The sequence below is a fragment of the Streptomyces sp. NPDC048560 genome, from assembly GCF_040650955.1.
In the GTDB taxonomy this organism is placed as follows: domain Bacteria; phylum Actinomycetota; class Actinomycetes; order Streptomycetales; family Streptomycetaceae; genus Streptomyces.
Map to the genome: position 1 here is coordinate 611282 of NZ_JBEZIJ010000001.1, position 114191 is coordinate 725472.

General features: G+C 70.6%; 103 protein-coding genes (1 of these 103 cut by a window edge). 41 read left to right on the top strand and 62 right to left on the bottom strand.

The genetic code is table 11. The annotated features are described in order from the left end of the window. Positions 1–480: 480 nt before the first annotated feature. The 8 genes from AB0C82_RS02650 to AB0C82_RS02685 form a co-directional block, all read right to left on the bottom strand. Positions 481–2265, bottom strand: coding sequence for a DUF3492 domain-containing protein (locus AB0C82_RS02650; RefSeq protein ID WP_362836995.1), 1785 nt, complete (start codon positions 2263–2265; stop codon positions 481–483). Positions 2266–2454: 189 nt separating this feature from the next. Continuing rightward, the gene (locus AB0C82_RS02655; protein WP_362835539.1) at positions 2455–4095 is read right to left on the bottom strand and encodes an ABC transporter ATP-binding protein; all 1641 of its coding nucleotides are present in this window, start codon (positions 4093–4095) and stop codon (positions 2455–2457) included. Continuing rightward, a complete protein-coding gene (locus tag AB0C82_RS02660) occupies positions 4092–5081 on the bottom strand; it encodes an ABC transporter permease (RefSeq protein ID WP_362835541.1) in 990 nt (329 codons plus the stop codon). Before AB0C82_RS02660 ends, AB0C82_RS02655 begins: the two co-directional genes overlap by 4 nt. Beyond that, on the bottom strand, positions 5078–6067 hold the full coding sequence (locus AB0C82_RS02665; protein ID WP_362835543.1) for an ABC transporter permease: 990 nt from the start codon (positions 6065–6067) through the stop codon (positions 5078–5080). Before AB0C82_RS02665 ends, AB0C82_RS02660 begins: the two co-directional genes overlap by 4 nt. A gap of 2 nt (positions 6068–6069) precedes the next feature. Beyond that, complete coding sequence (locus tag AB0C82_RS02670) at positions 6070–7797, bottom strand: ABC transporter substrate-binding protein (protein ID WP_362835545.1); 1728 nt, start codon at positions 7795–7797, stop codon at positions 6070–6072. A gap of 239 nt (positions 7798–8036) precedes the next feature. Next, on the bottom strand, positions 8037–8132 hold the full coding sequence (locus AB0C82_RS02675) for an Ms4533A family Cys-rich leader peptide (protein WP_328905709.1): 96 nt from the start codon (positions 8130–8132) through the stop codon (positions 8037–8039). 123 nt (positions 8133–8255) lie between these two features. Further along, positions 8256–9749 carry a DUF3152 domain-containing protein gene (locus tag AB0C82_RS02680; protein WP_362835548.1) on the bottom strand — a complete coding sequence of 498 codons (1494 nt, stop codon included), beginning with the start codon at positions 9747–9749 and terminating at the stop codon, positions 8256–8258. Beyond that, a complete protein-coding gene (locus tag AB0C82_RS02685) occupies positions 9734–10702 on the bottom strand; it encodes an alpha/beta hydrolase (protein WP_362835550.1) in 969 nt (322 codons plus the stop codon). The genes AB0C82_RS02680 and AB0C82_RS02685 overlap by 16 nt, the downstream gene beginning before the upstream one ends. A 111-nt stretch (positions 10703–10813) precedes the next feature. Here AB0C82_RS02685 and AB0C82_RS02690 point away from each other — a divergent pair, with 111 nt between their 5' ends. The 4 genes from AB0C82_RS02690 (at position 10814) to AB0C82_RS02705 (ending at position 12715) form a co-directional block, all read left to right on the top strand. Beyond that, positions 10814–11029, top strand: coding sequence for a hypothetical protein (locus AB0C82_RS02690; protein WP_362835552.1), 216 nt, complete (start codon positions 10814–10816; stop codon positions 11027–11029). A gap of 168 nt (positions 11030–11197) precedes the next feature. Then, a complete protein-coding gene (locus AB0C82_RS02695) occupies positions 11198–11839 on the top strand; it encodes a TetR/AcrR family transcriptional regulator (RefSeq protein ID WP_362835554.1) in 642 nt (213 codons plus the stop codon). Positions 11840–11991: 152 nt separating this feature from the next. Next, positions 11992–12219 carry a DUF3107 domain-containing protein gene (locus AB0C82_RS02700; protein WP_173315718.1) on the top strand — a complete coding sequence of 76 codons (228 nt, stop codon included), beginning with the start codon at positions 11992–11994 and terminating at the stop codon, positions 12217–12219. 223 nt (positions 12220–12442) lie between these two features. Beyond that, complete coding sequence (locus AB0C82_RS02705) at positions 12443–12715, top strand: hypothetical protein (protein WP_362835556.1); 273 nt, start codon at positions 12443–12445, stop codon at positions 12713–12715. Positions 12716–12738: 23 nt separating this feature from the next. On the opposite strand, the gene AB0C82_RS02710 is transcribed toward AB0C82_RS02705, so the two are convergent. After that, complete coding sequence (locus AB0C82_RS02710; protein ID WP_362835558.1) at positions 12739–13473, bottom strand: ferritin-like fold-containing protein; 735 nt, start codon at positions 13471–13473, stop codon at positions 12739–12741. A gap of 448 nt (positions 13474–13921) precedes the next feature. On the opposite strand from AB0C82_RS02710, the gene AB0C82_RS02715 reads away from it, so the two are divergent. After that, positions 13922–15964, top strand: a complete 2043-nt coding sequence (locus AB0C82_RS02715) for a DEAD/DEAH box helicase (RefSeq protein ID WP_362835560.1) — start codon at positions 13922–13924, stop codon at positions 15962–15964. 114 nt (positions 15965–16078) lie between these two features. Next, the gene (locus tag AB0C82_RS02720) at positions 16079–16927 is read left to right on the top strand and encodes an alpha/beta fold hydrolase (protein WP_362835562.1); all 849 of its coding nucleotides are present in this window, start codon (positions 16079–16081) and stop codon (positions 16925–16927) included. Between the two features lie 78 nt (positions 16928–17005). On the opposite strand, the gene AB0C82_RS02725 is transcribed toward AB0C82_RS02720, so the two are convergent. Beyond that, complete coding sequence (locus AB0C82_RS02725) at positions 17006–17917, bottom strand: NYN domain-containing protein (protein ID WP_362835564.1); 912 nt, start codon at positions 17915–17917, stop codon at positions 17006–17008. A gap of 211 nt (positions 17918–18128) precedes the next feature. Between AB0C82_RS02725 and AB0C82_RS02730 the strand changes: the two genes are divergently transcribed. Beyond that, positions 18129–18281 (top strand): hypothetical protein, encoded by a 153-nt coding sequence (locus AB0C82_RS02730; RefSeq protein WP_362835566.1) that lies wholly within the window; start codon positions 18129–18131, stop codon positions 18279–18281. Between the two features lie 95 nt (positions 18282–18376). On the opposite strand, the gene AB0C82_RS02735 is transcribed toward AB0C82_RS02730, so the two are convergent. From AB0C82_RS02735 to AB0C82_RS02750, 4 genes are all read right to left on the bottom strand, one after another. Continuing rightward, complete coding sequence (locus AB0C82_RS02735) at positions 18377–18982, bottom strand: MarC family protein (protein ID WP_362835568.1); 606 nt, start codon at positions 18980–18982, stop codon at positions 18377–18379. A gap of 138 nt (positions 18983–19120) precedes the next feature. Then, complete coding sequence (locus AB0C82_RS02740) at positions 19121–19987, bottom strand: PHP domain-containing protein (protein WP_362835570.1); 867 nt, start codon at positions 19985–19987, stop codon at positions 19121–19123. Positions 19988–20073: 86 nt separating this feature from the next. Next, positions 20074–20718, bottom strand: a complete 645-nt coding sequence (locus AB0C82_RS02745) for a DUF6758 family protein (RefSeq protein ID WP_362835572.1) — start codon at positions 20716–20718, stop codon at positions 20074–20076. Between the two features lie 145 nt (positions 20719–20863). Next, on the bottom strand, positions 20864–21448 hold the full coding sequence (locus tag AB0C82_RS02750; protein ID WP_362835574.1) for a suppressor of fused domain protein: 585 nt from the start codon (positions 21446–21448) through the stop codon (positions 20864–20866). A gap of 412 nt (positions 21449–21860) precedes the next feature. On the opposite strand from AB0C82_RS02750, the gene AB0C82_RS02755 reads away from it, so the two are divergent. Further along, positions 21861–22976: a magnesium and cobalt transport protein CorA gene (locus AB0C82_RS02755; RefSeq protein ID WP_362835576.1), complete on the top strand. Its 1116-nt coding sequence runs from the start codon at positions 21861–21863 to the stop codon at positions 22974–22976. Between the two features lie 12 nt (positions 22977–22988). Next, positions 22989–23513, top strand: a complete 525-nt coding sequence (locus AB0C82_RS02760; RefSeq protein ID WP_362835578.1) for a hypothetical protein — start codon at positions 22989–22991, stop codon at positions 23511–23513. A gap of 5 nt (positions 23514–23518) precedes the next feature. On the opposite strand, the gene AB0C82_RS02765 is transcribed toward AB0C82_RS02760, so the two are convergent. Next, positions 23519–24280 (bottom strand): hypothetical protein, encoded by a 762-nt coding sequence (locus AB0C82_RS02765; protein WP_362835580.1) that lies wholly within the window; start codon positions 24278–24280, stop codon positions 23519–23521. A gap of 177 nt (positions 24281–24457) precedes the next feature. On the opposite strand from AB0C82_RS02765, the gene AB0C82_RS02770 reads away from it, so the two are divergent. The 3 genes from AB0C82_RS02770 to AB0C82_RS02780 are packed head-to-tail and all read left to right on the top strand — an operon-like array spanning position 24458 to position 27459. Continuing rightward, complete coding sequence (locus AB0C82_RS02770) at positions 24458–25732, top strand: CBS domain-containing protein (protein ID WP_362835582.1); 1275 nt, start codon at positions 24458–24460, stop codon at positions 25730–25732. Continuing rightward, complete coding sequence (locus tag AB0C82_RS02775; protein WP_362835584.1) at positions 25722–26282, top strand: DUF1003 domain-containing protein; 561 nt, start codon at positions 25722–25724, stop codon at positions 26280–26282. Before AB0C82_RS02770 ends, AB0C82_RS02775 begins: the two co-directional genes overlap by 11 nt. A 43-nt stretch (positions 26283–26325) precedes the next feature. Then, a complete protein-coding gene (locus AB0C82_RS02780) occupies positions 26326–27459 on the top strand; it encodes an Mrp/NBP35 family ATP-binding protein (RefSeq protein ID WP_362835586.1) in 1134 nt (377 codons plus the stop codon). A 75-nt stretch (positions 27460–27534) separates the two neighbouring features. Here the strand turns inward: AB0C82_RS02780 and AB0C82_RS02785 are convergent, their stop codons facing one another. The 5 genes from AB0C82_RS02785 to sigE form a co-directional block, all read right to left on the bottom strand. Beyond that, positions 27535–28194 carry a hypothetical protein gene (locus AB0C82_RS02785; protein WP_362835588.1) on the bottom strand — a complete coding sequence of 220 codons (660 nt, stop codon included), beginning with the start codon at positions 28192–28194 and terminating at the stop codon, positions 27535–27537. 180 nt (positions 28195–28374) lie between these two features. Next, entirely contained in the window at positions 28375–28839 is a 465-nt protein-coding gene (locus AB0C82_RS02790) for a sec-independent translocase (protein WP_362835590.1), read from the bottom strand. 110 nt (positions 28840–28949) lie between these two features. Continuing rightward, on the bottom strand, positions 28950–30749 hold the full coding sequence (locus AB0C82_RS02795) for a trypsin-like peptidase domain-containing protein (protein ID WP_362835592.1): 1800 nt from the start codon (positions 30747–30749) through the stop codon (positions 28950–28952). Positions 30750–30839: 90 nt separating this feature from the next. Next, entirely contained in the window at positions 30840–31835 is a 996-nt protein-coding gene (locus AB0C82_RS02800; protein ID WP_362835594.1) for a zf-HC2 domain containing protein, read from the bottom strand. Further along, positions 31832–32593 (bottom strand): RNA polymerase sigma factor SigE, encoded by a 762-nt coding sequence (sigE, locus tag AB0C82_RS02805; RefSeq protein WP_362835596.1) that lies wholly within the window; start codon positions 32591–32593, stop codon positions 31832–31834. Before sigE ends, AB0C82_RS02800 begins: the two co-directional genes overlap by 4 nt. Before the next feature lie 177 nt (positions 32594–32770). On the opposite strand from sigE, the gene AB0C82_RS02810 reads away from it, so the two are divergent. Then, positions 32771–33436, top strand: coding sequence for an O-methyltransferase (locus AB0C82_RS02810; RefSeq protein ID WP_362835598.1), 666 nt, complete (start codon positions 32771–32773; stop codon positions 33434–33436). A gap of 147 nt (positions 33437–33583) precedes the next feature. Here the strand turns inward: AB0C82_RS02810 and AB0C82_RS02815 are convergent, their stop codons facing one another. Beyond that, a complete protein-coding gene (locus AB0C82_RS02815) occupies positions 33584–33751 on the bottom strand; it encodes a DUF3117 domain-containing protein (protein WP_003966491.1) in 168 nt (55 codons plus the stop codon). A gap of 316 nt (positions 33752–34067) precedes the next feature. On the opposite strand from AB0C82_RS02815, the gene AB0C82_RS02820 reads away from it, so the two are divergent. Next, the gene (locus tag AB0C82_RS02820) at positions 34068–34877 is read left to right on the top strand and encodes an enoyl-CoA hydratase-related protein (RefSeq protein ID WP_362835600.1); all 810 of its coding nucleotides are present in this window, start codon (positions 34068–34070) and stop codon (positions 34875–34877) included. Between the two features lie 28 nt (positions 34878–34905). Here the strand turns inward: AB0C82_RS02820 and AB0C82_RS02825 are convergent, their stop codons facing one another. Continuing rightward, the gene (locus tag AB0C82_RS02825; protein WP_362835602.1) at positions 34906–35493 is read right to left on the bottom strand and encodes a DNA-3-methyladenine glycosylase I; all 588 of its coding nucleotides are present in this window, start codon (positions 35491–35493) and stop codon (positions 34906–34908) included. Continuing rightward, on the bottom strand, positions 35490–35894 hold the full coding sequence (locus tag AB0C82_RS02830; RefSeq protein WP_362836997.1) for a DivIVA domain-containing protein: 405 nt from the start codon (positions 35892–35894) through the stop codon (positions 35490–35492). The genes AB0C82_RS02825 and AB0C82_RS02830 overlap by 4 nt, the downstream gene beginning before the upstream one ends. A 91-nt stretch (positions 35895–35985) precedes the next feature. Between AB0C82_RS02830 and folP the strand changes: the two genes are divergently transcribed. Continuing rightward, positions 35986–36858: a dihydropteroate synthase gene (folP, locus tag AB0C82_RS02835; protein ID WP_362835604.1), complete on the top strand. Its 873-nt coding sequence runs from the start codon at positions 35986–35988 to the stop codon at positions 36856–36858. A gap of 116 nt (positions 36859–36974) precedes the next feature. On the opposite strand, the gene AB0C82_RS02840 is transcribed toward folP, so the two are convergent. Further along, the gene (locus AB0C82_RS02840) at positions 36975–37760 is read right to left on the bottom strand and encodes a TIGR00730 family Rossman fold protein (protein WP_362835606.1); all 786 of its coding nucleotides are present in this window, start codon (positions 37758–37760) and stop codon (positions 36975–36977) included. A gap of 85 nt (positions 37761–37845) precedes the next feature. Continuing rightward, the gene (dapE, locus tag AB0C82_RS02845; protein WP_362835608.1) at positions 37846–38925 is read right to left on the bottom strand and encodes a succinyl-diaminopimelate desuccinylase; all 1080 of its coding nucleotides are present in this window, start codon (positions 38923–38925) and stop codon (positions 37846–37848) included. 60 nt (positions 38926–38985) lie between these two features. Here dapE and AB0C82_RS02850 point away from each other — a divergent pair, with 60 nt between their 5' ends. After that, positions 38986–39918, top strand: a complete 933-nt coding sequence (locus AB0C82_RS02850) for a hypothetical protein (protein ID WP_362835610.1) — start codon at positions 38986–38988, stop codon at positions 39916–39918. 276 nt (positions 39919–40194) lie between these two features. Then, positions 40195–40644 (top strand): ATP-binding protein, encoded by a 450-nt coding sequence (locus tag AB0C82_RS02855; protein WP_362835612.1) that lies wholly within the window; start codon positions 40195–40197, stop codon positions 40642–40644. A gap of 82 nt (positions 40645–40726) precedes the next feature. On the opposite strand, the gene dapC is transcribed toward AB0C82_RS02855, so the two are convergent. Together dapC and fdxA are read right to left on the bottom strand one after the other, a co-directional pair. Then, positions 40727–41824, bottom strand: a complete 1098-nt coding sequence (dapC, locus tag AB0C82_RS02860) for a succinyldiaminopimelate transaminase (RefSeq protein WP_362835614.1) — start codon at positions 41822–41824, stop codon at positions 40727–40729. A gap of 131 nt (positions 41825–41955) precedes the next feature. Continuing rightward, a complete protein-coding gene (gene fdxA / locus AB0C82_RS02865) occupies positions 41956–42276 on the bottom strand; it encodes a ferredoxin (protein ID WP_031091138.1) in 321 nt (106 codons plus the stop codon). Between the two features lie 117 nt (positions 42277–42393). Here fdxA and AB0C82_RS02870 point away from each other — a divergent pair, with 117 nt between their 5' ends. The 4 genes from AB0C82_RS02870 to AB0C82_RS02885 all read left to right on the top strand — a co-directional run bounded on the left by AB0C82_RS02870 (position 42394) and on the right by AB0C82_RS02885 (position 45615). Continuing rightward, positions 42394–43395: a GNAT family N-acetyltransferase gene (locus AB0C82_RS02870; RefSeq protein ID WP_362835616.1), complete on the top strand. Its 1002-nt coding sequence runs from the start codon at positions 42394–42396 to the stop codon at positions 43393–43395. Between the two features lie 17 nt (positions 43396–43412). Then, complete coding sequence (locus AB0C82_RS02875) at positions 43413–44270, top strand: transglutaminase-like domain-containing protein (RefSeq protein ID WP_362835618.1); 858 nt, start codon at positions 43413–43415, stop codon at positions 44268–44270. Positions 44271–44414: 144 nt separating this feature from the next. After that, positions 44415–44810, top strand: coding sequence for a nitroreductase/quinone reductase family protein (locus AB0C82_RS02880; RefSeq protein ID WP_362835620.1), 396 nt, complete (start codon positions 44415–44417; stop codon positions 44808–44810). 343 nt (positions 44811–45153) lie between these two features. Further along, positions 45154–45615: a hypothetical protein gene (locus AB0C82_RS02885; RefSeq protein ID WP_362835622.1), complete on the top strand. Its 462-nt coding sequence runs from the start codon at positions 45154–45156 to the stop codon at positions 45613–45615. Between the two features lie 46 nt (positions 45616–45661). Here the strand turns inward: AB0C82_RS02885 and AB0C82_RS02890 are convergent, their stop codons facing one another. The 5 genes from AB0C82_RS02890 to AB0C82_RS02910 all read right to left on the bottom strand — a co-directional run bounded on the left by AB0C82_RS02890 (position 45662) and on the right by AB0C82_RS02910 (position 50081). Next, positions 45662–46099 carry a VOC family protein gene (locus tag AB0C82_RS02890; RefSeq protein WP_362835624.1) on the bottom strand — a complete coding sequence of 146 codons (438 nt, stop codon included), beginning with the start codon at positions 46097–46099 and terminating at the stop codon, positions 45662–45664. Positions 46100–46208: 109 nt separating this feature from the next. Then, entirely contained in the window at positions 46209–48290 is a 2082-nt protein-coding gene (locus AB0C82_RS02895; protein WP_362835626.1) for a hypothetical protein, read from the bottom strand. 175 nt (positions 48291–48465) lie between these two features. Then, positions 48466–48924 (bottom strand): DUF6113 family protein, encoded by a 459-nt coding sequence (locus AB0C82_RS02900; RefSeq protein ID WP_362835628.1) that lies wholly within the window; start codon positions 48922–48924, stop codon positions 48466–48468. Then, positions 48921–49838 (bottom strand): N-acetyl-1-D-myo-inositol-2-amino-2-deoxy-alpha-D-glucopyranoside deacetylase, encoded by a 918-nt coding sequence (gene mshB, locus AB0C82_RS02905; RefSeq protein WP_362835630.1) that lies wholly within the window; start codon positions 49836–49838, stop codon positions 48921–48923. Before mshB ends, AB0C82_RS02900 begins: the two co-directional genes overlap by 4 nt. 48 nt (positions 49839–49886) lie before the next feature. Beyond that, positions 49887–50081: a hypothetical protein gene (locus AB0C82_RS02910; RefSeq protein ID WP_362835632.1), complete on the bottom strand. Its 195-nt coding sequence runs from the start codon at positions 50079–50081 to the stop codon at positions 49887–49889. 189 nt (positions 50082–50270) lie between these two features. Between AB0C82_RS02910 and AB0C82_RS02915 the strand changes: the two genes are divergently transcribed. After that, positions 50271–52397: an alpha/beta fold hydrolase gene (locus AB0C82_RS02915; protein ID WP_362835634.1), complete on the top strand. Its 2127-nt coding sequence runs from the start codon at positions 50271–50273 to the stop codon at positions 52395–52397. A gap of 6 nt (positions 52398–52403) precedes the next feature. Here AB0C82_RS02915 and AB0C82_RS02920 read toward each other — a convergent pair whose 3' ends face one another. From AB0C82_RS02920 to AB0C82_RS02980, 13 genes are all read right to left on the bottom strand, one after another. After that, on the bottom strand, positions 52404–53531 hold the full coding sequence (locus tag AB0C82_RS02920; protein WP_362835636.1) for a hypothetical protein: 1128 nt from the start codon (positions 53529–53531) through the stop codon (positions 52404–52406). A 192-nt stretch (positions 53532–53723) separates the two neighbouring features. Further along, positions 53724–54965 carry a dipeptide ABC transporter ATP-binding protein gene (locus AB0C82_RS02925; RefSeq protein ID WP_362835638.1) on the bottom strand — a complete coding sequence of 414 codons (1242 nt, stop codon included), beginning with the start codon at positions 54963–54965 and terminating at the stop codon, positions 53724–53726. Continuing rightward, positions 54955–55932 (bottom strand): ABC transporter ATP-binding protein, encoded by a 978-nt coding sequence (locus AB0C82_RS02930; protein ID WP_362835640.1) that lies wholly within the window; start codon positions 55930–55932, stop codon positions 54955–54957. The genes AB0C82_RS02925 and AB0C82_RS02930 overlap by 11 nt, the downstream gene beginning before the upstream one ends. Before the next feature lie 13 nt (positions 55933–55945). Next, positions 55946–56923 carry an ABC transporter permease gene (locus AB0C82_RS02935; RefSeq protein ID WP_362835642.1) on the bottom strand — a complete coding sequence of 326 codons (978 nt, stop codon included), beginning with the start codon at positions 56921–56923 and terminating at the stop codon, positions 55946–55948. Continuing rightward, the gene (locus AB0C82_RS02940; protein ID WP_362835644.1) at positions 56916–57839 is read right to left on the bottom strand and encodes an ABC transporter permease; all 924 of its coding nucleotides are present in this window, start codon (positions 57837–57839) and stop codon (positions 56916–56918) included. Before AB0C82_RS02940 ends, AB0C82_RS02935 begins: the two co-directional genes overlap by 8 nt. A gap of 98 nt (positions 57840–57937) precedes the next feature. Next, positions 57938–59569: an ABC transporter substrate-binding protein gene (locus AB0C82_RS02945; protein WP_362835646.1), complete on the bottom strand. Its 1632-nt coding sequence runs from the start codon at positions 59567–59569 to the stop codon at positions 57938–57940. A gap of 178 nt (positions 59570–59747) precedes the next feature. Beyond that, positions 59748–60890: a dipeptide ABC transporter ATP-binding protein gene (locus AB0C82_RS02950; protein WP_362835648.1), complete on the bottom strand. Its 1143-nt coding sequence runs from the start codon at positions 60888–60890 to the stop codon at positions 59748–59750. Next, the gene (locus tag AB0C82_RS02955) at positions 60883–61941 is read right to left on the bottom strand and encodes an ABC transporter ATP-binding protein (protein WP_362835650.1); all 1059 of its coding nucleotides are present in this window, start codon (positions 61939–61941) and stop codon (positions 60883–60885) included. Before AB0C82_RS02955 ends, AB0C82_RS02950 begins: the two co-directional genes overlap by 8 nt. A 12-nt stretch (positions 61942–61953) precedes the next feature. Then, complete coding sequence (locus AB0C82_RS02960) at positions 61954–62901, bottom strand: ABC transporter permease (RefSeq protein WP_362835652.1); 948 nt, start codon at positions 62899–62901, stop codon at positions 61954–61956. Continuing rightward, positions 62894–63826 carry an ABC transporter permease gene (locus AB0C82_RS02965; RefSeq protein ID WP_362835654.1) on the bottom strand — a complete coding sequence of 311 codons (933 nt, stop codon included), beginning with the start codon at positions 63824–63826 and terminating at the stop codon, positions 62894–62896. Before AB0C82_RS02965 ends, AB0C82_RS02960 begins: the two co-directional genes overlap by 8 nt. A gap of 171 nt (positions 63827–63997) precedes the next feature. Then, on the bottom strand, positions 63998–65635 hold the full coding sequence (locus AB0C82_RS02970) for an ABC transporter substrate-binding protein (protein WP_362835656.1): 1638 nt from the start codon (positions 65633–65635) through the stop codon (positions 63998–64000). Between the two features lie 836 nt (positions 65636–66471). Beyond that, positions 66472–68346, bottom strand: a complete 1875-nt coding sequence (gene typA / locus AB0C82_RS02975; protein ID WP_362835658.1) for a translational GTPase TypA — start codon at positions 68344–68346, stop codon at positions 66472–66474. 435 nt (positions 68347–68781) lie between these two features. Beyond that, the gene (locus AB0C82_RS02980; RefSeq protein WP_362835660.1) at positions 68782–71340 is read right to left on the bottom strand and encodes an ABC transporter substrate-binding protein; all 2559 of its coding nucleotides are present in this window, start codon (positions 71338–71340) and stop codon (positions 68782–68784) included. A gap of 299 nt (positions 71341–71639) precedes the next feature. Here AB0C82_RS02980 and AB0C82_RS02985 point away from each other — a divergent pair, with 299 nt between their 5' ends. The 6 genes from AB0C82_RS02985 to AB0C82_RS03010 all read left to right on the top strand — a co-directional run bounded on the left by AB0C82_RS02985 (position 71640) and on the right by AB0C82_RS03010 (position 78752). Then, entirely contained in the window at positions 71640–71873 is a 234-nt protein-coding gene (locus AB0C82_RS02985) for a hypothetical protein (RefSeq protein WP_362835662.1), read from the top strand. A 176-nt stretch (positions 71874–72049) separates the two neighbouring features. Then, positions 72050–72808, top strand: coding sequence for a hypothetical protein (locus AB0C82_RS02990; RefSeq protein ID WP_362836999.1), 759 nt, complete (start codon positions 72050–72052; stop codon positions 72806–72808). Then, positions 72809–74773: a fumarate reductase/succinate dehydrogenase flavoprotein subunit gene (locus AB0C82_RS02995; protein WP_362835664.1), complete on the top strand. Its 1965-nt coding sequence runs from the start codon at positions 72809–72811 to the stop codon at positions 74771–74773. Next, a complete protein-coding gene (locus tag AB0C82_RS03000) occupies positions 74770–75546 on the top strand; it encodes a succinate dehydrogenase/fumarate reductase iron-sulfur subunit (RefSeq protein WP_362835666.1) in 777 nt (258 codons plus the stop codon). The genes AB0C82_RS02995 and AB0C82_RS03000 overlap by 4 nt, the downstream gene beginning before the upstream one ends. A 266-nt stretch (positions 75547–75812) precedes the next feature. After that, positions 75813–77912 carry a TPM domain-containing protein gene (locus AB0C82_RS03005; protein WP_362837001.1) on the top strand — a complete coding sequence of 700 codons (2100 nt, stop codon included), beginning with the start codon at positions 75813–75815 and terminating at the stop codon, positions 77910–77912. A 129-nt stretch (positions 77913–78041) separates the two neighbouring features. Then, positions 78042–78752, top strand: a complete 711-nt coding sequence (locus AB0C82_RS03010; protein WP_362835668.1) for a PspA/IM30 family protein — start codon at positions 78042–78044, stop codon at positions 78750–78752. A gap of 46 nt (positions 78753–78798) precedes the next feature. On the opposite strand, the gene AB0C82_RS03015 is transcribed toward AB0C82_RS03010, so the two are convergent. From AB0C82_RS03015 to AB0C82_RS03040, 6 genes are all read right to left on the bottom strand, one after another. Next, positions 78799–81363, bottom strand: coding sequence for a SpoIIE family protein phosphatase (locus AB0C82_RS03015; RefSeq protein ID WP_362837003.1), 2565 nt, complete (start codon positions 81361–81363; stop codon positions 78799–78801). Positions 81364–81556: 193 nt separating this feature from the next. Then, positions 81557–82009 (bottom strand): ATP-binding protein, encoded by a 453-nt coding sequence (locus AB0C82_RS03020; RefSeq protein ID WP_362835670.1) that lies wholly within the window; start codon positions 82007–82009, stop codon positions 81557–81559. A gap of 146 nt (positions 82010–82155) precedes the next feature. Then, positions 82156–82560, bottom strand: coding sequence for a (deoxy)nucleoside triphosphate pyrophosphohydrolase (locus AB0C82_RS03025; RefSeq protein WP_362835672.1), 405 nt, complete (start codon positions 82558–82560; stop codon positions 82156–82158). A gap of 77 nt (positions 82561–82637) precedes the next feature. Beyond that, positions 82638–82838: an SPOR domain-containing protein gene (locus AB0C82_RS03030; protein ID WP_362835673.1), complete on the bottom strand. Its 201-nt coding sequence runs from the start codon at positions 82836–82838 to the stop codon at positions 82638–82640. A gap of 220 nt (positions 82839–83058) precedes the next feature. Next, positions 83059–84777: a hypothetical protein gene (locus AB0C82_RS03035; RefSeq protein WP_362835675.1), complete on the bottom strand. Its 1719-nt coding sequence runs from the start codon at positions 84775–84777 to the stop codon at positions 83059–83061. Between the two features lie 222 nt (positions 84778–84999). After that, positions 85000–85752, bottom strand: a complete 753-nt coding sequence (locus AB0C82_RS03040; RefSeq protein WP_362835677.1) for a GntR family transcriptional regulator — start codon at positions 85750–85752, stop codon at positions 85000–85002. 273 nt (positions 85753–86025) lie between these two features. On the opposite strand from AB0C82_RS03040, the gene AB0C82_RS03045 reads away from it, so the two are divergent. Next, entirely contained in the window at positions 86026–87375 is a 1350-nt protein-coding gene (locus AB0C82_RS03045) for a glycoside hydrolase family 18 protein (RefSeq protein WP_362835679.1), read from the top strand. Positions 87376–87473: 98 nt separating this feature from the next. Here AB0C82_RS03045 and AB0C82_RS03050 read toward each other — a convergent pair whose 3' ends face one another. Continuing rightward, complete coding sequence (locus tag AB0C82_RS03050) at positions 87474–89048, bottom strand: S8 family peptidase (RefSeq protein ID WP_362835681.1); 1575 nt, start codon at positions 89046–89048, stop codon at positions 87474–87476. Positions 89049–89266: 218 nt separating this feature from the next. Between AB0C82_RS03050 and AB0C82_RS03055 the strand changes: the two genes are divergently transcribed. Together AB0C82_RS03055 and AB0C82_RS03060 are read left to right on the top strand one after the other, a co-directional pair. After that, a complete protein-coding gene (locus AB0C82_RS03055; protein WP_362835683.1) occupies positions 89267–90373 on the top strand; it encodes a threonine synthase in 1107 nt (368 codons plus the stop codon). 217 nt (positions 90374–90590) lie between these two features. Continuing rightward, positions 90591–93227, top strand: coding sequence for a discoidin domain-containing protein (locus AB0C82_RS03060; RefSeq protein ID WP_362835685.1), 2637 nt, complete (start codon positions 90591–90593; stop codon positions 93225–93227). A 28-nt stretch (positions 93228–93255) separates the two neighbouring features. On the opposite strand, the gene AB0C82_RS03065 is transcribed toward AB0C82_RS03060, so the two are convergent. Together AB0C82_RS03065 and AB0C82_RS03070 are read right to left on the bottom strand one after the other, a co-directional pair. Next, positions 93256–94029 carry an enoyl-CoA hydratase/isomerase family protein gene (locus AB0C82_RS03065; RefSeq protein ID WP_362835687.1) on the bottom strand — a complete coding sequence of 258 codons (774 nt, stop codon included), beginning with the start codon at positions 94027–94029 and terminating at the stop codon, positions 93256–93258. Beyond that, positions 94026–94745, bottom strand: coding sequence for an SDR family oxidoreductase (locus tag AB0C82_RS03070; protein ID WP_362835689.1), 720 nt, complete (start codon positions 94743–94745; stop codon positions 94026–94028). The genes AB0C82_RS03065 and AB0C82_RS03070 overlap by 4 nt, the downstream gene beginning before the upstream one ends. A 379-nt stretch (positions 94746–95124) precedes the next feature. On the opposite strand from AB0C82_RS03070, the gene AB0C82_RS03075 reads away from it, so the two are divergent. Further along, the gene (locus AB0C82_RS03075) at positions 95125–96261 is read left to right on the top strand and encodes a 3-oxoacyl-[acyl-carrier-protein] synthase III C-terminal domain-containing protein (protein WP_362835691.1); all 1137 of its coding nucleotides are present in this window, start codon (positions 95125–95127) and stop codon (positions 96259–96261) included. A 196-nt stretch (positions 96262–96457) separates the two neighbouring features. Here the strand turns inward: AB0C82_RS03075 and ychF are convergent, their stop codons facing one another. Next, positions 96458–97546, bottom strand: coding sequence for a redox-regulated ATPase YchF (ychF, locus tag AB0C82_RS03080; protein ID WP_362835693.1), 1089 nt, complete (start codon positions 97544–97546; stop codon positions 96458–96460). A gap of 296 nt (positions 97547–97842) precedes the next feature. Here ychF and AB0C82_RS03085 point away from each other — a divergent pair, with 296 nt between their 5' ends. Continuing rightward, positions 97843–98340, top strand: coding sequence for a DUF6542 domain-containing protein (locus tag AB0C82_RS03085; RefSeq protein ID WP_362837005.1), 498 nt, complete (start codon positions 97843–97845; stop codon positions 98338–98340). Positions 98341–98354: 14 nt separating this feature from the next. Here the strand turns inward: AB0C82_RS03085 and ppgK are convergent, their stop codons facing one another. Together ppgK and AB0C82_RS03095 are read right to left on the bottom strand one after the other, a co-directional pair. Next, positions 98355–99101, bottom strand: coding sequence for a polyphosphate--glucose phosphotransferase (gene ppgK, locus AB0C82_RS03090; RefSeq protein ID WP_362835695.1), 747 nt, complete (start codon positions 99099–99101; stop codon positions 98355–98357). Between the two features lie 38 nt (positions 99102–99139). Further along, complete coding sequence (locus AB0C82_RS03095; RefSeq protein ID WP_362835697.1) at positions 99140–100129, bottom strand: 4-hydroxy-3-methylbut-2-enyl diphosphate reductase; 990 nt, start codon at positions 100127–100129, stop codon at positions 99140–99142. An 82-nt stretch (positions 100130–100211) separates the two neighbouring features. Between AB0C82_RS03095 and AB0C82_RS03100 the strand changes: the two genes are divergently transcribed. The 4 genes from AB0C82_RS03100 to AB0C82_RS03115 all read left to right on the top strand — a co-directional run bounded on the left by AB0C82_RS03100 (position 100212) and on the right by AB0C82_RS03115 (position 104065). Further along, on the top strand, positions 100212–101618 hold the full coding sequence (locus tag AB0C82_RS03100) for an APC family permease (RefSeq protein ID WP_362835699.1): 1407 nt from the start codon (positions 100212–100214) through the stop codon (positions 101616–101618). A gap of 135 nt (positions 101619–101753) precedes the next feature. After that, the gene (xseA, locus tag AB0C82_RS03105) at positions 101754–102965 is read left to right on the top strand and encodes an exodeoxyribonuclease VII large subunit (protein WP_362835701.1); all 1212 of its coding nucleotides are present in this window, start codon (positions 101754–101756) and stop codon (positions 102963–102965) included. A gap of 82 nt (positions 102966–103047) precedes the next feature. Further along, on the top strand, positions 103048–103308 hold the full coding sequence (locus tag AB0C82_RS03110) for an exodeoxyribonuclease VII small subunit (RefSeq protein ID WP_362835703.1): 261 nt from the start codon (positions 103048–103050) through the stop codon (positions 103306–103308). A 166-nt stretch (positions 103309–103474) separates the two neighbouring features. Continuing rightward, positions 103475–104065: a malonic semialdehyde reductase gene (locus AB0C82_RS03115; protein ID WP_362835705.1), complete on the top strand. Its 591-nt coding sequence runs from the start codon at positions 103475–103477 to the stop codon at positions 104063–104065. A gap of 105 nt (positions 104066–104170) precedes the next feature. On the opposite strand, the gene AB0C82_RS03120 is transcribed toward AB0C82_RS03115, so the two are convergent. Then, positions 104171–104689, bottom strand: coding sequence for a DUF4245 domain-containing protein (locus AB0C82_RS03120; protein WP_362835707.1), 519 nt, complete (start codon positions 104687–104689; stop codon positions 104171–104173). 144 nt (positions 104690–104833) lie between these two features. On the opposite strand from AB0C82_RS03120, the gene glpX reads away from it, so the two are divergent. Then, on the top strand, positions 104834–105868 hold the full coding sequence (gene glpX / locus AB0C82_RS03125; protein ID WP_362835709.1) for a class II fructose-bisphosphatase: 1035 nt from the start codon (positions 104834–104836) through the stop codon (positions 105866–105868). 127 nt (positions 105869–105995) lie between these two features. On the opposite strand, the gene AB0C82_RS03130 is transcribed toward glpX, so the two are convergent. Together AB0C82_RS03130 and AB0C82_RS03135 are read right to left on the bottom strand one after the other, a co-directional pair. Then, positions 105996–106367 carry a WhiB family transcriptional regulator gene (locus AB0C82_RS03130; RefSeq protein WP_362835711.1) on the bottom strand — a complete coding sequence of 124 codons (372 nt, stop codon included), beginning with the start codon at positions 106365–106367 and terminating at the stop codon, positions 105996–105998. A gap of 157 nt (positions 106368–106524) precedes the next feature. Further along, a complete protein-coding gene (locus AB0C82_RS03135; RefSeq protein WP_362835713.1) occupies positions 106525–107235 on the bottom strand; it encodes a DUF1707 domain-containing protein in 711 nt (236 codons plus the stop codon). A 322-nt stretch (positions 107236–107557) separates the two neighbouring features. Here AB0C82_RS03135 and AB0C82_RS03140 point away from each other — a divergent pair, with 322 nt between their 5' ends. Then, positions 107558–109225, top strand: coding sequence for a fumarate hydratase (locus tag AB0C82_RS03140; protein ID WP_362835715.1), 1668 nt, complete (start codon positions 107558–107560; stop codon positions 109223–109225). A gap of 83 nt (positions 109226–109308) precedes the next feature. Here AB0C82_RS03140 and AB0C82_RS03145 read toward each other — a convergent pair whose 3' ends face one another. After that, the gene (locus AB0C82_RS03145) at positions 109309–110319 is read right to left on the bottom strand and encodes a LuxR C-terminal-related transcriptional regulator (protein ID WP_362835717.1); all 1011 of its coding nucleotides are present in this window, start codon (positions 110317–110319) and stop codon (positions 109309–109311) included. 172 nt (positions 110320–110491) lie between these two features. Here AB0C82_RS03145 and AB0C82_RS03150 point away from each other — a divergent pair, with 172 nt between their 5' ends. Then, positions 110492–111820 (top strand): MFS transporter, encoded by a 1329-nt coding sequence (locus tag AB0C82_RS03150; protein WP_362837007.1) that lies wholly within the window; start codon positions 110492–110494, stop codon positions 111818–111820. Between the two features lie 40 nt (positions 111821–111860). Here AB0C82_RS03150 and AB0C82_RS03155 read toward each other — a convergent pair whose 3' ends face one another. Continuing rightward, positions 111861–113396, bottom strand: a complete 1536-nt coding sequence (locus AB0C82_RS03155) for a ricin-type beta-trefoil lectin domain protein (RefSeq protein WP_362835719.1) — start codon at positions 113394–113396, stop codon at positions 111861–111863. Between the two features lie 106 nt (positions 113397–113502). On the opposite strand from AB0C82_RS03155, the gene AB0C82_RS03160 reads away from it, so the two are divergent. Next, positions 113503–114191, top strand: partial view of a class II fumarate hydratase gene (locus tag AB0C82_RS03160; RefSeq protein WP_362835721.1) — the start only. Its footprint extends 727 nt past the window's final position; 689 of the gene's 1416 nt are visible here — the first part of the coding sequence; the start codon lies at positions 113503–113505; its stop codon lies beyond the right edge, outside the window.

The following is a 114191-nucleotide window of genomic DNA, read 5'->3' on the forward strand; positions in this document are numbered from 1 at the left end:
TGGAGATCGACGGATTCGAGCAGTTCAGCGCCACCGGAACAACCGGCGACTCCCGGACGCTCAGCGCCGTCGGTACGCCCCGCGACTCCCGAAAGCTCAGCGCCGCCCGACAGCCCGACACCTACGGGAAGCTCAGCGTCATCGGACAGCCCGACAACTCCCGGCAGTAAGGCTCCGTCGGACAGCCCGGCGTCTCCCGGAAGCTCAGCACCATCTGACAGCCCGGCATCTCCCGGAAGCTCAGCACCATCTGACAGCCCGGCGTCTCCCGGCAGAGGGGCTCCGTCGCCCGCTGCACCGTCCGGCAGTCCCCATGAAGGCGCGGACATCTCCGTCACCCCCGGGACCGAGGCCGCGTGGACCAGTGCCTCCGAGTGCAGGTCCCAGCCTCCGTCGGCGCGGGGGGCGGAGGGTGCGTCCAGGGCTTCGGTCGTCGGTCGGCCCATCGGGGATCCTCCGTGGTCATGGCCGGTCGTGTGGTCACCCATCGCCGTCCCCCGCTCCGGCGGCGGTGGACGCGCAGACGCCCTCGGGCTCGGGCTCGGCCCAGCTCGGCCGCCGGGCGGCGCCCGCACCGGCCGGCACCGCCGCAGGACTCTGCGAGGTCGTCCAGCGGCCGAGCACATGAGCCTCGGGAGGGCTGGCGAAGGGGCGCGGCTCACCGTCGGCGTCCACGGCGTCCGCCTCCCGCCACGCGGGTGTGCGCGAGATCAGCTCCAGGTAAATGCCGTGAAATGCCGCGAGGTTCTGTTCGACGGTGAAGAGTTCGAGCGCCCTGGCGCGCGCCGCGGCTCCGAGGCGCGCGCGGCGCTCGGGGTCGCGCAGCAGCGAGACGCAGGCATCGGCGAGCGCCCGGGGATTGCGCGGCGGGACCACGAGCCCGGTACCCCCGATGACCTCGACGACCGCGCCCACGTCCGTGGAAACGGTCGCCCGGCCGCAGAACATCGCCTCGACGAGGCTGATGGGGAAGCCTTCGACGACGCTCGACAGGACGACGACGCCGCCCGCCGCGTACGCCTCCGAGAGATCGGGGACATCAGGGCCGCCGATCTCCTCGAAGGAGACCGGGTTGTCTCCCACGGCGTGCGCGCCCGTGGCCTCGTCGGGGAAGAGCTGCGCCGCCAGCGTCCGGCAGGTCGCGAGGTAGGCATCGCCCTCGGTGCCCTGTACCGGTGCCCCGAAGATCCGTAGCCGGGCGTCCGGTTCGGCCCTGCGCACCTCGGCGAAGGCGTGGAGCAGGGCGATCAGGTCCTTCGCCGGCTCGATCCTGCCGACCCACACGAGCGTGTCGGGACCACCGTCGTCGTCGCCCTCCCCCACCCCCCGGAAGCGGTCCGCCGCCATGCCGGGGTAGACCGTGCGCAGTTTGGCGCGGTCGGCGCCGCACCGTTCCTGCCAGCGGCGTACATGGGTGTTGCCGGGGGTGATGACCGAGGCCTGGCGGTAGACCTCGGCGGCGAGCTGTCCGTGGAAGCCGGCCAGGAGCGCGCGCACCGGCGTGGTGAACGGCTCGCCGGGTGTGGCGAGGTAGTGCGCCCGGAGGTGCACGCCGTGCTCCGTGACCAGCAGCGGCACTCCGAAGAAGCGTTTGGCCAGAAGCCCGGGCAGGGCTGCCGCGCCGCCCGAAGTGGCATGGCAGAGGTCGACGGCGCCGAGGCTCTCCTCGTCGTACCAGTCGAGGGAGAGGGGACGCAGCGCCCGCTCCAGCTCGGCGGCGAAGGCGAGGAGGTCGGGCACGGTGGCGCTCTGGACGCTCCGCCCTGTGCCCCGTGCCCGGCACGCCGATTCCAGGATGCGCATCGTGGCCTCGGAGCGGAGCGCGGTGTGCAGTCCGCCGCGCTCCCTGGCGAGTTCGGCCAGCCCGTACAGGGCTTCGGTGAACCGCGTACCGGCCGTATCGCCCGCACGGGCGTCGTCCGCGGCGCAGACGGTGGCGGCGAGCTCCGTCAGATGCGCCGTGAAGCGCCGGCGTTCGCGGCGCCCGAAGGACTGGCCGTCACCGGTGAGCATCCTGGCCAGCAGGCCCTTCGGGCTGCTGCCGCGCAGGGCGTCGTCGTCGGAGGTCCACAGCGGGGCCGTGCGCACACGGCTGATCTGGGGCGGAAGCCTGACCCAGCCCTGTTCCTCCTGGTGGGCGGAGCGGCTGAGCGCATAGAGGTCGAACTCGTGCTGGGGAAGACCACGCACCAGCCGGTCGCACCACAGCCTGGACTCACCGGTCGCATACGGATAACCACCGTCGGTGAGCAGTCCGATCCGCACGAGCACACCCCGATCTCCCTTGTGAGCGGCCGCCGTTGGAATGGCGACTCGCAGCGGGACGACCGTAAGCGGATACGCCGGTGGTGCGACGGACGGTTGTCCGTCGCACCACCGAAAGGGGTGAACCGTCGTAACTTTCCTGCTCCGGTAGCGTTCCGTCGCGATAAGGAGCCGGGACGTCACACAGGGTCAGGCTGCGGCCAGCTCCTGGCGGGTCTTGCGGCGTACCTCCGCGAGCGCCGGGTCGAGCACGGGCACCGCGGCCAGGAGCTGTCGGGTGTACGCGTGACGGGGGTTGCCGTACACCTCGTCGGCCGGGCCCTGCTCCACGATCCGGCCCTGCCGCATGACCGCGACCCGGTCGCTGACCTGGCGTACGACCGCCAGGTCGTGGGCGATGAAGACGAGTCCGATGCCCAGTTCGCGCTGGATCTCGGCGAGGAGCGCGATGACCTGTGCCTGGGTGGTGACGTCGAGTGCCGAGACCGGCTCGTCGCAGACGATCAGCTTCGGACCCGCGGCGAGCGCACGCGCGATCCCTACGCGCTGGCGCTGCCCCCCGCTGAACTCGTGCGGATAGCTTCCATACCGGGCCGGATCGAGCCCGACCCGTTCCAGCAGTTCGCCCACCCTGGCCCGGACGCGGTCCTCGTCGCGCTCCCCCGCCGCCCGGAGCGGGTCGGCCACGGATTCGCCGATCGAGCGCCGCGGGTTGAGCGAGGAGACCGGGTCCTGGAAGACCATCTGTAGGTCCCGCCGGTACGGGCGCATCGCCCGCTCCCCGAGGGCGCCGATCTCCTTCCCCCCGTAACTGAGCCGCCCCGAGCTCGGATCGAGCAGCCGTACGAGCATCCGCCCCAGCGTCGTCTTGCCGCTGCCGCTCTCGCCGACGATGCCGAGGGTCTCGCCCGCGTGGACGGTCAGCGAGACCCCGTCCACGGCGATGACCCGGTCGCGTCCCCGGCCGAACTCGCGCCGCAGGTCCACGGCTTCGAGCAGGGGCGTGACATCAGCGGGGGTACGGGGCGCCGGGACGTGCGCCGCCCTCGGCCTGTCCACCCGGGGCACCGCCGAGAGCAGTTCCCGGGTGTACGGCTGCCGGGGCGCGCCGAGCACCCTGGCGACGGGGCCGCGTTCGACCTCCCGCCCGGCCCGCATGACCAGCACCTCGTCCACGCTCTCCGCGGCGACGCCGACGTCATGGGTGACCAGCAGCAGCCCCATGCCCGTCTCCTGGCGCAGCGCGTGCAGGAGGTCCAGGATCTGGGCCTGCACGGTGACGTCCAGGGCCGTGGTCGGTTCGTCGGCGATCAGCAGCCTCGGCTCACAGGCCAGTGCCATCGCGATCAGGGCGCGCTGGCGCATTCCGCCGGAGAACTCGTGAGGCCGGGAGTTCGCCCGCCGGGCCGCGCCGGGGATGCCGACCCGGTCGAGCACCTCCACCGCCCGCGCGCGGGCGGCCCGCCTCGAAGCGGTCGTGTGCACCCGGTACACCTCGGCGATCTGGTCTCCCACCGCGTAGTACGGGTCGAGCGAGGACAGCGGGTCCTGGAAGACCATGGCGGCCTGCGCTCCCCGCAGTGCCCGCAGCCCGCGCTCGTCCGCGGCGCCCACGTCCGTACCCGCGACGCGGACCTTTCCCAAGACCCGGGCCCCCGTGCCGCGGTGCAGACCGAGCAGGGCGTACGCGGAGGCGCTCTTGCCGGACCCCGATTCGCCCACGACGCCCAGCGCGCCGCCCGCTTCCAGGGTGAACGAGAGGCCGTCCACCGCCCGGACGTCACCGAAGTCGATGGTGAGGTCCTCGACCTCCACCAGGGGCTGTGTCATGACAGGACCACCCGTCGGTCGGCCAGCGCGTACAGCAGGTCCGCGACGGCATTGGCGAGCACCACGAAGAAGCCGGTCACCAGCACCATGCCGACGACCACCGGAAGGTCGACGACCTTCACCGCATGGACGAGTTCGCGCCCGATGCCCGGGATCCCGAAGAGCGACTCGGTGAGCACCGCGCCGCCGAACATCGTGCCCACGTCCAGGGCGCTCAGGGCGATGACGGGCGCCAGTGCCCCGCGCAGCGCGTGCCGGCCGATGACGGCGCGTTCGCTCACGCCGTAGGCGCGGAATGTGCGCACATGGTCGTCGGCGAGGGTCTCCAGCATGGAACTCCGCGTCAGCCGGGCGTACTTGGCCGACTCGATGAGGGCCAGCGAGACCCATGGCAGCAGCAGGCCCCAGGCCCACTGTTCCGGGTTCTCGGTGAAGGGCACGTACGTCGGCGAGGGCAGCCACCGGAGGGTGGAGCAGAAGACGATGATGAGCAGCAGCCCGATGACGAAGACAGGGGTGGCGGTGCCCGCGAGGGTCAGCCAGGTCAGCACCCGTTCGGTGATCCGGCCGCGCCGCCACACGGACAGCACTCCCGTCCCCACGCCGAGCAGGACGTAGCCGGCGAAGGCCCCGATGACGAGCGAACCGGTGACCGGCAGCTTCGCCAGGATCAGCCGGGTGACCTGCTCGTCGCTCTGGTACGAGACGCCGAGGCAGGGCACGGAGCAGTGTTCCGTGCCTGTGCCGGTGGAGAAGTCGCGTCCGGCGACGAGGCCCTGGAGGAAGTGCCCGTACTGCACGTACACCGGGTCGTCGAGCCGCAGTTGCCCGGTGACCTGGGCGACCTGGGCGGGTGAGCAGCGCGGCCCGCAGGCGATCTGGGCGACGTCACCGGGGGCGACGTAGAAGACGGCGTACAGGATGACGGTGAGGGCGAGGAGCACGAACACGGCGCCACCGAGTCTGCGCAGTGCGAAGCCGGTCATGAGGACTGTTCCTTCTTCCGTCCGGTGCCGATCCGCAGCCGCGACGCGGCGCGCGGGTCGAGTGCGGTGCGGACGCCCTCGCCGAGGACGGTCAGCGCGAGCACGGTGACGAAGAGCAGTCCGGTGGGGAGCAGCAGGTAGGTGGGGGCCGCCTGGTACCAGGTGTCGGCCTCGGTGAGCATCTGTCCCCAGGACGGGGTGGGCGGTTTGATGCCGACGCCGAGGAAGGACAGGGCCGCCTCGACGACGATGTTGGCGGGGAACATCAGCGCCGCGTAGGTGATGACGGGTGCGGCGAGCGAGGGCAGGAGCTCGCGCCGGGCGATGCTCCACCGGCCGCGTCCGCCGAGCCGGGCCGCCGAGACGAAGTCGAGGGACTTCAGGGCCAGCGCCTGGGCACGCACGATCTTCGATGTGCCTGCCCAGTTGATGCCGCCGATGACGAGGGCGATCAGGACGGGCCGGGGGAAGGACTGCGGGACGATCGCCAGGAGTGCCAGCGCTGTCACCATGATCGGCAGGGCGACGTTGATGTCCGTGATCCGGCTGAGGACCTGGTCGACCCAGCGGCTGCCGAGGGCGGCCGCGAGCCCGATGACGAGCCCGATGGTGACCTGCAGGACTGTCGCCGCGACGGCGACGCCGAGCGAGACACGCGCCCCGTGAACGATGCGGGCGAACAGGTCCCGGCCGGTCTGGGGTTCGACGCCGAGCCAGTGTTCCGCGCTGATGCCGCCGAAGGAGCCGATCGGCACACCGCCGGCGGCGGAGTCGACGAGATCGGGGTGGTAGGTGGTGGGGTCCTGGCCGGCCAGTGCGGTGAGGAGCGGAGCGGCGAGCGCGACCAGGACGAGCAGGAGGACCACGACCGCCGCGGCGGTGGCCGCGCGCTGGGCGCGCAGCCGCCGCCAGAACAGCCGGGCCCCCGAGGCGGGGGCGGCGACCGGCGCCGCTCCCGCCTCCTGGACCAGAAGTGCCTCGGACATGACTACTTGACCGAGACCTGGGAGACGTCGAGGACACCGGTCCAGTCGCTGATGACGACGTTCTTGATGTCCTGGCCGTAGAGCCTCTTGTACACCGGGTGGAAGAGCGGCACGGTCAGCGCCTGCTCACCGATCTTCTTGTCGAGGGCGCCCCAGCGCTTCGCGGCGGCGCTCAGATCGGTCAGCTTGTTGATCTCGTCGATCTCCTTGTTGACGGAGGCGTCGTTCAGGAAGCCCGTGTTGAAGTTGGCGCCGTCCTTCACGATCTGCCGGCCGTCGAAGATCGGCGCGAGGAAGGGACCGCCGGAGGGCCAGTCCGCGCCCCAGTGGGCGAGGAAGAAGCCGGGCTCCTTGTCGGCGCTGTGGATGGTGTCGGAGTAGTCGTTGCCCTCAAGACCCTTGAGCTCGACGGTGATACCGGCCTTCTTGAGGGCGGCCTGGAGCGCGGTGGCGATCTCCGGGCTGGTCTCGAAGTCCTTGTCGTTGGAGTGGGTGAGGGTGACGGTCAGGCCCTTGGGGTGACCGGCCTCCTTCAGCAGTTCCCTGGCCTTCGCCGCGTTACCGGTCTTCCCCGCGGGGAAGTGGTCGTACGGCGTGTAGCCGAAGGACTTCTGGTTCGGCAGATAGGTGGTGGCGGGCTCGGCGAGCGAGGAACCGCCGGCCGCGTTGACCACCGACGAGCGGTCGACGGCGTAGGCGATGGCCTGCCGCACCTTCGGGTCGTCGAACGGCTTCACCTTCGGGTTGAACGCGATGTAGTTCGTGTAGCCGAAGCGGCCGGTGCCGACACGGGACGCGAGCGCCTTGTCCCCGGAGACCTTGGCGAGCTCGGCCGGACCCAGGTTGGTGTCGGTGGTGACGGCCGCGGCGTCGGCGCCCTGGGACGCGGACAGCCGCTGGTTGATGACGGCGGAGTCGAGCCCGGAGCGTACGTCGATCCGGTCGGGGTACGCCTTGCGCTCCTCGTCGACCGCCGCCGACCAGTGCGGGTTGCGCTCCAGGACGAGGCGCTCGCCGTCGTTCTCGTTGCTGACGACCTTGTAGGGACCCGAAGAGACCGGGTGCTCCTCGTACTTGGTGCCGGTGTCCTTGGCCTTCGGGACGGGGGTGGTCTGCGTCTGGGTCGCCAGGTAGGGGAATTCGCCCTCGGGCTTGTTGAGACGGAACACGATGGTCTTCGCGTCCGGCACCTCGATGGAGTCGAGGCCCTTCTTGTCCTTGTACGGGCCCTGGTAGTCGGCCCCGCCGATCAGCCAGTCGCGCAGATACGGTGCCCCGCCCGAGAGTTCGGCGGCGAACGAGCGCTCGATGCCGTACTTGAGGTCCGCGCTGGTGATCGCGGTGCCGTCCTCGTACTTCAGCCCGTCCTTGAGGGTGTACGTCCAGACGGTGGCGTTCTTGCTCGGCGTGCCGAGGTCGGTCGCGAGGTCGGGGACGACCTTCGCACCGGCGGCGCCGTGCTCGCGGTTGCGGGTGGTGAGCGTGCGGAAGACGAGGGAGGGGACGTTGCCGCCGCCGGAGGTGTAGAGCCGGGCGGGGTCGAAGTCCTCCTGCGGGTTGCTGTTGAGGACGGTGAGGGTGCCGCCCTTCCGCGGTGCGCCGTCGGCGCCTGAGCCGCCGTCGCTCTCCTTGCTGTCCTGCGGCCCGGCGCAGGCCGCGACGCCCACCGCCAGGACCAGACCCACGGCTGCCGCTGCCACGCGGCTCGATATGACGGATGTTTGACGCATCGGAAGATGACCTCTCGGATGTACTGCCGGCAGGGAAGGAGAAAGAGCCCGTGCGCAGGCGACAGCGAAAGGAAAACGGGTCGGAACACCGAATTGCCGCGCCTGCGGGCGGAATACGCCCAGGCGCGGCGGTCATGAATGGCCGAGGAACCGGAAAGGGTCCGAGAAGGCCCGGAACGGGTCCGGGAAGATCTGGGAGAGGTCCGGGAGAAAAAGGCCGACGCGCGCTCGGGCAGGCGTCAGCGACAGAGAACGTCGGCTACGCAGATTCCGGTCACGCCGAGGAGCGCCAGCTCGATGGCGGCGCGCTCGGAGGTGACAGGACTGCGTGACATGCCGAGAAATATGGACGACCCGATCCTCGATGTCAACGCGGAATAAGACGGCCATCTCATCATTCGGACAGGCGTATGAGACGGAGCCTTCGGGCAGGCGTCACCGGCTTGGTGCCGCCTGCCTCAATTACCGGGATAAGCCCAGGCGTTGGGGCGACACTTGATCCCGCCGATGTTCAGCGACTTGGTCTGCTGCTGCATCACCGGGGCCGGCGCGCCCGGCGTCTCGCAGCTCACATGCCCGAATCCCAGCCGGTGGCCGATCTCGTGGTTGATGAGCATCTGACGGTAGGCCATGAGATTGTCCGGACCGAAGGTCGACGACCCCTGGGCCCAGCGATAGGCATTGATCATGACGCGCTCGGTCGAGGCCGAATCACAGGAGACGTTGTCCTCGGTCGTGTCCAGACCCGATTTCGCGCACCAGGTCCCGGTGGTGCCGGGACTCGCCAGAGTGATCACGAAGTCGGCTTCGCCCGAGGAGATCCGCTCGAATGTCATGGCACCGTTGTGAGCCCAACTGCGGTCGTCGTTCAGTGTCTTCTGGACGGCGTCGGCGAACAGTCCTCCGTCGAGGGCGAGGCCCTTTTCGATGTCGATCCGGTAGCGGTGCTTGGTTCCCTTGCCCGGCGCCTTCGCCAGTCCCGGGACGACGTCGAATTTCCCGGTGCCCGCGAGATCGGGGGCAAGTGCGTAGGGCTTCGCCATCTTCTGGGCGTACGACAGGGGTTTGATCCCGGCCGCGTTCGGCTGGGGCACCGGCCGGGCGTCGGAGCGGGAGGCGTCCTTGTCGCCCTCGCGGTCCACCTCGGCGGCCTTTGCTGCGACATCCCGGTCGGTGTCCGGGTCCTGGGCGACCTGTCCGGCCACCACGACGGCGAGGACGGTGGTGACGGCCGCGGCGGCGATGCCGGTGAACGTGCGCCCCTTCCCGCTCTTGGCGGATACGGAGCCCTCGGCCGCGTCCGGACCGTCCTCGAACGCCTGCGCTTCACCGGATCGGGTGACCGCGTCAAACGGGCCGGCGGATGACGGAGAAGCGGTCGGGGCGCCGTCGAACGCGTCGACGAACTCTCTCCGGGGCCCCGGCAGGGCCGGACCCTCGGGCACTGCGGGCCGCATCCCGGTACGCCGGTCCGCCGCGCGCTGCGCCGCCTGCTGGGCCGACATCTGCCGGGCTGCCGCCTGCTGGGCGTATGCCTGCTGCGTGGGGGTCTGACCCGTGTCGAACATCCGAGGTGCCTGGGGCGTCTGCGGCTGCGTCCGGCGGGGTGCCCCGCCACGGGCCCCTCCGGCGAACCCCGCGGGTCGCGCCTGCCAGTCGCCGTACCGCTGCTGCGGCCCGGTTCCCCAGCCGCCGCCGGCCTCCCGGTGTTCGGGGTGGCCTCCGCGCACGGGCGGCACCCCGTTGAAGGGGGTGTGCCCTTCGCCCCCGGACGGCATGGCGTCCTGGCGTCTGCGCCGCCCGCCGCCGGCTCCGGAGGGGGCAGCCCCCGCCGGAGCGGCCCTTGACGGGCCTGTTCCGGGATCGCCGTCGGTGTTCGCGTTGCCCTGGCTCTTGGCCTCGGGCCCCTTTCGGCTGTGTCGTCCCACGCCCCGGATCAGCTCCCGCCGCATTCGTCGAGCAGGTCCCGGAACGCCTGGGCGACCGTCTCCGGGTACTCCATCATCGCCACGTGCCCGGCCTCGGGCAGTGTGACCAGCCGGGCGTCGCGGAAGGCCGCGGACGCCCTGCGTGCCATCCGGTACGAGACCAGCTGGTCCCGTCCGCCGTACACCAGCAGAGTCGGTGCGAGCACCCGCTCGGCCTGACGCCACAGGTTGTGCTGCCCGCCCAGTGTGTAGGCATCGACGATGCCCCGGGCCGAGCGCGTCATGGCGTCCCAGAAGTACGGCAGTTCCAGTCGGCGCTCCATCTCCGCCACCGCGTGGCGGAGACCTTCTTCGGAGACCCGCGCCGGATCCCCGTAACAGAGTGCCATGACCCCGCGCGTGCGCTGTTCGGCGGTCCAGTCCTTCGTCAGCCGGGAGAAGAGGGACGCGACCCCCGGGACGGCCAGCAGCGCCGTCGGCACGGCGGACCGCTGCACGCGGATCTCCGGCAGCGCGGGCGAGATCAGGGTGAGGGTGCGCACCAGGTCGGGGCGGACGGCAGCGACGCGGGTGACGACCGCGCCGCCCAGGGAGTTGCCGAAGAGGTGGACGGGCCCGCGCCGCCGCGCGTCGAGCAGCCGGATCACGGCGCGCGCGTGCCCGGTCACCGAGTAGTTGCCGTCGTCCGGTGGCGGCGAGTCCCCGAAACCGGGCAGGTCCAGTGCCTCGCCGTCGGCCACGTCCGCCAGCAGCGGCATCAGCGCCGACCAGTTCTGGGACGAGCCGCCCAGCCCGTGGACGAACAGGGCGGGATCGAGCCCCGGCCGCAGCGGCGGCCGGGAACGGACGGTCAGGGTGAGACCCGCCAGCGCGACGGACCCCAGCTTCTCCCCCTCCGCGACCCTGACGGCACTGACCGTGGGGGCGGCCGCCGCTGCGGCGGCGGCGAGGGTACCCGGCAGCTCGGTCGAAGACATGCGGCAATGTTACGAGACGATCACGCCCTGGTTCATGTGTTCGCCGTCACAGGCCGCATAGCGGCCCCGCACGGTTGCTCCTAGGCTTCAAGGGTAAGGAAGGGAGCCACCATGACGGTCGACCCCAGCGACCCGGACACCTTCGCGGATGTCCCGCCCGACGAGCCGGGCCAAGAGACTCCCGATGCCGACGCAGCCGAGCAGCAGGCGGACCTCCAGCCGCAGCGGGACGATCCGCTGGTGGACATCGACCCGGAGAGGGCGAACGAGGCGGATATCGCGGAGCAGACCCGTGTCGTTCCTCAGGACGAAGACGATTACCGGTAATACGCCCCGCTTTGCTCTCCTGCTCCATTCATCCGTGGCTATCGCAGTCGTCCGGTCCATGAAATTCTGCGTCCGCGCCGCGCATACCCGGGTTACCCAAAAGTACGATGGCCGCACGGCGCAGCGCGCACGGATCAGCTGTGCTTGAACACAATTTTGGGAGGCGGCGTGACAGCCATCGAGCAGACAGAGGCAGCGCGCCCGCGGGGAACTCGCCTGCCCCGCCGTGCCCGACGCAATCAGTTGCTGGGCGCCGCGCAGGAGGTCTTCGTCGCGCAGGGCTACCACTCCGCCGCGATGGACGACATCGCCGAGCGGGCGGGCGTCAGCAAGCCGGTGCTCTACCAGCACTTCCCGGGCAAGCTGGAGCTCTATCTGGCCCTGCTCGACCAGCACTGCGAATCGCTGCTCCAGGCGGTGAGTACGGCGCTGGCCTCGACCACGGACAACAAGCTGCGCGTCGAGGCGACGATGGACGCCTACTTCGCGTACGTGGAGGACGAGGGCGGGGCCTTCCGGCTGGTCTTCGAGTCCGACCTGACCAGCGAGCCCGCGGTACGCGAACGGGTCGACCGGGTCTCGCTGCAGTGTGCGGAGGCCATCTCCGACGTCATCGCCGGTGACACCGGGCTGTCCAAGGACGAGTCCATGCTGCTCGCGGTGGGTCTGGGCGGTGTCTCCCAGGTGGTGGCCCGCTACTGGCTCTCCAGCGGCTCCAGCATCCCCCGCGACACGGCGGTGCAGCTGCTGACCTCGCTCGCTTGGCGGGGCATCGCGGGGTTCCCGCTGCACGGCATCGAACAGCACTGACGCGCGCGGGGCCGGGCCGTGGGCCCCGGATCACTCCGGTGTTCGCTGCGGGCGTTGCCGGTCGGGCCGTGGTCGGTCCCCTCACCGGGCTAATGTGTGCTGCGTACGGCGCGGTTCACCGCGCAGAGACTGACCGTCGGAGGGACATAGCCGTGGAGGTCAAGATCGGGGTGCAGCACACGCCCCGGGAGATCGTTCTGGAGAGCGGGCTTTCCGCCGAAAAGGTCGAGAGCGCGGTCGCCGAAGCGCTCGCCGGCAAGGCGCAGCTGCTCAGCCTCACGGACGACAAGGGCCGCAAGGTTCTGGTGCCGGCCGACAGGATCGCGTACGTGGAGATCGGCGAGCCCAGCACCCGACGGGTGGGGTTCGGCGCGCTCTAGGCGCGACGCTACGCACGCAGGAGCGGCCCGGCGGATCATCCGCCGGGCCGCTTCCTCGTTCCCGCCGCACAGGCCGGTGTCCCTGCCGCACGACAGGCCGGTACGCCGTCGGCCGTCCCCCGGAGGGGTTTCCGCGGACCGCGGGAGGGTTGCGTTCCGCAGGCCCCGGGTAAGACCGCCTACGACCGATTTGCCCTCCCCGCAACCCGCGAGGTGATCCTCTGTGATCTGGGAATCCTTCGGCTCCGTCGTGCTCGGACTCGCCCTCTCCTGGGCGGCGCTCCGCTCGCTGCCGGACCGGCTCCCGTCCGTCCGTGCGGTCTTTCTCACCGGCGCTCTGGGTGCCCTGTTCGGCGCGTATCTGACGCACTCGGCGCTGGGGGCGGGCCATCCGGTGGCGACGCTGGCCGGCGCGGTGTTCGTGGGGATGGTGACGCTGTCCCTGCTGATCCGCCCGCGCAGCCGCCGACTGGCCCGCTCGGCGGCGGCCCAGTAGGGCCACCGGCCGCGTGGTGTGACCTACGCGGCGAGCCCGAGGGCCGCCATCCGCTTGGTGTGCGCCTCGGTGATCCTGGAGAACATCCGGCCCACCTCGGCCAGGTCGAACCCGTCGGCCACTCCGCCGACGAGCATCGTCGAGAGCGCGTCACGGTCGGCGACCACCCGCTGGGCCTGCGAGAGCGCCTCGCCCATCAGCCGGCGGGCCCACAGCGCGAGCCGTCCGCCGACCCTGGGCTCGGCCTCGATGGCCGCACGCACCTTCTCGACCGCGAAGTTCCCGTGCCCTGTGTCGTCGAGCACGGCCAGCACCAGGGAACGGGTGTCCGTGTCGAGCCGCGCGGCGACCTCGCGGTAGAAGTCACTGGCGATCGAGTCGCCGACGTACGCCTTCACCAGGCCCTCAAGCCAGTCCGACGGCGCGGTCTGGCGGTGGAAGTCGTCCAGGGCCTTGGCGAACGGCTCCATGGCCGCCGTGGGCTCTTCGTCGATCGCGGTGAGCCGCTCGGTCAGCCGCTCGAAATGATGGAATTCGGCGGAGGCCATCTTTGCCAGCTCCGCCTTGTCACCGAGCGTCGGAGCGAGCTTGGCGTCCTCGGCGAGTCGCTCGAAGGCCGCCAGTTCCCCGTAGGCCAGTGCGCCGAGAAGATCGACGACGGCGGCGCGGTACTGCGGCGCGGCGGACGCGGTGGCCCAGTCCTGGGCGGCGATCCCGGTCGGTGCGGGGGCTTCTTTGGCGTTGTCAGGCGTCTCCATGCAGCGCACAATAGCCGCCCCGGTGGGGGGTGTAAGGGCCCGGTCGACCATGGACGTCACACCGTTCCGATGAATTCGCCCAACACACATGCGCGAATCCGGGGTACAGTGGTATTGCGCTTACTGAGCATTTGACTGTGCTCGGAGCGCTTTTGAATGAGGATGCCCGGTCGGTGGCCCGATCGGCTCCGACCCGACAGCCCTCCACGCGAGGCGTACGACACGTACGACCGCAGATGAGGGGCCCCCTCAGCGGCACGAGCGCTCGAGCGACGGCAGTGGTCCCGCGCCACCCGGCCCATCCACGGCCGGATGACCAACCCCGGCACGGTACGACCCCCAGCGTTCGCCTCGGACCGCGTCTCACAGAAGAGGCAGCACCCTGACTACGTTCCGCGACCTCGGAATCCTTCCCGAGACGGCCGAAGCCCTTGAGGCAGTCGGCATCATGTCCCCCTTCCCCATCCAGGAGATGACGCTCCCCGTAGCGCTCTCCGGCTCCGACGTCATCGGCCAGGCCAAGACCGGCACCGGCAAGACGCTCGGCTTCGGTCTGCCGCTCCTGGAGCGCGTGACCGTCCCCGCCGACGTCGAGGCCGGGCGCGCCGCGCCCGACAAGCTGACCGACGCGCCGCAGGCACTGATCGTCGTTCCGACCCGCGAGCTGTGCCAGCAGGTCACCAACGACCTGCTCACCGCCGGCAAGGTCCGTAACGTCCGCGTCCTCGCGATCTACGGCGGCCGGGCGTACGAGCCGCAGGTCGAGGCCCTCAAGAAGGGCGTCGACGTGATCGTCGGCACCCCGGGCCGTCTTCTCGACCTGGCGGGCCAGCGCAAGCTCGACCTGTCGCACATCCGTGTGCTCGTCCTCGACGAGGCCGACGAGATGCTCGACCTGGGTTTCCTGCCCGACGTCGAGCGCATCATCACGATGCTGCCGCCGAAGCGCCAGACGATGCTGTTCTCGGCGACGATGCCGGGCGCGGTCATCAGCCTCGCGCGGCGCTACATGTCGCAGCCGACACACATCAACGCCACGTCGCCCGACGACGAGGGCACGACCGTCAAGAACACCGCGCAGTACGTCTACCGCGCGCACAACATGGACAAGCCGGAGATGCTCTCCCGCATCCTCCAGGCCGAGGGCCGCGGGCTCGCGATGATCTTCTGCCGTACGAAGCGCACGGCCGCCGACATCGCCGAGCAGCTGGAGAAGCGCGGTTTCGCTTCCGGCGCGGTCCACGGCGACCTCGGCCAGGGCGCCCGCGAGCAGGCGCTGCGCGCCTTCCGTAACGGCAAGGTGGACGTCCTCGTCTGCACCGACGTCGCCGCGCGGGGTATCGACGTCGAGGGTGTCACCCACGTCGTCAACTACCAGTCGCCCGAGGACGAGAAGACCTACCTCCACCGCATCGGCCGTACCGGCCGCGCGGGGGCCAAGGGCATCGCGATCACGCTGGTGGACTGGGACGACATCCCGCGCTGGCAGCTGATCAACAAGGCGCTCGACCTGAAGTTCCCGGACCCGGTCGAGACCTACTCCACGTCACCGCACCTCTACGAGGAGCTCAACATCCCGGCCGGCACCAAGGGTGTCCTGCCGCGTGCCGAGCGCACCCGTGCGGGTCTGCGGGCCGAAGAGGTCGAGGACCTCGGCGAGACCGGCGGCCGCGGCCGCAAGTCCGCCGCCCCGGCCCCGGCGCCCGCCCGTGAGGAGCGCCCGGCCCGTACACCGCGTCAGCGTCGTCGTACGCGCGGTGGCGGCTCGCTGGAGGAGGGCGCCGCCACGGTGCCCGCCCCGGCTGCGGAGGCCGTCATCGAGCCCGCGCCCGAGGCCGGTTCGGCGGAGCCGCGTACGCCGCGCCGTCGCCGTCGTGCCCGTGCCGGCGTTCCTGAGGCTGTCGCCGAGGCAGCGGTCGTCGAGGCAGCGGTCGCCGTGGCCGAGCCCGCGCCGATCTCCGTCGAGGACGTGGCGGAGCCCGTGGCCGAGGAGAAGCCGCGCCGGCGCCGTGCCCCCCGGGTGACGGCCGCCGAACCGGTGGCCGAGGTGGCCACGGAGGCCCCCGCGCCCAGGGTGAGGGCCACCAGGAAGGCCAAGACGGAGGTGGCGGCCGACTTCCAGACCGTCGCCGTCGCGGCCGCCGAGCCGGTCACCAAGCCGCGCCGCCGTGCCCGGGTCGTCAAGCCCGCGGCCGACGAGGTCGACTTCCAGATCGCCCCGCCGTCCGAGCCGGTGACGGAGACCCGTCGCCGTACGCGTCCCGCCGCCAAGCCGAAGACGGAAACGGTGAAGGCGGAAGCGGTCACGGAGGCTCCGGCCGCCGAGGGCGAGACGAAGCCGCGCCGGCGCCGTCCGCGTGCCGCGGTGAAGGTCGAGGCCGCCGAGGCGACCGCGCCCGTGGCGACCGAGGGCGATTCCGAGGCCGCCGCGAAGCCGCGCCGCCGCCGGGCTCCCCGCGCCAAGGCCGAAGCGGTCGCGACCGAGAGCTGATCCACCGCACGACCCGCGTCACACGAGGGGCCGGGTACTCCGCACCACGCGGAGTACCCGGCCCCTCGCGCGTACGCCCGCGACCAGGGCCCCGACCGGCGTTAGCCTCGTCCCATGAGCCGGCCACCCACCTTCACCCCGCCCCCCTGCGCCCGTGCCCGCACGCTGCGTACCGCACGCGGGGACTTCGCCGTACTGGACGCCGCACCGGGTGCGGAAGCGCGGTCCACCGCACTCCTGCTGCCCGGATACACCGGAAGCAAGGAGGACTTCATCGCCCTGCTCGAACCGCTCGCCGACGCCGGCTTCCGCGTGGTCTCCGTGGACGGCCGCGGGCAGTACGAGACCGAGGGGACGGAACGTCAGGAGGCTTACGCGCAGGTGGAGTTGGCCCGAGATGTGCTGGCGCAGGCCGAGGCGCTGGGCGCCGGGGACCAGCGCGTCCATCTGCTGGGGCACTCACTGGGTGGCCAGGTCGCCCGCGCCGCCGTGCTGCTGGACGCCTCTCCCTTCCGCTCGCTGACACTCATGTCCTCGGGGCCCGCCGAAGTCGTCCCGGGCCAGCGGGACAGGCTCAAGATGCTCGGCGACGCGCTGCGCACGATGACGATGGCCGAGGTCTGGGAAGCGATGCGGGCCTTCGATCCGCCGGAGGACGCGGACACCGGCGACGGCGAGGACATGCGCCGCCGGTGGCTGCGCCACAACCCCGCGCAGCTCGTCGCGACCGCCGCCCAGCTGTCCGGCGAGCCGGACCGGGTGGCGGAACTCGCCGCTCTGCCGATGCCCTTCCACGTGGTGTCCGGCGAGCGGGACGACGTCTGGCCCGTGGAGCTGTTCGACGACATGGCCCGGCGGCTGGGGGCACGGCGCACCGTCATCGAGGGCGCCGAGCACTCCCCCAACACGGCACGGCCCCTGGAGACGGCGGCGGCGCTGGCCTCGTTCTGGGACGGCCACTGACCCCGTACGCCTACGCGTGACAGAGGGCGGCCCGCCCGGCGCCCCCCATGAGCGGGAGCGCCGGGCGGGCCGCCGGGCTCAGTACTGCGACTGCAGGTGCTGCCAGAAGCCGTCGCGCAGCGCGCGCCGCAGATGGGCGTGGCCGCGCAGGGAGTGCTGGAGCAGCCGTTCGGCCTCCACCAGCAGGTCCTGGTCCACGGAGCCCGGCAGATAGGGATGGCCCGGCAGCAGATCCGCCAGGGACTCCCGGCCCCGGGCGGACAGCCAGGTGGCGGCGATCTGCGCGCCGACGAAACGGACGTTCTCGCGCGAGGGTGCCGGGGTGTCGTCCTCGTACGTGGTGACGGAGCGTCGCGTGACGTACGGGCGGCAGAAGTCCAGGTCGAAGGTGCGGGTGCTGTCGACCTCCCACAGCAGCGGCTCGGCCTGGTTGCGGCCTTCGCCCGCCTCGATGCCCCAGAGGTGGACGCGCGCCCCGTATCCCTGCGCCGCCTCGACCGCCGACACCAGGTCCTCGTCCCCGCCGACGAGCGCCGCGTCACTGATGGCACGGTGCCTGGCGAGGGACTCGAGGTCGGTGCGGATCAGTGAATCGACGCCCTTCTGCTGGTTGTTGGCATTGAGGTTGCCCAGCCTGACCTTCACGTCGGGGAGTTCGGCGATGGACTGCTGCTCGACGGTGTGGATGCGGCGCCTGGCCCCGTCGTACCAGTAGACGCGCAGCAGCCTGCTGTCCGCGAAGATCGTCCGCGCCTTGTCGATGAACGCCTCGATCATCCCCTCCGCGTCGAGGTCGAAGTTGCGGCGGTCCTCCGTCCCCGTGACGAGCAGCCCTGCCGCGGCGTACACATAGCCCGCGTCCACGAAGATCGCGTGGGTCGAGGGGGTCTTCGACACCTCCGCGAGCACCCGTGTGAGGAGCTCGTTGGTGCGGTCCAGGTAATCGCGGATATCGGTCTGGCCCTCCGCCGGCTCGTCCGCTACGTTCATGCGGAGCTCACCGGCTGCGCCTGCGCGGCTACTACCTGGTAGTTAGGCATCCAAAAAATTTCCTTAGCGTAGGGAATGATTGCGGTCGGCAAGCCGTTGTACAGACTGTGGAGCGCGGGACGCGGAAGCCCCTGCGCTCTTCATCCTTGCGGACGGGTCACTCCGTCCTCCAGTAGTTCTCCAGCAGGAGGATCAGACGAAGGGAAGCCATATGCGCTTCGAGATCATGCGACTCGACGATGTCGACGGTACCGCCGTGGACAGCACCGTCGTGGACGCCGCCTCCGTCAACCGGATGGTGCAGCAGGCCGCAGCCATAGGCCAGCGCATCTACATCCGGCCGGCCGAAAGCTCGGCTTCGTAACGCCTGACACAGCATTGCGCCGCTAAAGACGAAGCGCCCCCGTACGGAAGGACCGTACGGGGGCGCTGTGGTGTCCGGGCAGGTGGGCGGCCGTCCTAGGCGTTCTGGATGACCTGGGTGACACCGTTGATGATCTGCTGGACGGCGATGGCCGACAGCATCATCCCGGCGAGCCTGGTCACGAGCACCACTCCGCCGTCCCTGATGACTCGGATGATCAGCAGCGAGTAGCGCATCGCCAGCCAGAGCACGACGTGCATGGCGACGATCGCGGTCCAGACGGAGATCTGGCCGGCCGCACCGCCGGCGTTCTGCACCGCGAGGATCACCGAGACGATCGCACCGGGGCCGGCGAGCAGCGGCATCCCCAGCGGTACGAGCGCCACGTTGACGTCCTTGGTCTGCGTGGGCTCGTCGGTCTTGCCGGTGAGCAGGTCGAGTGCGATGAGCAGCAGGAGCAGCCCGCCCGCGATCATCAGCGCGGGCACCGAGACGTGGAGGTAGTCGAGGATCTGCTGACCGAGCAGACCGAAGACCGCGATGACGCCGAAGGCGACCGCGACGGCCTGGAAGGCCATCCTGCGCTGGACCTTGGCGGGGCGCCCTGCGGTGAGGGCCAGGAAGATGGGGGTGATTCCGGGCGGGTCCATAATCACAAAAAGCGTGAGAAAAAGGGATCCGAAGACAGCGACGTCGAACACAGTGAGCCTTGCGAGTGGGGAGCGGGTCGAACAGGAGGGGCACGGCCCGGCGGCGGGGTGACGACAGCCGTCAGCGGCCGGGCGCGCGAAGGTGTGACCGGAAGGCGTGAGGTACGGCGCGGGCGCCGCGTCAGGCTCTTACGGGCGGCGGGGTCCGCCGGCGCCCGGCACCGGGAAGGCTCCCGCTGCGCGCCGGGTGATCTCGCCGTAGATCTCGGGGTCGGTGGTGTACTCACCGAGCCGCACGGTCTTGCGGGTGCCGTGGTAGTCGCTCGAACCGGTGGCCAGCAGCCCGAGGTCACCGGCGAGTCCGCGCAGACGCGCCCTGGTGGGTGCGTCGTGGTCCATGTGGTCGACCTCGATGCCGTCGAGTCCGGCCGCCGCGAGCAGTCCGATCGACTCCTCGGGCACCACCGCGCCACGCTTCACGGCGAGCGGATGGGCGAAGACGGTGACGCCTCCCGCGGCCTTGACCAGCCGGATCGCGTCGAAGGGGTCGAGTTCGTGCTTCTCGGCGTACGCGCGTCCGCCGTTCGCGAGCCACTCCGGCGTGAAGGCGTCGGAGACCGTACCGACGACGCCGAGGTCGACGAGCGCGGTGGCGATGTGCGGGCGGCCGACGGAGCCGTCCCCCGCGATCGCCGCGACCTGCTCCCAGGTGACCGGGACGCCCAGCTCCTGGAGCTTGAGCACCATGGCCTGGGCACGCGGCACCCGGTCGTCCCGCACCAGCTCGCGCTCGCGGGCCAGTTCGGGCTCGTGCGGGTCGAAGAGGTACGCCAGCATGTGCAGGCTCACGCCGTCGATGCGGCAGGAGAGCTCGGCGCCGGTGACGAGGGTGAGGCCCTCGGGCAGGGCCGCGATCGCTTCGGCGTGGCCGGCGACCGTGTCGTGGTCGGTGAGAGCGACGACGTCGAGCCCCGCAGCGGCGGCGCCCGCCACCAGCTCGGCGGGGGTGTCCGTGCCGTCCGACGCGGTGGAGTGGGTGTGCAGGTCGATGCGCACGACGCGTACTCCAGTGCTCGCGGACGGACAGGGGACGCTCAAGGATAACCGCCGCGTCCGCTCCCCCCGGCCGTCCGTCCGGACCGTCAGGGAGGGGAGAGCAGCCGTGGGCTGAGCGCACCGCAGGGCACGAGGTCCACCTCGGCTCCGGCGTCGCGCAGGTCCGTGAGCACCAGCTCGTCATACATCAGCAGCCCGGACTGCTCGGGCCAGACGATCGCCCAGAGCCAGATCCCGCAGGCCTCGCCCGCGAAGACGGCCCGGTCTCCCGGTGCCCCCTTGACGTGCCAGAGGGGTGTCGGGCGTCCGGCGGCGAGCACCTTGGCCTCGGGCGCCCCGCTGCCGCACAGCTGCGGTCCGGGGTCGGGGCCGTCCAGGCCGGCGTACCGCGCCCCGAGTCCCACACCCAGCTCCTCGGCGACGAGCAGCAGCTCCCCGAAGCCGCCGAGCGGCCCGGGACCCGAGCAGGCGACGGCGGTGGCGCGCCCGCCGCTGCGGTCGTCCCCCGCGGAGGCCACGCCCGTGAACAGCCAGCCCACCGGCAGCGGCCAGGGCATCCACACCGGCACCTGCGCACGGTGCACCACGACGCCGAGAGACTCGACGCCGGGCGGGATCACCGGCTGCATCGGGTACACCTGGCCGTGCACGGGGCACTGCCAGGAGTCGGCAAACAGACCGGGCGCCCTGACCCGGCCACCGCACTTCGGGCAACTGGGTTCGCCCCTCATAGCGTCCAACCGTCCTCCCCGGCGGTCGCCGCGTCAAGGACGATCACCCGTCCGCAGCGTGGCTCCACCCGGGAAAACAGCTGTACGTCACACCGAAAGACGTCGCGGACCGTGGCAACTGACCGCCCCCGCTGTGCCGTTCGTCTCAGTCGAGGGCCACGGACGCACGCAGCGGATCGCGCAGGTCCGTGCCGTGCGACAGCCACCGCTCCTGGAGCTCCTGCGCGCCCCTGACCCGCTTCCAGGCGGCCTCGTTGTGCGTCATCGGCAGGAGCGGCAGGAAGTGCACGGGGTCCATCGGGGCATCGAGTTCCAGGTCCTCGACGAGCCCGCCCGGCTCGGCCACCAGGACGGAGCTGAAGGGCGCCCCCGGCCACAGCGGCTGCCCCACGTCGAGGGAGGCGCCGGGCGCCACGATCAGCCCCTCGACCTGCGGGGACGCGGCCAGTACGGCCAGCGGGCGCAGCACCTGATCGGTGTCGGCGAGCCCCGCCCGTACCGACAGGACCAGCTCGGCACGCGGCCCCTTCACCGGGTCGGCGCGGGGCGAGGTGGGGTCTGCCATCGGCTGCCCGGACATGCCGAGCGTGGCGTAGCGCACCACGTCGCCGTCGATGAAGCGGAGCACCTGGATGCGGTCGGTACCGAGGAAGGTGACGTCGGCGCGTGCGTCGGGTTCACCGAGGGCGGTACGGAGCCGTGCCTCGACCAGCGCGAGAATTTCTTCCATCCCGCGAGCATAGGACGCGTCAGGAACGGGCAAAGAAAGGGATTGACCCCGAGTCGGCTGGTAGCCTGACCGCCAGCCGGGACAGCACGCAGAAGCGTCGCTCTCTCAGTCCTGTGCACACGTCGTCCCCCACGGGGGACCGGCCGGAGGAGGTGGGGACTGCCATGGATCCAAGTCGACCGTGCAGTACCAACCGCTCTTCCGCCCGACGCCTTCCCTCTGTCGCCTGAAGCCTTCACGGTCAAGGCCCACGGCAGTTCGCGCGACGGAAGAGCCCCTCGTTTTTGCCTGTCTGTAGCGAACGCCGTCATCGCGCTGCCGCGGTGCCGCCCGCTTTGCGGACGTAGTGACACGTCCCCATTCCGGGCTGTTCCACGTGCCCGCCGACGGCCCTCCGTGAAGGAGATCAGCCATGTCGATGATCCGTGACCTGCGCGCCGCCGTGCGCCCGTCCCTGCGCAAGAGCAACGCCCCGTACAACAGCTACGACACGACCCGTGACCCGTCCGCCTCCAGCGCGGTCGTCGACTGCGCGGTCTACCGCGACGGCCGGCGCCAGAAGGCTGACGGCTGTCAGACCCCGCACGAGGCGATGCTCCGGGTGCGGGAGCACGGCGGCTTCGCCTGGATCGGCCTGCACGAGCCGACGGAGGAGGAATTCGCCGGTATCGCCCGGGAGTTCGGCCTTCACCCGCTGGCCGTCGAGGACGCGGTGCACGCGCACCAGCGGCCCAAGCTCGAGCGGTACGACGACACGCTGTTCACGGTCTTCAAGACCATCCACTACGTGGAGCACGCCGAGCTGACCGCGACCAGCGAGGTCGTGGAGACCGGCGAGGTCATGTGCTTCACCGGCCGGGACTTCGTCATCACCGTCCGGCACGGCGGACAGGGCTCGCTGCGGGCCCTGCGCCACCGGCTCCAGGAGGACCCCGAGCTGCTGGCCAAGGGTCCGTCGGCCGTCCTGCACTCCATCGCCGACCACGTCGTGGACGGGTACATCGCGGTGGCGGAGGCGGTGCAGGACGACATCGACGAGGTGGAGATCGGCGTCTTCTCCACCCCGGCCAAGGGCAGCCCCCGCGGTTCGGACGCGGGCCGGATCTACCAGCTGAAGCGTGAGGTGCTGGAGTTCAAGCGGGCCGTGTCCCCGCTCCTGCGCCCGATGCAGCTGCTGAGCGAGCGGCCGATGCGGCTGATCGACCCGGACATCCAGAAGTACTTCCGTGACGTGGCCGACCACCTGGCCCGTGTCCAGGAAGAGGTCATCGGCTTCGACGAGCTGCTGAACTCGATCCTCCAGGCCAACCTGGCCCAGGCCACCGTCACGCAGAACGAGGACATGCGCAAGATCACGTCCTGGGCGGCCATCATCGCCGTACCGACGATGATCTGCGGGGTGTACGGCATGAACTTCGACCACATGCCCGAGCTGCAGTGGACGTACGGCTATCCGATGGTGATGGGCGTCATCGGCGTCGTCTGCTTCTCCATCCACCGCACCCTCAAGCGCAACGGCTGGCTCTAATAGAGTGCGCTCATGACTGCTGCTGCTCCTGACGTGCTGCTGGACCGGGCCCTTGTCGAGGAGGCCACCAAGAAGTCCGGGCTGATCTGGGTCCGGGGCACCGGACACGCCCGGGCGCTGTGGCACATCTGGCACGAGGGCGCCGTCTACCTCATCGGGGACGGCCCCGGCGAACAGCCGCTCCCGGACGGCCTCACCGACGGGGCCGCCGCCGAGGTCACCGTCCGCAGCAAGGACAAGGGCGGCCGGCTGGTCGTCTGGACCGCCGCGGTGACCGAACCCTCGCCGCGCTCCGAGGAGTGGACCGCGGCGGTGGGCGAGCTCAAGGGCAAGCGGCTGAACGCGCCGGACGCCGAGACGATGACGGAGCGCTGGGCGCGCGAGTGCCGTCTGGTGCGGCTGGAGCCCGGCGAGTCCCGGACCGACCTGCCGGACTCCTCGGGGGCGGCGGCTCCGCTGCCCACCGGGGCGACGACCCGCCGGCCCGTACCGGCCGCCCTCCCCCGGCTGCTGCTGGGGCGCCGCAAGAAGCGCTGACGGGCTCAGTCCGAGGACTTGGGGAGCTGGCCTCCGTAGTCGACCGTCTCGTCCTCGGTGGGCGGCTCCAGGGTGAAGGCCCTGCCCCAGTCGGTCAGCGAGACCGTGCCGCCACCTCCGCCGCGTGCGACCCGCAGGGGATACGGCGTGCCCTTCAGGGACACGTCGAGCGTGCCGCCCTCACCCTTTCCGCCCACGATCTGCACGGTGGGGACTCCGGCGACCTTGTCCCGGTCGCCCTTGTTGACCTTGCCGTGCAGGGCGAGCAGGCCGTCGAGCAGGATCTTCTTGTCCGTGAAGCCGCGCAGCTGCTTGTACGTGGGGTCGCCCTCGGGGACCTTGACGTACTTGCCCTGGAGCTTGTCGGCGGCTTCCTGGTCGCTCTTCTCGCCCTTGCCGCCCGTCTCGGGGTTCCAGAAGCCGGCGTCGGCCTTGAGGAAGAGCTCGTCACCGATGCGCAGCAGCGCGAAGGTGCTCTTCTTCGAGGTGACGGAGCCCGTGCCGCCCTCCGCGTTGAGCTGCATGTTGAGCCGGTACGTGCCCCTCTTGCTGACCAGGGTGCCGGCGAGCCGGACCCCGTCGGCGGAGTCCGCCGCCGCTCTCGCCTTCTTGTCGATCTCCGCCGCACCGAGTCTGCCGACACCGTTGGTTCCCTTGTCCGGGTCCTCTCCGGCACACGCGGTGAGGACCGCGGTCAGCCCCGCACAGAGCACTACGGCGAGGGCGGTCCGGTGACGGGCCCGGACGGCCAGGGCAAAAGAGGTCACAGGCGCACTGCCTCTCATCTGCGTGTCGGGGGTGGCAGACGGCAGCGTACCCGTGCCGACTACGCCTCTTCGCAGAGAGCCGGACGGACAGCCCGCCGGGGCGCCGCGGAGCGGTACGGGCTAGCCTGATCCCGGCATAACGGTGTAATCACGTCACAGTCGGAGGAGGTGCGCGGGATGGTGGCAGGCGCCCCGAGGATCTTCGTCTCACACCTGTCCGGTGTGCCCGTCTTCGACCCCAATGGTGACCAGGTCGGCCGGGTCCGCGACCTGGTGGCGATGCTACGCGTCGGCGGGCGCCCGCCGAGGCTGCTCGGCATGGTCGTCGAGTTGACGAGCCGTCGGCGGATCTTCCTGCCGATGACCCGGGTGACGGGCGTCGAGTCCGGTCAGGTCATCACCACCGGCGTGGTCAACATGCGGCGCTTCGAGCAGCGCCCGACCGAAAGGCTGATCCTCGGGGAGTTCCTCGACCGCCGGGTCCAGCTGCTGGGAACCGACGAGGAGGTGACCATCCTCGACGTCTCGATCCAGCAGCTCCCGGCACGCCGCGACTGGGAGATCGACAAGTACTTCGTACGCAAGGGGCGCGGCGGTGCTCTGAGGCGCAAGGGCGAGACCCTGACCGTCGAGTGGTCGGCGGTCAGCGGCTTCTCGCTGGAGGAGCACGGGCAGGGCGCCGAGAGCCTGGTCGCCACGTTCGAGCGGCTGCGGCCCACCGATGTGGCCAACGCCCTGCATCACCTGTCGCCGAAGCGCCGCGCGGAGGTCGCCGCCGCGCTCGACGACGACCGGCTCGCGGACGTCCTGGAGGAGCTTCCCGAGGACGACCAGGTGGAGATCCTGGGCAAGCTGAAGGACGAGCGGGCCGCGGACGTCCTGGAGGCGATGGACCCGGACGACGCGGCCGACCTGCTCTCCGAGCTGCCCGAGGAGGACAAGGAGAGGCTGCTCGCCCTCATGCGTCCGGACGACGCGGCGGACGTGCGGCGCCTCATGGCGTACGAGGAGCGGACGGCCGGGGGTCTGATGACGACCGAGCCCATCGTCCTGCGGCCGGACGCCACGGTCGCCGACGCGCTCGCCCGGGTCAGGCAGTCCGACCTGTCCCCCGCCCTCGCCGCGCAGGTGTACGTCTGCCGGCCGCCGGACGAGACCCCGACGGGCAAGTACCTCGGCACGGTGCACTTCCAGCGGCTGCTGCGCGATCCGCCGTTCACCCTCGTCGGCTCGATCGTCGACAGCGACCTCGTACCGCTGCCTCCGGACACCCCGCTGTCCTCGGTCACGAGCTATCTGGCCGCCTACAACCTCGTCTCCGTGCCGGTCGTGGACGCGAGCGGGTCGCTGCTGGGCGCGGTGACCGTGGACGACGTGCTGGACCACCTGCTGCCCGAGGACTGGCGCGAGACCGACTTCCACGGCGAGGAGGGGATCGCCCGTGGCCGGTGAGGAGCGCCCCAGGGCGGGTTCGACGGGTTCCTCCGGCCTCGTACGTCCGCCGCGGCCCCGGCTGGACCAGCCGAAGGCACCGCGCCGCCGGCTGCTGCCCGAGTACGACCCCGAGGCGTTCGGCCGCTTCTCGGAGCGGATCGCCCGCTTCCTGGGCACCGGCCGGTTCATCGTCTGGATGACGCTGATCATCATCCTGTGGGTGGTGTGGAACATCTTCGCGCCCGAGCCGCTGCGGTTCGACGAGTACCCGTTCATCTTCCTGACCCTGATGCTCTCGCTCCAGGCCTCGTACGCGGCCCCGCTGATCCTGCTCGCGCAGAACCGGCAGGACGACCGCGACCGGGTCACACACGAGCAGGACCGCACGCAGAACGAGCGCTCCATCGCCGACACCGAGTACCTCACCCGGGAGATCGCCGCGCTCCGGATGGGCCTCGGCGAGGTCGCCACACGGGACTGGATCAGGTCAGAGCTCCAGGACATGGTGAAAGATATGGAGGACCGCCAGGTCCTCTCGCAGGTGGAGAGTGACGAAGGCGACCGTTGACGGGTTACCCGGGCGTAGGGGCAAGCGCCGTAACATCGTCGGTATGGCTACGGAAGACGCGGTGCGTGAAGCACTGGCGACAGTGAACGACCCGGAGATCCACCGTCCGATCACCGAACTCGGCATGGTGAAGTCCATCGAGATCGACGCTGACGGTGTAGTCGCTGTCACGGTGTATCTCACGGTCTCCGGCTGTCCGATGCGCGAGACCATCACCAACAACGTGACCGAGGCGGTGGCGCGCGTCGAAGGCGTGTCCCGCGTCGAGGTCACGCTCGACGTCATGAGCGACGAGCAGCGCAAGGAACTGGCGAGCTCGCTGCGCGGCGGCACGGCGGAGCGCGAGGTGCCGTTCGCCCAGCCCGGCTCGCTGACCCGCGTCTACGCCGTGGCGTCGGGCAAGGGCGGCGTCGGGAAGTCGTCGGTGACAGTGAACCTGGCGGCGGCGATGGCGGCCGACGGGCTCAAGGTCGGCGTCGTGGACGCGGACATCTACGGGCACAGCGTGCCGCGGATGCTCGGCGTGGACGGCAAGCCCACCCAGGTCGAGAACATGATCATGCCGCCGTCGGCGCACGGAGTGAAGGTCATCTCCATCGGCATGTTCACGCCCGGCAACGCGCCCGTGGTGTGGCGCGGACCGATGCTCCACCGCGCGCTCCAGCAGTTCCTCGCCGATGTGTACTGGGGCGACCTGGACGTCCTGCTCCTCGACCTCCCGCCGGGCACCGGTGACATCGCGATCTCCGTCGCCCAGCTCGTGCCGAACGCCGAGATCCTCGTCGTCACGACGCCGCAGCAGGCCGCGGCGGAGGTCGCCGAGCGGGCCGGTTCCATCGCCGTCCAGACCCACCAGAAGATCGTCGGCGTCGTCGAGAACATGTCCGGGATGCCCTGCCCGCACTGCGACGAGATGGTCGACGTGTTCGGCTCGGGCGGCGGTCAGCGGGTCGCCGAAGGGCTGACGAAGACCGTCGGCGCCACGGTCCCGGTCCTGGGGTCCATCCCGATCGACGTCCGGCTGCGTGAAGGCGGCGACGAGGGCAAGCCCGTCGTCCTGTCCGACCCGGACTCACCCGCGGGAGCCGCACTGCGCTCCATCGCGGAGAAGCTGGGGGGCCGTCAGCGCGGCCTGTCCGGCATGTCGTTGGGGATCACCCCGCGCAACAAGTTCTGAGTCCCGGCACACGCGCGTACGCGTAAGGGGGCGGCCTCCGAGGAGACCGCCCCCTTACGCGTACCCGTGGCAGGGTCAGCTGTACGCCTCGATGTCCGCGACCACCGAGAAGCCCAGCCCGTAGGCGCTCATCCCGCGCCCGTACGCCCCGATGTGGACGCCGTTGTGCGCCGAGCCCGCCAGCACCCAGCCGAACTCGGACTCGCGGTAGTGGAACTCCACCGGCACACCGTCGACCGGGAGCGACAGCGTCGACCAGGGCGCGTTGCCGAGGTCGTCGGCGAGCTCGAAGGCCGTCTCGGTCTGCTGGTCCAGCCAGTCGTCGCGCAGCGTGTGGTCGAGCTGCGGGGGCCAGGTGTACGAGAGCAGACCCGACCCGGCCAGCCAGGCCGCCGAGGAGACCGTGGTGGCGTCCAGGACACCCGTACCGTCACCGCTGCGCCGCACCGGACTTGCGGCCACCGTCACGACGACCGCGAACCGCTCCTTCTCGGCACCCGCGTCCGACCGCACCGACGGCTCGTCGCCGTGCCCCGTGGAACCGTGCTGCACCGTGCCGTCGGCCGCCGTGCCTACCTGCATGAGCCAGCGCGGGCCCGCAAAGGCCTCGTCCAGCCCGTACCAGGGAAATGGCGCCTGCAGATAGCCGTCGACCGTACGCCGGGCCGCCGGCACCCCCTCTGCGGTGACTGTGCTGGGCGCACCATCCGCCCCTACCCGACTCGTCGTCTCCATCTGCCCGGCCGCCTCCTCGATCTGTCAAAGATCCGGAGCGGCCCGCCCCTTCACGAGGTGAACATCCACGCAACCGGACAGATGGAGAATAGCGACACGGCCCGGACGAGTCGGGATTGGCAGGTCGCCGAGCCTGTCGCCGGGTCGCCGGGTCGTCTCATGGACCAGCGGGGCGGACCCTCAGGTGGCGTCGGCGTCGAAGGGCGGACGCTCGTCCTTGGCGGGCTGCGCGGGCTTCTTCAGCAGGTCGGGCGCGCCCGCGGCATCGGCCGCGGCCTTCGTCGAGCCGTTCACGGAACCGGACGACGACACGCTCTCGCGGCCGTTCACCGCGTCGGTGACCTCGGCCATCTCCTTGCGCAGGTCGAAGCTCTCGCGGATCTCCTTCAGCCCCAGTTCGTCGTCGCCGTCCATGAGCTGCTTGCGGACGAACGTCTTGGGGTTGAGGTCCTCGAACTCGAAGTCCTTGAACTGCGGGCCGAGCTCGGAGCGGATGTCTTCCTTCGCGCTGTCCGAGAACTCACGGATCTTGCGGATGGTGCGGGTGACGTCCTGGATGACCTTCGGCAGCTTCTCAGGACCGAAGACCAGCACGGCGAGAACCACGAGCGTCAGCAGCTCGAGTGCGCCTATGTCATTGAACACCTTGTTGCTCCTCGTGTTCTCCGCGTGTTCTCCGCCGGCAGCCCGTACGGGGCCCGGATTCGCTCCACGGTACCCGCCGAAGCTGTCCGGGCGGTACCTTCCGGTGGCCGTTACGTGCCGCTTGCCGAGCCGAGAGTCACCGTCAGGGAAAGGTCCTCGCCGCCACGGGTGAGCCCGAGGTCCAGCCGGTCTCCGGGGCGGTGGGCGCGGATCTTGACGATCAGTTCCTCGCCGCTGTGCACCCGCGCGCCGTCCACCTCCGTGATGATGTCGCCCGGCCTGATGCCCGCTTTCGCCCCGGGACCGCCGGAGGTGACGGCGGATCCGCCGTCGGCACCCTTCGTGCCGACCTTGGCGCCGTCGCCCGCGTACTTCATGTCGAGCGTGACGCCGATCACCGGATGGGTGGCCTTACCGGTGTTGATCAGCTCCTCGGCGACCCGCTTCCCCTGGTTGATGGGTATCGCGAAGCCGAGACCGATGGAGCCGGACTGGCCGCCGTCCAGGGCGCTGCCGCTGTCTGCGGCCCGGATGGCGCTGTTGATGCCGATGACGTGCGCCTCGGAGTTCACGAGGGGGCCGCCCGAGTTGCCGGGGTTGATCGGGGCGTCGGTCTGGAGCGCGTCGACGTAGCTGACGTCGGTGCCGTCGCCCTTCTCGCCGCCCGCGGTGATGGGCCGCTCCTTGGCGCTGATGATGCCGGAGGTCACCGTGTTGGACAGGTCGAAGGGGGCGCCGATGGCCACCACCGGGTCGCCGACCTGAACGTTGTCGGAGTTTCCGAGCGGCAGCGGCTTGAGTCCCGACACCCCCGTCACCTTGACGACCGCCAGGTCGTAACCGCTGTCCTTGCCGACGATCTTCGCGCTCGCGGTCTCACCGCCGCTGAACGTGACGGTGATGTCGCCGCTGCCGCCCGCGGGGGCGACGACGTGGTTGTTGGTGAGGATGTGTCCCTCGTCGTCCAGGACGAAGCCCGTGCCGGTGCCCGACTCGCCGGAGCCGCTGACGTGGAGGGTGACCACGCTGGGCAGGGCGCTGGCGGCGATTCCGGCGACGCTGTCGGCGGGCCGGCCACCACTGTCCCGGCCGGCCTGCGGAAGCTCGACGGAGGTCAGGCCCCCGGTGCGCTCGACGTAGGCACCGATGCCGCCACCGATGCCGCCGGCGACCAGCGCGATCAGCATGATTCCGAGGAGGCCGGACCCGCGCCGGCCCTTCCTGCGACGGGTTTCCTCCCCGAAGGGCAGCCCCTGCGCGGTCAACGGCCGGCGGGGTACGCCCCACGGGTCGTACTGGAGCCACTGCGAGGTCGTGGGGGGCTGCGGGTGCGGCTGCTGGGGCTGGGGAGGCTGCGGGTGCTGCTGGACGTGTGTGTGCGGCTGCTGGGGCTGCTGGGCGTGAGCCTGTGGCTGGTGCGTGTGTGCGGGCGCGTAGGCGGGCCCAGGGTCGGCCGTCATCCCATGACCGTTCGTACCCGCGTAGGGGGGCGGTACGGGGGTGCCGTGGGCCGGGGTCGGGACGGGGCGCTGCACGGGCGGCGCGGGGGCCCAGGGGCCGGGGCCGCCGTAGGGCGGGGTGCTGTACTCGTCCGGGGCGTGCAGCGGCTGCGCGCGCGGGGCCGGCGAGGGCTGGTCCGCGGCGGCGTGACCGGGCGGCACGGCGGGCGTATGCCCGGACGGTACGACGGCTATCCGCCCGGTCGGATCCTCGTCGGCTCCCGGAGCGACGGGCGCGGCCTCCCGGAGGGTCGCGTCAGCGAGCGGGGGCCCGACCGGGGCGGTGGCTCCGGTGGCTCCCGTCGTGTCCTCGGCGGGAATCGCGTCCTCGGGCCCGCTGTGGCCGGTTCGCCCCGTCGCGGGGCGGCTCCACCACTTCGCCTTCGGCCCAGTGGGCTTCCCGTCGTCCATGTTCTCCCCACAGCTGGCCTCTGCACGTCCCCACAGGGGCGTCCCTCCCGGAATTCAACCAGGTTTGCGAATCTCTGCGCAGGGTCCCCGTCAGCCCCTGGGGAAAAGGGGCAGCGCGTGATCGTTGGGGAGAAGGAGCGTGGACGCCTTCGCGACGGGCTCGGGCGTCTTCGCGGCGGCCCCCGCGCCGTTCGGCGGGGTGAGCAGCGGGCTGATGTCCGCCGGGCGTATGAGCGGGGGCAGGGACACGTTCAGCACCGGCAGCGCGAACCCCTGGCCGGAGTAGTGCGAGGTGCTGAGCAGGGACGGAGCCGTCGCGAACACCGGTGGCGCGACGGACGGCGTGACCGGGGGCGGCGGGGAGGCCGACGGAGCCGAAGAGGCCGGACGGTCACCGTTCGCGGAAAGGGCTCCGCCTCCGCCGCCACTGCGGCCTGCGGTGGCCGTGCCGCCCTCGGCCCGTGCCTCGGCGTCGATCGGGGTGATGGTGCGGCCCGCGCCCTCCGCCCGGAACGGGGTCTCGGACGTGGCGTCGAGCGGAAGCGAGCCGCCCAGCGCGATGGCGGCGAGCGAGACGGCGCTGGCCGCGGCGAACGCGAACCTGCGTCCCCGCCACGGCGCACGGTCGGCAACCCGGCTCACCTCGTGTATCCGGAAGGCGGAACCGGCCGTGCCGCCGGGAAGGACGGTCGAGCCGTGCACGGTGGGGAGGTATCCGAAGCCGTCGAGCGGTCCGGGACCGGACGAGTGGTCCGTCCGGCTGCCGGGGGGCTGCACGGTGGGGAAGAGCCCCTCACCGAAGCGTGTGCCACCGCCGAACGGCCCACCGGGGCCGGCGTCGCCGCCGGAACCGCCGGGAAGACCCTGCAGCCGGGCGAGGAAGCCTTCGGAGGGCGAAGGGGGAGCCGACTGCGCGAAGACACTCTTGAGCCGCCGCTGGGCGTCGGCCTCGGCCTTGCACCTGCAGCAGGTCGCCAGGTGGGCCAGGACCCGCTCACGGGCGTCGTGTTTCAGCTCGCCGTCGACAAGCGCGGCGAGCCGGTCCCCCAGATGCTGTTCCGCGGGGGTCGGTCCTGTGCCACTCACGCCGGTCGGACCTCCCCTGCCAGGACCGCGTCCGCCAGGGAACGCTGTTCGGCGCGCGCCTCGGGCGAACGGTGCTTGAGTGCCTTGCGCAGGTGCGAGCGGCCGCGGTGGATACGGCTGCGCACGGTGCCGAGCTTCACGCCGAGTGTCGCGGCGATCTCCTCGTACGAGAGTCCTTCGATGTCGCAGAGGACGACCGCCGCACGGAATTCGGGCGCGAGGGTGTCCAGCGCCTGCTGGACGTCCGCGTCGAAGTGGGTGTCGTTGAAGACCTGCTGCGGGGACGGCTCACGGCTCGGCAGCCGCTCGGCGGCGTCGTCGCCGAGGGAGTCGAAGCGGATCCGCTGCTTGCGGCGCACCATGTCCAGGAAGAGATTGGTCGTGATGCGGTGCAGCCAGCCCTCGAAGGTGCCGGGCGTGTAGGTCGAGAGCGACCGGAAGACACGGACGAAGACTTCCTGGGTGAGGTCCTCGGCATCGTGCTGGTTGCCCGTCAGCCGGTAGGCAAGGCGGTACACGCGACCGCTGTGCGTGCTGACGATCTCTTCCCATGAGGGCGGGGTCCACGCCTGGGATTCCGCATCCGAGGCGAACGTCGCGGTGGTTGCGGAAGCGTTGGAAGAACGGTCAGCAATGTTGGTCACGGATTTCGGCTCACCCGCCGACCTGAGCAAGCGCCTCAGCACTCCTCCCCGGTCCACAGGCGCAGCCGCACCTCCCCTGTCGGCTCTGGTGGTGTCCAGTGGAGCCCCTACCATAGCCACCTCGCCCGTTAGCTCCGGATAAGCCTTTTTCCTGCTGGGACCGGGCCGGACCGGCCCGGCGGCGCGTGATTCCGGGCCTGTCGCGCGGGCCCGGTCCAGGCACTTTCCCGCGTCCTTGCATAACGCCCGGTCCCATCTGCGGGTTCCCGGGTTCAGCGGATACAGTCACCGTTGCGCCAACTACGGGGACAGGAGAGGGTCATTACCGCCAACCGGCAGACGAGCTGGGCGTTCGCCGACGCCTTTGTCGCCGAGGACGAAGCTCTGCGCTGGGCCCGGGAACGGGCCCGCGAGACAGGGCTCCGCTCGGTGTCCCCGGGCACCGGTGCCGCACTGCGCCTTCTCGCTGCCACCGCGGACGCCAAAGCGGTGGCCGAGATCGGCACCGGCACCGGCGTGTCCGGCATCTATCTGCTGCACGGAATGCGGCCGGACGGCGTACTGACCACGGTCGACCCTGAGCCGGAGCGCCAGCAGTTCGCCCGCCAGGCGTTCCGGGCGGCCGGCTTCGCCACGAACCGGGCCCGTTTCATCCCGGGGCGCGCCCTGGACGTGCTGCCGCGCCTCGCGGACGGAGGTTACGACCTCGTTTTCTGCGACGGCGACCGGCTGGAGAGCCTCGACTGCCTCGCTGAATCGTTGCGCCTGCTGCGACCGGGCGGTCTCGTCTGCTTCGAGGGCATGTTCGCGGACGGCCGTACCGTCGACTCCGCGGCCCAGCCCGCCGAGGTGCTGCGGCTTCGTGAGCTGCTGCGCGCCGTCCGGGAGAGCCAGGAACTGATGTCTGCGCTGCTGCCGGTCGGCGACGGGCTGCTCTGCGCCGTCCGGCGCGGCTGACCGGTCCCGCGCGCCCGACCCGCCGGGACCGGCCCGTACCGCGCGCCCGGGTTTCCCGGCCCGCCGCCCGGGCTGCTCAACACGACTGCCCCGGCACGGATTCCGTGCCGGGGCAGTCGCGAAGTGAAGTGATCAGGCGTCTCTGCGTCAGCCGACGACCTTCTTGAGGGCATCGCCGAGTGCATCGGCTTCGTCCGGCGTCAGCTCGACGACAAGCCGACCGCCGCCTTCGAGCGGAACGCGCATGACGATGCCCCGCCCCTCCTTTGTCACCTCGAGCGGGCCGTCGCCCGTCCGCGGCTTCATGGCCGCCATGCTCGTTCCCCTTCCTGAAACCAGCTCATCGCAACCGGCGGCCCCATGACAGGCGCTGCCTCACCGGCATCGAACACACATTGCTTCTTGGCCATTATCCCGCATCAAAGACCCCGATGACCAACATCGCTCGGCATCGCTTGCACAACGCACTCTCTCAAAACCACGCAATACGGCAATCCGGCTGCGATACTGCGCCGCCTTCGGGCCCCAGGTGAGAGCCAATCGTTAGACGCAGGTCACATGCCCTCGCCGCCCCGCGTCGGCCATGCTTGCCTGGACAGGCACAATCCTGGAGCCGTAAGGGGACATCAGAATGGCCGACACCATGGCGGACACCGTGCTCATGGACGTGAGCGACGGACTCGCGACGATCACCATCAACCGTCCCGACGCGATGAACGCCATGAACACCGAGGCCAAGGTCGCCCTGCGCGACGCGCTGCGGAAGGCGGCGGACGACACCGCGGTGCGCGCGGTTCTGCTCACCGCCACCGGGCGCGCCTTCTGCGTCGGCCAGGACCTCAAGGAGCACGTCTCCAAGCTTGCGGAGGCCGCTTCCGGCGGCGGGAACGCGCTGAGCACCGTCCAGGAGCACTACAACCCCATCGTCCGGGCCCTGACCGAGATGGAGAAGCCCGTCGTGGCGGGGGTCAACGGGGTCGCCGCCGGGGCGGGCTTCGGGTTCGCGCTCGCCGCCGACTACCGCGTGGTGGCCGACACCGCAGCGTTCAACACGTCCTTCGCGGGCGTCGCCCTGACCGCCGACTCGGGCGTCTCCTGGACCCTGCCGCGGCTGATCGGCCAAAGCCGCGCCGCGGACCTGCTCTTCTTCCCGCGCTCGATCACCGCGCAGGAGGCGTTCGACCTGGGCATCGCGAACAAGGTCGTGCCCGCCGCCGATCTGGCGAAGGAGGCCGCCGCGGTGGCCCGCGCCCTGGCGGACGGCCCGACGGTGGCGTACGCCTCGCTCAAGGCCTCCATGGCCTACGGCGCGGCTCACACGCTCCAGGAGGCGCTGGAGAAGGAGGACGAACTCCAGACCCGCGCCGGCGCGTCACAGGACCACACGATCGCCGTGCGGGCCTTCCTTGCCAAGGAGCGTCCCAAGTACCTGGGCCGCTAGGACGAACCCGGTCGCGTGACGAGAGGCCTCAGGACCTGTCGTCACGTGAGACGCAGTCCGCCAGGTGGTCGTTGACCAGGCCGCACGCCTGCATCAGGGCGTAGGCCGTCGTGGGGCCGACGAAGCGGATCGATCGCTTCTTGAGCTCCTTGGCGAGGGCCGTGGACTCCGGGGTGACCGCCGGCACGTCCTCCAGCCCGCGAGGGGCGGGGCGGGTCGCCGCGTCGGGGGCGTACGACCAGATCAGCGCGTCCAGTTCACCCTCGTCCCAGCCCGCGAGCACCCGGGCGTTGGCGAGGGTGGCATCGATCTTCGCCCGGTTGCGGATGATCCCGGCGTCGGCGAGGAGCCGTTCCTTGTCGGCGTCGGTGAACTCCGCCACCGCGGGGATCTTGAAGTCTGCGAAGGCGCTGCGGAAGCCCTCACGGCGGCGCAGGATCGTCAGCCAGGACAGCCCCGACTGGAAGGCCTCCAGGCAGAGCCGCTCGAACAGGGCGTCGTCGCCGTGGACGGGCCGGCCCCATTCGGTGTCGTGGTAGGCGAGGTAGTCCTCCGTCGACAGCCCCCAGGGGCAGCGCAGGCCGCCGTCCGCGGCCGGTTCGGCTCCTGTGCTCATCGCTGGTCCTCCTCGGCGTCGTGCGGTCCGGACCCGCCGGGATCCGTTTCCGGCTCCTCGGACGGGCGCTTGAACAGGTCGGGACCGTTGACCGCGGTCGCCTGGGCCCCCGCGAGCGCGGACTCCAGCTCGGCGATGCGGGCGTCGCGCTCGGCGAGTTCCGCGCCGAGCCGGTCCAGGGCCTCGTCGACGTCCACCATCCGGTACCCCCGGGCCGCCATCGGCAGGCGCAGCGCGTCGACATCCGCGCGGCCGACCGGGCGCGTCGCGGGCAGCGGGTCGGTGAGCCGCTCCGCCGGCACGTCCTGGAGGACGGGGCTGCCGCCTCCGCCGACCACCGCGAGCGTGACCGCGGCCACCACCACGACCATCGTGAGCAGCAAGAACCAGAACACGCGCATCTCCCCGGGGGCGGAAATCTGTCCGGCTCCGATCGTGCCATGCGCCACCGACAGTTAGGGTCGCAGCGACCTACTGAGGAGGAAAAACGGGATGCGAAGCGGTGCGCTCAGGCTCGGTCGGCGCGAATTCGGTCCGCACGATCCGGTGATCATGGCGATCGTGAACCGGACCCCTGACTCCTTCTACGACCAGGGTGCGACCTACAGCGACGAGCCGGCGCTCACCCGGGTCGAGCAGGCGGTGTCGGAAGGCGCCGCGATCATCGACATCGGCGGGGTGAAGGCCGGGCCGGGCGAGGAGGTCACGGCCGCGGAGGAGGCCCGCCGCACGGTCGGCTTCGTCGCCGAGGTGCGGCGCCGGCACCCGGACGTGGTGATCAGCGTGGACACCTGGCGCCACGAGGTCGGCGAGGCGGTCTGCGAGGCCGGTGCGGACGTGCTGAACGACGCCTGGGGCGGCGTCGACCCGAAGCTCGCCGAGGTCGCCGCTCGGTACGGAGCGGGGCTCGTGTGTACGCACGCGGGCGGCGCGGAGCCGCGCACCCGGCCGCACCGGGTCACGTACGAGGACGTGATGGCGGACATCCTGCGGGTGACCGTGGGGCTGGCCGAGCGGGCCGTGGAGCTCGGGGTGCGGCCGGACGGGATCATGATCGATCCCGGTCACGACTTCGGGAAGAACACCCGGCACTCGCTGGAGGCCACGCGCCGCCTCGGCGAGATGACGGACACCGGGTGGCCGGTGCTCGTGTCGCTGTCGAACAAGGACTTCGTCGGGGAGACGCTCGACCGGCCGGTCAAGGAGCGGCTGATCGGCACGCTCGCGACGACGGCGGTGTCGGCGTGGCTGGGAGCGCGGGTGTACCGGGTGCACGAGGTGGAGGAGACACGGCAGGTGCTGGACATGGTGGCGTCGGTCGCGGGGCACCGGGAGCCGGCGGTGGCGCGGCGAGGGCTGGCGTAGGGGCAGGTCCGGGCGGCGCCACGTGGACCGGCGCGCCCTGGGCGGCGGCTCAGGGGATGTCGGGGAGCGCCGGACGGGCGGGGTGTGCGGCCCGTCCGGCGTTCGGCGACCGGGTTCTACCGGCCGACCTCCTTGGACACCAGCATGACCGCTTCCTCCACGTCGTCCGTGACGTGGAAGAGCAGCATGTCCTTCTCGGACGCCTTGCCCGAGGCGATCACCGTGTTCCGGAGCCAGTCGACCAGGCCGCCCCAGTACTCCGTGCCGAACAGGACGATGGGGAAGCGGGTCACCTTGCCCGTCTGGACCAGCGTCAGCGCCTCGAAGAGTTCGTCCAGGGTGCCGAGGCCGCCCGGCAGGACGACGAATCCCTGGGCGTACTTGACGAACATCATCTTTCGCACGAAGAAGTACCGGAAGTTGAGCCCGATATCGACATGCGGGTTCAGCCCCGACTCGTAGGGCAGCTCGATGCCGAGACCGACGGAGACGCCGTTCGCCTCGCGGGCACCCTTGTTGGCGGCCTCCATGGCTCCGGGCCCGCCACCGGTGATGACGGCGAACCCCGCCTCCACGAGAGCCTTGCCGATCTGTACGCCCGCCTCGTACTCCGGGCTGCCGGCCGGTGTGCGGGCCGAGCCGAAGACGCTGATGGCGCTCGGCAGTTCGGCGAGCGTGCCGAATCCCTCCACGAACTCGGACTGGATGCGCATGACCCGCCACGGGTCGGTGTGCACCCACTCGGAGTCGCCCTCGGTGTCGAGCAGCCGCTGATCGGTCGTGCCCGGCATCACCTGGTCCCTGCGCCGCAGCACGGGGCCGAGCCGCTGTTCCTCAGGCATGACCGCACCTTCGGGGACCTGCGCGCCCTCGGGAATCCGTGCGTCCTCCGGGTTGCCCATGATCTGCTCCCTCCGCCGACCTGCGATGTGGCTGTGTCGGATCAGCGTAGATCGGCGGAGGTTACGCGCAGGGGAATGCCGTGGGTCAGCTGGTGAGCCAGGAGCGGAGTCGCTCCTCGCACCGGGTGATCAGTCCGGTGTGCACACGCTCGTCGCGCTTGTGGGCGAGGAGCGGATTGCCGGGGCCGTAGTTGACCGCGGGCACGCCGAGCGCGCCGAAGCGGGAGACGTCGGTCCAGCCGAACTTGGGCCGTGCCGTGCCGCCGACCGCCTTCATGAACGCCGCGGCGGCCGGGTGCGAGAGGCCGGGCATGGCGGCGCCGGAGTGGTCGTCGATGACGAACTCGGTGACGCCGCAGTCCGCGAAGACCTCGTGGACGTGCGCGACGGCGTCCTCGGGGCTGCGGTCGGGGGCGTAGCGGAAGTTGACCACGACCGTGCAGGCGTCCGGGATGACGTTGGTGGCGACGCCGCCCTCGATCCCCACGGCGTTGAGGCCCTCGCGGTACTCCAGCCCGTCGATGACCGGCCGGCGCGGTTCGTACGCGGCGAGGCGGGCCAGGATCGGGGCCGCGGCGTGCACGGCGTTGGAGCCCATCCAGCTGCGCGCGGAGTGGGCCCGCTCCCCCGCCGTGCGCAGGAGGACCCGCAGCGTGCCCTGGCAGCCCCCCTCGACCTCGCAGTCGGAGGGCTCGAGCAGGATGGCGAAGTCGCCCTCCAGCCAGTCGGGATGTGCCTCGGCCACGTGTCCCAGGCCGTTGAGGTCGGCGGCGACCTCCTCGTTGTCGTAGAAGAGGAACGTCAGGTCCCGGTTGGGGTCGGGCACCGTCGCCGCGATCCGCAGCTGTACGGCGACGCCCGACTTCATGTCGGAGGTGCCGCACCCCCACAGGACGCCGTCCTCGTCCAGCCGGGAAGGGACGTTGTCCGCGATCGGCACGGTGTCGATGTGCCCCGCCAGCACGATGCGCTCGCCGCGGCCCAGGTTCGTCCTGGCCACGACGTTGTTCCCGTACCGCTCCACGGTCAGGTGCGGGAGGTCGCGCAGCGCCTCCTCGATAGCGTCGGCCAGGGCTTTCTCGTTGCCGCTGACCGACGGGAAGTCGACCAGCCGGGCTGTGAGCGCGGGGCCGTCCAGGGTGAGGTCGAGCTTGCTTTCCGCCATGCCCACGACCCTAAGGGACGTCCCCGTCGGGCCGCTCGGTCCCTCCAGTACGGTGGCCCCGTGCCCCGGACCGCCACTTCCGCCAGTTCCCGACCGGGCCGTAGCCGCCTCCTGCGCCTCACGGCCGCCTTCGCCGTGCTCACAGCCCTGGCCGGCTACCTGGCCGTGCAGTACGTCACCGGCAGCAAGGGCTCGCCGCGCTGTGTCGTCCGGTCGGCCGACGGACCGGAGGGCGAGGGGCACACGTACGGGATGAGTCCGGAGCAGGCATCCAACGCCGCGGTGATCTCGGCGGTGGGAACGACGCGAGGGATGCCGGAGCGCGCGGTGACGATCGCGCTCGCCACCGCGCTCCAGGAGTCCGCGCTGCGCAACATCCGCCACGGTGACCGGGACTCCCTCGGACTCTTCCAGCAGCGCCCCTCGCAGGGCTGGGGAACACCGGAGCAGATCATGGACCCGGTGTACGCGTCGGGGAAGTTCTACGACCACCTCGCCGAGGTCCCCGGCTATTCGCGGCTGCCACTGACGGTCGCCGCGCAGCGCGTGCAGCGCAGCGGTTTCCCGCAGGCGTACGCGAAGCACGAGCCGGACGCGGCGCTGCTGGCCGCCGCGCTGACCGGTCGCGCGCCCGGCGCGCTCGACTGTTCGCCCGGTACGACGGCCGAGGCCGTGCCCGGTGACGCCGCCGAGGTCCGGGCCGAGCTGGTGCGCTCCTTCGGCAAGAAGGTGCTGCCGGGGGCGGTCGCGGCGGGGGCCGAGGCCGCGGGAACCGTCACGGTGCCGGTGCGGCCCGCCGTGAAGGCCGCAGGCTCGGGGCCCAAGCGCGGCTGGGAGCTGGCCCACTGGGCGGTCGCCCGTGCAGGGGCACTGCGGATCGACCGGGTCGCCTATGCGGACCGGGTCTGGACCGCCGGTGAGGGCTGGAGCACGGATCACGCGGACCAGGACGAACCGGGCTTTACCGAGGTCGGTATCCGGCTCGCGCAGTAGTACGGGCCGTCCCCCGTACGGGCCTTCCGGCCGATCGCGGGACGGCCTCTTGGCCCCCCTTCCCGCCCGCACGTCCGTCCGCTCCGATTCCCTTGCGCGCGCAGGGAAGTGACGGTTCGTCCGGCGACCGCGTAATGCATTGTTTGCCCGGGTTCTTCCCCTGCGGATTATCGGACGCATTACTCAGTCTTTACCTCGGCGCACCGCAACCTTCCCCGCCCCCGGACCGGTTGTCAGCGTGTCCGATCACCGCTTGAACACCGTCGAAGGAGCATCATGTCCCTCCCCCTGACCCGTCGGATCGCCCGCGCCGCGCTGCTGATCGCCGCAGGTGCGGCCCCCGTGGTCGGTGCGGCCGGCGCAGCAGGTGCCGCGGGGCTCCCGCAGACCCCGGACCTGGGCGGCGTCACCTCACTGGACGGCGCCGGCCTCGGCAGCACCCTCGACGGCGCCTCCCAGCAGGGCACCCAGGCCGCGGGCGACACCGGCGGCAGGATCGTCGGCACGGCCGTCCCGGCTGCCGGCAAGACCGTCGGCAAGACGGGCTCCGTCGCCGCCCCCGCCGCCCAGGAGGCCGCCGGCAGGACCGCGGGCTCCACCGGGGAGATCCTCGGCTCGGCCGCCGGTTCCGCGACCGAGGGCGGCCTGCCCACCGAGGGTGTGGGCGGCGGTCTGCCGACCGACAGCCTGGGCGGACTGCCCGTGCAGGGCCTGCCCCTCAACTGACCCGCCGCCGGACATCACACGGCGAAGGGCCCCGGGAGTGCGCACTCCCGGGGCCCTTCGCCGTCCCGCTGTGCGGCGGCGGTCAGACCAGCCGCTTGACGGCAGCCGCCACCCGCTCGTCGGTCGCGGTGAACGCCACCCGTACGAAGTGATCGCCGGCCGGCCCGTAGAAGTCGCCAGGGGCCACCAGGATGCCGAGTTCCGCCAGATACGCCACGGTCTCCCAGCACGGCTCGTCGCGCGTCGCCCACAGGTACAGGCTCGCCTCGCTGTGCTCGATCCGGAAGCCGTGCGCCTCCAGCGCCGCCCGCAGCGCGGCACGCCGCTCCGCGTACCGGACCCGCTGTTCGGCGACGTGGCCGTCGTCCCCGAGAGCGGCGACGGTGGCCGCCTGGACGGGCGCCGGGACCATCATCCCGCCGTGCTTGCGGATCAGCAGCAGCTCGCCGAGGACGGCCGCGTCACCGGCGATGAACGCCGCACGGTATCCGGCGAGGTTGGAACGCTTGGAGAGCGAGTGGACGGCGACGATCCCCTCGTACGTCCCTCCGCAGACGTCCCTGTGGAGCACGGAGACCGGCTCGGCCTCCCAGCCGAGTTCGAGGTAGCACTCGTCGCTGAAGACCAGCACGCCGTGCTCGCGGGCCCACGCGACGATCCGGACCAGCTCGTCCTTGGGCAGCACACGGCCCGTCGGGTTGGACGGCGAGTTGAGCCAGAGCAGCTTGAGTCCGGCCGGGTCCAGCTCGGTCGGGTCGTCGTACGCGACGGGCTCGGCGCCGCAGAGCCGCGCGCCGACCTCGTACGTCGGGTAGGCGAGCCGCGGGTAGGCCACCCTGTCGCCCGCACCGAGGCCGAGCTGCGTCGGCAGCCAGGCGACCAGCTCCTTGGAGCCCACCACGGGCAGGACGTTGCCGTGCGCCACGGAGACCGCGCCCAGACGCCGTTCCACCCAGCCCGTGAGTGCGTCACGCAGCGCCTCGGTCCCCCACACCGTCGGGTAGCCGGGGCTGTCGGAAGCGGCGGCGAGCGCCCGCCGGATCAGCTCGGGCACCGGGTCGACGGGCGTGCCGACGGACAGGTCCACGATGCCGTCCGGATGGGCGGCGGCGGTCGACTTGTAGGGCGTGAGCTTGTCCCACGGGAAGACCGGGAGACGGGAGGAGACTGCGGCAGACACGGGTCTCTGCTTTCTCGTGTATCTCGTTACGCGGGTCGGGCGGCGGACGGCCCCGGACAGGGCCTGGAAACACCGCGGTCCCGCACGGTGACAAGCCGTACGGGACCGGGTGGCGCCTGTGCGGCCGCTGCTCAGCCGTTCTGCGGCGGCAGCGCGGCGATGAACGCGTGGTCGCGCTCGATGAGACCGAGCTTGGACGCGCCGCCGGGCGAACCCAGGTCGTCGAAGAACTCCACGTTGGCCTTGTAGTAGTCCTTCCACTCCTCCGGGGTGTCGTCCTCGTAGAAGATGGCCTCGACCGGGCAGACCGGCTCACACGCTCCGCAGTCGACGCATTCGTCCGGGTGGATGTACAAGGACCGGGAGCCCTCGTAGATGCAGTCGACGGGGCACTCTTCGATGCAGGCCTTGTCCTTTACGTCGACACAAGGCTGCGCGATGACGTAGGTCACGCTGTCGTTCCTCCTCGGTAGGGCGTTGGCTCTCGCGCGGGAGCGCGGCGTGGTCGATGCCCGCCCCTAGTATCTCCGTTCCCGGGCACGATCCGAACAGGAGGGGCGGACACAGCTGTGGAATTCACCATGGGCGGACGGATGGAGGTCCGCATCACCCCCGCTGACGTGGGAAAACGCGTCTCGGTGAGGAGGGTGTCGGACGAGGCCGACAAGGGCTCGAAGTTCACCGACGCGGTCGGGGTTCTCACATCATGGGACGATCATGTGCTGTCGGTCACACCGAGGAGCGGGGAAACCGTCCATATCGCGGAATCGTCTCTGGTGGCGGGGAAGGTCGTCCCGGCCGCGCCGGCCCGCCGCCGGGGCCCGGCGGCCTCCTTCGACGAGCTTGCCCGGATCACGGCCCGTGCGTGGGAGCCGGTGGAGAGCGAACCGCTGGGCGACTGGCGGCTGCGCGCCGCGAACGGGTTCACCAGGCGCGCCAACTCCGTGCTCCCGCTGGGCGACCCGGGCCTTCCGCTCGACGAGGCGCTGGACCACGTCCGCCGGTGGTACGGGGCCCGTCGGCTGCCCGCGTACATCCAGACCGCGACCGGTGCCGAGGGCACGCAGGAGCGGCTGTGCGCGGAACTGGAGCGGCGCGGCTGGCAGCGCGAGGTGTCGGCCGACGTCCGCGTCGCGGCGCTGGCTCCGATCGGCGACCGGGACGCCGACACCGGACAGGTGCGGCTGAGCCGGGCGGCCGACGCGGTGTGGCTGGCCGGGTACCAGCGGTTCGACACGCCGGGGCCCGAGGTGCTCGCCGTCCTGAACAGCGGGCCGTCCGTGTGGTTCGCGACCGTGCCCGGCGAAGCGGGTAGCGGGACCCCGGCGGCGATCGGCCGGTGCGTGGTGGACGGGCGCTGGGCCGGGTTCATGGCGGTCGAGGTCGCCCCCGGGCACCGGCGCCGGGGCCTCGCCACGGCCGTGATGACCGCGCTGGCCCGCCGGGCGCTGGACGAGGGTGCGTCGGCCGCCTGGCTCCAGGTGGAGACGGACAACGGGGCCGCCGGCGCGCTGTACGACGGCATGGGGTTCGCCGCCCATCACCGCTACCACCACTTCCGCCCGGCGTAGCGGGGGACGGGCCGGATATGAGCGATCAGGAATGGGACGAGGGCGGACGCCGAAGGCAGTTCGCCGACGAGGCGCGGGCCGAGCGGCCGGATCTCGCTCTGCTCTGCCTGCTGCTGGGCGCCGAGGCGCTTCCGGCGCCCACGGACACGGCCGGCCCGGACCCGTACGGCATCGACGCCGCACAGATCGAACTGGACCGGCTGGCCGGACTGCTGCCCTACGGGGCACGCGACGCCCGCTCCTGGGCCTCGGTGCTCGCCGGACTGCTCGGTGAGCGCTGCGGGTTCGCCGGCTCGGCGCGCGACTACGAGCGGCTGGAGTCCTCGGTGCTCCAGCAGGTGCTGCGACGGCGGCGCGGGCTGCCGATCCTGCTGTCCGTGGTCTGGATCGAGGTCGCCAGGCGGGCGGGCACACCGGTGTACGGGGTGGCGCTACCCGGTCATTTCGTGGTCGGTTTCGGTGATCCGGAGGAGCGGGTGCTGGCCGACCCGTTCGCCGGCGGGGCGCCGATGAGCGGGCAGGACGCCGAGCTGCTGGTGGCCGGGGCGACCGGAGGGCCCCTGGAGCCGTCGATGCTGGTGCCCGCCAGACCGCTGGAGATCGTGCTGCGGATCCTGAACAACGTACGGGCCTGGGCCGCGGCCCGCCCCGAACGCACGGACGTGGCCCTGTGGGCGCTGGAACTGTCGCTGCTGCTGCCCTCCCATCCGGCGAGGCTGCGCTACGAGCGGGCCCAGCTCCTCGTGCAGCGCGGGGAGTTCCTGCGCGGGGCGGCGGAGATGGAGGCGTACGCGGAGGTCGTCGAGACGGTCGAACCGACGACGGCGGAGGCGGTCCGGCGCCGCGCCCAGGCGGCCCGGGCGCGGCTGAACTAGTGCCTCTCGGCCGGATCGGGACCCCGCGAGCCCGGCATGATCAGAACGAGAGGCCCCGGGGCCGTCCGTTCGGACCGGGCGGGACCCGGGCCCGGATCGAACGCGCCTGACCACGAAACACTCCGGAGTCCGGGAGGACCACGTATGTCGCGCTACCGCGAGCTGAAGTTCCGTGCCGTCACGGCGCTGCAGAGGCGCGTCGTCAATCCGCTCGCCACCCGGATGCCGGCGCAGTGCCTCCTGGAGACGACGGGGCGTACGTCCGGGCTCCCCCGGCGCACCCCGGTCGGCGGGCGACGCGTCGGGCAGGCCTTCTGGATCGTCTCGGAGTTCGGCGAGAAGGCGCAGTACGTCAGGAACATCCAGGCGGACCCCAAGGTCCGGGTCCGGATCGGAAGGCGGTGGCACACGGGCACCGCCCAGCTGCTCCCGCACGACGATCCCCGGGCGCGGCTCCGCGAGCTGCCGCTGTTCAACAGCGCCGCGGTGCGGGCCGTCGGGACGAATCTGCTGACCGTCAGGATCGACCTCGACCACTGAATGCGAACGGGCGTCCCGGCGCCGCGTGTTCGCCCGGTCCGCCGAAGGACGCCTCCGCGCGTGACACCGCGTCCGCGGGTGCGATGCCGGTCCGACGTGGGTCACCACGAGCCGGCGCCCCCGCGCGGCGCGCGGCGTAGAACGCGGTGAGCAGGTCGGTGGTGTGGTCCGCGCGCAGACGCGAGGTCCAGATGGTGTCCAACTGCTCTCACTCACGATATGCGCCGCTGCAGCTCGGCCGGCGTTCCCGTGGCCGCCGACCGGACCCGACGGCCCACAGGGTGCCTCCTATGGCTAAAGTCATGTGCTTGTTCGAATCCGGGGGACTGCGGAGGGGGAGTGCGTGTCTACGCAACTCAGGGATATCGCGACGGAGTTGGCCAACGTCCTGTGGCGGGAGCACACCGTGTACCGCGAGCGGGGCGGAGGCGTCGTCATCCGTGGTGAGCACGTGCAGCGCTGGATCAGCCTCGCGCCCACCGCGGGCCGCAACGAGGCCCTGGTCCGGGTCGGCCGGATCCTCGAAGGGGGCACGACCGCCCCGGCACGCTCGGAGCAGATCGTGAGCCTCGACGCGGGGACGGGCGAACTGGCGGCGGCCTGCCGCCGGTTGCTGGCCGATGCCGCCGCCGAGCCGACCCGGCCGGTACGGGACCGGGCCCAGGGGGCCGACCGGGGCGGGAGCAAGGGACGCAAGCCGCGCAGGCCCCGCAGGACGAGACCCAGGAGCTTCACCTCCTGGGTCGTGATCGTCTGCGTCACCGGCGTGGTGGGCCTCTTCGCGTACGCCTCCACGACCCACTGACCGACGCCCCCGCTCCCGGCCGTGCCGGGCGGTGTCCGGATCCGGGTCAGACCACGCAGAACTCGTGGCCCTCCGGGTCCGCCATCTCCACGTGGTCGGGCCTGCCCCGCATCTCGTGCTCGCGGATGACCGTCGCTCCGGCGGCCGTCAGCCGCTCGACCGCCGCCACCACGCGCGGCCAGCGCACCTCCCACGGCGTCTCGCGGCCGCCTCCGGCCTGAACGTCCAGGTGCAGGCGGTTCTTCACCACCTTCGCCTCCGGCACCTTCAGGAAGGAGATGCCGGGGCCCGTACCGTCCGGATCGGCCAGATAGGCCCCGTCGTCCCACTCGTCCTCGGGGATCTCGTGGTGGGCGAACCAGGCGTTCCAGTCGGCGAACCCGGCCGGCGGCGGCTTCTCGACGTATCCCAGCGCCAGCGCCCAGAACCTGGCCAGCTCGGCCGGGCGCGCGCAGTCGATCGTCAGGCTCCAGCTGGTCGGCACGGGATCCTCCTTCTCGGGGTGCGGACCTGGAAGGGTGCCACATCCCGGTACGACGGCGCCCCCGGCCAGAAGTCCGGCCGGGGGCGCTCGTAGGGCTGCTGCGGGCTGGTCAGCCGTTGCCGTCCAGATTGATCGTGACGGTCCGCTCGGCCGCCGTCCTGCCGGCCAGCGCGGTCTTCATGGCCTGCGCCACGTCGTCCGGTCCCACCTGGTGCTTCTTTCCGTCGCCCTTGACGGCCAGGACGCCGTCGAAGACGCCGTCGAGCAGGGTGTCGATGGCCTTCTTGTCGTAGTGGTCGACGAGGCGGCCGTCGACCGCCTTCATCGACAGGATCTGGGGCAGGGACCGCGCGGGGCCGAACTGGATCTGCTTGGGTCCGGCCTTGATCGTGATCAGACCGGACATCGCGGGCTGCGCGAACTCCTTCATCGCCCGGTTCAGTTCGGCCTGGGTGATGCTCGGCTCACGACTGGTGACCGGCAGTTCGACGACGCCCGCCTCGCCCGTCTGGACCTGGGCGCGGTAGGCATCGCGTACCGAGATCAGCGACTGGTTGACGTCCAGCGCCTTGCCCGTCCTGCCGGGAACCGCGACGGCCTTGTTCGGCTCGAACTTGATCGTGCCGTCCTGAGCCGTACCCGAGATGCCCGCCAGGTCGGTCAGCGCGACTCCGAGCTTCTCCTCGTCGACGGGGATGACCGGGTCCGCCGGACGCTCTCCGCCGAAGAGGGAGCCGATCACCGAGACGGGGTTGTAGTCACTGCCCGCCGCCTCGCGGACGGTCTCCTGGCTGTCCAGGGTGAGTCCGGCCTTCGCCGGTTCGAGCTTCTCCGTCTTGCCGCCCACGGACAGTTCGAGGGGGGCCGTGGCGCGCTCGCCGAGAGCCGCCTCCAGCTTGGTGACCGCCTCCTCCTTGGTCCCGCCGCCGATGTCGACGCCGAGGACCGTGGTGCCCTTGGGCACCTCGGAGTGGTTCAGCAGCAGGCCGGCACCGTACGCGACACCGGCCAGGACGACGGCGCCCACGCCGAGCAGGACCAGCTTGGAGCGCCCCTTCTTCGCGGGGGCGGCCTTGGGGACGGGCCGGGGAGCGGGGGCGGGCGCCACGGCCCCGGGGCCCCCGGGACCACTGCCCATGGCGGCGTCGGAGCGTGCGCCCAGACCGCCGGGGGGCGGGAACGGTGAGCGGGCGTCCGTCGGAACGACGGGGATGCCGCTGGTCAGCGTGTCGCCGGAGACATGGCCGCCGGGGCCGGGCTCGGGGGCCGGCGGCTGCGGCGTCAGGATCGCCGTGTCGTCGGACATCCGTGGCGGTACGCCACCGGGGCCGCCCTGGAACGGCGAACGTGCGCCCGCAGGACCGCCGGGAACACCGGAGGCCGGGCCGGGGCCCATGCCGTGGACCCCGTCGAGGTTCGGGGTGAGGGACGAGCTGCCGCTGACGGGTCCGGTCGTGGGGCCCGCCGGACCCGGCGTACGCACGCCGAGGTTCGGGGTGGAGCGTGAGCCGCCCGGAACACCGGGACCGCCCGGCGCGCCGGCGCCCGGCCCGTCGAGGTCGTCGAGGGCGCTGCGGCCGGAGCGGGGTGCGCCCTGGTCGCCCGCCTGCTGCGGGGCGTCCGAGAAGTACGGCAGGTCCGCGCGGGGCGGAGTCGGCGCCGGACCGGAGCCCTCAGCGGGTGTGCCGGAGGAGGCCGCCACCGAGGTGGTCGTCGGTGCCTTGCGCGGGGCGAACCAGTCGCTGCCGCTCTTCTCCCTGCCCGACTTGTCGGCGGGCGGCTCGGCGCCGCCGCCGTCACGTCCGTCGGCGCCCGCGGCACTCGCCGCGCCGTTGGCGGCGGAAGGCGTGGCGGACGGCGTGGGCGCACCCGGGCGCGGCGTGCTGCCCGTGCGCTCGGCGTCCGGACGGCCGCCGGACGTGTCGCCGTCACCCATCGGCGTGCGCATCACGACGGGCGGGATCGGCCGCGAGCCCGGGATGTTGATCCGGATGCGCGTCGTCAGCGTCGTCTCGGTTCTGGGCTCCTCGGGCCGCGGCGGGTCCGCGGGCTCCGGAGCCGGTTCCGTGGCGTCCTGCGACGGGTGCAGCGACGGATACTGGCGGGATCCGTACGGCGGCGTGCCCGACGGATACGCGGCTCCACCGCGACCCTGGGGCCCGGAGGACGAACTGTCAGTTTCACGACTCAAAGCAGGTTCTCCCGATTGGCTCCGCCGCCCGTACTTCCCCCATGCCGCAGGCCAGGGGACGGCTCGGCGCGCGCACCACCATACTGGCCGACGCCACCGGACACTCCGCCACCGGGGGAAACCTCCACCTCGGCATCACACCTGCGGGGGTCGCACAGGTGTCGGACACAGCACATCAGGGGCCAGGTCGGCCGGTGTTGGTGGCTGATTGCGGCAGTCGCGACGTGGTGGCGCACATCACAGCGACACCCATCCCGCCGAGCAGGAAAAGGGCCAGGCCGAGCTCGTCGCCGAAGACGTAGTCGCCCTCGGGGCGGCCGCTGAGCAGGAGCACCACCGCGATGAGCCAGCCCGCCGCGGGGGCCAGCGCGCCCAACTGCGTACCGACCAGTACCCGGCCGCCGTAGAAGAGTCCGGCGCAGGCGGCGAGGGCGATCAGCAAACCGCCGGGGAACCAGGCGGCTTGGACGAGGGTGCCCGCCAGCGCGACGAGGGCGCCGAGGACGGCAAGGCCGACGTAACCGGCGATCCGGGCGGGGTCGAGCGGTGCCGCCAGACCCGTGGGCGCGGGGCTCCTGGGCGGTGCGCCGGTGCGCGGGGCGGGCGAGGAGGCCCGGGGACGCCGACTGCTCATGCCTTCGCTCCCGCGGTGCCGGCCGGTACCGGGACACCGGCGAAGAGGTCGCGCTCGCGTCCGTCGTCGTCGGGCGCCGCCGTGCCGCGGACCAACTGGTAGTACTCGGTGGTGAGAAGGGGCTGTCCGAGGTCGTTGGAGAGAGCGAAGAAGGCGCCGTCCACCGCGATCTGCGTGGCGTGGGCGCGCATCGCGGCCGTCTTCGCACCGGCGACGTCCGAGCCGTCGATCTCGGCGGTGATCAGCTTCTCGTCGACCACACCCGGCACGTCGTCGACGGCCGCGACGCCCGGGAAGACGCCGGGGGCTTCGGCCCGCAGGCGGGCGAACCCGCTCTCCACGACGGCGCGCGGTACGCGGTTCCAGTAGACCTTCGCGATCGTGTGCGGGGCGCCGGACTCCGGGCGGTACGCGGGGTCGGCCGCCAGGTCCGCCGCGCGCATCGCGACGCGGTGGGCCTGGATGTGGTCCGGGTGGCCGTAACCGCCGTCGGGGTCGTACGTGACGAGGACCTGGGGACGCACCGAGCGGATCACCTCGACGAGATCCGCGGCGGCCTCGTCCACCGGGGCGTCCCAGAACGCGCCCGGGCGGTGGTTCTGCTCGGTTCCCATCATCCCGGAGTCCCGGTAGCGGCCGGGGCCGCCGAGGAATCGGTGGTCGGTGACCCCGAGCTCCCGCATCGCGGCGGCGAGTTCACCGATGCGATGGGTGCCCAGGGTGTCGTCCCGGCCGGCCGCGAGGTGGGCGAGCTCCGCCGGGATGACCTCGCCCTCCTCGCCGAGCGTGCACGTCACCAGGGTGACGTGGGCGCCCTCGGCCGCGTACCTGGCCATGGTGGCGCCGTTGTTGATCGACTCGTCGTCGGGGTGCGCGTGCACCAGGAGCAGACGGCGGGCGGGGAAGTCCTTCATGGCACCACCCTACGAGCCACCGGCTTCACGCACCGACCGCCCCACGGCTCAGAACTTGATGCCCCCGATCATGCCCGCCACGTTCGAGGTCAGGTCCGAGATGGTGGGGGCGACCGACGAGCTGGCGAGATAGAACCCGAGCAACATGCAGACCACCGCGTGTCCACCTTTCAGTCCGGATTTCCGGATCAGCAGGAAGACGACGATCGCCAGCAGCACCACCGCCGAAATCGAGAGTGCCACGGCGGTTCACCTCCATCAGTACGGTCGGGACGGGCAGCACACATGGAGCCAGCAGGTTCTTACCCACCGAGCGCTACGGATCATAACTATCCGTGCCAACGCATTGTTCGGGGCACAGCAGCACGAGGGGCGCACGGACCCGCTCCTGGAACGCCCGGACAGCCGGGACGACGCTCTATGTTCAGGGCCATGACCTCCCAAAAGCTGTCTTTTCCCCGTCAGCACGCCCGGACTCAGCGCTTCACGCTCGGCGCTCCCCGCGCATTCACCGTCTCACCGGACGGGACGCGGGTGATCTTCCTGCGCTCGGCCTCGGGAACCGACCGGACGAACCGGCTGTGGGTCCTCGACCCCTCGACCGGTGAGGAGCGGATCGCGGCCGACCCCGAGGCGCTGCTCGGCGGTTCGGCGGAGAGGCTGTCACCGCAGGAGCGGGCCCGCCGCGAGCGGAGCCGGGAGGGCTCGGCGGGCATCGTGGGCTACGCGGTGGACGGGGCCGGCGAGTTGGCCGCGTTCGCGCTCTCCGGGAAGGTCTACGTGGCCGGGCTGCGGGCCGGGACGGCGCGGGCGCTGCCCGTTCCCGGCCCGGTGATCGACCCCCGGCCCTCTCCCGACGGCCGCCACATCGCCTACGTCGCGCGGGGCGCGCTGCGGGTCGTGGACGCCGGGGGCGAAGGTGACCGAGCGGTCGCCGAACCGGAGGACGCGCATGTCTCGTACGGTCTGGCAGAGTTCGTCGCGGCCGAGGAGATGCAGCGCTCGCGGGGTTTCTGGTGGTCGCCGGAGTCGGACCGCATGCTGGTCGCCCGGGTCGACGAAAGCGCCGTACAGCGCTGGTGGATCGCCGATCCCGCGCACCCCGGCCGCAGGCCCGCCGAGACGGCGTACCCGGCGGCGGGCACGGCCAACGCGGAGGTGCGGCTCTTCGTCATGGACCTGGAGGGGGCCCGCACCGAGGTGGCCTGGGACCGCGTGCGCTATCCGTATCTGGCCGAGGTGCACTGGTCGTCCGCGGGCGCTCCGCTGCTCCTCGTGCAGGCCCGTGACCAGCGCAGTCAGCTGCACCTGGCCGTCGACGCCGAGACCGGTGCGACGCGCGTGGTGCACGTGGACGAGGACGAGGTGTGGCTGGATCTGTTCACCGGGGTGCCCGCGTGGGCGCCCGACGGCCGGCTCGTGAGGATCGCCGACGAGGGCGGGGCGCGGGTGCTCGCGGTCGGTGACCGGCTCCTGACCGGGGCGCAGCTGCACATCCAGGCGGTGCTCGACATCGGGGCGTCGGACATCCTGGTGTCGGCGACGGCGGGCGAGGAGGCGACCGATCCGGAGACCGGCCAGAGCCACGTCTACCGGGTCAACGAGCTCGGTATCGAAAGACTTTCCGAAGGGGTGGGTGTGCACACCGCCGTACGTTCGGGCGGGGTGACCGTGCTCGTCTCGGCCCGCCCGGACCGGCCCGGCTGGTCGGCGCAGGTGCTGCGGGACGGCAAGCGGGCCGCCCTCGTGGCGACGTACGCGGAGGAGCCGGTTCTCTCGGCGAACGTGCAGCTCACCGAGGGGGGCGCACGGCGGATTCCGTGCGCCGTGCTGCTCCCCACGGGATACCAGGAATCGGATGGTCCGCTTCCGGTCCTGCTGGACCCGTACGGCGGGCCGCACGGCAGCCGGGTGGTCGCCGCGCACAACGCCCACCTCACCTCCCAGTGGTTCGCGGACCAGGGCTTCGCCGTGGTCGTCGCGGACGGCCGGGGCGCGCCCGGCCGGTCCCCCGGCTGGGAGAAGGCGATCAAGGACAACTTCCCGCTCACCCTCGACGACCAGATCGACGCCCTGCACGCACTGGCCGGGCGCTTCCCGCTGGACCTCTCGAAGGTGGCGATGCGCGGCTGGTCGTACGGCGGATACCTCGCGGCGCTCGCGGTGCTGCGGCGCCCCGATGTCTTCCACGCGGCGATCGCCGGTGCGCCGGTGACCGACTGGCGGCTGTACGACACCCACTACACCGAGCGCTACCTGGGCGATCCCGCCGAGCGGCCCGAGGTGTACGCCCACAACGCCCTGATGACCGACGACGGGCTGTCCGAAGCCGCGGAGCAGGTACGGCCGTTGATGATCGTCCACGGCCTCGCGGACGACAACGTGGTGGTCGCGCACGCGCTGCGGCTGTCGTCGGCCCTGCTGGCGGCGGGGCGGCCCCATGAGGTGCTGCCGCTCAGCGGGGTGACCCACATGACCCCGCAGGAGCAGGTCGCGGAGAACCTGCTGCTGCTCCAGGTCGACTTCCTCAAGCGCTCGCTGGGACTGACGGGGGCGTAGGCCCGCTCACCACCCGGGCGGCGGGGAGGAGGGCGGCGGCGGTCCGGACCCGCCGCCCTGCGGATAGCCGTAGCCGGGGCCCTGTCCCGGGGCACCGCCCTGCGGATAGCCGTAGCCGGGGCCCTGTCCCGGGGCACCGCCCTGCGGGTAGCCGTAGCCGGGGCCGGCGGCGCCGTCCGGCGGGTACCCGTACTGCGCGGGGCCGTACCCCTGCTGGGGGCCCACGGGGACGTCCTCGAAGCCTCTGCGGGCCAGGGCGATCAGGGCGGCCGCCCCCGCGACGGCCAGCAGGCACCAGGAGAGCAGGGTGAGCTGGAGCTCGGTGCCCAGCTCGGCGAAGTGTTCCGGGAGCCGGTGGTGCACTGCGCGGGCGATGCCGCACGAGCCGGCCGTCAGCACGAATCCGGCCACGATCACCCCGAGGGTCCGGGTGTGGACGGCGTGCACCAGGGCGCTGACCGCCACGACAAGGCAGAGCAGGGCGACCGTCGCGGCGGTCCAGCCCGGCGGGGCGGCGGTCAGCTCCATGCGGACGCCAGGACCGCCGACGAACCAGTCGGGATAGAGGGCGGCGGGGTAGGTGAACACCTGGCGGATCTCCCAGGCGATCATCACCGCCCCGGCCGCGCCCAGCGCCAGGAAGGCGACGGCGGAGGCGCCCTGGCCCGGCCTGGTGGGCTTCGGCTCGTAGAAGTCCTCCGACTGCCCGCGGCCGGCCGCTCCGGTGACGAGGAGGGCGAGCGCGGCGGCCAGCGCCACGAACGTACCGATCAGGGCCCTGGTGCGGAGCTCGTCCGCGTACCGCCCGTCCATCCAGCCGGCGCCGATGCTCCAGACGCCCGGCAGCCGGAACAGGAGCGTGACGACGCCAGTCGCGACGAGCGCCGAAGCGGCCACCGACGAGCGCAGGGCCGCGGTCGCGGCGAAGACGTACACGACGAGCAGGACCAGGTCGCTCTGCGAGGTGGCGGGCAGCGCGTCCGGGCGCGCGTCGGCGTAACCCGCCCAGTACCGCAGCAGGTCGAGTGGTTCGCCGACGGCCCTGAAGTCCCGCACGACCCAGCCCGCGACCATGAGCGCGAGCACGCAACAGAGGACGGCCCCGGTGATTCTCGCGCCCCGTGTGAGTGTCACCCCAGCGATACTCCACCGCGCTCCGGCGTCGGACAAGAGGGCCTCGGACAGCGGGTAACCGGCCAGGGCGACGTGATGTCGCCCTGGCCGGTTCACGGCACCCGCACGGCCGTACGCTGTTCATCATGGAGCGTTCGTATATCGGTGCCGCGACGGCCAAGTTGCCCTTGTGTAAATCGAGTTGGTGGGCATTTATGGCTGGATTTCGTCCGGCGGCCCCGGGTCCCGCGACGGCCGCTTCCTGACCGCCGTGCCCGGCGCCTCCACATCGGGTCCGCGTCCCTGTCCGGGCGGGGTGTCCCGCGCCCCCTCCGAAGGCACCACGTGCTTCTCCTCCGCGAAGTGACAGGCGGAGTCGTGACGCGCCGGGCTGTCCGACAGCCGGAAGACCGCCGGGACGGCCAGCAGCGGAACCTCCAGCGCGCACCGCTCCTGCGCCTTCCAGCACCGGGTACGGAAGCGGCAGCCCGACGGCGGGTTCGCCGGTGACGGCACGTCGCCGTGCAGGATGATCCGCTCGCGCGACTCGCGGGCCATGGGGTCGGGCACCGGCACCGCGGACAGCAGCGCCTGGGTGTACGGATGGGTGGGGTGCTCGTAGATCTCCTCGTCCGTACCGACCTCGACGATCCGCCCGAGATACATCACCCCGACCCGGTCGGAGATGTGGCGGACGATCGACAGGTCGTGCGCGATGAACACGAAGCTCAGGTTGAACTCGCTCTGGAGACTGTCCAGCAGGTTCACGACCTGCGCCTGGACCGAGACGTCGAGCGCGGAGACCGGCTCGTCGGCCACGATGATCTCCGGGTTGAGCGCGAGGCCGCGGGCGATGCCGATGCGCTGGCGCTGACCGCCGGAGAACTGGTGCGGATAGCGGTTGATGTACTCCGGGTTGAGACCGACCACGTCCAGCAGGTCCTGCACCTTCTGGCGCCTGCTGCCCTTGGGTGCCACCTCGGGGTGGATCTCGTACGGCTCCCCGATGATGTCGCCTACCGTCATACGCGGGTTCAGCGAGGTGTACGGGTCCTGGAACACCATCTGGATGTTGCGGCGCACCGCCTTCAGCGCGCGCCCCGACAGCTTGGTGATGTCCTCGCCCTTGTAGCGGATCGCGCCCGCCGTCGGCCGCTCCAGATGCACCAGCATCCTCGCGACGGTCGACTTGCCGCAGCCGGACTCCCCCACGATGCCGAGGGTCTCACCCGCGGCCAGGTCGAAGGAGACGCCGTCGACGGCCTTGACCGCGCCGACCTGCTTCTTGAACAGGATGCCCTGCGTGAGGGGGTAGTGCTTGACGAGGTCGCGGACCTCCAGGATCGGTTCGCCCTTCGCGAACGCCGGGCCACCGCGCTCCTCGGACAGCAGGGTGGCCGCCGTCTCGCCCTCCTCGCGGGCTTCCTTCTCTCCGCCGTCGTGGTCAGCGTTCATCGAGCGTCTCCTTCCAGAAGTGGCAGGCGCTCTGGCGGTCCTCGTCCACCCTGTACAGCGGCGGCACGTCCGTGCGGCACACGTCCTGGGCCATCGGGCAGCGGGGGTTGAAGGCACAGCCGGGCGGGATGGCGAGCAGGTTGGGCGGCAGGCCCTTGATCGCGTACAGCTCCTGTCCCTTCTGGTCCAGGCGCGGGATCGACCGCAGCAGGCCCTTGGTGTACGGGTGCGCCGGGGCCTTGTAGATGTCGTGGACGGGCGAGGTCTCGACGATCCGGCCCGCGTACATCACGGCGATCTTGTCGGCGACGTCCGCCACCACACCGAGGTCGTGCGTGATCAGGATCAGACCCATGTTGAGCTCGCGCTGGAGCTCCGCGAGCAGGTCCATGACCTGCGCCTGCACCGTCACGTCCAGCGCGGTGGTCGGCTCGTCGGCGATGATCAGGGAGGGCTCCAGCGCCAGGGCCATGGCGATCATGATGCGCTGGCGCATACCGCCGGAGAACTGGTGCGGGTAGTTGCCCACCCGCTCCTTGGCCGCCGGGATGCGCACCCGGTCCATCAGCTCGACCGACTTGGCCCGCGCGTCCTTGCGGGACATGCCCCGGTGCACGACGAACATCTCGCCGAGCTGCTCGCCCACGGTCAGCACGGGGTTCAGGGAGGAGAGCGCGTCCTGGAAGATCATGGCCATCTCCTGGCCCCGGATCTTGCGCCGCTCCTCCTTCTTCAGCTTCAGCAGATCACGGTCCTTGAAGAGGATCTCCCCTCCGCTGATCTTGCCCGGTGGCATGTCGAGGATGCCCATGACGGCCTGCGCGGTGACCGACTTGCCCGAGCCGGACTCGCCCAGGACGGCGAGCGTCTCGCCCTCGGCCACCGAGTAGTTGACCCCGTTGACGGCCTTGGCCACTCCGTCGCGGGTGTGGAACTCCACGTGCAGGTCTCGCACTTCGAGCAGCATGGCAGCGGACTCCTCAGCGCAGCTTGGGGTCGAGGGCGTCGCGCACCGCGTCGCCGAGCATGATGAACGCGAGCACGGTGATCGCCAGCGCTCCGGCGGGCCAGAGCAGCATGTGCGGGGCGTTGCGGATGTAGGGGGATGCCTCGGAGATCTCGATGCCCCAGGAGACGGCCGGCGGCTTGAGGCCGACTCCGAGGTACGAGAGCGTCGCCTCCAGCGAGATGTACGTGCCCAGGGCGATCGTCGCGACGACGATGACCGGGGCCACGGCGTTGGGCGTGATGTGGCGCAGCATCATCCGGGAGTTGGACGCGCCGAGCGCGCGGGCGGCCTGGACGTAGTCGTTCTGCTTGGCGGTGATGACCGCGCCACGGGCGATGCGCGCGATCTGCGGCCATCCGAGCAGCACGATGAAGCCGACAACGGGCCAGACGGTGTCGCTGGTGACCACGGAGAGGAAGACCAGGCCGCCGAGGACGACCGGGATGCCGAAGAAGACGTCGGTGATCCGGGACAGGAACGAGTCCCACCAGCCGCCGAAGAACCCGGCGAGGCCGCCCAGGACACTGCCCAGCAGGGCCACGCCGAGGGTGGCGCAGACGCCGACGCTCACCGAGGTACGGGTGCCGTAGACGACCCGCGTGTAGACGTCGCGCCCCTGCGGGTCGAAGCCCATGGGGTGTCCGGGCTCGGCACCCTTCTGCGCGTCGTCGAGGTTGGCCTGGAGCGGGTCGCCGCTCGCGATCAGCTGGGGCCAGATCGAGATGATCACCAGGAAGATGATGATCAGCCCGGAGATGATGAAGACGGGGTTGCGGCGCAGGTCGCGCCAGGCGTCGGACCAGAGACTGTGCGGTTTGCCTGCCGGGCCGGTCCCCTGCGGGCCGCCCGGGGTCTTCTCCAGGGAGACGCCCTCCTCCAGGGCGAGGTCCATGGCGCCACCGGCTCCGGCCGGGGAGATCGCTCCGTCCTCTGACAGCGGCTCAGGCATAGCGGATCCTCGGGTCGAGTACGGCGTACAGGAGGTCGACGATCAGGTTGGCCGCCAGGAAGACGAGAACCAGGACGGTGACGAATCCGACGACGGTCTGGGAGTTCTGGCGCAGGATGCCCTGGTAGAGCTGGTATCCGACGCCGTGGATGTTGAAGATCCGCTCGGTGACGATCGCCCCGCCCATCAGGGCGCCCACGTCCGTACCGATGAAGGTGATGACCGGGATCAGCGAGTTGCGCAGCAGGTGCCGGACGACGACGCGGCGCCGGGGCAGCCCCTTGGCGGTGGCGGTGCGTACGTAGTCGGCGCGGGCGTTCTCGGCGATCGAGGTCCGGGTGAGCCGGGTGACGTAGGCCAGGGAGACCGAGGCGAGGACGAGCCCGGGGATGATCAGTTCGTTCCACGGCGCTTCCGAGGAGACGGACGGCTTGATGATCCCCCACTCCACGCCCAGCAGGAGCTGGAGCAGCAGGCCGGTGACGAAGGTCGGTACGGAGATGACGACCAGCGTCAGGACGAGCACCGAGGTGTCGATGGGCCGGCCGCGGCGCAGACCGGTCACCACGCCGAGGGTGATGCCGATGACGATCTCGAACGCGATCGCGATGACCGTGAGCCTGATGGTGATGGGGAAGGCGGTCGCCATCAGCTCGGTGACCTCCTGCCCGTTGAACGCGGTGCCGAAGTCGCCGGTGAAGACGTTGCCCATGTAGGTGAGGTATTGCTGCCAGACCGGCTTGTCGAGGCCGAACTCGGCGCGCAGCTGGGCAGCGGTCGCCGGGTCGCACTGGCGGTCGCCGCAGAGGCCCGCGATGGGATCGCCCATCACGTTCACCATGAGGAAGATCAACAGCGTGGTGCCGAAGAAGACCGGGATCATCTGCAGCAGCCGCCGGATCACATAACGTCCCATGAGGGGCTCCGGGGGTCGGGGCGAACGGGCGAACGGTGGGGACCGCGAAGCCGGGCGGCCGGTGCTGGATGAGCACCGGCCGGCCCGGCTCCGTCAGCTCACTTGACGGTGATCTGGTCGTACACGGGGACGCTGAACGGGTTGAGCGAGACGTTGTCGATGCGGTCCGAGTAGCCGGCGCTGCCGTTCTGGTACCAGAGCGGGATGACCGGCATCTGCTCGACCATCACCTTCTCCGCGTCCTGGAACGTGGAGACCGCCGTGGCCTTGTCCGTCTCGGCGTTCGCCTTGTCGACTAGGTCGTCGAACTGCTGGTCGCTCCATTTGCCGTCGTTGGACGAGGCGTTGGTGTAGTAGACGGGCTGGAGGAAGTTCTGGATCAGCGGGTAGTCCATCTGCCAGCCGGCGCGCCAGGCGCCCGTCAGCTTCTGCTGGGAGACCTGGCTGCGGAAGTCGGCGAAGGTGCCGACGGGGCTGCCGACGCAGGCCTCGTTGTTGCCCATGACGTTGTTGATGCTGTTGCAGACCGCGTCGACCCATTCCTTGTGCGAGCCGGTGTCCGCGTTGTACGAGATCTTGAGCTGCCCGCCGGGGATGCCGCCGTTGTCGTCGATCATCTTCTTGGCCGCGGCCTTGTCGTACTCGCAGGGCGAGCCGCACAGGCCCTCCTTGAAGCCGCCTTCCTCGCCGAGGACCGGGGAGGTCCAGTCCGAGGCGGGGGTCCGGGTCTTCTGGAAGATCTGGTCGGTGATCTGCGCGCGGTTGATCGCCATCGACAGGCCCTGGCGCACCTTGGCCGCCTCCGGGGTGTCCCACTCCGCCTCGTAGAACGGGAAGGCGAGGGTCTGGATGATGCCGGCCGGGGTGTTGATGTAGCGGCCGCCGAGGTCCGCCTGGACGTTCTTGAGCTGCGAGGCGGGCACGTCGTCGACGAGGTCGAGGTTGCCGGCCGTCAGGTCGGTGTAGGCGGTGTTGTTGTCGGTGTAGACCTTGAGGTCGATGCCGCCGTTCTGTGCCTTGTCGGCGCCCGGGTAGTCGTCCCACTTGCGCAGGTTCATCGCCGAGCCCTTGGCGTAGTCGTCGATCGTGTACGGGCCGTTGCCGACCGGCTTGGAGAGCCAGGCGTCGTGGTCCGTGAAGAACGACTTGGGCAGCGGGGCGAAGGCCGGGTAGCCGAGGGTGTCCGGCCAGAGTGAGAACTTCTGCGAGAGCTTGACGGTGAACGTCATGTCGTCCACGACCTTGAGGCCGGCGAGCTTGTCCGTGGTGGCGGAGCCGGACTCGGGGTGGGCCTTGTCGTAACCGTCGATCTGGGCGAAGAAGAAGGCGTTCTTCTGATTGTTCTTCAGCGCGGCGCCGTAGTTCCAGGCGTCCACGAACGAGGCGGCGGTGATCTTCTCGCCGTTGCTGAAGGTCCAGCCGTCCTTCACCGTGACCGTGAAGTTCTCGGAGTCGGTCGTCTCGATCTTCTCGGCGAGCATGTCCTTCGCCTCGCCGGTCTTCGGGTCGTACTGCTTGAGACCCCGGAAGATCATGCTGAGGACCTTGCCGCCCTGCACCTCGTTGGTGTTCGCGGGCTCCAGCGGGTTCTGCGGGTCACCCCAGGAGGAACTCACGATCCCGTCGGCACCACCACCGCCACCGCTGTCGTCCCCGCCGCCGCAGGCCGTCGCTGCCAGGGCGACCGCCACCGCACATGCGGCCCACTTGGCTTGTGTGGCTCCGCGCATGAAGTGCCTCCTAGAGATCCATTGAGTAGCTCAATGCCTCATATCACCCCATATGTCTTCTGGTCGCATGTTCATCGGGCCATCGGTGGAACCGGTCAGGACGCCGGACAGCACAAAGCCGCCGGGCGGGCTCGAATGACCGAGCCCGCCCGGCGGCCTTGTGCTGAGCGGAGGGGAACTACGCCGCGTGGATGACGTCCTTCTCCTCGGCGAAGTGACACGCCGACTCGTGCGCGGCCGGGGAGTCCACGGACTTGAAGCGCTCGGGGATCGCCAGCAGCGGCATCTCCGTGGCGCACTTGTCCTCGGCCTTCCAGCACCGCGTACGGAAGCGGCAGCCCGACGGCGGGTTCGCCGGCGAGGGGACGTCGCCCGAGAGGATGATCCGCTCGCGGCCCTCACGGGCCTCCGGGTCCGGAACCGGAACCGCCGACAGCAGCGCCTGGGTGTAGGGGTGCGTCGGGTGCTCGTAGATCTGCTCGTCCGTACCGATCTCGGCCATCTTGCCGAGGTACATGACGCCGACCCGGTCCGAGATGTGCCGGACGATGGACAGGTCGTGCGCGATGAAGAGGTAGGAGAGGTTGAACTCGTCCTGCAGCTTCCCCATCAGGTTGATGACCTGCGCCTGCACCGACACGTCGAGCGCGGAGACCGGCTCGTCGCAGATGATGATCTCCGGGTTGAGCGCGAGGCCGCGGGCGATGCCGATGCGCTGGCGCTGACCGCCGGAGAACTGGTGCGGATAGCGGTTGATGTACTCCGGGTTGAGACCCACGACGTCCAGGAGGTCCTGCACCTTGCGGCGCCGCTCGCCCTTGGGGGCGACCTCGGGGTGGATGTCGTACGGCTCCCCGATGATGTCGCCGACCGTCATACGCGGGTTCAGCGAGGTGTACGGGTCCTGGAACACCATCTGGATGTTGCGGCGCACCGCCTTCAGCGCGCGCCCCGACAGCTTGGTGATGTCCTGGCCCTTGTAGAAGACCTCGCCCGCGGTGGCCCGCTCCAGCGTCATCAGGAGCTTGGCGACCGTGGACTTGCCACAGCCGGACTCGCCCACGATGCCGAGCGTCTCGCCCGCGAAGAGATCGAAGGAGATCCCGTCGACGGCCTTGACCGCGCCGACCTGCTTCTTGAACAGGATGCCCTGGGTCAGCGGGAAGTGCTTGACCAGGTTGCGCACCTGAAGGATGGGCTCGCCCTGCGAGATCGGCGCGTCGATGGCGGCTACGGCCTCCGCCTCGCTCGCCGCGTCCACAGTCGCCACTTCGGTGACGTTCGGGGTGGCGTCCACGGACTCTTTCTTGATGTCAGCCATGGATCGTCTCCTTCCAGAAGTGGCAGGCGCTGCCGCGGCCGACCAGATCGGTACCGTCCTGCTCGGTCACCGGGCGCAGGGCCGGGATGTCCGTACGGCAGATGTCCTGCGCCATCGTGCAGCGCGGGTTGAACGCACAACCCGAGGGGACGTGCAGCAGGTTGGGCGGCAGACCCTTGATCGCGAAGAGCTCCTGGCCCTTCTGGTCCAGGCGCGGGATCGACGCCAGCAGACCCTTGGTGTACGGGTGCGCCGGGCGCTTGTAGATCTCGTGCACGGGCGAGGTCTCGACGATCCGGCCCGCGTACATCACGGCGATCTTGTCGGCGACGTCCGCCACCACACCGAGGTCGTGCGTGATCAGGATCAGACCCATGTTGTACTCGCGCTGGAGCTCCGCGAGCAGGTCCATGACCTGCGCCTGCACCGTCACGTCCAGGGCCGTGGTCGGCTCGTCCGCGATGATCAGGTCCGGCTCCAGGGCCAGCGCCATGGCGATCATGATGCGCTGGCGCATACCGCCGGAGAACTGGTGCGGGTAGTCCGAGACCCGGGCCGCCGCGGCCGGGATCTTGACCTGGTCCATCAGCTCGATGGCCTTGGCCTTGGCGTCCTTCTTGGACATGCCCTGGTGCACCTGGAACATCTCGCCGAGCTGGTAGCCGACGGTGAGGACCGGGTTCAGCGAGGACAGCGCGTCCTGGAAGATCATCGCGATCTTCCGGCCACGGATCTTGCGCCGCTCCTCGTTGGACATCTTGAGCATGTCCTGGCCGCGGAAGAGGATCTCGCCCTGCGGGATCTTGCCCGGCGGCATGTCGAGGATGCCCATGATGGCCTGCGCCGTCACGGACTTGCCCGAGCCCGACTCGCCGAGGACGGCGAGCGTCTCACCGGCGTCCACGCTGTAGTTGACGCCGTTGACGGCCTTGGCCACACCGTCGCGGGTGTGGAACTCCACGTGCAGGTCGCGGACTTCGAGCAGCGGGCCGACGTGGTCGTCTCCCGAGCGCGGGGACGGGACTTCTGCGGTCTTGTCGATGGTGGTCACGTGCACCCCTCCTTATCGCGTCTTCGGGTCGAGGGCGTTACGGACGGCTTCGCCGAGCATGATGAACGCCAGAACGGTGATGCTGAGCATGATCGACGGGTAGATCAGGATGTGCTGGGCCACCCGGATCTGAGCCGAACCACCGGAGATGTCCATACCCCATGAAACGGTCGGCGAGGCCAGGCCGAGACCCAGGTAGGACAGCGTCGCCTCCGCCGAGATGTACACACCGAGCGAGATGGTCGCGACCACGATCACCGGCGCCATCACGTTCGGCAGGATGTGCCGGAACAGGATGCGGGGCGTGCTCGCGCCGAGCGCTCTGGCCGCCTGGACGAAGTCCGACTGCTTGATGGTGATCACCGCGCCGCGCATGACACGCGCGATCTGGGTCCAGCCGAGGAACGCCAGGGCGAACACGACCACCCAGATCGAACGGTCCGTGAACGCCTGGAGGACGACCATCGCACCGAGCAGGAAGGGCAGGCCCAGGAAGATGTTGGTGAATCCGGAGAGCACCGCGTCGATCCAGCCGCCGAAGTAGCCGGACAGCATTCCGATCAGACCACCGAACAGCGTCACCACGAGGGTCACCGCGACACCGACGATCACCGAGGCACGGGTGCCGTAGATGACACGGGCGTAGACGCTGCGTCCCTGGCCGTCGTAACCGAACCACTCGGGCGAACCGATCTTGCTCAGCTCGGGCTTGCCCAGGAAGTGGTTCACGAGGTCACCCGTGGTGGGCGAGGCGCTGGTGAACAGGCCCGGGAACGCCGTGATCAGAAGCAGGATCAGGATGAGCGCCGCGGAGATGATGAAGTACCAGTTGCTCCGCAGGTCCTGCCAGGCGTCGCCCCAGAGGCTGCGTGCCTTGTCGGCCTTGACGGCCTCGGCGGGCTCCGTGGCGGGAGTGACTGCCTCGTCGGGCGCGGGAGCGGTCTTGGTCAGGTCAGGCATACCGGATCCTCGGGTCCAGGACCGCGTACAGCAGGTCGACGAGCAGGCTCATGAAGAGGTAGACGAGCACCAGAACGGTGACCAGTCCGACCAGGGTGGTGCCCTCGCGCCGGACGATCGACTCGAAGATGGTGCCGCCGATGCCCTTCACGTTGAAGAGACCCTCGGTGACGACCGCGCCGCCCATCAGGGCACCGAGGTCGGTGCCGAGGAAGGTGACGACCGGGATCAGCGAGTTGCGCATGAGGTGGACACCCACGATGCGGCGCTTGGGGAGACCCTTGGCGACGGCCGTGCGCATGTAGTCCGAGCGCAGGTTCTCCGCCATCGTCGTACGGGTCAGTCGTGCCACGTACGCCAGGGAGAGCGAGCCCAGGACGATCGCCGGGGTGAACAACTCGCCCCACGTCGCGTCGTTGGAGACGTTCGGCGCGATCCAGCCGAGCTCGAAGGCGAACACCGACTTGACGATGAAGCCGAGCACGAAGACCGGGATCGAGATGATCAGCAGCGTCAGTACCAGGACGACGTTGTCGGTCAGGCGGCCGGCACGGAGACCGGCGGCCATGCCCAGGCCGAGACCGAGCACGATCTCGATGAGGAACGCCATCGCGGCGAGCCTCAGCGTGACCGGGAACGCGTCACCGAGCACATCGGTGACCGGACGGCCGCTGGCTATCTGGGTGCCGAAGTCGAAGTGAAGGACGATTCCCTTCATGTATTCCCAGTACTGCACCAGGATCGGCTGGTCGAGGCCGAGTTGGTGCCGCATGGCCGCAAGGGTCGCGGGGTCCGCGCCCTTGTCCCCGAAGAGCCCCCGCACGGGGTCGCCGGGCAGCGTGTAGACCATCAGGAAGATCAGCAGAGTTGTCCCGATGAAGACCGGGATCATCTGGAGCAGTCGTCGTGCGACATAGCGCCCCATGGTGCCTCCATGTAAGTGGCACGCCGCAGCCGACGGGCCCTCCCTCGTCACCGACCCCCTCGTAGGGTCGTCGGTGTCGCGGAAGGGCCCCCCGGCCACTGCGTGCAGGCTGGCGTCGCAGAACCGATGTTCAGTTTCGGTCCATCACCGGCCTGCGGACTACGTCGGTGGTTACTTCTTGACCTCGACCTGCGTCAGGATCGGGTCGCCGTCCTGTGCATAGTCGACGTTCTGGACCTTCTCCGAGTAGCCGGCGTTGACCTTGTAGTACCAGAGCGGAATGGTCGGCATGTAGTTGACCAGCTCCTTCTCCACCTCCTGGTACGCCTTGACCGACTCGTCGAGCGAGGGCGCGGTGTCCGCGGCCTTGATCTTCGCGTCGAGGTCCTTGTTCGAGAAGAAGCCGTTGTTGCCGGCCGCACCCGTACGGAACAGGTCGCTGATGAAGTTGGCGTTCACCGGGTAGTCGAGCACCCAGCCACCGCGGTAGAAGGACTTGACCTGCTTGGCGTCGCGGGCGTCCAGGTCGGCCTGGAAGTCGGCCTTGGAGTCGCCGGCGCACTCGACGCCGGTCGCCTGGGTGATGCTGTTGCAGACAGCCTCGACCCATTCCTTGTGGCCGCCGTCGGCGTTGAACTGGATGAAGACCTTGTTACCCGGAACACCGCCACCCTCCTTGATGAGGGCCTTGGCCTTCGCCGGGTCGTACTTCGTGACGTCACCGGCGACGTTCGGCTGGTAGCCGAGGACGCCCTTGGCGACCCAGCCCGTGGCCGGCTCGCGGGTGCCCTGGAGCACCGTCTTGGTGATCGTGTCACGGTCGATGGCCATCGACAGGCCCTGGAGGACCTTGGGGTCGGTGTCCTTCCACTGCTTCTGGTACATCGCGACACCGAGCGTCTGGATGGCGGAGTACGCCTTGTCCACGGCGCGGTCACCGAGGTCGGCACGGTAGACCGGAAGGTCCTTCGGGCCGATCTGGCGGAGAACGTCGACGTTGCCCGACTTCAGGTCCTCGTAGGCGGTCTCGATGGTGGTGTAGTTCTTGAAGATCACACCACCGTTCTTCGCCTTGTCGAGACCCTTGTAGTCGTCGTTGCGGACGACCTTGATCTGCTTCTTGTGGTCCCAGCTCTCGAACTTGTACGCGCCGTTGCCGACCGGCTTCTCGCCGGCGGCCTTCGGGTCCGCGTAGAAGGACTCGGGGAGCGGGGAGTAGACCGTGTAGCCCAGCTTGTACGCGAAGTACGGAAGCGGGGTGTCGAGCTCCACCGTGAAGGTGTAGTCGTCCACGACCTTCAGGCCGGACATGGCGTCGGCCTTCGGCTTGGCGCCTTCCTCCGCGGGGTGCACGTCGGCGAAGCCCTTGATGCCATCGAACCAGGACGCGTTGGTCTGCGCGTTGGTGATGTTCGCAGCCCAGTTCCACGCCTTGACGTAGGACTCGGCGGTGACCGGGGTCCCGTCGTGGAACTTCCAGTCCTTCTTGAGCTTGATCGTCCACAGCTTGGAGTCCGTGGAGTCGACCGACTCGGCGTTGATCATCTCAAGCTTGCCGGCCGGGTCGTAGTCGACCAGCTGCGAGAAGATCGCGTCGGTGACGATGCTGCCGTTCGACTCCATCGTGTTGGCCGGCTGCAGCGGGTTCTGCGGCTCACCGACCTCGATGGAGAAGATGCCGTTGGGGTCAACCGCACCCTTGGCACTCTCGTTGCCCTTGTCGTTGTTCTCGCCGCCGCCACAGGCAGTCGCGGCCAGGGCGATGATTGCCGCTCCCGCGACCCACTTGGCGCTCTTGGCACCGCGCATGGGTTTCCTCCTCATGAGTCCACTTTTGACTACAAGAGGGGCACTGGAGAGATCTACCGACACCCCTGACGGTGATCGATTCAGTGCCCCGAGTGTGCTCGTGAGTCGGCACTCCCCACAGTGCGTGACCCATTGACCCGAGCTCAATGGAGCCAACTATTGGGTACGCCCAGGCTGTAAACCACACTTAAAGGGTCTCGGTTTGACAACATCACCAGGGCCCGTGTGACCGAAATCCGGACAAACTGATCCTAGACAGACACCCCCGAAACGGACCGTTAACACATGTTCCGGAGAGCGAGGCCCGATATCCGGACACTCCGCCCGTGAAACGGAGTTGCGCGCGCGAGGTGATCGACACTCGCTTCGAGGCCCGCACGAGGCAGTGCGGACGCACCCGCGACCTCCGTCGCAGGGGTCCGCAACGCCCCTGCCGGACAACGCCGGTGGAGCACCGTCAGCAGCCCTGCCGTCACCGGCTCTTCCCCTGACTATGGCCTCTCGGGCTCTCGTGGTTCCAGCACTCCGGGGGATCCATGAGACTTCGGTCACGTAAGACGGCACGGCGCGGAACCCGCGTGAGCGACTCCTCCCGCCGGACCGACCCGACCGGAGGCCGCGCCGCCCCGCGCCGCCCCGCGGGCCCGCGTCGGCCCGCCCCACGCCGCCCGGACACTCCGATGCTCCGGGCGACGGCGTCCGGCGTCACGGGTGACCACACGAGGCATGGCCCGCCCTCCGCGATTCGCGGGGGACGGGCCATGCGTCCGGTCTCCCCCGACAGGCGCTCAGGGGGACCGGAAGGGCCTGCGGTGGTCGGGATACCCGACCGGGTGTCAGGCGTTCTTGGCGCGCGAGGCGGTGCGGCCGCGCTGCTTGGCGTCCAGGACGACCTTGCGGATACGCACGGTCTCCGGGGTCACCTCGATGCACTCGTCGTCGCGGCAGAACTCCAGGGACTGCTCCAGGGAGAGCTTGCGCGCGGGCACCACGTTCTCGGTGGTGTCCGCGGAAGCCGCACGCATGTTGGTGAGCTTCTTCTCCTTGGTGATGTTCACGTCCATGTCGTCGGCGCGGGAGTTCTCGCCGATGATCATGCCCTCGTACACCTCGGTGCCGGCCTCGGTGAAGATGACACCGCGCTCCTGGAGGTTGACCATCGCGAACGGCGTCACCGTGCCCGAACGGTCCGCGACGAGCGAGCCGTTGTGACGGGTGCGCAGCTCGCCGAACCACGGCTCGTGGCCCTCGAAGATCGAGTGGGCGATGCCCGTGCCGCGAGTCTGCGTCAGGAACTCCGTACGGAAGCCGATGAGGCCGCGGGAGGGCACGATCCACTCCATGCGGACCCAGCCCGAACCGTGGTTCGTCATCGTCTCCATGCGGCCCTTGCGGGTCGCCATCAGCTGCGTGATGGCGCCGAGGTGCTCCTCGGGCGAGTCGATCGTCATGCGCTCGATCGGCTCGTGCGTCTTGCCGTCAACCTGCTTGGTGACGACCTCGGGCTTGCCGACGGTCAGCTCGAAGCCCTCGCGGCGCATCTGCTCGACCAGGATGGCCAGGGCGAGCTCACCGCGGCCCTGGACCTCCCACGCGTCGGGACGCTCGGTGTCGAGCACGCGCAGCGAGACGTTACCGACCAGCTCGCGGTCCAGGCGGTCCTTGATCTGGCGCGCCGTGACCTTGTGGCCCTTGCCGCCCTTGCCGACCAGCGGCGAGGTGTTGGCACCGATGGTCATGGAGATGGCCGGCTCGTCGACCGTGATCAGCGGAAGCGCGATCGGGTTCTCGGGGTCGGCCAGGGTCTCGCCGATCATGATGTCCGGGATACCGGCGATGGCGCAGATGTCACCGGGGCCCGCCACCTCGGCCGGCTTGCGGGTGAGCGCCTCGGTCATCAGCAGCTCGGTGATGCGGACGTTGGACATCGTGCCGTCGCGCTTGATCCACGTGACGTTCTGGCCCTTGCGCAGCTCGCCCTGCTCGACACGGCAGAGCGCGATACGGCCGAGGAAGTTGTCGGCGTCCAGGTTGGTGACGTGGGCCTGCAGCGGGGCGTCCGCGTCGTACTCCGGGGCCGGAACCGTGGAGAGGATCGTGTTGAAGAACGGCTCCAGGTTGGTGCTGTCCGGCGGGACGGTGCCGTCTTCCGGCTTCGTCAGCGACGCGACGCCGTCACGGGCGCAGGCGTAGACGATCGGGAACTCGATCTGGTCCTCGTCGGCGTCCAGGTCCAGGAAGAGGTCGTACGTCTCGTCGATGACCTCGGAGATCCGGGAGTCGGGACGGTCGGTCTTGTTGATGCAGAGGATGACCGGCAGCTTGGCGGTGAGCGCCTTACGGAGCACGAACCGGGTCTGCGGGAGCGGGCCCTCGGAGGCATCGACGAGCAGCACGACCGCGTCAACCATCGAAAGACCGCGCTCGACCTCGCCGCCGAAGTCGGCGTGGCCCGGGGTGTCGATGATGTTGATGGTGATGACGTCGCCGCCATCCTTCGGGTGGTACTTGACGGCCGTGTTCTTGGCCAGGATCGTGATGCCCTTCTCACGCTCCAGGTCGTTCGAGTCCATCATGCGATCGTCGAGGTGCTCCGCGGCGTGCGCGGCGAAGGCGCCGGCCTGCTTGAGCATGGCGTCGACCAGCGTGGTCTTGCCGTGGTCGACGTGGGCGACGATGGCTACGTTACGGATGTCGTGGCGCGTGGGCATGGGTGGCTTGCGCTTCTCTCGGATCGTGGGATCAGGCGTCTCAGTCGGTCTCGAGTCCTCGTACGCCCGCCGGGCGGACACGCCACGGCTAGTCCAATGGTACGGGCCCGGCGCGTCCGGGGCTTCCCGGCCCGATCCGCGAGACCGGGATTCAGCCGATATTCAGCCGGTATTAAGTCATTATTCGGCTGGTGCACGCCCTGGACGAGGCACGAAAAAATCCTGAGAAAAGCTGAGAACAACGAGGAATCGCGGGGAAAAGCAGGCAGGCACGGGAGGAAGTCGCGCTCGCCGGTGGGGGGTGTGGGGAGGGGCGAAGGAAGGCCGAGAACCCGGGTCAGGGGCATGAACCACCTTGCCCGCCGGGGAGACCGGCGGGCAAGGGAATTGAGCTGGTTCTGAGCTTCGGACCGGCCTTTGCGCCGACTCGACCTGCTACTTCTTACGGTTCGCGGGGGAACCTGCCGCTTGCGGCTTCTTGAAGCCGATGTCCTGATAATGAGGCGCCGCGAAACCGAAGGCACCCACATTGACCAGCTGCTTGTCGGCGGCCACCAGCTGCGGGCGCTGGTAGAGCGGAATCGATCCTGCCGCCGCCCAGATCCGTGCGTCGGCCTGCTTCATCAGATCCCGGGCGGCGCCCTCGTCCAGTTCGGAGACCGCCTGGTCGAAGAGCTGGTCGATGTGGTCGGTGCCGACCCGGGTGTAGTTCTGCTCGACCAGCAGCGATCCGTCGGTGGCGGGTTCCGGCTTGGCGAAGATCGGGCGGCCGTCGGTCGCCGGGTAGGCGGTCGCGGGCCAGGAGTACAGCGCCAGGTCGTAGTCGCCGGACGCGATGTGGTCCTTGAAGTAGTTCTCGTCGGCGACCTTGGTGATCTCCGTACGGATGCCGACCGACTCGAGCATCGCGGCGATCTTCTCGCCGACGCTGCGCAGGGCCTGGGACCCCGGACCGGACGGGAGGACGAAGCGCAGGGAGAGCGGCACGCCGTCCTTGCCCAGCGGGCCCCGGACGGAGGCGGGCTTGGGGGCGGCGGTGCCCGTCGGGGCGTAGGCGCCCGCGGCGCCGCCCGGCTTCTTGTCGTGCGTGGCGACCTTGTCCTGCGTGGCGACCTTGTCCTGCGTGGTGGCCTTGTCCTGCGTGGTGGCCTTGTCCTGCGCCTCCTTGGCGGTGACCTTGGAGCCGTCGGCGGCCGAGTCGGTGTCTCCGTTGTCGCTGTCCTTGGCCCCGGCCTCTGCGCCGGCCCCGGCCTTCCCGTCCGTTTCGGCGCCCGCGGCCGCCGGCCGGGCGGTCCTGGTCGCTGTGAACAGCCCGGCCTGGCGGAGCAGGGCGGCGCTCTGGAGGCCCGCGGCCGAGGCGGGGGCGAGGGTACGGGCCGCGGGGCCCTCGTCCCGGCGCTCGCCCGGCTTGTCGTCCTGACCGACGACGTACATACCGTCGTCGCGGGCGGGCTCGGCGCCGCCGGCCCGGTCGGCGGGGTCGCCCTTCCCTGCCTTCTCCGTCTTCTCCTGCTTCTCGGTCCTGTCCGCGCCCTTGCCCGCGTCCTTGCCCGCGTCCTTGTCCGCGTCCTTCGCCTTCTGCTTGTCGGCCTCGCTGCCCGCCTTGGTGTCCTTGGGCTTCTCCATCGCTCCGCCGTGCGTCCAGCCCGCGTCGGCCAGCAGCGCCTGCGCCTCCTTGGTGTCCTGGTCGCCGAGCGCGCCGCTGCCGTCCTTGTAGACGGGCTGCCCGGTCAGCGCGAGGTGGCTGCCGAGCGGCTCCGCGGGCAGCCCGAGCGGCTTCAGCACGGTCTCGGCGAGCTCCTGGCGGTCCAGGGCGCGGGCCACCGCACGGCGTACCCGGTCGTCCGAGAGCGGCCCGGACTCGCCGTTCAGCGCGAGCTGCGTGTAGGCGGGCTCGAGGGACTTGCGTACGACGTAGGCGCGCAGGGACTTCTGCTCGGCGGCGTACGCGGCGACGGCCTCCTGGTTCGTCCTGCGGGCGGCCTGCGCGGCCTCCGCCTGCTTCCCGTCGGAGCCGTGGGCCAGCGCCCAGGAACGCAGCGCGGCGGCGGGGGTGAGGGCGGCGCCGGGACCGTGGGCGAGCGGCTGCCCGTGGCCGCCGCCCTCGCGGGCGGCGAGGGCGATCCGGTGTGCGGCGGCGGCGTCGACGTCCGCGATGTCGACGGTGCCCTGAGCCAGCGCGTCGGCACGGTCGCCCGGCTTGACCGCGCGGAAGACGAGAGAGTCGAGCTTGGGCTCGTCACCCCACCAGCGCGGGTTGCGGTCCAGGGTGAGCTTTCCCTCACTCTTGCTCGCGCCGCGCAGCTGAAACGGTCCTGCGGTGACCTTGAGCGTGGTGCGGGCCCCGTCGTTGAAGCTGTCCGGGGAACCGGTCACCTCCTTGGGGAGCAGCGGGGTGAAGAGCGAACGCCAGTCCGCGTACGGCTTGGCGAAGGTCACCCGGACCTGGAGGTCGTCGCTGCCGCGCTCGATCTTCTCGATGCGGTCGTAGCCGGCGTTCCGGGCGGTCCAGTACGCCGAGTCCTTGCCGCTCAGCGCCCGCCACTGGGCGACGAAGTCGGGGGCACCGATCTCCCGCCCGTTGCTCCACACCGCCTGCTGGTTGAGCTTGTAGAGCACGACCTGCCTGGGTTCCCGCTCGACGATCCTCGCGGACTCCAGGTAGTCCGGGTTGAGCCGTGGTGTGCCCTTGGCGTCCATCGGGAAGAGCGAGGGCAGCAGCGCGCCCGTGACGCGGGCGGTCGAGCCGTCCGCGTCCGCCTGGTAGGCGTTGAGGGTGCTGGGCATCGCGTCGATGGCCCAGTTGACCGTGCCGCCGTCCCGCACGAGGTCCCGGGCGGCCGGGGCGATGTCCTGGGGGGCGGCGACGGAGGAGGTCCCGTCGCCGCCCGAGCTGCATCCGGCCAGCACGGGGACCGTGAGCACACCCGTCGTGAGGAGCGCGAGCGAGCGGCGCTTACGGGTCGTCCCGCGCGGGACGCCGACGTGGGACATGGCTGATACCTCCGGGGCCGGCCCGGTCCACCCCGTACCGGAATGGACCGGATTCTTCGTGTTTGGTGGCATTTGCAGTTGATCACACTGGTTCGGTCCCTCCACTGAAAGCGTCTTCGCGCGAGCGGCGGCGCAGCCGCGGCCCGCCGCGCCGCGAACCTCACCCGGGCGGCGGAACGGCCGGCCCCCGCCCGCACCCGAGAGAGCGATGCGCGCTCCCTTCACAAAGCAGATGTGACGCGCGACACTCGCTTGCGCATGAGCGTTGCCACCCGCCACCGCGGAAGTGAGGGCAAGTCATGTCCCTGCACGAGGAATTGACGGCCGTTCAGCACTGTCTCGACGACCTGGTCCGCTCGGTCGGCCGGCTGGAGCTCAGCCTCGCGCGCCTGCGTGAGGACGCGGTGGGCCGGACCGGTCCCCCGGAGCACCCGGCCGACATGGTCACCATCACCGAGGCGCCGTACGACGCCACGCTGTGGACGGACTCGGACGACGAGGGTCTGGGAGTCCGCGGCCGGCACGCCCCCTAGGTCACGCGGTCCGGGCGAGGGACCCCGGCCCCTTCACGGCCCAGCCACCCATTCCCGAGGAGCACTCCTTGGCAACCGGTACGGAACCAGGCACGCAACCACCGCGCCCGCCGACACCAGCGCCGCGGACCGGCGGAACGGGCGCCGGCGGTGTCCGCCACGGCTCGCGCGCCGCCATCGCCGCCCGGCATCTGCGCACCGACCGCTGGTGGCTCGCGCCCGCCGCGACGGCCGGCGGACTGCTCGCCTTCATCGTCTACTCGACGTGGCGGGCCTTCGCCAACGCCGACTACTACGCCGCCCCGTACGTATCGCCGTTCTACTCGCCCTGTCTGGCGGAGAACTGCGCCCCGATGCGCTCGGGCCCCAACTGGGAGATCGTCGGCAGCTGGTGGGGCCTCTCCCCCGCCCTGCTCGTCCTGGTCTTCCCGCTGGGCTTCCGGCTGACCTGCTACTACTACCGCAAGGCGTACTACCGGGGTTTCTGGGCCTCTCCCCCGGCCTGCGCGGTCGCCGAGCCGCACAGCTCGTACACCGGCGAGACCCGCTTCCCGCTGATCCTGCAGAACCTGCACCGGTACTTCTTCTACGCGGCGCTCCCGGTCGCCGGAATCCTCACGTACGACACCGTCCTCGCCTTCCGCGACGAGCACTACGCCTGGGGGCACATGGGCCTGGGCTCCCTGATCTTCCTGGTGAACATCACCCTGATCTGGGCGTACACCCTTTCCTGCCACTCCTGCCGGCACATCATCGGCGGCCGGCTGCGGCACTTCTCCAAGCACCCTGTGCGCTACCGCCTCTGGGGCTGGGCCGGGAAGCTCAACGGCCGCCACATGCAGCTCGCCTGGGCCTCCCTGATCAGCGTGGCGGTGGCCGACTTCTACGTCTATCTCGTCGCTTCCGGCGCCTTCGACGATCCGAGGTTTTTCTGAATGACTGAGCTCGAACGGCAGCAGTGGGACGTCGTGGTGGTCGGAGCCGGCGGCGCCGGTCTGCGGGCCGCCATCGAGGCCCGGGAGCGCGGAGCCCGTACCGCCGTCATCTGCAAATCGCTCTTCGGCAAGGCCCACACCGTCATGGCGGAGGGCGGGATCGCCGCCTCCATGGGCAACGTGAACTCCGGGGACAACTGGCAGGTGCACTTCCGCGACACCATGCGGGGCGGGAAGTTCCTCAACCAGTGGCGGATGGCCGAGCTGCACGCCAAGGAGGCCCCCGACCGGGTCTGGGAGCTGGAGACCTGGGGTGCGCTCTTCGACCGCACGCCCGACGGAAGGATCTCCCAGCGCAACTTCGGCGGCCACGAGTACCCGCGGCTCGCGCACGTCGGGGACCGTACCGGCCTCGAACTGATCCGCACGCTCCAGCAGAAGATCGTCGCGCTCCAGCAGGAGGACTTCCGGGAGACCGGCGACTACGAGGCGCGCCTCAAGGTGTTCCAGGAGTGCACGGTCACCCGCATCCTCAAGGACGGCGAAAGGGTGAGCGGCACCTTCTGCTACGAGCGCGAGTCCGGCCGCTTCTTCGTGCTCGAAGCGCCCGCGGTCGTCCTCGCCACCGGCGGGATCGGCAAGTCCTTCAAGGTGACGTCGAACTCCTGGGAGTACACAGGCGACGGTCACGCCCTTGCCCTGCTGGCCGGTGCGCCGCTGCTGAACATGGAGTTCGTCCAGTTCCATCCGACCGGCATGGTCTGGCCGCCGTCGGTGAAGGGAATCCTCGTCACCGAGTCGGTGCGGGGCGACGGCGGGGTGCTGCGCAACTCCGAGGGCAAGCGGTTCATGTTCGATTACGTCCCCGAGGTGTTCAAGGAGAAGTACGCGCAGTCGGAGGAGGAGGGCGACCGCTGGTACGAGGACCCGGACCACAACCGCCGCCCGCCCGAACTGCTGCCGCGCGACGAGGTCGCGCGCGCCATCAACTCCGAGGTGAAGGCCGGCCGCGGCTCACCGCACGGCGGGGTGTTCCTGGACGTCTCGACCCGGATGCCCGCGGAGACGATCCGGCGGCGGCTGCCGTCGATGTACCACCAGTTCAAGGAGCTGGCGGACGTCGACATCACGGCGGAGGCGATGGAGGTCGGGCCCACCTGCCACTACGTGATGGGCGGCATCGCCGTCGAGTCCGACAGCGCGTCCGCACTCGCCGTCCCGGGGCTCTACGCGGCGGGCGAGGTGGCGGGCGGGATGCACGGCTCCAACCGGCTGGGCGGCAACTCCCTCTCCGACCTGCTCGTCTTCGGGAGGCGCGCGGGGCTGCACGCCGCGACGTACGCGGCGGGTCTCTCCGCCCTCCCCGTCGTGGACGAGGCGCAGATCGACGAGGCCGCGGCGGAAGCCCTGCGTCCGTTCGACGCGGAGGGGAGCCGTGACGGTGCCGCCGGCGCCACCACCGCTACTGCCGCCACCCCCGAGAATCCGTACACCCTGCACCAGGAACTCCAGCAGACGATGAACGACCTGGTCGGCATCATCCGCCGCGCCCCCGAGATGGCACAGGCACTGGAGAAGCTGGCGGGACTGCGCGTACGGGCGCACCGCGCCGTGGTCGAGGGGCACCGGCAGTTCAACCCGGGCTGGCACCTCTCCCTGGACCTGCGCAACATGCTGCTGGTCAGCGAGTGCATCGCCCGGGCGGCGCTGGAGCGTACCGAGAGCCGGGGCGGTCACACCCGCGAGGACTGCCCGACGATGGAACGGTCCTGGCGCCCGGTGAACCTGCTGTGCCGGCTCGCGGACCCCGAGGACCCTAAGGACCCCAAGGGCCCGGAGGATCCGCAGCGTGGGCAGATCGAGCTCGTGAAGACGTCGACCGAACCCATCCGTCCGGATCTGCTCGCCCTGTTCGAGAAGGAAGAGCTGGTCAAGTACCTCGCCGAAGAGGAGCTGTACGAGTGAGCAGCTACAACGCGCGGTTCAGGGTCTGGCGCGGGGACACCGGCGGCGGCGACCTGGAGGACTACACGGTCGAGGTCAACGACGGTGAGGTCGTCCTCGACATCATCCACCGCATCCAGGCCACGCAGGCGGGCGATCTCGCGGTCCGCTGGAACTGCAAGGCGGGCAAGTGCGGTTCGTGCAGTGCGGAGATCAACGGCCGTCCGCGCTTGCTGTGCATGACCCGGATGTCGGTGTTCGACCGCCAGGAGACGATCACCGTCACGCCGCTCCGGGCCTTCCCCGTCGTCCGGGATCTGGTGACGGACGTGACGTTCAACTACGCCAAGGCGCGGGAAGTGCCCGCCTTCGTGCCACCAGAGGGGGTGAAGGCAGGCGACTACCGGATGCAGCAGATCGACGTGGAGCGCTCGCAGGAGTTCCGCAAGTGCATCGAGTGCTTCCTGTGTCAGGACACCTGCCATGTGGTCCGCGACCACGAGGAGAACAAGGCGGCGTTCGCCGGTCCGCGCTTCCTGATGCGGGTGGCCGAACTGGACATGCATCCCCTGGACGCGGCGGCCCGGGCGGGCCTCGACCGGAAGGCGACGGCGCAGGAGGAGCACGGCCTGGGCTACTGCAACATCACGAAGTGCTGTACGGAGGTGTGCCCCGAGAACATCAAGATCACGGACAACGCCCTGATCCCGCTGAAGGAGCGCGCCGCCGACCGGAAGTACGACCCGCTCGTCTGGCTGGGCAACAGGATCGGCCGCAGGGGGGACGCCATGTGAGGCGGGCTCGGCCCCCCGGCACCACTGCTCGCGGGCCCCCTCTGCGGGTGGCCCTGCCGGTTCGGTGGCCCGCACTCCCGGGGCATTGCGGCTGTCATCGGCCGAGTGGGCAGCACAGGCGGCACTCCTGCCGCCATCTCCGGGTCGGGCTGTGATCTGCCGCCCGCTCCAGGTCGGGCGGTGCTCGTGCCGCCCACTCCGGGTCGCGGAGGCGGGAGGCCGGACATAGCCTCCCAAATGTGACGCCGCCCGCGAGTCGTACCCGGATGCCCGGATTCGGCAGAGCCCTCCTCACCGCCCTGGTAGCGGTGTGCTGGCTGGTCCTGCCGCCCGCTCCGACCGCACGCGCCGAGGACCCCGTGCCCCTTTCCCGCGAGGGCCAGATCACGGACGAGGTGGACGCGGTCGGGGACCGGGAAGCGCAGGTGGAGACCGCGCTCGACGCGCTGTACGAGGACCGCCGCATCCAGCTCTTCGTCGTGTACGTACGCGATTTCTCCGGCCGGTCCGCGCAGACCTGGGCCGACGAGACGGCCAACCGCAACGGCCTGGGGCAGGACGACGTACTGCTGGCCGTGGCCACGCACGACCGGCAGTACGCCTACTCGGTCGACGCGGGTTCGCGGCTCACCGACGAGCAGTTGCGGGACGTGGCGAGCACCGCCATCGAACCCGCCCTGAAGGAGAACGACTGGGCGGGCGCCGCCATCGGAGCCGCCAACGGCTACTCCGCGGTCCTGGCGGGACAGCCCGTGCCCACCCCCACGCTCACACCCGGCGCCGCCGACCCCGGCGCGGGCGAGTCAGAAGGGGGCGGCGCCGGGGACCTCATCCTCCCGGTGGCGCTGGTAGGTGCTGCGGGTGCGGTCGCCGTCTACGCGTACACGCGGCGCAAGCGACGCGCTTCCGGGCGCACCACCCCCGCCGCGACCGGCTGGGGAGCGGGCGCGGCGACGGACGCGAAGCCCCCGACTCCGCTGCCGGAGCTCGATGCCAGGGCCAAGGAAGTGCTGGTGGACACGGATGACGCGGTCCGCACGAGCGAGGAAGAACTCGGCTTCGCCGTCGCCCAGTTCGGTGAGGAGACGGCGGTTCCGTTCACTGAAGCGGTCAACCGCGCCAAGACGGAACTGACAGCCGCCTTCCGGCTGCGGCAGCAGCTCGACGACTCCTTTCCGGAGGACGACGCGACGCGCCGGCAGATGCTCGACGAGATCATCAGCCGCTGCGCGGATGCCAATGAGCGCCTGGACACCGTGTCGGAGGACTTCGACAGCCTCCGGGACCTGGAACGCAACGCTCCACAGGCCGTGGCCGCCGCCGAGTCCGCCTTCCACGAACTCGAAGGCCGGATCTCCACGGCGGAGGCGACCCTGGCGGCCATGCGGAGCCGCTACGCGGAATCGGCCGCCGCTCCCGTCGCGGGCGGCCTCCGACAGGCGAAGGACCGGCTCCTCTTCGCGACCTCCAGCCTCGACGAGGCGCGCCAGGCCGTGGACGCCGGCGACAACTCGAAGGCCGCCGTATACGTACGCGCGGCCGAGGGCGCGGTCGGCCAGGCGGCCACCCTCGTCGACGCCGTGGACCGTCGGGCCAAGGAACTCGCCGAGGCAGCGGGAAAGCTGCCGGCGGCGCTCACCGAGACCGAGACCGATCTGGCGGATGCCGGAGGGCTCGTCGAAGGCACCGCCGAGGGAGTGTCGACCGCCGATCTGCGCGGCCGGATCGCCCGGGCCGAAGCGGTACTCGACGACGTGCGGGCCGAACTCACGGCCGGCCCGTACGACCCGATCGACGCCTTGCGCAGGGTCGAGGAGGCGGACGCCGCACTGGACGAGGCGCTGGCGGGGGCCCGCCGACGGGAACAGGGAAACCTCCGGGCCCGCTCGCTCCTCGATCAGGCGATGCTCACCGCGCGGGCCACGATCGCGGCCGCCGCCGACTTCATCACCACGCACCGGGGCGCCGTGGGGAGCCAGGCCAGGACCCGGCTGGCGGAGGCCGGGCGCCGATGGGAGCGGGCCGGCGAACTGGCGGGGGCGGACGATCCGCAGGGTGCGCTGGCCGAGGCCCAGCAGGCGGACGCGCTGGCGGTCCAGGCCCAGAGCCTGGCCGAGCAGGACGTGCGGAGCTACGGGAACCGGATCGGACCGGGCGGTGTACAAGGAGGTGGCGGCGGGATGAGCGGGGCGGTGCTCGGCGGGATCATCCTCGGCGGACTCCTCGGCGGCGGGGGCGGGCGGGGCGGAAGCGGCGGTTTCGGAGGGGGGTTCGGAGGTGGCCGAGGCGGCGGGTTCGGTGGCGGACCCGGCAGTTTCGGCGGAGGGGGGACGCGCGGCCGCCGGGGCGGCGGCGGGCGCTTCTGACCTGCGGCTGCACCATGCCGAGCCGGCAACCGTCCTGACGTTCTGTTGTGCCCCTGTGCCGTCCCGTTGTCAGCCGTCCCGTTGTCAGCCGTCCCGTCGTCAGTCGTTCTTCACCCAAGGAGAGGTGCCATGACCAAGCAGACCATCCTCGGCCGCGTCACTCAGCTTGCGAAGGCCAACATCAACGCCCTGCTGGACCAGGCGGAGGACCCGCAGAAGATGCTGGACCAGCTGATCCGCGACTACACGAGCAATATCGCGGAGGCCGAGCAGGCCGTCGCCTCCACCATCGGCAACCTCAGGCTCATGGAACAGGACCACCGGGAGGATGTGGACGCGGCCAGGGAATGGGGGCAGAAGGCCCTTGCCGCCAGCAGAAAGGCCGACGAGCTGCGCGGCGCGGGCTCGGCGGCCGAGGCGGACAAGTTCGACAACCTCGCGAAGGTCGCGCTGGGCCGCCAGCTCCAGGCGGAGCAGGAAGCGAAGACCGCAGAGCCGACGATCGCCTCCCAGACCGTCGTGGTCGACAAGCTCAAGTCCGGCCTGGACCAGATGAAGACGAAGCTGACGCAGTTGAAGTCCAAGCGCGACGAGCTCGTGGCCCGCGCCAAGTCCGCGCAGGCACAGAACCAGATGATGGACGCCGTGAAGAGCATCGACGTCCTCGACCCGACCAGTGAGCTCAGCCGCTTCGAGGACAAGGTGCGCAGGGAAGAGGCGAGAGCCATGGGCAAGCAGGAGCTGGCGGCGTCGTCACTGGACGCCCAGTTCGAACAGCTGGACAGCCTGGGCGACAGCGCCGAGATCGAAGCCCGGCTCGCCGCGCTGAAGACATCCTGACGCTGAGGGGGACCAAGGCACATGCCCAGTGCTCAGCGCAGAGTGCTCAGTACATGCTCAGAAGCTGCTCGACGGAGAGTTCCGCGGCGGGGGCTCCGTCGGGAAGGGCCAGTTCGAACCAGACCGTCTTGCCGCGCGGTGTCCGCCGCGAACCCCAGGCCGCGCTCAGCAGCCCGACCAGTTGCAGACCGCGCCCACCCTCGTCCGTGTCGCGCGCCCGCCGTCGCCGCGGCTGGACGAGGCCCGCGTCCCATACCTCGCACACGAGCGTACGGTCACGCAGCAGCCTGAGCCGGATCTCGCCCTCGCCGTACCGGAGCCCGTTCGTCACGAGTTCGCTGACGAGCAGTTCGGTGGTGTCGACCAGGTCGTCCAGACCCCAGTCGAGCAACTGTGTGCGGGCCAGTTCGCGGGCACGGCCGACGGAGCGCAGTTCGCGCGGCAGGGTCCAGTCGCCGATCGCGTCCGTCGGCAAACCCTGGATGCGGGCCATCAGGAGCGCTATGTCGTCCTCGCCGTGGCGGGTGTCCAGGGTCGTCAGAACCTGGTCGCAGACGTCCTCCAGCGGCCGGACCGGTGAAGTCAGGGCCTCACGGAGCGCCTCCAGGCCCTCGTCGAGCGGATGGTCGCGTGATTCGACGAGGCCGTCCGTGTAGAGGGCGAGGAGGGAGCCCTCTCTGAGCTCCACCTCGACTTCCTCGAAGGGTTCGCCGCCGACGCCGAGCGGCATCCCCGGCGGGACGTCGAGCAGCAGAGCAGGCTGCCCCGGTTCGACGACGACAGGAGGGAGGTGACCGGCGTTGGCGAACGTGCACCGGCGGGTGACCGGGTCGTAGACGGCGTACACACAGGTCGCCAGATAGACCTCGGAGAGGTCCGCCTCACGGGACTTGTGAGCGGCCCGCGAGGGCCACTGGGCGCCGCCGCCCCCGCCGCCGAAGCCGTCGCTCCGGTCGCCGCCGGGAGTGCCCAGGCCGCGGGCGACCTCGTCGAGGGCGGACAGCACCTCTGCGGGTTCCAGGTCCAGGAGAGCGAGCGTCCGTACGGCGGTGCGCAGCTCGCCCATCGCGACGGCGGCCCGCAGGCCGCGGCCCATGACGTCACCGACGACGAGGGCCGTGCGGTGGCCGGGGAGCTCGATCACGTCGAACCAGTCGCCGCCGACCTCGGTGGCGGTGTTGCCCGGCAGATAGCGACAGGCGATGTCGAGGCCCGCGGCCTCGGGATCGCCAGGGGGAAGGAGGCTGCGCTGGAGTATCAGGGCGCGTTCGTGCTCGCGGCGGTACAGGCGGGCGTTGTCGATACAGACCGCGGCCCGGGCGGCCAGTTCGGTGGCCAGTGCCCGGTCCCGCTCTCCGAAGGACTCGCTGCCCTTCGTCCGGGAGAACTGGACGAGTCCGACGACCGTGTCATGGGCGACCATCGGCACGGCGAGCGTGGAATGCACGAAGGTGCTGTCGTCGCCGGGCACGTCCTCGACGCGTCCGGTGCGCAGGGCGACGGCGCACGGAGAGTGGAACGGGAAGCGGTGGACCGCTCCGAGGGCCGGTGGTCCGGTGGGCCCGTCGGAGGTGGCGCCTCCGGGTTCGGGTGCGGGCAGCGCGTCGGAGACGGCGCTGGCCATGGCGACCCTGCGCAGTTCGGCCGAGCCGCCGGGCTCTTGGTTCCGTGAGCCCCAGCTGCCGGGCGGTGCCTCCTCACCGGTGAGGAGTCCTTGGTACAGATCGACGGAAGCGAGGTCGCAGAAGCCGGGCACGGCCACGTCGAGGAGTTCGCGAGCGGTGGTCTCCAGGTCCAGGGAGTTGCCGATGCGCGCGCCCGCCTCGTTGAGGAGGGCGAGGTTGCGGCGGGCGCTGGCCGCCTCGCGGGCGGCCATGTGCCGGCGGGTGACGTCGGTGGCCAGTCCCGCGACGCCGACGGGCCTCCCGGCCCCGCTGTGCACCCGGTAGAGATTCATCGACCAGTGGCGGCTGTCACCCGCACCGGGTGCGCTGCCGACCAGCTGGAGGTCGGTCACGGACTCCCCGGTCTCCAGCACGCGCTTCAGGGTGCTTGACAACCGGTTGGCCTCGGGGCCGGAGAGGTAGTCGTCGACCGTGCGTCCGCGATGGTCGTCGGCCTGCCCGCCGAAGACGGTGGCGAAGCGCTGGTTGGCCCGTACGACGGTGAAGTCCATTCCGAACAGCACGAAGCCGAAAGGAGATTGGCCGAATATGGCCTGTGAGGCCGCCAGGTCCGTTTCGACCAGGCGCAGGGCGCGGACGTCGACCACGATGCAGAGCGCGGCCCGTTCGCCGCTCGCCGTCTCGCTCGGCATGACGAAGATTTCGGCCACGCCCCGGGCACCGCCGTCGCCCGGCATCCGGAACGGGACGAAGCCCGTCCACTCCTTGCCGTCAAGGATCTCCGAGACCCTGCGGCGGCCTTCGTCCCGGAGCTCAGCGGGCATGAACGCCTCGACCGGATCTCTGCCCACCACCTCGTGAGAGGCCATGCCGAACAGACCGGCGGCACGCCGGCTCCACTGCTCGATCAGCCCGTCGGGCCCGATCGAGAATGAGGCGATCCTGACGTAGTCATAGATCGAGCCAGGTGGGCTGCTCTGCCACACGATGTCGCCCGCTGTCCCAGGTATCTCGCTCACGCGACCGTCCCCTCCAGCTCACACACCGGACCGGTCCTGCCCGCAGTATTCAGCACTACGGGCCCTACCGACACGGCGTTCACGATCACAGCAAGGTCTCAGTCCCTTTCAGCCAGGTTCTTCCCGACCTCTGGTGATCGCTGTGCGTCCCACCCCACTCCTAACCAGGGAGAGCCAGCTCGAACCACACCGTCTTGCCACTCTTTCCCCGCCGGGTCCCCCAGCGGCGAGCAGAACTGGCCACCAACTGCAGTCCGCGCCCGCCTTCGTCGTTCGGTCCCGCGCTGCGTTCGGTGGGCACATCCGGAAGCGGATCGGAGACTTCCACCAGCAGTCCGGGCGGTGCGGGAGGTCCGGACGGAGACGGACCGTGGGCCTCGACGGCCCCTTCGGAGGGAGGTCTCACCAGCCGGACACCGATGGGCCCGGAGGCGTAGCGCAGGGAATTGGTCACCAACTCGCTGACGAGCAGTTCGGTCACATCGGCGAGCGCACCGTCGAGTCCCCATGCACTCAAGGCGTCACGAACCGCATGCCGGGCGCTGCGCACGGAGCCCGGATCCGCCGGAAAGGTCCAGGCGGCACAGTCGTCGGTGTCGATCACGCCGATCACTTCCCAAGACCAGCAGAGGACATTCCCGAATAAATGGGAACAACCAGCACATACCCGTCATTCGTCGTGAACTACCGCCCTCGGCGGCGCATAGGGCGTACGGGTGTACGCCGGCACGTCATCGGGGCGACGTATGCGCGTGCGACTCAGCGGCGGGCAGCGGCCCGCAGGCGGTGCGCCGCCTCGGCGACGGCGGGCCGGTCCTGGTCCAGCCAGTCGACTTCGTCCACCTCGTCGGGCGCGAGCCAGCGCAGTGCGTCGTGGTCCTGGAGGGCACGCGGCTCGCCGGACACCAGGGCCACCGTCCACACCTGGAGCACATATCCGGGCTTGAGCGGCCACTCGCCGGGAAGGCGCTCAAGTGCCCGCGACTCGACACCCAGTTCCTCGCGGAGTTCCCGGACGAGCGCCTGCTCGCCGCTCTCCCCCGGCTCCACCTTGCCGCCGGGCAGCTCCCAGCGACCGGCCAGCTCGGGCGGGGCGCTGCGGCGCGCGGCCAGCAGCCGTCCCTGGTCGAAGACGGCGCCGGCCACCACCACGGAAGCGTTCATACGCGGGAGCGTAGCCGTCCCGGAGGGGCCCGGGAGATGCCGGGCCCCTCCGGGGACGGGCCGGGAAATACCCCCCGTTACGGTCGGGCGCTCTGTCCCACGCGCTCGACCCAGTACAGCTGCTTGTGTCCGCGGCTGTCGAGGCCGTCCGCGATCTTCTGGGCCTCGTCCTGCGTGGCATACCTGCCGACGCGGTAGCGATTCCCGTTGTCGTCCTGCCGTATCACCAGCCAAGGGAGCACGGCGCCGCTGTCGCTCATCGTGTCCCTCCCGAGCATGTTGCCCCTCTCCCCACCGGAGTGCACGTCTCTAAGGATCCCCAGGAAACCGCAGTACGCATATGCCCGAGCGTACGCCTGACCTTTACTCAGCGGATGCGTGTTTGCACAAAGAGATACGCATCCAGCCATACGTGCAGGGGCGCACCTTTCGGATGCGCCCCCCCGGGACCCCCGACGCGCCCGTTTCGGCGGACCGCGGACCGTGGCGGCCTCCTCCTCACCCCTGCGTACGCGTCACCGGCAGAGGCAGCGGCACCGGTCCCGCGGACGGTTTCTTCCGGCAGGCGTCCCCGCACTCCGCGTCCAGCGAGCAGCACAGCGAGCAGACCGGTCCCGCGTGGACCGGGCAGTCGGCGATGTCCGGCAGCTCGTACGCGGTCTCGCACACCGCGCACACGTGGGTGGCGGTGATGTCGGGGACCTCGACGTCCGGCCCGTTCACGGGGTTGGGGCGCGCCAGGTAGTACTTCCCCCTGGTGATCCACGCGATCAAGGGGCAGAGCGTGAGCGACAGTCCCGCCGCGATGAAGGTGGAGAACGCTTCCGCGTACTCCCCGAAGAGCCCGAAGAAGGCCAGGATCGAGACGGTCGAGGCGATCACCATCGCCCCGAATCCCGCCGGGTTCACCGCGTACAGGTAGGCGCGCTTGAACTCGATGTACGGCGGGCTGAGCCCGATCCGCTTGTTGATGACCAGGTCGGCCGCGACGGCCACGATCCAGGCGATGCCCACGTTGGAGTAGAACCCCAGCAGCTTGTTCAGCGCCGCGAACATGTTCATCTCCATCAGCGTGAGCGCGATGGCGAGGTTGAGGAAGATGTACCAGACACGACCCGGGTGCCTGTGGGTGATCCGGGAGAAGAAGTTCGACCAGGACAGCGAGCCGCTGTAGGCGTTGGTCACGTTGATCTTGACCTGGGAGACGATCACGAAGAGCGCGGCGGCGGGCAGGGCGAAGGAGCCGAGCCACGGCTTCAGTGCCTCGATCTGCGGGGCGATCGGCTCCAGCGCGTGCGTCTTGCCGACCGCCTCCAGCGCGACGAAGGCGAGCAGCGCCCCGCCGAGCTGCTTCGCGGCTCCGATGATCACCCAGCCGGGACCGGCCGCGAGAACGGCGAGATTCCACCGCCGCTTGTTGGCCTCCGTCCTGGCCGGCATGAAGCGCAGATAGTCGGCCTGCTCACCGATCTGGGCGATGAGCGAGAGCGCGACCCCCGTGCCGAGCCCGAAGGCGATCCAGGAGAAGCCGGGACCGGCACCCTCGGTGCCGCCGAAGGAGGCGAAGTCGCCCCAGGCTTCGGGGGCCTCGAAGGCGAGGATCACGAACGGCAGGACCATGCCGATGATCCAGACCGGCTGGGTCCACGCCTGCACCCTGGCCAGAGCGCCCATGCCGCGGAACACGATCGGGATGACGATCAGCGTGGTGACCAGATAGCCGATCTCCACGGGAAGCCCGACCGCCTGGTGCATGGCCTGCGCCATGATCGAGCCTTCGAGCGCGAAGAAGATGAAGGTGAAGGACGCGTAGATCAGCGAGGTGAGCGTCGAGCCGAAGTAACCGAAGCCGGCGCCCCGCGTGACCAGATCCATGTCGAGCCCGTACTTCGCGCAGGCGCGGGCGATGGGGATACCGGTCACGAAGATGATCACGGCGGCGGCGAGGATCGAGGCGAACCCGCTGGTGAAGCCGTAGGTGAAGACGATCGAGGCCCCGATGGCGAAGTCCGCGAGATAGGCGATGCCGCCGAGCGCGGTGCCCGCGACCATCGAGGGCGACCAGCGGCGGAAGGAGTGCGGCGCGTAGCGCAGCGAGTAGTCCTCACGGCTCTCGTCCGCCGCGAGCCTCGCGTAGCTGCGCCGGGGCGCTCCGGGCGATCCCGGCGCGCCAGGATCCGCCGCATCGGCCGTGGTGGGGGTGGCTGTGTCCGTCATCGGCGGCTTCCCGTTCGTCGGTCCGGAGTGCGGGTGACGAACGGGAAGTTAGGAGCCGGACATGACAACTTGTCGCTGGCGGTGGTTGCCCGTGCGTAACGGGACCCGAGGGGGCGTTAACTCGGCGTCACGAGCGGCGGACAAGCCGTTCGGATACCGGTCACCCGACAGGAACCCGTCCCTGCGGGGTCCGCGATCAGCCGGACCGACGGGCGGCCGGGCTCATCTGACCGGCAGGTGATAGGCGATCCGGTAGCGGTCGGCGGGCACGACGACGTCCGCCGTCTCGACGGCGCGGCCCGAGGCGTAGTAGGTGCGCTCGACCACCATCACCACATGGCCCGGTACGCCGCCGAGCGCCAGGAGCTCCTCCGCCAGCCCCGGCCTCGCGCCGACGTCCTCGGCCACGTTGTCCACGACGACATCGATGGCCGCCATCCGGTCGACCACCCCGCAGCCGCCCAGCGGCCCCTCCTCGGGCAGCATCACCGGCGTCCGTCCCGTGATCGCCAGCGGCTCCCACGACGTGGAGAGCATCATCGGCTCGCCGGCCTCCCGGAAGACGTATCTCGTACGCATCACCCGGTCGCCCGGTTCGACGCCGAGCCGCTCGGCGATCTCCGGGCTCGCCTCCTCCTGCTCGCTGCGCGACTCCCAGGTGCCTCGCGCGCCCTCCGCCGTCTGCTCCTGGCGGAAGGGGTTGGCGCCGGCGCCCGTCCGGTAGCCGGAGCGCGCGATCCGGCGCGGGACGGGCCGCTCGCGCACATAGGTGCCGGAGCCGGAGCGTCCCTCCACCAGCCCTTCGGCCATCAGTACTTTGCGCGCCTCCAGGGCGACGGTGTCCGAGACTCCGTATTCCTCGCGGATCCGGGCCTGCGACGGCAGGCGGGTATGAGGCGGCAGAGCGCCGTTGGCGATCTTCTCTCTGAGATCGCTCGCAACGCGCAGATAGGCGGGCTGCTCACCGAAAGTCACAGGCCACTCCCAACAGGTTGACAGACTGCGACAGCGTCGCAACCGTCGGTTGTGAACCGCAAGCGCTGGCCAAAGTTTCACCCGAAGTGATGATTCACAACCGCTCGACGCATATCTCGAACATCGGCACCACGTGAGTCCCGGCCAATCCCTGCCCCGGCGGGCAGCCCGCAACTCCCGCACCCTTGACCCCATTTGGTCCAGACCAATACCTTCCTGTGCAGCACGGCTCTCGCCCCGCCCCGACCCGCCCCACGCACAGGAACGAGCCTCATGCGTCGAAGAAGCCTGTCCAGACTGACCGTTGCCGCCTGCACCCTCACCCTGCTCGCCGGAATCGCCCCCGCCGCCACGGCAGGCTCCGAGCGGGGCCGGGACACCGCGCACCACAAGCCCGCCTACCGGAGTGTCGGCTACTTCACCCAATGGGGCGTCTACGGCCGCGACTTCCAGGTCAAGGACCTGGACACGAGCGGCGCCGCCGCCAGGCTCACCCACATCAACTACGCCTTCGGCAACGTGAACGCCGACGGCAAGTGCTTCACCGGCAACATCCCCGGCGAGGCCGACGCCTGGGCGGACTACGCCCGTCCGCTGGACGCCGCGGGCTCCGTGGACGGCGTCGCGGACACGGACGCCCAGCCCCTCGCGGGCAACTTCAACCAGCTGCGCGAGCTGAAGGCCAAGCACCCCCGGCTGAAGGTGATGATCTCCCTCGGCGGCTGGAGCTGGTCCACGCACTTCTCCGACGCGGCCCGGACCGCCGCTTCCCGCAGGGCCCTGGTCTCCTCCTGCCTCGACCTGTACATCAAGGGGAACCTCCCGGCCGACGGCGCACGTGGTGGCGAGGGGGCCGCGGCGGGCCTCTTCGACGGGGTGGACCTGGACTGGGAGTGGCCCGGCTCGGCCGGCGACACGGACACGGTCTACCGTCCCGAGGACAAGCGGAACTTCACCGCGCTGGTCCATGAGTTCCGCACCCAGCTCGACGCGTACGCCCGCAGCTCCGCGCGGCACACCAAGCCGAGGCACTACGAGCTGTCGGCCTTCGTGCCCACCGCCCCCGCCAAGATCGACGCGGGCTTCGACGTCCGCCGGATCATGCGGGACTTCGATTTCGTGAACCTTCAGGGATACGACTTCCACGTCTCCGGCGAGAAGGACACCGCCCAGCAGTCCGCGCTGTACGCGAAGGGCGATTTCAGCGTCGACCAGACCGTCCGCGACTGGATCAGGCGTGGCGCGCCCGCCCGCAAGCTCGTGGTGGGCATGCCGTTCTACGGGCAGGGCTGGACCGGTGTGACGGGCGGCGGTGACGGGCTCGGACAGCCCGCCGCGGCCCCCGCTCCGGCCACCTGGGCCGCCGGGTACGAGGACTACAAGGCGCTGAAGAAGCTGGCCGAATCGGGAACGTACACGGTCCACAGGGACGCGCGGAACGGCCACGCCTGGCTGTTCGACGGCACCACCCTGTGGACGTACGACGACCCTCAGGTCCTGCGCGCCAAGACCTCGTACGTCCGTGACCACGGTCTCGGCGGTGCGATGTTCTGGTCCCTGGACGGGGACACGGACGACGGCGAGCTGATGAGGGCGGTCGACAGCGGTCTCAACGGACGCTGAGCCGAGAACGGTGTGGGGCGGCTGCCGGTGGCAACCGCCCCACACTCGTCCGGCGGGATTCCGGAACCGATCAGCGGGACCCGGAACCGCTCAGCTCATCAGAACTGCAGGGCCCAGGAGTTGAGGCGGCCCGTGTCGGCTGCCGCGTTGTCGCTGACGCGGAGCTTCCAGGTGCCGTTGGCGACCTCCGACGACGCGTTCACCGAGTAGGTGGTGTTCACGTTGTCGGCGCTGCCGCCGGTCCCGTACGCCTTCAGGGTGTAGACCGAACCGTCGGGCGCGACCAGGTCGATCTTCAGGTCACCGATGTACGTGTGCGTGATGTTGACCGGCACGCTCAGCGCGGCCGGAGCGTTACCGGCGACACCGGTGACGGTGACCGGGGCCTCGACCGTGGCGTTGTCCGCGATCGCGTAGCCGGTCGTGTTCTCGAACTTCGGCCCGGGCGGCGTGACCGTGCCGCTGCCGACGTTCAGCAGCCGGTTCGGCGAGCCGGTGCCCGGGTTCGTCACCACACCGGTCGAGGAGGCCGCGACCAGGCCGGCCGAGACCTGCGCGGGGGTCTGGCCCGGGTTGGCCGCGAGGTAGAGGGCGGCGGCGCCGGCCACGTGCGGGCTCGCCATCGACGTACCGGAGATGGTGTTGGTGGCGGTGTCGCCCGTGTTCCACGTCGACTTGATCGAGGAACCCGGGGCGAACAGGTCCACCACCGTGCCGTAGTTGGAGAAGCTGGAGCGGGCGTCGGTGCTCGTGGTGGAGCCGACGGTGATGGCCTCGGTGACGCGCGCCGGGGACTTGGTGGAGGCGTTGGTCGACTCGTTGCCCGCCGCCACGGCGTAGGTGATGCCGGAGGCGATGGAGTTGCGGACGGCGGCGTCGAGCACGCTGTCCGCCCCGCCGCCGAGGCTCATGTTGGCGACGGCCGGCTTGACGGCGTTGGCCGTCACCCAGTCGATGCCCGCGACGACGCCCGCGGTGGTGCCGGATCCGGCGTTGTCGAGGACGCGGACGCCGACGATCTTCGCCTTCTTGGCGACGCCGTACGCGGTTCCGGCGACGGTGCCCGCGACGTGGGTGCCGTGGCCGTTGCCGTCCTGCGCGGTGTTGTCGTTGTCGACGGCGTCGAATCCGTAGGAGGCCCGGCCGCCGAAGTCGCTGTGGCTGATCCGCACACCGGTGTCGATGATGTACGCCGTGACACCCTGGCCCGCCGTGTCGGGGTAGGTGTAGCTCTGGTTCAGCGGGAGGGCCTTCTGATCGATCCGGTCCAGGCCCCACGAGGGCGGCGAGGGCTGGGTTGCCGAGATCGTGAAGGTGCGGTTCTGGACGACCGACTCGACGGCCGGGTCCGCGGCGAACTTCTTGGCCTGCGCGGCGGAGAGCTCGACGGCGTAGCCGTTGAGGGCGGCGCGGTAGGTCTTCTTGATCTCGGCGCCGTACTCCTTGGCGAGGGCCTTGCCGGCCGCGGAACTCGCGTCGGCCGCCGATTCGTCGAGGGTGACGATGTAGCTGCCGCTGATGGCGCCGGGGGCGCCCGCGTTCTCGATCCGGCCTTCCGGCGCGGCCTCCGACGCGGTGGCGGGGAAGGCCGCCGCGGTGGTGAGTGCCATGGCGGCACCGGCTATGACGCTCGCCGCGGCCAGTCTTCGACGGGTGTAGGGGGTGTGACGCATGTGAGGGGTCCTCCTCATCGGCGGTGCCCTGGTGGGGATATGCAGCATGGACATGTCAATCCAGCCATCGCAGCACCGCGACGTGCGCGCTGCTCCGGGGGTCGGCATGACCTGCTGCCGACGAAAGATTGACCCATCCATAGGAATCGCACAAGGGTGCCTTGGGAATCGCCGTGCACCCGACATTCACCCGTCATACCCCTGCCATGCTGACTGCCATGACCACCTACCTCTGTCCGCGGGACGGCACCCGGGCCGATACGACCTCGCTGACCTGGTGTTGTCCGGTGTGCCGCGGCCCCTGGGACCTCGACTTCCGCATCACCGAGCCGCTGTCCGTCAACTCCCTGAGCAGGCGCGTCAATTCACTGTGGCGTTACGAAGAGGTATTGCCGCTCGCCGCCCCGACGACCACCCTCGGCGAGGGCCGCACGCCGCTCGTCCCGCTCACCGGTACGGTCTCGGCCAAGCTCGACTTCCTCATGCCGACGCTCTCCTTCAAGGACCGCGGTGCCGTGATGCTCGCCGAGCTCGCGAGCCGGCTGAACCCCGAACGCGTGGTGGCCGACAGCAGCGGCAACGCCGGCACAGCCGTCGCCGCCTACTGCGCCCGGGCCGGGCTGCCCTGCACCGTGTACGTCCCCGAGGGGACGTCCCCGAAGAAGACCGAGCAGATCCGGGCCCACGGCGCCGGCCTGCGGACCGTGCCGGGCGGCCGCGAGGCCACCGCGCTGGCCGCCCGCGCCGCCGCGGACGCTCCGGGCACCTTCTACGCCTCGCACGTCTACAACCCGTACTTCCTGCACGGCACCAAGACCTACGTGTACGAGATGTGGGAGGACCTGGGCGGCAGCCTGCCGGACGCCATCGCCGTCCCCGTCGGCAACGGGACGCTCCTGCTCGGCGCCGCCCTCGCCACCGGGGAACTGCTCGCCCAGGGTCTGATCGACCGGCGCCCCGCCCTGATCGCCGTGCAGGCGCAGGCCGTGTCCCCGCTGGCCGCCGCCTTCCGGGCCGGCGCCGACGACCTGCTCGACGGCGCGGGCGACGCACCCGCCGCCCCCACGCTCGCCGAGGGCATCGCCATTCCCCGCCCGCCGCGCGCCCGCCAGATCCTGGCGGCCGTACGCGCGTCGGGCGGCACGTTCCTCACCGTGCCGGAGGACCGCATCGCCGGCGCGCAACTGGATCTGGCCGCCCGCGGCTTCTACGTGGAGACGACCGGGGTCGCCTGCTGGGCCGCCGTGGGCGACTGGACCGACCGCAGCGTGGTCGTGCCGCTGTGCGGCGCCGGGCTCAAGTCCGGCACGGCCGAGCCACGCTGACCGCAGGTCGGCCGCCGGTCCAGGAGGTGTCGCGCCCGATGAAGAACGCGGCCCTCTCCTCCTTCGACCGCACGGCAGCCCGCGCGACGCGGGTCCCGGGCCCTGCCCAGGTCGGCCCCGGTCCTGCCCGCGGGTCCGCCCCGGTCCTTCCGAGGACGGCGGCCCGCCACGCGCGCCGTACACCCGGCCGCGCCGCCCGGTTCCCTACCTTCGTACGGTGAGACTCTCGCGCATCTCTCTCCTGACGTCCTTGGTCGCGGGCACTCTGATCGCGCCCCTGCCACCCCTCTCCCACGCGGCCGCCCACCCAGGATCACCACCGGCAGCGGCCTGTGCGCCCCCGCACGGCGATGACTCCTCCTGGGCGCAGACCTCCACCCGGTTCGGCGAAGCCGACGGATACGACCCCTATGTCGGCAACGGCTATCTGGGCCACCGCGTGCCCTCGACGGGCGCCGGATACGCGGCGACGGGCGAGAAGACGGGGTGGCCGCTGTTCACCCCGCGCTACGACGGCGCCTTCGTGTCCGGGCTGTACGCCCGCGACGAGAACACCGCCGAGGGCCGCGACGTGATCGCCGCCCTGCCGAGCTGGACGACACTGGACGTACGCGTCGGCAAGGAGACCTACGGCTCCGGCACTCCGGCCGGCCGCGTCTCGCACTACCGCCAGACGGTCCTCCTGCGCTGCGGCGTGGTCGTCACCTCGCTGCGCTGGACCACCGCCGACGGACGCGCCACCGACCTGACCTACGAGGTCCTGGCCGACCGCTCCGACGTCCACACCGGCGCCGTACGGCTGCGGATGACCCCGCACTGGAACGGCGAGGCGACGGTGACCTGCCGCCTGGACAGCCGTGGTGCGCGCCGGGTCACGGTGGAGGATGACGGCACCTTCCGCACCCTGGGCAGCGGTACGGAGGGGGCCGTCGTCCAGGCGATGCGGCGCGGTCAGGGGGCCGTCCAGACGCTGCGGACCCCGTCCGGGACCCCCGGACCACGGGCCACGCCCGTACGCAGCGGGCGCACGTACACCTTCGAGAAGTACGTGGGGATCGACACCGCCCTCACCTCCCGCGATCCGCTCGCCTCGGCCGGCGCCGCCGCCCACCGTGCCGCCCGGCGCGGCTGGCCGGGTGTGTACGCCGCCAACGCCGCCGCCTGGCGTGAGGCCTGGTCCGCCGACATCGCCGTACCGGGCAGCCCCGAACTCCAGGGCCGGCTGCGGGCCGCGCGGTACGGGCTGCTCGCCAACACCCGCCCCGGCTCATCGGACAGCATCGCTCCGGCCGGTCTGACCAGCGACAACTACGCCGGCATGGTGTTCTGGGACGCCGAGACCTGGATGTACCCGGCGCTGCTCACGACCCATCCGGAACTGGCCCGCTCCGTCGTCGAGTACCGCTACCGGACCCGTGGGGCCGCCGCGGAGAATGCCCGGAAGCTCGGCTATCGGGGGCTGTTCTACCCCTGGACGAGTGCGAGCGAGGGGCGGCTGGACTCCGAGTGCCAGAGCTGGGACCCGCCGCACTGCCTGACGCAGAACCACCTCCAGGGCGATATCGCCCTCGCCGTCTGGCAGTACTACCTGGCCACAGGGGACCGCGAGTGGCTGGCCGGGCGCGGCTGGCCGCTCCTGAGGGGCATCGCCGACTTCTGGCAGTCGCGCGCCACCGCGAACGACGACGGCAGCTACTCCGTGAAGAACGTGGCGGGGCCCGACGAGTACAGCAACGGTGTCACCGACGGCGTCTTCACCAACGCCGGCGCCGCCACGGCCCTGCGCCACGCCACCCGCGCGGCCGAGCTGCTCGGCCGCCCGGCGCCCGCCGCCTGGAAGCGGCTCGCGGAGGGCCTGCGCATTCCGTACGACCCGCGGCAAAAGATCTTCCTGCAGTACGCGGGCTACAACGGCTCGACCATCAAGCAGGCCGACACCGCCCTGCTGATCTATCCGCTGGAGTGGCCGATGGAGCCGGGAGCGGCCGCCGCCACCCTCGACCACTACGCCGCGCGCACCGACCCGGACGGCCCCGCCATGACGGACTCCGTGCACGCCGTCGACGCTGCCACGATCGGCGAACCTGGCTGCGCCACGTACACCTATCTGCAGCGCGCCGTCCGGCCGTTCGTCCGCGGTCCGTACGCCCTCTTCTCGGAGGCGCGCGGCGAGAAGTCCGGGGCGCAGGACCCGCTCTCCGGCTTCCCCGCCGAGGACTTCCTCACCGGGAAGGGCGGCTTCCTCCAGGTCTTCACGCACGGGCTGACGGGACTGCGGCTGCGTGAGGACGGGGTGCGGCTCGATCCGATGCTGCCGCCGCAGCTGCGCGAGGGCGTCACGCTGACGGGGCTGCGCCACCGGGGGCGCACGTACGAGGTGGCCATCGGCGCCCGGCGGACCGAGGTCCGGCTGACGTCCGGCGCTCCGTTCACGGTCCACACCCCCGCCGGGCCGCGCCTTCTCTCCTCCACGCTGACCCTGCCCACCCGGCGCCCCGACCTGACGCCGACGTCCAACGCGGCGCGGTGCCGCCCGGCGGAGGCGACCTCGGAGACGCCCGGCCTGTACGCGGCCGCGGCGGTGGACGGCAGCCCGGCGACGGGCTGGTCGCCCGACGGTGCGAAGGGCGCGCTGACCGTGGACCTGGACCGGGTGGCCGCGGTAACCTCCCTCGTCCCGCGATGGAGCGACGTACGGCCCGAGTCGCACCGGCTGGACACCTCGCTCGAAGGCAGCCGCTGGCGGCCGTACCGGCCGGGGACGGCCGCCAGGTACGTACGGGTGACGGTGACCTCCGCCGATGCCGGGAAGCCCGCGGGCGTCGACGAGCTGACGGTGACGACAGCCCGGTAGCGCCGGCGCCGTGAGCCCGTCGCGCGGATCAGTGAGCGGCGGACGCGGCGGCTTCCACCCGTGGCGCCTGGAAGCGGCGGAAGTGTTCCGTACGTTCCCCGGCGGCCAGGAGGGGCTCGAACAGGGCACGTTCCAGATCGAGTCCCTCCTCCAGCGGGGCTGCCATGCCCGCGTCCATGGCCTGCTTCGCGGCGGCGAGCGCGGCGGCCGGGCCTGCGGTGTAGCGGAGCGACCAGGCGCGCGCCGTCCCGGTGAGGTCCTCCTCGGGGACGACGGCGTCGACGAGTCCGATACGGGCCGCCTCGTCGGCGTGCACCATGCGCCCGGAGAAGATGATGTCCTTCGCCCGTGACAGCCCGATCAGGCGCGGCAGCCGCTGGGTGCCTCCGGCGCCGGGGATCAGTCCGAGCGGCGTCTCGGGAAGCGCGAAGCGTGCGGTGGGCGCGCAGACGCGTACGTCGGCGGCCAGGGCGAGTTCGCAGCCGCCGCCCAGCACGAAGCCCTCCATCGCGGCGATCACGGGGACGGGGAGGGCGGCGACCTGGCGGGTCAGCCGGCTGATCCGCTCGGCGTACCCGGCCGCCTCGCCGGGCGCCAGCGTGCCCATCTCCTTCACGTCGCCACCGGCCGAGAAGTGGCCGTGGGCTCCGGTGAACACCACGGCGCGCAGCCCTTCCCGGGCTTCGAGCTCGCGCAGCGCCAGCTCGGCGGCGAGCTGCTGCGAGGTGTCGAAGAGGTTGAGCGGCGGCCGGTCCAGGCACACCCAGGCCACGGCGTCCTCGTAGGTGACGCGCACGGTCACAGCAGTCCTCCGTCCACTTCGAGGACCTGCCCGTTGATGTACGAGGCGGCCGGGCTGACCAGGAACACCGCCGCGCCGACGGCCTCCTGCGGCGTGCCGGCCCGTCCGGCGAGCAGCCGCGGCCAGTACGCCGCCTTCAGCCGTTCGTCCCCGCAGACCGCCTCGCCCATGCCCACGGTGAGGATGCCGGGCGAAAGGCAGTTCACCCGGACCCGGCGGGAGGCGAACTCCACCGCGCAGCAGCGGGTGAACGCCTCGACCGCCGACTTCGAGGCGACGTACGCGCTGGCTCCGGGGACGATCCGGCCGGTCATCGCGGAGGACAGGGTCAGGATCGTGCCGCCGCCTGCGCGTTCGAGATGGGGCAGCGCGGCCTGGACCGTGTGGAACACGCCGTCGACGTTGGTGCTCATCACGTCCCGCCAGTCCGCCGTGCTGAGCTTGCGCACCGTGCCGTTGCGGGTGATTCCGGCGTTGGCGACGACGATGTCCACGCCGCCGAACCGGTCGGCCGTCCCGGCCATCAGCGCGTCGACGGAAGCGGGTTCCCGCACGTCGGTCGCGGTGTATCCGGCGAACTCGCCGTAACGGTCGATGAGTTCACCGGTCTGCCCTGCTCCCCTCGCGCCGCACATGACCTGCGCCCCCGCTTCGAGGAATCCCTCGGCGATGTACCGGCCGAGCCCGGCGGTGCCCCCCGTGACGACCGCGCGCATCCCGGCGAGAACCCCTTCGCCGCGGGGGTGTCCAGCCGTCCCGGGCCGGAGCGCCGGTGCACCGGCGGCCTCCGGAATCGAATCAACACTCGGGACGCCCATCGGTCAACCTTCCGTCGTGCCAGCTGATCAGCGGTCATCGTGTCACCGGGTACGGAGCGGCTCGCCGTCCTACACGCCCACGTCCGAGTGATTCCGGAGCACCCGTCCGCACAGCTGTACGGGACGGGCGAAGCGGCGCGTCCAGGCGGGTGGCTCCGGCGCCCCTTCACCCGAATGAGGGCCCCTGACTTGGTAGTTGCCGCCCCGAAGACCGAAAATCAACCAACCCCCGAAGCCCGCCGAACTGTCGGCCACCGAACAACGGGATGCCCCTCACATGGATTTCTCCGCCACCGGCCCCGCACCACTCGTCCCTCCGGCGGACGCCGAGCCGTTCCCGTACGAGATCAGCGGCGCCCACGCGGACCTGGGAACCATCGTGGGGATGGACGACTGGGCCCGGCGTGCCCGCGTCCCCGACCGCCACCGGCCCGGCGGCCACCTGAGCGGCGCGACCGTCACGAAGCTGCTCGGCGTGCGGGGCAAGAGCTGGGACCCGGCGCACTTCGAGCACCTCGGCCCGGTCGTCGCCGTAGCCCGGCAGGCCATGGACCAGGCCGGTCTCACCCCGGCCGACATCACCGACGTCGTCCTTGTCACGTGCACGCCCTACGAGGTGATGCTGGACCAGGACGCCTTCGCGCTCATGCGGCGCCTGGGGATCGCCGACCGCGTCCCTCCGGTGCAACTCGGCGCGGGCTGCGGGGGCCTGGCACGCGCGGCGGCGGTCGTCTCGGCGATGCGCGCCGAACGCGCCCTGGTCGTCGCGTACAACATCACGAGCCGCGTGAGCACGGGCCCCGACGGCACGCTGCTGCCGCAGTACGCAGAGAACACCGCCCACCCGTACGGCAAGAACATGTGGGCGTCCCCCGCCCTCTTCTCCGACGGAGTCGCGGCCCTGGTCCTTCGCCGCAGCGCCGAGGCCGACGGCGTCCTGCTCTACTCCCGCGACAGCCAGTCCTTCGACGGCGGCCCGGGCGTCACCGACCCCCTGATCCACTTCCTCGGCGGCGGCGGCAGCCACCCGCCGGGGACCGAGGAAGCGGACGAGCTCTCCGCGTACGGCATGAACTCACCCGAGATCCGCCGCTACTACAGCACCGGCATGACGCTCAACCACCGGGCCCTGGAGGCCGCACGCCCCGGTTATCTCAAGGAGATCACCCGCCTCTACACGCACCAGGCGCACCCGTTCCTCGTCGACGCGTTCCTGGCCGAGGCGGAGATCCCCGCGGAGAAGGCACCGGGCAACGCCAGGACCATCGGCAACATCGCCGCCCCCTCCACGATCGCGCTCCTGCACGCCGACCAGGAGACCGGCACCCTGGCACCCGGCGACCTGGTATGCCTCTCGGTGGTCGGTTCCGGCCCGGAGCGCGGCGCGTTCCTCGCTCCGCTGGCGGCTGGCTGAGCGCCCCGGGGACTCCGCGCCCGCGCCGTCCTCGGACCCGGCCTCCGGGGCCGGCCCGGCGACCTGGCCGCCCGGCTGAACAGGATGGCCAGGGAAAGCGGACGGGGCCGGCTCCCGAAGGAGCCGGCCCCGTCCGACGTACGTGTCCGTCAGACCACCGACGTGAAGCCGATCGATCCGCAGCCGGTCGATCCGCTCACACGTTGAAGCGGAACTCGACCACGTCGCCGTCCTGCATCACGTAGTCCTTGCCCTCCATGCGGGCCTTGCCCTTGGAGCGGGCCTCGGCGACCGAGCCCGTCTCGACCAGGTCGTCGAAGGAGATGATCTCCGCCTTGATGAAGCCCTTCTGGAAGTCGGTGTGGATCACACCGGCCGCCTCGGGGGCCGTCGCGCCCTTCTTGATCGTCCAGGCGCGGGTCTCCTTGGGGCCTGCCGTGAGGTAGGTCTGGAGGCCCAGGATGTCGAAGCCGACGCGGCCGAGGGTGGCCAGGCCGGGCTCCTCCTGGCCCATCGACTGGAGCAGCTCCAGAGCCTCGTCGTCGTCGAGCTCGATCAGCTCGGACTCGATCTTGGCGTTCAGGAAGATCGCCTCGGCCGGGGCGACCAGGGCGCGCTGCTCGTTCTTGAAGTCCTCGTCGACCAGCTCGTCCTCGTCGACGTTGAAGACGTAGAGGAACGGCTTCGTCGTCAGCAGGTGGAGCTCGTGGAGGAGGCGGCCCTTCTCCGTGTTCGCGGTGATGCCGGCCGAGAACAGGGTCTGGCCGGCCTCCATGATCTTCTGGGCCTCCTCGACCGCGGCGAGGACAGCGACCTTCTCCTTCTGGAGACGGGACTCCTTCTGGAGACGCGGGATCTGCTTCTCGACGGACTGGAGGTCGGCGAGGATCAGCTCCGTGTTGATCGTCTCGATGTCGTCCTTCGGCGAGACCTTGCCGTCGACGTGCACGACGTTCTCGTCCTTGAAGGCACGGATGACCTGGCAGATCGCGTCGGACTCGCGGATGTTCGCGAGGAACTTGTTGCCCAGGCCCTCGCCCTCGCTCGCGCCGCGCACGATGCCCGCGATGTCGACGAAGTCGACGGTGGCGGGGAGCAGCTTCTGCGAGCCGAAGATCTCGGCCAGCTTGTTCAGGCGCGGGTCCGGGACGCCCACGACGCCCACGTTCGGCTCGATCGTGGCGAACGGGTAGTTGGCCGCCAGCACGTCGTTCTTGGTCAGGGCGTTGAACAGGGTCGACTTGCCGACATTCGGCAGGCCGACGATTCCGATCGTGAGCGACACTTTGGCGACTTCCTGGAGTAAGGATGAAGGAGAGAGAGTCCAGTTTACGGGCGGGCCCGGCCAAGCAGCCACGGGTCGCCCGCAGGGCCGAACAGGGTGCGTTTCGGCCGTGTGACATCGAACTCAACGCCAAGCTCGGCCAAAGCGCGTGTCCAACGCCTGATTCCTCCCGTGCCGCGACCTACGTTGTGCTGGTGGAGCAGCACAGGACACGACCCCCGCAGCGCAGGCAGCCCCAGCAGCAGGCCCCGCTGTCCCAGCAGGCCACGATCGGCGAGGCCGCAGCCGTCTACCGGGTGGGCGCGCCCGGCGCCCGGCCGCGTACGGCGTCACCCGCCGTGACGGCCCTGCGCAGATTTCCCAATCCCCGGCTGACCGGCATCGGGGCGGGGCTGTTCGCCGCCGTGACCATGTTCGTGCTGGCCTGCCTCGACCGGCTGCTGTTCGGCAGCTCGGAGACGGTGTACGGGCTGCTGTTCCTGCCGGTCAGCGCGCTGACCGCGCTCTGGGTGCGGCCCGCCGACCTGGTCACAGCGCCGATCAGCGTGCCGATCGCCTTCGCCGTCGGCGTGATCCCGATCTCCGGGGGCGCCGGCGGGTTCGGCGGACAGACGATGGCGCTCGTCACCGCCCTCGCCGTCCATGCCGGCTGGCTGTACGGGGGCACACTCATCGCCGGTCTCATCGCGAGCGTCCGCAAGATCCGGCACATGCGTCAGCGGCACCTGCTCCGCGCGGCCCAGGCCGCGCGTGCGGTGCAGAGTGTGCGGCGGCCCCAGCAGCCGCAGGCGTAATGCCGCCCGGCCGGTCAGGGGCCGGGGCTCTTCGAGGCGGCCATCGCCGCGCCCACGATGCCCGCGTTGTTCTGCAGCTCGGCCGGGACCATCTCGGCCCGTACCTTCTCGATCAGGGGCAGGAACTTCTCCGCCTTGCGGCTCACCCCGCCGCCGATGACGAAGAGCTCGGGCGAGAACAGCATCTCCACGTGCGCCAGGTACTTCTGCACCCGGTGCGCCCAGTGCTGCCAGCTGAGGTCCTCGTCCTCCTTGGCCTTCGTGGAGGCGCGCTTCTCCGCGTCGTGACCGTGCAGCTCCAGGTGGCCGAGCTCGGTGTTGGGGACCAGCTGTCCGTTGGTGAAGACGGCGCTTCCGATGCCCGTACCGAAGGTCAGCACGATGACCGTGCCCTTGCGCCCACGGCCCGCCCCGAAGGCCATCTCGGCCATTCCGGCCGCGTCGGCGTCGTTGAGGATCGTGACCGGCAGGCCGGTCCTCTCACCGAGGAGGGCGCGGGCGTCCGTGTCGATCCAGCTCTTGTCGACGTTGGCGGCGGTCCGCGTGACGCCGTCCGTGACGACGCCCGGGAACGTGATCCCGATGGGCCCCTGCCAGTCGAAGTGGCCGACCACCTCGGCCACGCATCCGGCCACGCCGTCGGGCGTGGCCGGATGCGGTGTCAGTACCTTGTGGCGCTCGCGCGCCAGGTCTCCGCGGTTCAGGTCCACGGGAGCACCCTTGATCCCAGAGCCGCCGATGTCCACGCCGAAGATCTCCATGCGATCCACCGTACGGGCAGGCGGGGCCCTGTGCGCTGCTACTTGCCGGACAGTTCCGCCGCCTCGGCCCGCAGGTCACGGCGGAGCTCCTTGGGCAGCGAGAAGGTGATCGACTCGTCGGCCGTCTTCACCGTCTCGACGTCGGCGTAACCCCGCTCGCCCAGCCATTCGAGTACGCCGTCCACGAGCACGTCGGGGACGGAGGCACCCGAGGTGAGCCCCACCGTGGTGACGCCCTCCAGCCAGGCCTCGTCGATCTCGTCGGCGAAGTCCACGAGGTGGGCCGCGGGGGCGCCCGCGTCGAGGGCGACCTCGACCATGCGAATCGAGTTCGAGGAGTTCTTGGAGCCGACGACGATGACCAGCTCGGCGTCCTCGGCGAGCTTCTTCACCGCGATCTGACGGTTCTGCGTGGCGTAGCAGATGTCGTCGCTGGGCGGCGAGAGGAGGTTCGGGAACTTCTCCTTGAGTGCGTCGACCGTCTCCATCGTCTCGTCGACGGAGAGCGTCGTCTGGGAGAGCCAGACGACCTTGGACTCGTCGCGGACGGAGACGTTGGCGACGTCATCGGGGCCGTCGACCAGCGTGATGTGGTCGGGCGCCTCGCCGCTGGTGCCGATGACTTCCTCGTGGCCCTCGTGGCCGATCAGGAGGATGTCGTAGTCCTCCTTGGCGAAGCGGACGGCTTCCTTGTGGACCTTGGTCACCAGCGGGCACGTGGCGTCGATGGTGGCGAGCTTGCGCTCGGCGGCCTCGGCGTGGACGGTCGGCGCGACCCCGTGCGCGGAGAACATCACGATGGACCCTTCGGGGACCTCCGCCGTGACGTCGACGAAGATCGCGCCCTTCTTCTCCAGCGTCTGGACGACGTACTTGTTGTGCACGATCTCGTGGCGCACGTAGATCGGGGCCCCGTACTGCTCCAGGGCCTTCTCGACGGCGATCACGGCACGGTCCACGCCCGCGCAGTAGCCACGGGGAGCGGCGAGCAGGACACGGCGTGCAGGCGTTGCAGTCATGCGTCCCATCGTAAGGCCGTACCGAACAGGCGCGGGTCCGGCAGGGTCGGGAGACTGGGGCATCACGCGCATACCGAACGACGGAGGGTTCATGGCCGGCAGCACCAAGGACCGCGATGCCGGCCAGGGGGCGCTGCGACGGACTCTCGGATTCCGGGATCTGGTCGTCTACGGGCTCCTGTTCATCGCGCCCATGGCTCCGGTGGGGGTGTTCGGCACCCTCGACGCGAAGTCCGGCGGCGCGGTCGCGCTGGTCTACGTCGTGGCGACGGTCGTCATGGCCTTCACCGCGTTCAGTTACGCCCAGATGGTGCGGGTCGCCCCCCTGGCCGGTTCGGTCTTCACGTACGCGCGCAAGGGCCTGGGGGAAGGACCGGGGTTCGTCGCCGGATGGATGGCGATGCTCGACTACCTGCTCATTCCGGCGGTCGCCTACCTGTTCTCCGGGATCGCGATGAACGCGCTGGTCCCCGAGGTCTCGCGGTGGGTCTGGACGGCCATCGCGGTGCTGGTGACGACGCTGCTGAACCTGTGGGGCGTGCGGGCGGCGGCCCGGGTCGGGTTCGCGGTGCTCGCCATGGAGATCGTGGTGCTGCTGGTGTTCGTGGTGTCCGCCGTGTGGGTGCTCGTACAGGACGGGGCGCAGCGGGGGTGGCTGACACCGTTCACCGGGGACTCCGGGTTCTCGATGACGGCGGTGCTGGGGGCGGTGTCGGTGGCCGTGCTGTCGTACCTGGGCTTCGACGCGATCGCCTCGTTCGCCGAGGAGGTGACCGGAGGGTCGGCGAAGGTGGCCCGCGCGGTGCTGTTCTGCCTGGCCCTGGCAGGTGTGCTGTTCATCGCGCAGTCCTATCTGGCCGCGCTGCTGGAGCCGCTGAGCTCCGCCGAACTGGCGGCCGATCCCGCGGCGCAGGGGTCGGCCTTCTATGACGCGGTGGACGCCTCGGTCGGTACGTGGCTGCACGACCTGGTGGCCGTGAGCAAGGCGATCGGCGCGGCGTTCGCGGCGCTGGCCGGGCAGGCCGCGGCGGGCCGGCTGGTGTTCGCGATGGCGCGGGAGCGGCGGCTTCCGGGATTCCTGGCCAGGGTCGACGCGCGTTCCGGGGTGCCCAGGACCGCGATCCTGGGTGCGGCGATCGTGACGCTGGTGGCGGCGGTGTGGGCGGCCCGGCGTGACGACGGCCTGGACCACCTCGTCTCGGTCGTGGACATCGGCGCGCTGTCGGCCTTCGTCCTGCTCCACGCGTCGGTCGTGGGCTGGTTCGCCGTACGCCGGATGGGGGGCCCGCCGAGCTGGTGGCGACACGTACTGGTCCCGGTGCTCGGCGCGGCCGTGCTGATCGCGGTGATCGTGGAGGCCACGACGAGCGCGCAGGTGGTGGGGGTGTGCTGGCTCGGGATCGGGCTCGTGGTGCTCGCTGTGCAGTGGGGGCGCCGGACGGGGCCGGACGGGGCCGGCTCGGGCTCTGGACCGGAGAGGACCGCGGGGACGCGCTGAGCGGGGGGAGCCGGGACGGGGAGAGGCGCGGGGAGAGAGGCGAGGAGAGGGGGACAGAGAGGTACGGGGCGTGGGTCGGGACGGGCGGGCGCGGTGGCCGGGGCCTCTGTCCGTGGGGGCCGATACGCTCGCCGCATGGCTCTCAACACGTCCGCGGAAGCACCCCTGCCCGTCGGTGAGGTGTCACGGCTCATCGGCGGATGGATCGAACGGCTCGGCGCGGTCTGGGTCGAGGGGCAGATCACCCAGCTGTCGCGGCGGCCGGGTGCCGGCGTGGTCTTCCTGACGCTGCGCGATCCCTCGCACGACATCTCGGTGAGCGTCACCTGCTTCCGGCAGGTCTTCGACCGGATCGCCGATGTGGTGACCGAGGGCGCGCGCGTCGTCGTCCTCGCCAAGCCCGAGTGGTACGCCCCCCGTGGACAGCTCTCCCTGCGGGCGACGGAGATACGGCCCGTGGGGATCGGCGAGCTGCTCGTGCGGCTGGAGCAGCTGAAGAAGTCGCTCGCGGCCGAGGGACTGTTCGCGCTGGACCGGAAGAAGCCGCTGCCCTTTCTGCCGCAGCTGATCGGACTGGTCTGCGGGCGGGCGTCGGCCGCCGAGCGCGACGTACTGGAGAACGCGCGGCGGCGCTGGCCCGCCGTGCGCTTCGAGGTCCGCAACACCGCGGTGCAGGGCGTGCACGCGGTGAACCAGGTGGTCCACGCGGTGCGGGAACTCGACGCGCTGGACGAGGTCGACGTGATCGTCGTCGCCCGGGGCGGCGGAAGCGTGGAGGACCTGCTGCCGTTCTCCGACGAGCAGCTGATCCGGGCGGTGGCCGCGTGCCGCACGCCCGTGGTGTCCGCGATCGGGCACGAACCGGACTCCCCGCTCCTCGACCTGGTCGCGGACCTGCGGGCCTCGACGCCCACCGACGCGGCGAAGAAGGTCGTCCCGGATGTCGGCGAGGAGCTCGACCGGGTGCAGCAGCTGCGGGACCGGGCACTTCGTTCGGTGCGGGGGCTGCTGGAACGGGAGGAGCGGGGACTGGCCCACGCGCTGGGACGCCCCGCGATGGAGCGCCCCCAGCGTCTGGTGGACGACCGGGAGGCGGAGGTCGACGCGCTCGTGGGGCGCAGCCGGCGGGTGCTCGGGCACCTGCTGGACCGCGCAGAGTCGGAGATCTCGCACACCCTCGCCCGGGTGGTGTCCCTGTCGCCCGCCGCCACGCTGGAGCGCGGTTACGCGGTGCTCCAGCGGCCGGACGGTCATGTGGTGCGCTCCCCCGAGGAGGCCGGGGCGCCAGGTGACGAGCTGCGCGCACGGGTGTCGGAGGGGGAGTTCGTCGTGCGGGTCGCGGAGTGAGCGGGCGGTGCGGCGGGCGCGACCGGCGCCTCCCGCGGTTTCAGCGGTTCAGCTGTCGTAGCGCGAACATAGGGTGGATCACATGACGGACGACGGGACGACGACGACTGCCGCGGCGGGCACGCTCGGCTATGAACAGGCGCGGGACGAGCTGATCGAGGTCGTACGCCGCCTGGAGGCGGGCGGCACCACGCTGGAGGAGTCGCTGGCTCTGTGGGAGCGCGGCGAGGAGCTGGCCCGGGTGTGCCGGCGCTGGCTGGAGGGCGCGCGGGCGCGGCTCGACGCGGCACTGGCCCGGCCGGTGACGGAGCGCGCGGACGAGCCGGAGGCCGCGGACGGCTGAGGGGGAGCCGGGCGGGCCGCGAAGACCCGGAGGACGACTCGTCGGGCGGGCCGGGAAGCTGTGCGGTGGGTCACCTTGGGACCTGGTTAGTTGAAAGTTAACCTACTTCCTGGTTACAGTCGTGCCATCACTTGATCCCCTGTACGTCCGGAAGGTAACTCGTACGATGTCCCTCGCTCTTGACCCCGCCGCCCAGGACCTCCTCTTCCGTGAGGCCCGCACCGCCAACACGTTCACCGACGAGCCGGTGACCGAGGAGCAGGTCCAGGCGATCTACGACCTGGTCAAGTACGGCCCGACCGCCTTCAACCAGTCGCCGCTGCGCGTCGTCCTGGTTCGCTCCGCGGAGGGTCGCGAGCGCCTCGTGAAGCACATGGCCGAGGGCAACCGGCCGAAGACCGCCGCCGCCCCGCTGGTCGCGATCCTCGTCGCCGACAACGAGTTCCACGAGGAGCTCCCGGCACTCCTGCCGCACTTCCCGCAGGCCAAGGACGTCTTCTTCTCCGAGCGTCCGGTCCGCGAGCAGGCCGCCGCGCTGAACGCCTCGCTGCAGGCCGGCTACTTCATCCTCGGCGTCCGCGCCGCCGGTCTGGCCGCCGGCCCGATGACCGGCTACGACGCCGCGGGCATCGAGAAGGAGTTCCTGGACGGCGACCACAAGGTCCTCATGGTCGTCAACATCGGCAAGCCGGGCGAGGATGCCTGGATGCCGCGCCTGCCGCGCCTCTCCTACGACGAGGTCGTCACGACCGTCTGACCGGCGGCCCGCAGAGGCAGCCGGCACGAAGAAGCCCCGGAGCTGGACGCTCCGGGGCTTCTTCGTGCGTTCGGGTGACTCAGGACGCCTTGCGTTCGGGTGATGTCAGGAGGTCTTGAGCGCCGCGGCCATCTGCGCCAGCCGCTCCATGGGCGCGGAACCCGTCACCACCGTGGTCGCGCCGTCACCGTGCAGCACGAGGGCGTCGTACTTCGGGCCCTTCCAGTGCTGCCACGCCTCGCCCGCCACCTCGTGCGTACGCCCGGTGTCCGTCGCCCGCTGGCTGACCTCCGTCACGTACTTCTTCGCCGGGGCCGTGGACTGCTCCACCGCGACGTACTTGCCGTCCGGGTCGAGGAAGCCCAGGTGCCAGCTGTTGCCCGCCTGGCGCTCGTACGAGACGGAGGTCGGCTTCCAGCCCGTGGGCAGCCCGTCGGGCGCCGCGACCGGATACGGCGCCGCGCGCCGCGCCGTCAGGAGCTCCACGCGGTAGTCGACGGCCTTCACCGGGTCGGCCTTGTCGTCGTGCGGGATGAAGATGTAGATGACCCCTGCGACGGCCGAGATCACGATCATCGAAAGGATCATGTCCCGCACGGTCTGCTTGCCTCGAGTGCTTGCCACGGACCCAATGGTGGCATGAGGTCCTTCGCACCCGACGACGGGGCGGTCCGCTCAAACGTGACCCGGTCTGCTCATTTTATCGACCTACCGATAGAGTCGGAGCACCCTCTTTCCGGTCGTCGTCGTACAGAAAGGTGCGCTCCGATGTCCGAGCATCATCAACTGCCGTCCCAGCTCGAGGTCTCCCCGGAGGCCCCCGACCGCAACCTGGCCCTGGAACTGGTCCGGGTCACCGAGGCCGCGGCCATGGCCGCCGGCCGCTGGGTCGGTCGCGGCGACAAGATCGGTGCCGACGGCGCCGCGGTGAACGCCATGCGGACTCTCGTCTCGACCGTGTCGATGAACGGCGTCGTCGTCATCGGTGAGGGCGAGAAGGACGAAGCCCCCATGCTCTACAACGGCGAGCGGGTCGGCGACGGCACCGGTGCCGAGGTCGACATCGCCGTCGACCCGATCGACGGCACCACGCTCAACGCCAAGGGAATGCCGAACGCGATCGCCGTGCTCGCGGCGGCCGACCGCGGCACGATGTTCGACCCGTCCGCCGTCTTCTACATGGACAAGCTCGTCACGGGCCCCGAGGCGGCCGACTTCGTCGACATCAACGCCCCGGTCTCGGTCAACATCCGCCGGGTCGCCAAGGCGAAGAACTCCACCCCCGAGGACGTCACCGTCGTCATCCTCGACCGCCCCCGCCACGACGGCATCGTCAAGGAGATCCGGGAGACCGGCGCCCGCATCAAGTTCATCTCCGACGGCGACGTGGCCGGCTCGATCATGGCCGCCCGCGAGGGGACCGGCGTCGACCTGCTCATGGGGATCGGCGGCACCCCCGAGGGCATCATCTCGGCCTGTGCGATCAAGTGCCTCGGCGGTGTCATCCAGGGCAAGCTCTGGCCCAAGGACGCGGCGGAGCGTCAGCGTGCACTGGACGCCGGGCACGACCTGGACCGGGTGCTCTCGACGAACGACCTGGTCAGCGGCGACAACGTGTTCTTCGTCGCGACGGGGATCACCGACGGCGAGCTCATGCGCGGTGTGCGGTACCGCGCCGAGACCGCCACCACCGAGTCCATCGTCATGCGGTCCAAGTCGGGCACGATCCGGAAGATCGACTCGACGCACCGTCTCTCGAAGCTGCGCGCGTACAGCGCGATCGACTTCGACCGCGCGAAGTAACTCCCGTACGGGGAGATCCCGGCGGCCCTGTGCGGGGCCGCCGGGATCCCGTACGTGATGTCGCGCGGGCGAAGCACGAGCTGGGTCAGGGGCTGCCGGTCGGGGCGGCCCCTGACCCGTAGGTCCCTCAGCCCGCCGCCGCGATGTGTTCCGGCGTGGACGCCGCCTTCAACTCGATGTCGCGCCTGCGCCTGCGCGCGAGAACCACGCGGCGCTCGGCTGCGGTGAGGCCGCCCCACACCCCGTACGGCTCGGGCTGGACCAGGGCGTGCTCCTGGCACTCGACCATCACGGGACAGCGCGCGCAGACGCGCTTCGCGGCCTCCTCGCGGGACAGCCTGGCGGCAGTCGGCTCCTTCGACGGGGCGAAGAACAGCCCGGCTTCGTCCCGGCGGCACACCGCCTCCGCGTGCCAGGGGCCGGCCTCGTCCGCCCGCGCGGGAGTGCGCTGGGAAGGCACGGCGGCGACCTGCAGAGACTGAAGCGGCGGTTGCAGCACGGGTCTACTCCTGACGACGGCTTCGCGAGCGAGAGACGATGCAGCCTCCCTACCCGCTGTGCGCGCGCCTATGCACTGAGTGGCACTGGCTTGCGGCGCACGTAATTGCGACCGATCGCTACGAATGGCCGAAATCGAAGCATGACGCCCGGACGCGTCAGTGGCCGAGGTGTTTGCGCAACTGCTTGTGCAGGTTGGCAATGAGCTTGCCGCGCTTGGGTTTTGCCTCGATGTTCCCGAACACCGAATAGCCGTTCACGACGACCACGGGCGCTTCCGGGTCCACGGATTCGAGTGTGACCACCTCGAAATTCCCGAACACACCCGTCCCGCTGCCGCGCAGCGAGATGTTCTCGGGAACCTTGATCTCGATGTTGCCGAAGATGGACGTGGCGTTGATGACGCTCAGCCGTTGACCGAAAAGTGACTCGGTCAGATCGATCTCGATACTTCCGAAGAGTGCGAACGCGTTGGTCCGGCCGCCGACGCGCCAGCGTCCCCGCCGGGTGGAGCTGCTGAAGACGGCGACCAGATTGTCGGCGGGACCGGCCGGTGCGTCGGGGCCGTAGCTGTGCGACGCCTGCGCGGACTGCTGGGCGCCCGCCCCCGAGGGCAGGTCCCGCACCAGCGGTTCGAGGGCGTCGACCGTCTTGGCCCGGTAGACGAGGTCGATCCGCTCGGCGTGCTCCTCCGCGGTCAGCCGGCCGTCGGCCACGGCGTCCCGCAGGATGTCCGCGATCCGGTCGCGGTCGGCGTCGGACGCCCGGATGCCGGCCGGGGCGGGGTCGCGGGGCTCGGCGGGTGCGGGTGCGGGTGCGGCCGGGGCGGCGGGTGGTTGCGGCTGCTGGGGCTGCTTTTCGAGGTCCACCGGGCCAGCGTACCCAAACGCGATAGATCGCGACTAGGGGTTGGGGGTGGGCGTGGCGGGGGCGGGTGGGTGGGGCGGCGGGCAGGGGGCCAAGTGGGTGCGGGGTGCCCGCGGCGGACCTGAAGGGAAGCGTGCGCAGGAGTGCCTCGAATCGGTCCGGAAGGGAAGCGTGGCGCCCGCGGCATCGACGGGGGAAGCAGGTGCACCTGCCGGGTTCCCGGTGAGCCTTACCTCACAGGAGCGGGAGCCCCGGGGCGTTCTACCCTGGTGTGCGCTGCCCAAGGGAGGTCAGCCGCCGTCTGCCGAGTGAGGAATGGCCGTAATGCCAGAGTTTGCGTACTCCGATCTGCTCCCCCTGGGAGAGGACACCACGCCGTACCGTCTGGTGACCTCCGAGGGTGTTTCCACCATCGAGGCCGACGGCCGTACGTTCCTCAAGGTCGCGCCGGAGGCTCTGCGCACCCTCGCCGCCGAGGCCATGCACGACATCTCGCACTACCTGCGGCCCGCGCACCTGGCGCAGCTGCGGCGGATCGTGGACGACCCCGAGGCGTCGTCGAACGACAAGTTCGTGGCGCTCGACCTGCTGAAGAACGCGAACATCGCCGCCGCGGGTGTGCTGCCCATGTGTCAGGACACCGGCACGGCCATCGTCATGGGCAAGCGCGGGCAGAACGTGCTCACCGAGGGTGGTGACGAGGAGGCCCTGTCGCACGGCATCTTCGACGCGTACACCAAGCTCAACCTGCGCTACTCGCAGATGGCCCCGCTGAACATGTGGGACGAGAAGAACACCGGCTCCAACCTCCCGGCACAGATCGAGCTCTACGCGACGGACGGCGGCGCGTACAAGTTCCTCTTCATGGCGAAGGGTGGCGGCTCGGCCAACAAGTCGTTCCTGTTCCAGGAGACGAAGGCCGTACTGAACGAGTCCTCCATGATGAAGTTCCTGGAGGAGAAGATCCGCTCCCTGGGTACGGCCGCGTGCCCGCCGTACCACCTGGCGATCGTCGTCGGCGGTACGTCGGCGGAGTTCGCGCTGAAGACCGCGAAGTACGCCTCCGCGCACTACCTCGACGAACTGCCCGCCGAGGGCTCCCCCACCGGCCACGGTTTCCGTGACAAGGAGCTGGAGGAGAAGGTCTTCGAGCTGACGCAGCGGATCGGCATCGGCGCGCAGTTCGGCGGCAAGTACTTCTGCCACGACGTGCGGGTGGTCCGTCTGCCCCGGCACGGCGCCTCGCTGCCCGTCGCCATCGCCGTCTCCTGCTCGGCGGACCGTCAGGCCACCGCGAAGATCACCGCCGAGGGCGTGTTCCTCGAGCAGCTGGAGAAGGACCCGGCGCGCTTCCTGCCGGACACGACGGACGAGCACCTCGACGAGGCGGGGGACGTCGTACGGATCGACCTCAACCGGCCGATGGACGACATCCTCGCCGAGCTGACCAAGTACCCCGTGAAGACCAGGCTCTCGCTGACCGGCCCGCTGGTCGTGGCCCGCGACATCGCGCACGCCAAGATCAAGGAGCGGCTCGACGCGGGCGAGGAGATGCCGCAGTACCTGAAGGACCACCCGGTCTACTACGCGGGTCCGGCGAAGACCCCCGAGGGCTACGCCTCCGGCTCCTTCGGGCCGACGACGGCCGGCCGTATGGACAGCTACGTCGCGCAGTTCCAGGCGGCGGGCGGCTCCAAGGTGATGCTCGCCAAGGGCAACCGCTCGAAGCAGGTCACGGACGCCTGCGACGCGCACGGCGGCTTCTACCTCGGCTCGATCGGCGGTCCCGCGGCGCGGCTCGCGCAGGACTGCATCAAGAAGGTCGAGGTCGTCGAGTACGAGGAGCTCGGCATGGAGGCGGTCTGGCGGATCGAGGTCGAGGACTTCCCCGCGTTCGTCGTGGTCGACGACAAGGGCAACGACTTCTTCACCGAGCCGGCTCCCGCCCCGACGTTCACCAGCATCCCGGTGCGGGGCCCGGGTCTCGGCTGACCTGGCCGGACGGGCGAGTCCGTTCGTACGTGACCGCGGGGGCGTTTCCGGTTTCGGCCGGGGCGCCCCCGCTGCGTTTCTCGTCAGGCCTGGCGGCCGTCCAGGAGCCCGGACGTCGCGACCAGGTAGCCGAGCTGGGCGCGGCTGTTGCTGCCCAGCTGGTCGGAGACCTTCCGCATGTGTTCGGCGACGCTGCGGCGGCTCATGCCGAGGCGGCGGGCGATGGACGCGTCCGTCTCGCCGTTCACGACGGCCTGGAGGATCGCGCGCTGGAGGTCGGACGTGATCACGGGGGTACGCAGCGGGGAGCGCTCCGGGCGGACCGGGACCGAGCGGGACCACGCGTCGTCGAAGCTCCGGGCCAGGAAGCGGACCAGCGAGGGGTGCTGGATACGCAGGGCGTTGTGCGGCTCGTCGGAGAACGGGATGAACGCCAGCTCCCGGTCGAACACGATGACCCGGTCCACCACCTCGGCCAGCGTCCGGATCTCGGCCCCCGCGGCGGTCACCTGCTCGATGTAGGCGAGCGTCGTACGGTCCGCGCGGACGGTGTGCTGATAGATCGTCCGCTGCCGGATGCCCCGCCGCAGATTGCCCAGGTCCCGGATGAGCGACTCCTTCAGGACGTGCGCCGGTCTGCCGCCGCCCGGGTGGGCCGTGCGGACTTCCTCCCGGCACCCGGCCACTCCGGCGTCGAGCGCCTTGCTGATCACGGCCTCGCCGGTGAGCCGGGTGAGGGCAGGCTGCTGGAGCCGGTGCACATCGGCGTACAGCGCCTCGAAGACGGACAGGGTGGCGCGGGCGGACCGCAGTGTGCGGCGCTGCTCGACGATCGCCTCCTCCATCGGCGCGAGCGCGGCGAACGACGCCGTCTCCGGTGGTACGGGGATCATGAAGCCCGGCGAGTCGCGGTCGGCCACCATCAGGTGCAGGGACCGCAGACAGTCCGCGACCTCCTCCTGCGGAAGGCTCCCCTCCACGAGCGCGCGCCGGTATATGGCGAGCGCCACCTCGCAGGGGCGCTCGCCCGGCGTACGGCCCGAAGTCGATTCGCGGCAATCACATGCCGGTGGGGTGGAATGATCGTCCTTCACAAGTATGCAGATTACATTTGTACGAACGGGCCGACAGCGGTGCGCGCGGTGCCTGCACGACTATGAGCGGGTGACGCACGGCAGCAACGGCACGAACAGCCGGTCGGACGCACGGGGCCACGGAACGGACGGCGGAGCGGACGGGGCGGCACGTTCCGAACGGCGATTTCGAATCCTCGTCGCCGGATACGCGGTCTCTTCGTACGGCACCTTCCTGAATATGGTGGCGCTCAATCTGTTCGTCTATGCGACGACGGGCAGAGCGCTCGCCATGGGGCTGTTCATGGCGGTGCGGCTGGCTTCCGGATTCGTCGCCGGGCTGACGGCCGGCGGGCTGCTCGCGCGTTTTCCGGCGAAGAGCATCATGCTCTGGACGAATTCGGCGCAGGCTGCCGTGATGCTGCTGCTGATCGTGGCACCCGACGGGCTGCGGACAGCGGCGCTGACAGCCGTCTCGGTGGTGACCGGCGCGTGCGGGACGCTCTTCACGGTGTCGCTGCGCAGCTCCATTCCCGAGATGGTCGGCGCGGACCGCAGGGCGTGGGCGAACTCCCTCTCCATCACGGGGCGTTCGCTGGCGATGGTGGCCGGTTTCGCATCGGCCGGTGTGGTGGTGTCCCTGGCGGGATACACAGCGGCCTTCGTGGTCGACATGGCGACCTTCGTGGTCTGCGCGGTGACGGTGGCTCTGCTGCCGGTCGCGGCGGACCGCGGAGGCCGGGACGCATCGCCGGATTCGGAGGGGGATTCCGGCGAGCGTACTGAAGAGGGGCCGGCCGGTCGGCCGGCGGGGGGCGCGGCGGCGCGCGGAAGGACGGGACGACGGCGTACGCCGGTCGCGTTCCTCGCGCAGGCCGCCGCGCCCGGCCTGGGGCTCATGGTGGCCCTGCGCGGAGTGGACGCCTTCGGCTCGTCCTCGCACAACGCGGCGCTGCCGGTGTATTCGAGCAGCCTCGACGCGGCGGACCCCGCCGTGTTCGTGAGCGCTTTCTGGTGTCTGTGGGCGCTGGGCAACATCGCCGCCCAACAGGTGATCCAGCGGTACACGCGACGCGCGGGACGGACCGTCGGGGCGCTGGGCTTCGGCTACGGGACGATTCTGATGTCCTCGGCCTTCATCCTCGCGTTCGCCAGCTTCCCGCATGCCGCGACGGCCGTGATCGCGCTGGTCGCCGGAGCCGCGGACGGGCTCACCGAGGTCTCGTACACCTCTCATCTCCAGACGCTGCCGAGTGTTCTGCGCGGCCATGTATTCGGGCTCTCGGCGACCGTCGAGAATCTCGGCTTCGGCGTCGGCATGATCCTGGTCGCCGCCGCTCTCGACGGGCACAGCCCTCTGACGGTCGTCGCGTGGTCCCACGGGGCGGCCGTCCTGGTCGCCCTGGCGTACGTGCTCCGGGTGGCCCGACCGCGAGAGGCCGGGGTGCGGGCGCCAGGGGGCCGTAGGGCTACGGGTCGCAAGGAAGCCGGTGACAGCGTGGAGCGCGGCGGAGGGGGATGACCGCACCTCTTCGGCCATCCCCCTCCTCCCTGCCGCCGGACTACGCGAAGCGCTGCGAGGCACCGCCGTCGCACGCCTGGAGTCTCAGCGGGTCCTTCGCCGAGGCGAGCGTCAGGCAGAGGCCGGTCGCGGCGGCCGGACGCAAGGTGCCCGACTCCTTCACGAACTTCTGGTTCGCCGCACCGGAGCAGTCCCACAGCAGCAGCGTGGCGCCTGCCCTGTACTCCCCGCGCGGCACGTCCAGACAACGGTCGTGGCTGAGTTCCGTACGCACCGTCCGCTCGGCGGCGTCGTACCACCAGTCCTGGTTCCGGCCGCCGTGGCAGTCCCACCCGGCGACCCCGGTGCCGTTACGGGTCACCGACGCGGGGACGTCGACGCACGTACCGGTTGCCTCGTTCCTCAGCGGGGCGAACACGTCGTCCCAGGCGACCGGCTGCAGTGCCGGTCTGCCGGTGCTCGCCGGGTCGGCGCAACTCGCCTCACGGACACCGGAGTTGTACATCTGGGTCAGGCAGGAGGCGAAGGCCCCGTGTCCGGCCAGGTTGGGGTGGAAGGACTGGCGTACCGAATTCGCGTCCGGCAGGCCCGGCTTGGTCACGTCGATGTACAGGCCGCGGGCCCAGGCGCTCTGGGTGCAGACCTCGTGACCGTGGAAGAGGCGGGAGTTGTCGAGGTAGACGGCTCCCGTCGCGGCCGCGGCCCTGCGCATCCCCACCTGGAAGGCGGGTACTGCGGTGTTGCGGCCCCAGACGGTGTCGGAGTCGTATCCCAGACCGCCGCAGACGAGCTTCCCGGGGAAGTCCGGGTTGTCACGGAAGTCGGGTCCGATCGGGCTGGGGTAGCCCATGACGACGAGCTTGTAGTCTCCGGCGGCGTATCCGGCGTCCGTCATGACGGCGCGCAGGTCGCGGACGGTCTGCTCGACCTTGGGGACGAGCGCGTCGACGCGGGCCTGCCAGCCACCCGCGTACTTGGACTCGCAGGGGCCCTGGAGGGTGAGGTAGCGGACGACGCAGTCCGTCATGACCGGCCCGAACTGGAGGTCGTCGTTGGCGCCGGCCACCAGCACGATCATCTTGATACGGGTGTTGCGGGCCTTCACGGCGAGGCTGTCGCTCTGGACGAGCTCGTCGGCGTACTGCTTGGAACCACCGATTCTGATGTTCCCGGTATAGGCCCCGGAGCAGGAGACGTTGTACGTGACGTCCGCCGCGATGCCCGTGCGGTGGATGGCCGCGTCGGGTGAGCGGTGGCACCAGTTGTCCGGGCCGTTGGTGCCGGCCTCGTACGTGCCGACGCCTTCGCCGGAGATCTCGCTGTCGCCGAGCGAGATCAGCCCGGTCTTGCGCTCGGCGAACGGCCGCTCGGCGGGGCTGCCGTACAGCCGGGTGGCTTCCGCGGCCCGGACGGCTTCGAGATCGGGTGGGAGCGGGGTCGATGCGGTAGTGGTGGAACGGGTCTCCGCCGCGCCCGCCGGTCCGGCGACCGCCATGGTGCCGACGGCCACCGCCAGTGCGGCGGTCGCCGCGACCGTACAGCGAAGTGCGCGAAGTCTGTGCCTGGTGCGCCTCATTGCGCCTCCCGGAGTGTGGGGTTACCCCAGGTATTTACTGGCCGGTAGGCGACAAGGGAATACGTAGAACAAGACAAGTGCTCATCTTTTTCAGGAGGTTTTGAACATGGACGGTTCGTCAGACATGAATCCGGACACCGCGCAGTACCGCACCGAGCACGATTCGATGGGCGAGGTGAAGGTCCCCGCGCACGCCAGGTGGCGGGCGCAGACCCAGCGCGCGGTGGAGAACTTCCCCATCTCCGGACAGCGTCTGGAGCGCGCCCACATCGAGGCCCTGGCGCGGATCAAGGCGGCCGCGGCCAAGGTCAACGCGGAGCTCGGGGTCCTCGAACCGGACATCGCGACCGCGATCCGGGAGGCCGCCGCCGAGGTCGCCGACGGCCGCTGGGACGAGCACTTCCCCATCGACGTCTTTCAGACGGGGTCCGGCACCTCCTCCAACATGAACACCAACGAGGTCGTCGCCAGCCTCGCCACCGAGCGCCTGGGACGCGAGGTCCACCCCAACGACCACGTCAACGCCTCGCAGTCCTCCAACGACGTCTTCCCCTCCTCGATCCACATCGCCGCGACCGCCGCCGTCACCGCGGACCTGATCCCCGCGCTCGACCATCTCGCCTCCGCGCTTGAGCGAAAATCAGCCGAATTCGCGGAGGTCGTGAAGTCGGGCCGTACGCACCTGATGGACGCCACCCCGGTCACCCTCGGCCAGGAGTTCGGCGGTTACGCGGCGCAGACGCGGTACGGGGTCGAGCGCCTGCGGTCCGCGCTCCCCCGCCTCGCCGAACTGCC

Excerpts from the sequence above, each read along its gene's own strand:
- AB0C82_RS02670 (WP_362835545.1), bottom strand. The coding sequence starts at position 7,797 with ATGCGTCAAACATCCGTCATATCGAGCCGCGTGGCAGCGGCAGCCGTG.
- AB0C82_RS02820 (WP_362835600.1), top strand. The coding sequence starts at position 34,068 with ATGGCCGACACCATGGCGGACACCGTGCTCATGGACGTGAGCGACGGA.
- AB0C82_RS03100 (WP_362835699.1), top strand. The coding sequence starts at position 100,212 with ATGGCCGGCAGCACCAAGGACCGCGATGCCGGCCAGGGGGCGCTGCGA.
- AB0C82_RS03010 (WP_362835668.1), top strand. The coding sequence starts at position 78,042 with ATGACCAAGCAGACCATCCTCGGCCGCGTCACTCAGCTTGCGAAGGCC.
- AB0C82_RS03030 (WP_362835673.1), bottom strand. The coding sequence starts at position 82,838 with ATGCTCGGGAGGGACACGATGAGCGACAGCGGCGCCGTGCTCCCTTGG.
- AB0C82_RS03155 (WP_362835719.1), bottom strand. The coding sequence starts at position 113,396 with ATGAGGCGCACCAGGCACAGACTTCGCGCACTTCGCTGTACGGTCGCG.
- AB0C82_RS03025 (WP_362835672.1), bottom strand. The coding sequence starts at position 82,560 with ATGAACGCTTCCGTGGTGGTGGCCGGCGCCGTCTTCGACCAGGGACGG.
- xseA (WP_362835701.1), top strand. The coding sequence starts at position 101,754 with ATGGCTCTCAACACGTCCGCGGAAGCACCCCTGCCCGTCGGTGAGGTG.
- AB0C82_RS02940 (WP_362835644.1), bottom strand. The coding sequence starts at position 57,839 with ATGGGACGTTATGTGATCCGGCGGCTGCTGCAGATGATCCCGGTCTTC.
- glpX (WP_362835709.1), top strand. The coding sequence starts at position 104,834 with ATGTCCGAGCATCATCAACTGCCGTCCCAGCTCGAGGTCTCCCCGGAG.
- AB0C82_RS02965 (WP_362835654.1), bottom strand. The coding sequence starts at position 63,826 with ATGGGGCGCTATGTCGCACGACGACTGCTCCAGATGATCCCGGTCTTC.
- AB0C82_RS02675 (WP_328905709.1), bottom strand. The coding sequence starts at position 8,132 with ATGTCACGCAGTCCTGTCACCTCCGAGCGCGCCGCCATCGAGCTGGCG.
- AB0C82_RS02840 (WP_362835606.1), bottom strand. The coding sequence starts at position 37,760 with ATGGGCAACCCGGAGGACGCACGGATTCCCGAGGGCGCGCAGGTCCCC.
- AB0C82_RS02770 (WP_362835582.1), top strand. The coding sequence starts at position 24,458 with ATGGTGGCAGGCGCCCCGAGGATCTTCGTCTCACACCTGTCCGGTGTG.
- AB0C82_RS02875 (WP_362835618.1), top strand. The coding sequence starts at position 43,413 with ATGAGCGATCAGGAATGGGACGAGGGCGGACGCCGAAGGCAGTTCGCC.
- AB0C82_RS02785 (WP_362835588.1), bottom strand. The coding sequence starts at position 28,194 with ATGGAGACGACGAGTCGGGTAGGGGCGGATGGTGCGCCCAGCACAGTC.
- ppgK (WP_362835695.1), bottom strand. The coding sequence starts at position 99,101 with ATGGAGATCTTCGGCGTGGACATCGGCGGCTCTGGGATCAAGGGTGCT.
- AB0C82_RS02825 (WP_362835602.1), bottom strand. The coding sequence starts at position 35,493 with ATGAGCACAGGAGCCGAACCGGCCGCGGACGGCGGCCTGCGCTGCCCC.
- AB0C82_RS03045 (WP_362835679.1), top strand. The coding sequence starts at position 86,026 with ATGCGTCGAAGAAGCCTGTCCAGACTGACCGTTGCCGCCTGCACCCTC.
- AB0C82_RS02945 (WP_362835646.1), bottom strand. The coding sequence starts at position 59,569 with ATGCGCGGAGCCACACAAGCCAAGTGGGCCGCATGTGCGGTGGCGGTC.
- AB0C82_RS02935 (WP_362835642.1), bottom strand. The coding sequence starts at position 56,923 with ATGCCTGAGCCGCTGTCAGAGGACGGAGCGATCTCCCCGGCCGGAGCC.
- AB0C82_RS03095 (WP_362835697.1), bottom strand. The coding sequence starts at position 100,129 with ATGGGACGCATGACTGCAACGCCTGCACGCCGTGTCCTGCTCGCCGCT.
- AB0C82_RS02915 (WP_362835634.1), top strand. The coding sequence starts at position 50,271 with ATGACCTCCCAAAAGCTGTCTTTTCCCCGTCAGCACGCCCGGACTCAG.
- AB0C82_RS02710 (WP_362835558.1), bottom strand. The coding sequence starts at position 13,473 with ATGGAGACGCCTGACAACGCCAAAGAAGCCCCCGCACCGACCGGGATC.
- AB0C82_RS02720 (WP_362835562.1), top strand. The coding sequence starts at position 16,079 with ATGAGCCGGCCACCCACCTTCACCCCGCCCCCCTGCGCCCGTGCCCGC.
- mshB (WP_362835630.1), bottom strand. The coding sequence starts at position 49,838 with ATGAAGGACTTCCCCGCCCGCCGTCTGCTCCTGGTGCACGCGCACCCC.
- AB0C82_RS03075 (WP_362835691.1), top strand. The coding sequence starts at position 95,125 with ATGGATTTCTCCGCCACCGGCCCCGCACCACTCGTCCCTCCGGCGGAC.
- AB0C82_RS02750 (WP_362835574.1), bottom strand. The coding sequence starts at position 21,448 with ATGGAAGAAATTCTCGCGCTGGTCGAGGCACGGCTCCGTACCGCCCTC.
- AB0C82_RS02925 (WP_362835638.1), bottom strand. The coding sequence starts at position 54,965 with ATGAACGCTGACCACGACGGCGGAGAGAAGGAAGCCCGCGAGGAGGGC.
- AB0C82_RS02745 (WP_362835572.1), bottom strand. The coding sequence starts at position 20,718 with ATGAGGGGCGAACCCAGTTGCCCGAAGTGCGGTGGCCGGGTCAGGGCG.
- AB0C82_RS02725 (WP_362835564.1), bottom strand. The coding sequence starts at position 17,917 with ATGAACGTAGCGGACGAGCCGGCGGAGGGCCAGACCGATATCCGCGAT.
- AB0C82_RS02880 (WP_362835620.1), top strand. The coding sequence starts at position 44,415 with ATGTCGCGCTACCGCGAGCTGAAGTTCCGTGCCGTCACGGCGCTGCAG.
- typA (WP_362835658.1), bottom strand. The coding sequence starts at position 68,346 with ATGCCCACGCGCCACGACATCCGTAACGTAGCCATCGTCGCCCACGTC.
- AB0C82_RS02970 (WP_362835656.1), bottom strand. The coding sequence starts at position 65,635 with ATGCGCGGTGCCAAGAGCGCCAAGTGGGTCGCGGGAGCGGCAATCATC.
- AB0C82_RS02960 (WP_362835652.1), bottom strand. The coding sequence starts at position 62,901 with ATGCCTGACCTGACCAAGACCGCTCCCGCGCCCGACGAGGCAGTCACT.
- AB0C82_RS02680 (WP_362835548.1), bottom strand. The coding sequence starts at position 9,749 with ATGCGGCGGGAGCTGATCCGGGGCGTGGGACGACACAGCCGAAAGGGG.
- AB0C82_RS02855 (WP_362835612.1), top strand. The coding sequence starts at position 40,195 with ATGTCCCTCCCCCTGACCCGTCGGATCGCCCGCGCCGCGCTGCTGATC.
- AB0C82_RS02660 (WP_362835541.1), bottom strand. The coding sequence starts at position 5,081 with ATGACCGGCTTCGCACTGCGCAGACTCGGTGGCGCCGTGTTCGTGCTC.
- AB0C82_RS02690 (WP_362835552.1), top strand. The coding sequence starts at position 10,814 with ATGACGGTCGACCCCAGCGACCCGGACACCTTCGCGGATGTCCCGCCC.
- AB0C82_RS02730 (WP_362835566.1), top strand. The coding sequence starts at position 18,129 with ATGCGCTTCGAGATCATGCGACTCGACGATGTCGACGGTACCGCCGTG.
- AB0C82_RS03035 (WP_362835675.1), bottom strand. The coding sequence starts at position 84,777 with ATGACGGACACAGCCACCCCCACCACGGCCGATGCGGCGGATCCTGGC.
- AB0C82_RS02830 (WP_362836997.1), bottom strand. The coding sequence starts at position 35,894 with ATGCGCGTGTTCTGGTTCTTGCTGCTCACGATGGTCGTGGTGGTGGCC.
- AB0C82_RS02655 (WP_362835539.1), bottom strand. The coding sequence starts at position 4,095 with ATGACACAGCCCCTGGTGGAGGTCGAGGACCTCACCATCGACTTCGGT.
- AB0C82_RS03070 (WP_362835689.1), bottom strand. The coding sequence starts at position 94,745 with ATGCGCGCGGTCGTCACGGGGGGCACCGCCGGGCTCGGCCGGTACATC.
- AB0C82_RS02715 (WP_362835560.1), top strand. The coding sequence starts at position 13,922 with ATGTCCCCCTTCCCCATCCAGGAGATGACGCTCCCCGTAGCGCTCTCC.
- AB0C82_RS02980 (WP_362835660.1), bottom strand. The coding sequence starts at position 71,340 with ATGTCCCACGTCGGCGTCCCGCGCGGGACGACCCGTAAGCGCCGCTCG.
- AB0C82_RS03050 (WP_362835681.1), bottom strand. The coding sequence starts at position 89,048 with ATGCGTCACACCCCCTACACCCGTCGAAGACTGGCCGCGGCGAGCGTC.
- AB0C82_RS02780 (WP_362835586.1), top strand. The coding sequence starts at position 26,326 with ATGGCTACGGAAGACGCGGTGCGTGAAGCACTGGCGACAGTGAACGAC.
- AB0C82_RS03005 (WP_362837001.1), top strand. The coding sequence starts at position 75,813 with ATGCCCGGATTCGGCAGAGCCCTCCTCACCGCCCTGGTAGCGGTGTGC.
- AB0C82_RS03115 (WP_362835705.1), top strand. The coding sequence starts at position 103,475 with ATGTCCCTCGCTCTTGACCCCGCCGCCCAGGACCTCCTCTTCCGTGAG.
- AB0C82_RS02995 (WP_362835664.1), top strand. The coding sequence starts at position 72,809 with ATGACTGAGCTCGAACGGCAGCAGTGGGACGTCGTGGTGGTCGGAGCC.
- AB0C82_RS03140 (WP_362835715.1), top strand. The coding sequence starts at position 107,558 with ATGCCAGAGTTTGCGTACTCCGATCTGCTCCCCCTGGGAGAGGACACC.
- AB0C82_RS02665 (WP_362835543.1), bottom strand. The coding sequence starts at position 6,067 with ATGTCCGAGGCACTTCTGGTCCAGGAGGCGGGAGCGGCGCCGGTCGCC.
- AB0C82_RS02985 (WP_362835662.1), top strand. The coding sequence starts at position 71,640 with ATGTCCCTGCACGAGGAATTGACGGCCGTTCAGCACTGTCTCGACGAC.
- AB0C82_RS02930 (WP_362835640.1), bottom strand. The coding sequence starts at position 55,932 with ATGCTGCTCGAAGTGCGAGACCTGCACGTGGAGTTCCACACCCGCGAC.
- AB0C82_RS02815 (WP_003966491.1), bottom strand. The coding sequence starts at position 33,751 with ATGGCGGCCATGAAGCCGCGGACGGGCGACGGCCCGCTCGAGGTGACA.
- AB0C82_RS03110 (WP_362835703.1), top strand. The coding sequence starts at position 103,048 with ATGACGGACGACGGGACGACGACGACTGCCGCGGCGGGCACGCTCGGC.
- AB0C82_RS02950 (WP_362835648.1), bottom strand. The coding sequence starts at position 60,890 with ATGGCTGACATCAAGAAAGAGTCCGTGGACGCCACCCCGAACGTCACC.
- AB0C82_RS02755 (WP_362835576.1), top strand. The coding sequence starts at position 21,861 with ATGTCGATGATCCGTGACCTGCGCGCCGCCGTGCGCCCGTCCCTGCGC.
- AB0C82_RS02760 (WP_362835578.1), top strand. The coding sequence starts at position 22,989 with ATGACTGCTGCTGCTCCTGACGTGCTGCTGGACCGGGCCCTTGTCGAG.
- AB0C82_RS03055 (WP_362835683.1), top strand. The coding sequence starts at position 89,267 with ATGACCACCTACCTCTGTCCGCGGGACGGCACCCGGGCCGATACGACC.
- folP (WP_362835604.1), top strand. The coding sequence starts at position 35,986 with ATGCGAAGCGGTGCGCTCAGGCTCGGTCGGCGCGAATTCGGTCCGCAC.
- sigE (WP_362835596.1), bottom strand. The coding sequence starts at position 32,593 with ATGGTAGGGGCTCCACTGGACACCACCAGAGCCGACAGGGGAGGTGCG.
- AB0C82_RS02900 (WP_362835628.1), bottom strand. The coding sequence starts at position 48,924 with ATGAGCAGTCGGCGTCCCCGGGCCTCCTCGCCCGCCCCGCGCACCGGC.
- dapE (WP_362835608.1), bottom strand. The coding sequence starts at position 38,925 with ATGGCGGAAAGCAAGCTCGACCTCACCCTGGACGGCCCCGCGCTCACA.
- AB0C82_RS02795 (WP_362835592.1), bottom strand. The coding sequence starts at position 30,749 with ATGGACGACGGGAAGCCCACTGGGCCGAAGGCGAAGTGGTGGAGCCGC.
- AB0C82_RS02685 (WP_362835550.1), bottom strand. The coding sequence starts at position 10,702 with ATGTCTTCGACCGAGCTGCCGGGTACCCTCGCCGCCGCCGCAGCGGCG.